At 36.8% G+C, this 89156-nt stretch carries 92 protein-coding genes, 1 pseudogene and 1 riboswitch (1 of these 94 cut by a window edge); of the genes and pseudogenes, 64 read left to right on the top strand and 29 right to left on the bottom strand.

From position 1 onward, the window contains the following. The first annotated feature begins 161 nt into the window (after positions 1–161). The 6 genes from tsaE (at position 162) to EYB29_RS09160 (ending at position 4869) form a co-directional block, all read left to right on the top strand. Positions 162–623 (top strand): tRNA (adenosine(37)-N6)-threonylcarbamoyltransferase complex ATPase subunit type 1 TsaE, encoded by a 462-nt coding sequence (gene tsaE / locus EYB29_RS09185; protein WP_035857062.1) that lies wholly within the window; start codon positions 162–164, stop codon positions 621–623. After that, on the top strand, positions 604–1236 hold the full coding sequence (tsaB, locus tag EYB29_RS09180; RefSeq protein ID WP_026867291.1) for a tRNA (adenosine(37)-N6)-threonylcarbamoyltransferase complex dimerization subunit type 1 TsaB: 633 nt from the start codon (positions 604–606) through the stop codon (positions 1234–1236). Before tsaE ends, tsaB begins: the two co-directional genes overlap by 20 nt. A 5-nt stretch (positions 1237–1241) precedes the next feature. Continuing rightward, a complete protein-coding gene (rimI, locus tag EYB29_RS09175; protein WP_051220556.1) occupies positions 1242–1667 on the top strand; it encodes a ribosomal protein S18-alanine N-acetyltransferase in 426 nt (141 codons plus the stop codon). Then, entirely contained in the window at positions 1660–2688 is a 1029-nt protein-coding gene (tsaD, locus tag EYB29_RS09170) for a tRNA (adenosine(37)-N6)-threonylcarbamoyltransferase complex transferase subunit TsaD (RefSeq protein WP_026867293.1), read from the top strand. Before rimI ends, tsaD begins: the two co-directional genes overlap by 8 nt. Positions 2689–2937: 249 nt before the next feature. Beyond that, complete coding sequence (abc-f, locus tag EYB29_RS09165) at positions 2938–4389, top strand: ribosomal protection-like ABC-F family protein (protein ID WP_026867294.1); 1452 nt, start codon at positions 2938–2940, stop codon at positions 4387–4389. Between the two features lie 45 nt (positions 4390–4434). Then, positions 4435–4869 (top strand): VOC family protein, encoded by a 435-nt coding sequence (locus EYB29_RS09160; protein WP_026867295.1) that lies wholly within the window; start codon positions 4435–4437, stop codon positions 4867–4869. Between the two features lie 459 nt (positions 4870–5328). On the opposite strand, the gene EYB29_RS09155 is transcribed toward EYB29_RS09160, so the two are convergent. Continuing rightward, complete coding sequence (locus tag EYB29_RS09155; RefSeq protein ID WP_166627099.1) at positions 5329–7242, bottom strand: ABC-F family ATP-binding cassette domain-containing protein; 1914 nt, start codon at positions 7240–7242, stop codon at positions 5329–5331. A 124-nt stretch (positions 7243–7366) separates the two neighbouring features. Between EYB29_RS09155 and EYB29_RS09150 the strand changes: the two genes are divergently transcribed. The 6 genes from EYB29_RS09150 to EYB29_RS09125 all read left to right on the top strand — a co-directional run bounded on the left by EYB29_RS09150 (position 7367) and on the right by EYB29_RS09125 (position 12877). Continuing rightward, positions 7367–7999, top strand: coding sequence for a redox-sensing transcriptional repressor Rex (locus EYB29_RS09150; RefSeq protein WP_166627098.1), 633 nt, complete (start codon positions 7367–7369; stop codon positions 7997–7999). A 42-nt stretch (positions 8000–8041) separates the two neighbouring features. Continuing rightward, on the top strand, positions 8042–8269 hold the full coding sequence (locus EYB29_RS09145; protein ID WP_166627103.1) for a twin-arginine translocase TatA/TatE family subunit: 228 nt from the start codon (positions 8042–8044) through the stop codon (positions 8267–8269). Positions 8270–8304: 35 nt separating this feature from the next. Continuing rightward, positions 8305–9069: a twin-arginine translocase subunit TatC gene (tatC, locus tag EYB29_RS09140; protein ID WP_256370670.1), complete on the top strand. Its 765-nt coding sequence runs from the start codon at positions 8305–8307 to the stop codon at positions 9067–9069. A 22-nt stretch (positions 9070–9091) separates the two neighbouring features. Next, positions 9092–10555, top strand: a complete 1464-nt coding sequence (locus EYB29_RS09135; protein WP_026867283.1) for a glycoside hydrolase family 32 protein — start codon at positions 9092–9094, stop codon at positions 10553–10555. Between the two features lie 135 nt (positions 10556–10690). Then, the gene (locus EYB29_RS09130; protein WP_166627097.1) at positions 10691–11527 is read left to right on the top strand and encodes a MurR/RpiR family transcriptional regulator; all 837 of its coding nucleotides are present in this window, start codon (positions 10691–10693) and stop codon (positions 11525–11527) included. A 150-nt stretch (positions 11528–11677) separates the two neighbouring features. Beyond that, complete coding sequence (locus EYB29_RS09125) at positions 11678–12877, top strand: LPXTG cell wall anchor domain-containing protein (RefSeq protein ID WP_166627096.1); 1200 nt, start codon at positions 11678–11680, stop codon at positions 12875–12877. A gap of 177 nt (positions 12878–13054) precedes the next feature. Here EYB29_RS09125 and EYB29_RS09120 read toward each other — a convergent pair whose 3' ends face one another. From EYB29_RS09120 to EYB29_RS09100, 5 genes are all read right to left on the bottom strand, one after another. Next, complete coding sequence (locus EYB29_RS09120) at positions 13055–13807, bottom strand: iron ABC transporter ATP-binding protein (protein ID WP_166627095.1); 753 nt, start codon at positions 13805–13807, stop codon at positions 13055–13057. Beyond that, positions 13804–14850, bottom strand: coding sequence for an iron chelate uptake ABC transporter family permease subunit (locus EYB29_RS09115; protein ID WP_166627094.1), 1047 nt, complete (start codon positions 14848–14850; stop codon positions 13804–13806). The genes EYB29_RS09120 and EYB29_RS09115 overlap by 4 nt, the downstream gene beginning before the upstream one ends. Then, positions 14851–15852, bottom strand: a complete 1002-nt coding sequence (locus tag EYB29_RS09110) for an ABC transporter permease (RefSeq protein WP_166627101.1) — start codon at positions 15850–15852, stop codon at positions 14851–14853. It abuts the gene before it with no gap. 33 nt (positions 15853–15885) lie between these two features. Continuing rightward, positions 15886–16929: a siderophore ABC transporter substrate-binding protein gene (locus EYB29_RS09105; protein WP_026866710.1), complete on the bottom strand. Its 1044-nt coding sequence runs from the start codon at positions 16927–16929 to the stop codon at positions 15886–15888. Between the two features lie 244 nt (positions 16930–17173). Then, positions 17174–17851, bottom strand: a complete 678-nt coding sequence (locus tag EYB29_RS09100; RefSeq protein WP_166627093.1) for a response regulator transcription factor — start codon at positions 17849–17851, stop codon at positions 17174–17176. 322 nt (positions 17852–18173) lie between these two features. Between EYB29_RS09100 and EYB29_RS09095 the strand changes: the two genes are divergently transcribed. The 6 genes from EYB29_RS09095 to EYB29_RS09065 all read left to right on the top strand — a co-directional run bounded on the left by EYB29_RS09095 (position 18174) and on the right by EYB29_RS09065 (position 25840). Beyond that, the gene (locus EYB29_RS09095; RefSeq protein WP_166627092.1) at positions 18174–19709 is read left to right on the top strand and encodes an MFS transporter; all 1536 of its coding nucleotides are present in this window, start codon (positions 18174–18176) and stop codon (positions 19707–19709) included. A gap of 862 nt (positions 19710–20571) precedes the next feature. Beyond that, the gene (iadA, locus tag EYB29_RS09085; protein ID WP_026866715.1) at positions 20572–21720 is read left to right on the top strand and encodes a beta-aspartyl-peptidase; all 1149 of its coding nucleotides are present in this window, start codon (positions 20572–20574) and stop codon (positions 21718–21720) included. A 15-nt stretch (positions 21721–21735) separates the two neighbouring features. Beyond that, entirely contained in the window at positions 21736–23160 is a 1425-nt protein-coding gene (gene nhaC / locus EYB29_RS09080; RefSeq protein WP_026866716.1) for a Na+/H+ antiporter NhaC, read from the top strand. A 56-nt stretch (positions 23161–23216) separates the two neighbouring features. Next, positions 23217–23684: a GNAT family N-acetyltransferase gene (locus tag EYB29_RS09075; protein ID WP_026866717.1), complete on the top strand. Its 468-nt coding sequence runs from the start codon at positions 23217–23219 to the stop codon at positions 23682–23684. 45 nt (positions 23685–23729) lie between these two features. Next, a complete protein-coding gene (locus tag EYB29_RS09070; protein WP_051220496.1) occupies positions 23730–24698 on the top strand; it encodes an asparaginase in 969 nt (322 codons plus the stop codon). 86 nt (positions 24699–24784) lie between these two features. Continuing rightward, the gene (locus tag EYB29_RS09065; RefSeq protein ID WP_026866719.1) at positions 24785–25840 is read left to right on the top strand and encodes a tartrate dehydrogenase; all 1056 of its coding nucleotides are present in this window, start codon (positions 24785–24787) and stop codon (positions 25838–25840) included. A gap of 236 nt (positions 25841–26076) precedes the next feature. Here EYB29_RS09065 and EYB29_RS09060 read toward each other — a convergent pair whose 3' ends face one another. From EYB29_RS09060 to EYB29_RS09050, 3 genes are read right to left on the bottom strand one after another with little or no spacing between them, the layout of a single operon-like run. Next, on the bottom strand, positions 26077–26799 hold the full coding sequence (locus EYB29_RS09060) for an ABC transporter permease (RefSeq protein WP_026866720.1): 723 nt from the start codon (positions 26797–26799) through the stop codon (positions 26077–26079). 2 nt (positions 26800–26801) lie between these two features. After that, positions 26802–27506, bottom strand: coding sequence for an ABC transporter permease (locus EYB29_RS09055; RefSeq protein WP_166627091.1), 705 nt, complete (start codon positions 27504–27506; stop codon positions 26802–26804). After that, positions 27496–28416: an ABC transporter ATP-binding protein gene (locus EYB29_RS09050; protein ID WP_166627090.1), complete on the bottom strand. Its 921-nt coding sequence runs from the start codon at positions 28414–28416 to the stop codon at positions 27496–27498. Before EYB29_RS09050 ends, EYB29_RS09055 begins: the two co-directional genes overlap by 11 nt. 146 nt (positions 28417–28562) lie before the next feature. Here EYB29_RS09050 and EYB29_RS09045 point away from each other — a divergent pair, with 146 nt between their 5' ends. Both EYB29_RS09045 and EYB29_RS09040 read left to right on the top strand, forming a co-directional pair. Continuing rightward, positions 28563–29240 carry a response regulator transcription factor gene (locus EYB29_RS09045; RefSeq protein WP_166627089.1) on the top strand — a complete coding sequence of 226 codons (678 nt, stop codon included), beginning with the start codon at positions 28563–28565 and terminating at the stop codon, positions 29238–29240. After that, complete coding sequence (locus EYB29_RS09040; protein ID WP_166627088.1) at positions 29237–30214, top strand: sensor histidine kinase; 978 nt, start codon at positions 29237–29239, stop codon at positions 30212–30214. The genes EYB29_RS09045 and EYB29_RS09040 overlap by 4 nt, the downstream gene beginning before the upstream one ends. Before the next feature lie 45 nt (positions 30215–30259). On the opposite strand, the gene EYB29_RS09035 is transcribed toward EYB29_RS09040, so the two are convergent. Beyond that, positions 30260–31960, bottom strand: a complete 1701-nt coding sequence (locus EYB29_RS09035; protein WP_166627087.1) for a M3 family oligoendopeptidase — start codon at positions 31958–31960, stop codon at positions 30260–30262. 163 nt (positions 31961–32123) lie between these two features. Between EYB29_RS09035 and EYB29_RS09030 the strand changes: the two genes are divergently transcribed. Together EYB29_RS09030 and EYB29_RS11660 are read left to right on the top strand one after the other, a co-directional pair. Beyond that, entirely contained in the window at positions 32124–32723 is a 600-nt protein-coding gene (locus EYB29_RS09030; protein WP_026866725.1) for a LemA family protein, read from the top strand. Continuing rightward, a complete protein-coding gene (locus EYB29_RS11660; RefSeq protein WP_026866726.1) occupies positions 32723–33562 on the top strand; it encodes a TPM domain-containing protein in 840 nt (279 codons plus the stop codon). Before EYB29_RS09030 ends, EYB29_RS11660 begins: the two co-directional genes overlap by 1 nt. Positions 33563–33615: 53 nt before the next feature. On the opposite strand, the gene EYB29_RS09020 is transcribed toward EYB29_RS11660, so the two are convergent. Further along, positions 33616–34383 carry a CPBP family intramembrane glutamic endopeptidase gene (locus EYB29_RS09020; RefSeq protein ID WP_026866727.1) on the bottom strand — a complete coding sequence of 256 codons (768 nt, stop codon included), beginning with the start codon at positions 34381–34383 and terminating at the stop codon, positions 33616–33618. 187 nt (positions 34384–34570) lie between these two features. On the opposite strand from EYB29_RS09020, the gene groES reads away from it, so the two are divergent. Both groES and groL read left to right on the top strand, forming a co-directional pair. Further along, positions 34571–34855 (top strand): co-chaperone GroES, encoded by a 285-nt coding sequence (gene groES, locus EYB29_RS09015; protein WP_026866728.1) that lies wholly within the window; start codon positions 34571–34573, stop codon positions 34853–34855. Between the two features lie 39 nt (positions 34856–34894). Further along, positions 34895–36520, top strand: coding sequence for a chaperonin GroEL (gene groL / locus EYB29_RS09010; protein ID WP_166627086.1), 1626 nt, complete (start codon positions 34895–34897; stop codon positions 36518–36520). 254 nt (positions 36521–36774) lie between these two features. On the opposite strand, the gene EYB29_RS09005 is transcribed toward groL, so the two are convergent. The 3 genes from EYB29_RS09005 to EYB29_RS08995 all read right to left on the bottom strand — a co-directional run bounded on the left by EYB29_RS09005 (position 36775) and on the right by EYB29_RS08995 (position 38712). Further along, positions 36775–37224, bottom strand: a complete 450-nt coding sequence (locus tag EYB29_RS09005; RefSeq protein ID WP_026866730.1) for a QueT transporter family protein — start codon at positions 37222–37224, stop codon at positions 36775–36777. A gap of 8 nt (positions 37225–37232) precedes the next feature. Further along, a riboswitch (PreQ1 riboswitch) is annotated at positions 37233–37276 on the bottom strand. Further along, complete coding sequence (locus EYB29_RS09000) at positions 37275–38048, bottom strand: NRDE family protein (RefSeq protein WP_166627085.1); 774 nt, start codon at positions 38046–38048, stop codon at positions 37275–37277. Its footprint overlaps the riboswitch before it by 2 nt. After that, positions 38035–38712, bottom strand: coding sequence for an RluA family pseudouridine synthase (locus EYB29_RS08995; RefSeq protein WP_026866732.1), 678 nt, complete (start codon positions 38710–38712; stop codon positions 38035–38037). Before EYB29_RS08995 ends, EYB29_RS09000 begins: the two co-directional genes overlap by 14 nt. A gap of 85 nt (positions 38713–38797) precedes the next feature. Between EYB29_RS08995 and EYB29_RS08990 the strand changes: the two genes are divergently transcribed. Further along, a complete protein-coding gene (locus EYB29_RS08990) occupies positions 38798–40234 on the top strand; it encodes a phospholipase D family protein (RefSeq protein WP_166627084.1) in 1437 nt (478 codons plus the stop codon). Positions 40235–40426: 192 nt separating this feature from the next. Here EYB29_RS08990 and EYB29_RS08985 read toward each other — a convergent pair whose 3' ends face one another. Continuing rightward, positions 40427–40975, bottom strand: coding sequence for a cysteine hydrolase family protein (locus EYB29_RS08985; RefSeq protein WP_026866735.1), 549 nt, complete (start codon positions 40973–40975; stop codon positions 40427–40429). 54 nt (positions 40976–41029) lie between these two features. Further along, positions 41030–41920: a fructose bisphosphate aldolase gene (locus EYB29_RS08980; RefSeq protein ID WP_166627083.1), complete on the bottom strand. Its 891-nt coding sequence runs from the start codon at positions 41918–41920 to the stop codon at positions 41030–41032. Between the two features lie 149 nt (positions 41921–42069). Between EYB29_RS08980 and EYB29_RS08975 the strand changes: the two genes are divergently transcribed. Next, complete coding sequence (locus tag EYB29_RS08975) at positions 42070–43005, top strand: aldo/keto reductase (RefSeq protein ID WP_166627082.1); 936 nt, start codon at positions 42070–42072, stop codon at positions 43003–43005. 332 nt (positions 43006–43337) lie between these two features. Here the strand turns inward: EYB29_RS08975 and EYB29_RS08970 are convergent, their stop codons facing one another. From EYB29_RS08970 to EYB29_RS08960, 3 genes are read right to left on the bottom strand one after another with little or no spacing between them, the layout of a single operon-like run. After that, entirely contained in the window at positions 43338–44468 is a 1131-nt protein-coding gene (locus EYB29_RS08970) for an ABC transporter permease (protein WP_026866738.1), read from the bottom strand. Next, the gene (locus tag EYB29_RS08965) at positions 44455–45507 is read right to left on the bottom strand and encodes an ABC transporter permease (protein WP_026866739.1); all 1053 of its coding nucleotides are present in this window, start codon (positions 45505–45507) and stop codon (positions 44455–44457) included. Before EYB29_RS08965 ends, EYB29_RS08970 begins: the two co-directional genes overlap by 14 nt. Further along, a complete protein-coding gene (locus tag EYB29_RS08960; protein ID WP_156889148.1) occupies positions 45507–46436 on the bottom strand; it encodes an ABC transporter ATP-binding protein in 930 nt (309 codons plus the stop codon). Before EYB29_RS08960 ends, EYB29_RS08965 begins: the two co-directional genes overlap by 1 nt. Positions 46437–46551: 115 nt before the next feature. Here EYB29_RS08960 and EYB29_RS08955 point away from each other — a divergent pair, with 115 nt between their 5' ends. Genes EYB29_RS08955 through rbsK form a run of 5 tightly spaced genes read left to right on the top strand, consistent with a single transcriptional unit; the run spans position 46552 to position 51020 of the window. Then, positions 46552–47592, top strand: a complete 1041-nt coding sequence (locus tag EYB29_RS08955; protein WP_166627081.1) for a sensor histidine kinase — start codon at positions 46552–46554, stop codon at positions 47590–47592. Beyond that, positions 47593–48192 carry a response regulator transcription factor gene (locus EYB29_RS08950; protein WP_026866742.1) on the top strand — a complete coding sequence of 200 codons (600 nt, stop codon included), beginning with the start codon at positions 47593–47595 and terminating at the stop codon, positions 48190–48192. A gap of 42 nt (positions 48193–48234) precedes the next feature. After that, positions 48235–49167 carry a nucleoside hydrolase gene (locus tag EYB29_RS08945; RefSeq protein ID WP_371807503.1) on the top strand — a complete coding sequence of 311 codons (933 nt, stop codon included), beginning with the start codon at positions 48235–48237 and terminating at the stop codon, positions 49165–49167. 2 nt (positions 49168–49169) lie between these two features. Beyond that, complete coding sequence (locus EYB29_RS08940; RefSeq protein ID WP_166627080.1) at positions 49170–50105, top strand: nucleoside hydrolase; 936 nt, start codon at positions 49170–49172, stop codon at positions 50103–50105. A 21-nt stretch (positions 50106–50126) separates the two neighbouring features. After that, positions 50127–51020: a ribokinase gene (gene rbsK / locus EYB29_RS08935; protein WP_026866745.1), complete on the top strand. Its 894-nt coding sequence runs from the start codon at positions 50127–50129 to the stop codon at positions 51018–51020. Positions 51021–51120: 100 nt separating this feature from the next. Here the strand turns inward: rbsK and EYB29_RS08930 are convergent, their stop codons facing one another. Both EYB29_RS08930 and EYB29_RS08925 read right to left on the bottom strand, forming a co-directional pair. Continuing rightward, positions 51121–51645: a hypothetical protein gene (locus tag EYB29_RS08930; protein WP_166627079.1), complete on the bottom strand. Its 525-nt coding sequence runs from the start codon at positions 51643–51645 to the stop codon at positions 51121–51123. A gap of 105 nt (positions 51646–51750) precedes the next feature. Then, on the bottom strand, positions 51751–52215 hold the full coding sequence (locus tag EYB29_RS08925) for an S-ribosylhomocysteine lyase (protein WP_166627078.1): 465 nt from the start codon (positions 52213–52215) through the stop codon (positions 51751–51753). 112 nt (positions 52216–52327) lie between these two features. Between EYB29_RS08925 and EYB29_RS08920 the strand changes: the two genes are divergently transcribed. Beyond that, complete coding sequence (locus EYB29_RS08920; protein WP_166627077.1) at positions 52328–53326, top strand: ABC transporter ATP-binding protein; 999 nt, start codon at positions 52328–52330, stop codon at positions 53324–53326. A gap of 53 nt (positions 53327–53379) precedes the next feature. Here EYB29_RS08920 and EYB29_RS08915 read toward each other — a convergent pair whose 3' ends face one another. Beyond that, complete coding sequence (locus EYB29_RS08915) at positions 53380–54672, bottom strand: nucleobase:cation symporter-2 family protein (protein WP_166627076.1); 1293 nt, start codon at positions 54670–54672, stop codon at positions 53380–53382. Next, on the bottom strand, positions 54672–55253 hold the full coding sequence (locus EYB29_RS08910; protein ID WP_026866749.1) for a xanthine phosphoribosyltransferase: 582 nt from the start codon (positions 55251–55253) through the stop codon (positions 54672–54674). The genes EYB29_RS08915 and EYB29_RS08910 overlap by 1 nt, the downstream gene beginning before the upstream one ends. 201 nt (positions 55254–55454) lie before the next feature. On the opposite strand from EYB29_RS08910, the gene EYB29_RS08905 reads away from it, so the two are divergent. The 21 genes from EYB29_RS08905 to EYB29_RS08805 all read left to right on the top strand — a co-directional run bounded on the left by EYB29_RS08905 (position 55455) and on the right by EYB29_RS08805 (position 73604). Next, positions 55455–56150 carry a GntR family transcriptional regulator gene (locus EYB29_RS08905; protein WP_026866750.1) on the top strand — a complete coding sequence of 232 codons (696 nt, stop codon included), beginning with the start codon at positions 55455–55457 and terminating at the stop codon, positions 56148–56150. 152 nt (positions 56151–56302) lie between these two features. Continuing rightward, complete coding sequence (locus EYB29_RS08900) at positions 56303–56722, top strand: phosphonate C-P lyase system protein PhnG (RefSeq protein WP_026866751.1); 420 nt, start codon at positions 56303–56305, stop codon at positions 56720–56722. 10 nt (positions 56723–56732) lie between these two features. Continuing rightward, the gene (phnH, locus tag EYB29_RS08895) at positions 56733–57293 is read left to right on the top strand and encodes a phosphonate C-P lyase system protein PhnH (RefSeq protein ID WP_026866752.1); all 561 of its coding nucleotides are present in this window, start codon (positions 56733–56735) and stop codon (positions 57291–57293) included. Further along, positions 57294–58370: a carbon-phosphorus lyase complex subunit PhnI gene (locus EYB29_RS08890; RefSeq protein WP_026866753.1), complete on the top strand. Its 1077-nt coding sequence runs from the start codon at positions 57294–57296 to the stop codon at positions 58368–58370. Further along, positions 58367–59212 carry an alpha-D-ribose 1-methylphosphonate 5-phosphate C-P-lyase PhnJ gene (locus EYB29_RS08885; RefSeq protein ID WP_026866754.1) on the top strand — a complete coding sequence of 282 codons (846 nt, stop codon included), beginning with the start codon at positions 58367–58369 and terminating at the stop codon, positions 59210–59212. Before EYB29_RS08890 ends, EYB29_RS08885 begins: the two co-directional genes overlap by 4 nt. Further along, entirely contained in the window at positions 59205–60047 is an 843-nt protein-coding gene (locus tag EYB29_RS08880; protein WP_026866755.1) for an ATP-binding cassette domain-containing protein, read from the top strand. Before EYB29_RS08885 ends, EYB29_RS08880 begins: the two co-directional genes overlap by 8 nt. A 12-nt stretch (positions 60048–60059) precedes the next feature. Beyond that, positions 60060–61235, top strand: a complete 1176-nt coding sequence (gene phnM, locus EYB29_RS08875) for a phosphonate metabolism protein PhnM (protein WP_035856232.1) — start codon at positions 60060–60062, stop codon at positions 61233–61235. Between the two features lie 10 nt (positions 61236–61245). Further along, positions 61246–61944 carry a phosphonate C-P lyase system protein PhnL gene (locus tag EYB29_RS08870; RefSeq protein WP_026866757.1) on the top strand — a complete coding sequence of 233 codons (699 nt, stop codon included), beginning with the start codon at positions 61246–61248 and terminating at the stop codon, positions 61942–61944. After that, a complete protein-coding gene (locus EYB29_RS08865; RefSeq protein ID WP_035856234.1) occupies positions 61944–62759 on the top strand; it encodes a PHP domain-containing protein in 816 nt (271 codons plus the stop codon). Before EYB29_RS08870 ends, EYB29_RS08865 begins: the two co-directional genes overlap by 1 nt. Before the next feature lie 97 nt (positions 62760–62856). After that, positions 62857–63924, top strand: a complete 1068-nt coding sequence (locus EYB29_RS08860; RefSeq protein ID WP_035856236.1) for a PhnD/SsuA/transferrin family substrate-binding protein — start codon at positions 62857–62859, stop codon at positions 63922–63924. 219 nt (positions 63925–64143) lie between these two features. Further along, positions 64144–64911, top strand: a complete 768-nt coding sequence (gene phnC, locus EYB29_RS08855; RefSeq protein WP_026866759.1) for a phosphonate ABC transporter ATP-binding protein — start codon at positions 64144–64146, stop codon at positions 64909–64911. A 10-nt stretch (positions 64912–64921) separates the two neighbouring features. Next, positions 64922–65734 (top strand): PhnE/PtxC family ABC transporter permease, encoded by an 813-nt coding sequence (locus EYB29_RS08850; protein WP_084145743.1) that lies wholly within the window; start codon positions 64922–64924, stop codon positions 65732–65734. Next, the gene (locus tag EYB29_RS08845; RefSeq protein ID WP_166627075.1) at positions 65734–66555 is read left to right on the top strand and encodes a PhnE/PtxC family ABC transporter permease; all 822 of its coding nucleotides are present in this window, start codon (positions 65734–65736) and stop codon (positions 66553–66555) included. Before EYB29_RS08850 ends, EYB29_RS08845 begins: the two co-directional genes overlap by 1 nt. Positions 66556–66694: 139 nt before the next feature. Continuing rightward, the gene (locus EYB29_RS08840; protein WP_026866762.1) at positions 66695–66943 is read left to right on the top strand and encodes a type II toxin-antitoxin system Phd/YefM family antitoxin; all 249 of its coding nucleotides are present in this window, start codon (positions 66695–66697) and stop codon (positions 66941–66943) included. Then, complete coding sequence (locus EYB29_RS08835; RefSeq protein WP_026866763.1) at positions 66943–67212, top strand: Txe/YoeB family addiction module toxin; 270 nt, start codon at positions 66943–66945, stop codon at positions 67210–67212. The genes EYB29_RS08840 and EYB29_RS08835 overlap by 1 nt, the downstream gene beginning before the upstream one ends. A gap of 433 nt (positions 67213–67645) precedes the next feature. Next, positions 67646–68464 carry an alpha/beta hydrolase gene (locus tag EYB29_RS08830; RefSeq protein WP_166627074.1) on the top strand — a complete coding sequence of 273 codons (819 nt, stop codon included), beginning with the start codon at positions 67646–67648 and terminating at the stop codon, positions 68462–68464. Between the two features lie 20 nt (positions 68465–68484). Next, complete coding sequence (locus EYB29_RS08825) at positions 68485–69072, top strand: nitroreductase family protein (protein ID WP_166627073.1); 588 nt, start codon at positions 68485–68487, stop codon at positions 69070–69072. Then, positions 69073–69237, top strand: a complete 165-nt coding sequence (locus tag EYB29_RS08820; RefSeq protein ID WP_156889150.1) for a hypothetical protein — start codon at positions 69073–69075, stop codon at positions 69235–69237. A gap of 85 nt (positions 69238–69322) precedes the next feature. Beyond that, complete coding sequence (locus EYB29_RS11610) at positions 69323–70618, top strand: polysaccharide deacetylase family protein (protein ID WP_166627072.1); 1296 nt, start codon at positions 69323–69325, stop codon at positions 70616–70618. Continuing rightward, positions 70615–71931 (top strand): putative glycoside hydrolase, encoded by a 1317-nt coding sequence (locus EYB29_RS08810; RefSeq protein ID WP_051220499.1) that lies wholly within the window; start codon positions 70615–70617, stop codon positions 71929–71931. Before EYB29_RS11610 ends, EYB29_RS08810 begins: the two co-directional genes overlap by 4 nt. Positions 71932–72197: 266 nt before the next feature. Further along, positions 72198–73604 (top strand): purine-cytosine permease family protein, encoded by a 1407-nt coding sequence (locus EYB29_RS08805; RefSeq protein WP_026866767.1) that lies wholly within the window; start codon positions 72198–72200, stop codon positions 73602–73604. 104 nt (positions 73605–73708) lie between these two features. On the opposite strand, the pseudogene EYB29_RS11605 reads toward EYB29_RS08805, so the two are convergent. The 3 genes and pseudogenes from EYB29_RS11605 to EYB29_RS08790 all read right to left on the bottom strand — a co-directional run bounded on the left by EYB29_RS11605 (position 73709) and on the right by EYB29_RS08790 (position 77762). Further along, a pseudogene (locus EYB29_RS11605) lies at positions 73709–74900 on the bottom strand (dicarboxylate/amino acid:cation symporter). After that, the gene (locus tag EYB29_RS08795; RefSeq protein ID WP_166627071.1) at positions 74878–75744 is read right to left on the bottom strand and encodes a prephenate dehydratase; all 867 of its coding nucleotides are present in this window, start codon (positions 75742–75744) and stop codon (positions 74878–74880) included. The pseudogene EYB29_RS11605 and the gene EYB29_RS08795 overlap by 23 nt, the downstream one beginning before the upstream one ends. Before the next feature lie 302 nt (positions 75745–76046). Further along, the gene (locus EYB29_RS08790) at positions 76047–77762 is read right to left on the bottom strand and encodes an ABC transporter ATP-binding protein (protein WP_026866769.1); all 1716 of its coding nucleotides are present in this window, start codon (positions 77760–77762) and stop codon (positions 76047–76049) included. A gap of 180 nt (positions 77763–77942) precedes the next feature. On the opposite strand from EYB29_RS08790, the gene EYB29_RS08785 reads away from it, so the two are divergent. Genes EYB29_RS08785 through pepT form a run of 3 tightly spaced genes read left to right on the top strand, consistent with a single transcriptional unit; the run spans position 77943 to position 80758 of the window. Continuing rightward, a complete protein-coding gene (locus EYB29_RS08785) occupies positions 77943–79001 on the top strand; it encodes a D-alanine--D-alanine ligase family protein (RefSeq protein ID WP_026866770.1) in 1059 nt (352 codons plus the stop codon). An 11-nt stretch (positions 79002–79012) separates the two neighbouring features. After that, on the top strand, positions 79013–79519 hold the full coding sequence (locus tag EYB29_RS08780; protein ID WP_026866771.1) for a GNAT family N-acetyltransferase: 507 nt from the start codon (positions 79013–79015) through the stop codon (positions 79517–79519). Positions 79520–79537: 18 nt separating this feature from the next. Continuing rightward, positions 79538–80758: a peptidase T gene (gene pepT / locus EYB29_RS08775; RefSeq protein WP_166627070.1), complete on the top strand. Its 1221-nt coding sequence runs from the start codon at positions 79538–79540 to the stop codon at positions 80756–80758. Positions 80759–80809: 51 nt separating this feature from the next. On the opposite strand, the gene EYB29_RS08770 is transcribed toward pepT, so the two are convergent. Together EYB29_RS08770 and EYB29_RS08765 are read right to left on the bottom strand one after the other, a co-directional pair. Next, complete coding sequence (locus EYB29_RS08770; RefSeq protein ID WP_026866773.1) at positions 80810–82288, bottom strand: MDR family MFS transporter; 1479 nt, start codon at positions 82286–82288, stop codon at positions 80810–80812. A gap of 70 nt (positions 82289–82358) precedes the next feature. Further along, complete coding sequence (locus EYB29_RS08765) at positions 82359–82535, bottom strand: hypothetical protein (protein ID WP_166627069.1); 177 nt, start codon at positions 82533–82535, stop codon at positions 82359–82361. A gap of 116 nt (positions 82536–82651) precedes the next feature. Here EYB29_RS08765 and EYB29_RS08760 point away from each other — a divergent pair, with 116 nt between their 5' ends. Next, a complete protein-coding gene (locus tag EYB29_RS08760; RefSeq protein ID WP_026866774.1) occupies positions 82652–83443 on the top strand; it encodes a class I SAM-dependent methyltransferase in 792 nt (263 codons plus the stop codon). Positions 83444–83762: 319 nt separating this feature from the next. Beyond that, positions 83763–83912 (top strand): hypothetical protein, encoded by a 150-nt coding sequence (locus EYB29_RS08755; protein WP_156889151.1) that lies wholly within the window; start codon positions 83763–83765, stop codon positions 83910–83912. Positions 83913–83966: 54 nt separating this feature from the next. Here the strand turns inward: EYB29_RS08755 and EYB29_RS08750 are convergent, their stop codons facing one another. Further along, entirely contained in the window at positions 83967–84344 is a 378-nt protein-coding gene (locus EYB29_RS08750) for a VOC family protein (RefSeq protein WP_026866775.1), read from the bottom strand. 125 nt (positions 84345–84469) lie between these two features. Between EYB29_RS08750 and EYB29_RS08745 the strand changes: the two genes are divergently transcribed. The 6 genes from EYB29_RS08745 to EYB29_RS08720 form a co-directional block, all read left to right on the top strand. Further along, on the top strand, positions 84470–85207 hold the full coding sequence (locus tag EYB29_RS08745; protein WP_026866776.1) for a methionine ABC transporter ATP-binding protein: 738 nt from the start codon (positions 84470–84472) through the stop codon (positions 85205–85207). Next, entirely contained in the window at positions 85200–85886 is a 687-nt protein-coding gene (locus tag EYB29_RS08740) for a methionine ABC transporter permease (protein WP_026866777.1), read from the top strand. The genes EYB29_RS08745 and EYB29_RS08740 overlap by 8 nt, the downstream gene beginning before the upstream one ends. Before the next feature lie 13 nt (positions 85887–85899). Then, positions 85900–86733, top strand: a complete 834-nt coding sequence (locus EYB29_RS08735; protein WP_026866778.1) for a MetQ/NlpA family ABC transporter substrate-binding protein — start codon at positions 85900–85902, stop codon at positions 86731–86733. 1 nt (position 86734) lies between these two features. After that, positions 86735–87562: a MetQ/NlpA family ABC transporter substrate-binding protein gene (locus tag EYB29_RS08730; protein WP_026866779.1), complete on the top strand. Its 828-nt coding sequence runs from the start codon at positions 86735–86737 to the stop codon at positions 87560–87562. Between the two features lie 154 nt (positions 87563–87716). Then, positions 87717–88868 carry a hypothetical protein gene (locus EYB29_RS08725; RefSeq protein ID WP_026866780.1) on the top strand — a complete coding sequence of 384 codons (1152 nt, stop codon included), beginning with the start codon at positions 87717–87719 and terminating at the stop codon, positions 88866–88868. A gap of 16 nt (positions 88869–88884) precedes the next feature. Then, positions 88885–89156, top strand: the beginning of a protein-coding gene (locus EYB29_RS08720; RefSeq protein ID WP_026866781.1) for a metal-dependent hydrolase family protein. 955 nt of this gene lie beyond the right edge of the window; only the first 272 of its 1227 coding nucleotides appear in the window; its start codon is at positions 88885–88887; its stop codon lies off the right edge, out of view.

Raw genomic sequence — 89156 nt, 5'->3', positions numbered from 1 at the left:
AGCTCTCCAGCGCCGATGGTAGTTGGACTGACGTCCCGTGAGAGTAGGACGCTGCCAGGCAAATACATATAAATATATGGATGCGATGAGCCGCATTGAGACCTTCCGAGGTCTCTTTTTTTGTATTATAATGAATAATAAATCCTTTAAGGAGATCTTTGATGTATACTTTTGAACTTAATGCTTTATCTGATACTGAACGTTTCGCAAAAGCATTTTCTGAGGAGATAGATCCTGGAACTGTTATATTGTTAAGTGGTGATTTAGGAAGTGGAAAAACAACCTTTACCCAATTTTTAGGAAAATCCCTAGGTGTTAAGCGACATATGACATCGCCCACATTTAACATTATTAAATCATATAATGGGAAGTATAAAATTCATCACATGGATTGTTATCGTTTAGAAGATAGTGATGAGGATTTAGGTTTTGATGAATACTTTAATGACAATGATATTGCCATAGTTGAGTGGCCACAATTTATTGAAGAATATCTACCGAATGAGTATATATCACTAGAGCTATCATATGGAAATGATAATAGAAGAAACTTAGTCATGAATGCGACGGGTGATAATAATATTAGAATAGCAGGTGAAGTTCATGATCAGTTTATTGATTGATACATCAAATCAGGCCTTATCTGTAGCACTTAACCGTGATGGTAAACTCGTTGCGGAAATCAATACGAATTTTAAAAAAACACATTCTGAAACTCTATTAGAAAATATCAATAAACTCTTAAATATTGGAGATATTAAGAAGCAAGATATAGACCGTGTGATTGTTGCAAGGGGACCAGGTTCTTATACAGGTATAAGAATTGCAGCTACTGTTGCTAAGATGCTAGCAAAAGGCTTAAATATCCCACTGTACTCTGTATCTTCGCTCTTTGTACTTGCAGCATCAGAAAGAATTGAGGGTCCTGTAACAGCCCTTATAGACGCTAGACGTGAAAGTGTCTTTACTGCAACATATGACTTTAAAAACAGTGAAGTTAAGATTGTTAACGAACCAAAGTATAAAACATTCATAGATGATAAGGCATCAACTTATTTTTTAAATGGTGATGAGAAGCGATCAATTCATATAAGCGAATTTGTCGACGTTGGACCTAGAATTGCATGTGTAGAACAATATAATAATATGTTAAGGGAAGAAGATGTTGATGCGTTTACCCCTGATTATTTACGTATCTCGGAGGCGGAAAGAAATTGGCAGGACAACCAGCAATAAGAAAAATGCAGCTTGAAGATTTAAATACTGTAATTAAGATAGAAGAAGAAGCATTTAAAGATACGACTTGGACAATTGAGGCATATACGAGGGAACTAGTTATGAATCAATTTGCACACTATTTTATCCTAGAAATAGATGATGAAATTGTGGGTTATACTGGTATCTGGTTGGTCATTGATCAGTGTCAAATTACGACAGTTGCTATCAAAAAATCGATGCGTGGTAAGGGCTATAGCCATCTTTTAATGGAACATATCAAGGAATTTGTTAGAGGTCAGGCAGATACGATTTCCTTGGAAGTTAGAGTAGACAATACACCCGCTTTAACGCTGTATGAAAAAAGTGGTTTTAACTATGGTGGCGTACGTAAAAATTATTATGGAGAAGGGCTTGATGCACACGTGATGTGGGTGAATATTGATGAGTAAAGATGTGAAGATACTAGCAATTGAAACAAGCTGTGATGAAACTGCTGCGAGTGTCATTTTGAATGGTAATGAAATACTATCTAATGTTGTCGTCAGTCAAATAGAGAGTCATAAGAGATTTGGAGGCGTTGTGCCTGAAGTTGCTTCAAGACATCACGTTGAGTCCATTACTAAGGTAATAGAGCTTGCAATGGATGAAGCAGAACTAGAACCAAGTGACCTAGATGCTGTGGCTGTAACAGAAGGTCCGGGTTTAATTGGTGCCTTATTAATCGGTATTAATGCTGCGAAAACTTATGCCTTCGTTCATGACCTCCCATTAATCCCAGTTCATCACATTGCTGGTCATATTTACGCAAGTCAGCTCGAACAACCACTACAGTTTCCACTCGTCTCATTGGTAATTTCAGGTGGCCATACAGAGCTTGTTTATATGAAAGATCATTTTTCTTTTGAAATCATCGGGGAAACTAGAGACGATGCAGTGGGGGAAGCTTTCGATAAGGTCGCCAGAGTGATTGATTTACCGTATCCAGGCGGACCACATATCGATAAACTTGCTCAAACTGGGGAAGACACCTTTGATTTCCCCAGAGGTTTAATGAAGGAAGATACTTACGATTTTAGTTTTTCAGGTTTGAAGTCGGCTGTCATAAACAAACTTCATAATTATCGACAAAAAGGTTTAGAAGTCAATAAAAATGATGTAGCGGCAAGCTTTCAAAAAAGTGTCGTGGATGTTTTAACAGATAAGACCTTCAAAAGCTTAAAAGCGTATAAGGTAAAAAATCTAGTCATTGCAGGTGGGGTAGCTGGAAATAGTGAGATTCGTCAGCGTTTTTCTGAACTGAGTGAGGAGAATGGTATAGCTTTACACATTCCTGCCCTAAAATTTTGTACGGACAATGCTGCAATGATTGGTGCTGCAGCTTATCATTTATATACAAAAGACCACAGAGCAGACCTTACCCTAAACGGTAGAAGTTTTATAGATATAGAGGCTTATGAATTTACGACCTAGAAATTTAGTGTAAATTTTGTTATAATGAGTATAAATAATTTTAAGGAGTGACAGAAATGGGAATCCCACGTATTTGGACAACAATTTTGAATCAATAATTAAATAATTCAAAAGTCTTGTCCAAACTATATTACATGGGAGTAGTATGCCTATTTTTAACACTTTTTATAGTACGGTAAAGACAGCTTAAAGCTGTCTTTTTTTATGACCTAAATATAGTTTGCAAGCTCATAAGGAGTGCAAATTATAATGAATACTTTAACAATAAGATTAAAAGATATATCAGTTAGTTTTGGCAATAAGGATATCTTTGATATCGATGATTTATCAGCCTATATTAATGATCGAATTGCAATTGTTGGTAAAAACGGTACAGGAAAATCAACTTTGCTAAAACTACTTGCAGGTGAATTAGAAGAATATACTGGGGAAGTTCAAAGAGAAAACGACTTTAACTATTTTAAACAAATTGAAGACACTAATTATCAAAGTGATAATGATATGGACTTTGAGATGCTAAGCCGCTTAAATGTTCCAGAGAATGAGGGTATGAGCGGAGGAGAACAAACTAAATTTAGAATTGTTAAAGCCCTTTCGACATATCAATTAGGACTATTACTAGATGAACCGACAACACATCTGGATAGTGAAAGCATAGACTATCTTTTAGATGAATTGAGATACTATTACGGTACTTTAATATTTGTAAGCCATGATCGATATTTTATAAATCAGTTGGCAACAAAAGTTTGGGAAATCTCAGATGGTACGATAAGAGAATTCAATGGGAATTATGATGATTATTTAGAGACAAAAGAAAAAGAAGCACTAGAGCAAGCTCACGAACATGAAAAAACGGTTAAGGAAAAAGCAAGGCTCGAAGCTGCGATCGACAAAAAAGCTCAGAAGGCAGAGAAATTGGCTGGAAAAGCTAAAGGAAATGATATTAAACCGGATCGACTATCAAGTTCCAAACAAAAAGATACTGTACAAAAACAAGCTTTTAAGGCAGTTAAAGCCATGGAGAGCAGGTTGAGTCAGTTAAAAGAAACATCATCGCCGATGGAGAGTAAAGACATTCAATTCCCTCTTTCAAAAGACTTAGAAATGCATAACAAATTTCCGATTATGGGAAGAGATGTATCTATTTCTAGGGGAGATCGATTACTTCTAGATCAGGTTAATTTTCAATTTCCACTAGGAGCAACCATAGCAATAACTGGAAGCAATGGTTCTGGGAAATCGAGTTTCCTAAATGAGTTAATACATGACGAGGAAGGGTTTGAGCTATCTCCTAAAATAAAATTTGGATTTTACAAACAGATGGATTATAAATTACAGGGCAATACCTCTGTCTTAGACTTCCTACTAGCCAAATCTACACTCACTGCAGATAAAATTAGAGCGATATTAATTAATTTAGGTTTTACTATCGATGAAACAATAAAACCAGTGAACAAGCTAAGTGGAGGAGAAGCTACAAAAGTGTCCTTAGCACTCATGTTTGTCGAACCTTCCAATGTGATTATTATGGATGAACCAACGAACTTTATCGATATTAAAACGATTGAGGCATTGGAGAAATTCATTAAGGGCTATAAAGGTACAATTATTTTGACCTCACATGATAAATATTTTGTTAACAGAATCGCTGATTATGTTTATAAAATTGAAAATCAAAACTTAGTAGAAGTTCGCTAAAACGGGTATGTAGTAATGTAAAATTATTTAAGGAGTGAGTCGAAGATTAAAAATGTCCAGTACTTTAACTTTGCGGATGCGTTAGGTGCTTTAAAATTTTATGAAGAAAATTTCGGGGCAACAGAAGTTGAAACAGCTTTAGCGTCTGATCCAATGTTTAAAGAAAACTTAGATCAAGTGGGAATGACTGAAGAAGAGGCTGAAACATTTGTGATGAATGCATCATTTAAGATTTTAGACCAGCCCTTTATGGTAAGTTCAACTTGGGAGCAAAAGGAAATCGACAACTCAGGTGCCATCAACGTTTTTACCTTCGATTCAAGTAACAAAGCGGAAGTACAGACAATTACAGACTTTTACAACAAAGCAGTCGAAGCAGGTTTTGAAGTAACAATGGAACTCGGTCCGACTGAATGGTCGTCACATTTTGGTGGGGTCAAAGATCCATATGGTCTTGAGTGGATGTTTAACGGAGAATAGAAATGTATATAAGCATGTTCTTTTAAAGAGCATGCTTTTTTCTTTTTCATTTACGACTTTACGAACATATATTCAGTTCATAATACGTTTGGTCGGCCTATAGACTGTTCAATAGAGAACATATGTTTTGTCCACAAAGTGTGCATAAGTTGTGGGTAAAACTGTCGTATTTGTGTATTAATCTGTGCATAACTATGTTGAAAACATAATTTTTTGTGGATAAAATCAATGAATTGTTGATAATATAGCATTATAATTGTGGAAAACTCATCTTCCATTTTGTGTATATTGAAATCGAACATACGGTTAAATCCTCTTAACAATATGTATGAATGTGGGGAGAGTAGGAGCGAGTTGGAACTCGAAAAGAAATCGAAGGGCAGCAATCCAGATAGCTGGAACTCGAAAAAAACGACTACCACTCTTCATAAAATAGGTGGTAGTCGTTCATTCAAAAATCTAAAGCTCAGCTAATTTTTCTTCTGCTTCTTCCCATTCTTCCATACTCTTCTCAATACGAGCATTGATTTCAAGGAGCCGTTCATTTAATTCTTGGGCTTTTTCATAGTCATTAAAAACTTCGGGAGCGACAAGTTTGTCTTCAATTGCAGTGAGCTCGCTTTCTAATTCTTGTATTTCCTTTTCAAGTTCTTGACTCTTTCGCTTAATTTTCTTAAGATCATTTCTTCTTTGTTTTTGAGCTTGGTAGTCAACACCTGTATCTGCTTTTGGTGCGTCGACCACACCTTGATTAGTAAATTCCAATTCTTTTTTCTTATGTGTGAAATAACTATAGTCGCCGTCTACCAACAGTACTTTATCCACTTCTATTTCTAATACTTTACTGGCAATCTTATCGATAAAGTAACGGTCATGTGAAACGAATATAATCGTACCTTCAAAATTCGCTAAGGCACTTTCCAACACTTCTTTACTGTCAATATCTAGGTGGTTCGTTGGTTCATCTAGAATCAGTAAATTGTTTTCTTCAAGCATCAGTTTAGCGAGCTGTATTCTCGCTTTTTCTCCACCACTTAGGTCATTGACTTGTTTTTTTACCTCATCTTGGGTAAAGAGGAAGCGGCCGAGTATCTTTCTAACATCGCTTTCCTTCATATGCGGATATGCACTCCACAGTTCTTCTAAGACGGTGTTTACAGATGTAAATTCAGCCTGTTTTTGATCATAGTATCCAATTGAAACATTTGTCCCATATTGAATTTCACCTTTTAATTTAGGGATTAATTTTGCAATCGTCTTAGCCAGTGTAGATTTACCAATACCATTGGGGCCAAGAATACCCAGTCTTTCGCCTTTATCAACATTAAAACTGAGTTGATCTCTTAAGACGTGGTCCTTGTAGCCAATCGCAACATCTTTTAGACGGAGTACATCATTACCGCTTTCCTTTTTAATCGTAAACTGGAAGTCCGCACTCGAACGGTCGATGTATGGTCTATCCATCTTGTCCATCATCTCAAGTTTCTTTCTTCTATCTTTTGCCATACCTGAAGTAGAGGCGCGGGCAATATTTTTATCGATAAAGGTTTCTAAACGCTTAATTTCACCCTGTTCTCTTTCGTACTGTTTCATTTGTAACCTGTAGTTCTTCTCTTTTTCTTTAACATAGTTAGTGTAATTTGTATGGTAAAGCGTGCCACGCTGTAATTCGACTTCAAAAATCTTATCCACTGTTTTGTCTAAGAAGTAGCGGTCGTGAGAAATAATGACGATAGCCCCAGAATAAGTTTTAATATATTGTTCTAGCCATTCGACTGTAGACATGTCTAAGTGGTTAGTTGGTTCGTCTAACAGTAGGAGGTCAGGTTGATTCAGAAGCATCTTACCTAGAGCTAAACGTGTTTTTTGACCACCTGAAAACTCAGCGACTTTCCTGTTTAAATCAGCCTCTGTAAAATTTAAACCTATTAAAACAGCTTTAATTTGAGCATCAATTGTATAGCCGTCCAGTCGCTCGAATTCTAGCTGAATACTTTCATAGCGCTTCAATTGCTCATCATAGTCAGCTTCTGAATTATCATGTTCACTCAACCATGTTGCAATATGCTCCATATCTTTTTGCATTTTTAATATGTGAGCAAATGGCTTTTGCATTTCATTATAAACACTTTCATCTGACTCCAAAGTCATCTGTTGTGATAAATAACCCATGTTTACATGTTTTGGCATACTCAATGTGCCTGTATCATAGGTTAATTCGCCGGCCATAACTTTCATCAAGGTACTTTTACCTGCACCATTTTTACCAACGATACCCAAAGTTTCACCAGATTTTATTTCTAAATCTATATGTTCAAAAATAGTATTTGTACCATATGCCTTAGAGACATTTCCTAATTGTAAAAGAATCATATTAAATACCTCGTTTCCTATTTAATTTTACATGAAAAATGGACAAAATTCGACTAGATATAGCGGTGTCAGCAGATATAGATTATGTTATAATGTGGAGAATAGACATACAGAGGTGAAAGGAATGGCGAACAAGAAGAAAATTCCTAATGCAACTATGAAAAGACTACCTCTCTATTACCGTTATTTTAAGCAAGAAGAACATAATGGTAATGACAGAGTATCATCGAGAGAAATTAGTGAAGCCCTAGATATTGATTCGGCAACCATCCGCCGTGATTTTTCCTACTTTGGAGAATTGGGTAGAAAAGGATACGGCTATAATATCGGAAGTCTTTTAAAATTCTTCATGGAACATATTCAAGGCAACGATGTAAAAAATGTAATTTTAGCTGGGGCAGGGAATCTTGGTAGTGCACTGTTGAACTACAAATTTGCCAACATTCATGATAAAATGAACGTAGTTGGTGCTTTTGACAGTAATGAATCACTTGTAGGTAAAACTATAAATGATATTGAGATTTTTCATGTCAATGATATGGAGCAAATAATCAACCAAGAAAATGTTGAAGTCGCAATTATGACTGTACCTATGGAAGCGGGACAAGAAACAGCGGAACGACTTGAAGCGGCTGGTATAAAAGGAATTTTAAACTTTACACCGATTCGATTGAACGTTAGTCCTGACGTCACAGTACATAGTATTGATCTTGGTGTTGAACTCCAGGCATTATTTTTCCAAATGAAGATTAAATAGGAGGGGTATAATATGATAGATGTTCTTTTACCAAATACATTAATGGCTGTAACTCCAGTTAGCTTGATTGTTATCGCAGTGGTTGCATTAATTATTTTTGGACCGAAAAAGTTACCACAATTTGGACGTGCAGTAGGGTCTACTTTAAAAGAGTTTAAAGATGCAACTAAAGGGCTTGCTGAAGATGACGAAGAAGATGACAAAGTCAAAAAAGACGATAGCGCAGTAAGCAAAAAAGAAGAACCAAAGAAAATTGAATCAGAAGCTTAAACTAGGGGTGGCGAAAGCCGCCTCTTTTTAAAGAGGTGAAAGCTAAATTGGTAGATGAAGAAAGAGATTTTACAGAGCATTTTGATGAATTGAGAAAACGTATATTGATTGCAATGTACTTCTTTGTTGCCGCTCTATTTATAGGTTTTTTCTTATCTAAACCTTTAATAAATCAAATGCAAAATGCACCCTGGACAGAAAATATTCAAATGCATGCATTTCAGGTTACGGATCCATTAAAAATATACTTAGTTGTTATCATTATTATTGCATTCATAATTATCTTACCAGTAATCTTGTACCAACTCTGGGCATTTATTGCACCGGGATTGTATGAGAAAGAACGAAAAGTGACCTTGCTATACATTCCAATAGCCATGGTGTTGATGTTAATCGGTATGGCTTTTTCATACTTTATAGTTGTACCATATATTATTCAATTTACATTTGAACTATCCCTTGAAATGGGTATAGAAACGACTATAGGAATTAATGAATATTTTGGTTTTCTATTTAGAACCGTACTACCATTTGGCGTTATTTTCCAACTGCCAGTCGTAGTACTATTCTTAACCCAACTTGGTATCATTACACCAATGTTCTTAAAACAAAATAGGAAGTATGCATACTTCATTATGTTTGTACTGGTTGCTTTAATTGCACCGCCAGACTTTATGACGCATTTATTATTAACAGTACCGATGATTATCCTCTACGAAATTAGCATATATGTATCTAAAGTCGGTTACCGAAGATATTTAAAAGCAGAACAACAACTCTTAGAAGATGAATTAAAATAAAACGGGAGGCGAGTGAACAGATATGCCAAAAAAGCTAGAAGAATTGACACGTACAGAAACGGATCAGCTGATTAAAACGGCGAGTGAATCGAAGTGGCAGTCCGTATATCATGTTCAGCCACCGTTTGGTTTTTTAGGTGCCCCGACTGGTTTTAATTATATAAACGGTATCTACCATTTATTTTATGAGTGGTCACCTGATAGTCGTCTTGTAGAAACACCAGACTACAAATACATATATCATGTGACTTCTAAGGACTTAGTTCATTTTCACAATGAAGGTGTCAAAGTTAGACCAGGTAGTTTATATGATGAACATAGTATTCACGGTGGTAGTTTATCGAAAATATTTAATGAAGTATCGTACTTTTACACTGGGGAACGCGTGAAAAATGATACGACACTTGTCACTCAGCTTGGTGGCTATATGAATACGGATGGCAAGATTCAGAAGTATCCAGCGCCCTTATTAAGAAATTCTCCAGCAATGACAAAAGAATTCTTTAGAAATCCTTATGTAACGGTCATCGACCGGGAAGTCGTTATGTTTATAGGCACCATGAATGATGAAGAATTCGGGCGAGTAGCAGTATACAGAGGACCTTCAGTTGAGGACTTAAAGTTCGATGGTATATTAGATACTGGCTACAAGGCCTTCGGTTATTTGTGGGAAAGTCCGGAATTCTTTGATCTAGACATGGATTCAGTCTTTATCTTTAATGCTAGAGGCTTAGATAAATTTGGACATCATTTTTGGAATATCTATCAGTCAGGCTATATGATTGGAGATTTTCAAAGAGAAGGCAATTATTTTATACATGATGAGTTCTATGAATTCGATAGAGGTTTCGATTTTTACCGGCCTGTAACAACGCTTGATGAGGATGGAAATAGAGTGTTAATAGCTTGGATGGGTGCAGAAGAGAGTAGCTATCCGTCTAGAGAAGATGAAACAACAGGTGCGTTGACGATTCCAAGAATATTAGAAGTTGAGAATGATCGATTGATACAAATACCACACCCAGCACTTGAAAAGTTACGGGGTGAAGCTATTACTGCTGAAGGCTACTTCAGAGAATATCCAGCAAAATTGACGGATTTCTACGGGGAGGTCTATGAGTTAATCGTCGATATTTTAGAAAATAACGCTTCGATATTACATATCTATTTACGAAAAAATTCACGTCATGAAACAAAATTAACCTACGATAGTACAGAAGGCGTTCTGACCCTAGATCGTACATTTTCTGGAGAAACGATTGAGAATGTTGATGGAACCACGAGAAGTGTTGAACTAGAAGAACCTTTAGATAGTTTAAGAATCTTTATGGATCACTCTTCAATCGAAGTATTCGTGAACGATGGAAAATACACGATGACATCTAGAATATTTCCAAGTCATGATGCTAAAGGTGTGGAATTTGTTACAGAGTACGGAGACTGTCATGTCCAGCTCATGCAGTATTCATTGACTAGCCGAACATAATGAAATAGAAAGAAAAATAAGATAATTACAGATAATAGCATATATTTATGTAACATTTATTTCGTTAGAGTGCTATAATTACACCATAATATTGAAAAATTAAAAGAAAAAGTCTGCTAAATGAGGTGTATACAAATGTTTTCTGTACTTAGCCAAATTAACAAACGCTTAGAATATATGACGCCAGTAGAACAAAGAATTGCGGATTTTATGCTGACCAACCCTAACAAGGTTATCAATATGCCTGTAAAAGAAATTGCGAAAAGTTCGGACACAAGTGATGCCGCCATAGTTAGGTTTGCTAAAAGAATTGGTCTTCGGGGTATCAAAGAATTAAAAGTTGAACTTGCTAAAGAATTGCATACCTTAGATAAGGAAAAAATTTCACGAGTGATTGAACTAGAAGAGGATAATCATGCTGAAATTTTTGATAAGGTATTTAAAAATACCATTCAAGCCCTATACAATACAGAAAAAATTGTCAGTCGTAAAAAGATGATTGAAACTGCTGAACATATTTCAAAAGCGACAAATACATTCATTTTTGGTGTAGGTGATTCAGCAAACGTTGGCCACGATATCGAACAAAAATTACATAGAGTGAATATCAATGCCTTTTTTACTGCAGACAAATACCTTTGTATGACACGCCTAACAAATGCTAAAAAAGATGATGTTCTTTTTGTGATTACTTTATCGGGTAAGACACAGGAAGTAATTGAAATTGTGAAATTAGCTAAAAAGCTAGGTGTCTTTACAATTATACTAACGCAAAATCATTCATCAGTTGCTAAGAGAAATTCAGATCTAGCAATCGAAATTACTGAAGAAGAAACGAATATTCAATACATGAATATGACGAGTAGAATTGCTCAATTGGTGATATGTGATGTGCTATTCTTCTATGTCTGTAAAGCGCTAGGAACCTCGGCATATCAGACTATAATCAACACATATGATGTCACACATTAAGAAAATTACATTATAATACGCAGATGTTAAGGTTCTGTAACATATTCTATATTTTATAGTATTTCTTCATTCATTCCCTTATAATTTTATATGACATATTTAAGTTGAAAAAGTTATAAAGCTTAGTCAGAGTATATGGAGGGATGAGAAATGAGAACTCGTAAAATTAAAAAAATGAAATTGGCCTCTGCATTAGTGCTGACGACAATACTAATCCCTAACATTGCTTTTGCTGATGAGGAAATAGAAGAAAATTCGAATGCTATTGAAAGTGGTTTGGATGAATCAGTAGAACAAGAAACTGAGGAACCAGTTGAAGAGACAGAGGAACAAGAGGAAGTCGAAACACCACAGATTCAAACATTCAATAATGAAGAAGTAGAAAGTAATGCTAGTGAGACTGATAATGAAGGATCAGAAGATGTAGAAACAAATGGTCAGCCAGAACAAACAGAAGAAGAAATGACTGATGATTCAGGTTCAGGCGAAACGGAAAATGACACAACTAATGATTCTGGCGTAGAAGAAACAGAAAATGATGCACCAATACTAGAACCAGCTGATCCTAACGATGATGGTGAAGGAAATGATACCACACCACCAGTTGATGATAGTGAAGACGGTACAGAAGTACCAACTGAGACCCCATCTGAAGAAGATACTAACATTGATGAAGGATCGAATGGAAATTTTGAAGAAGATTCAAATCAAGAACAACAAGGTTCAGAAGAGAATCAAGGTGAGGCGGACGTTAGCTCACCCAGTAACCAGACAGATGAAGGTACAGAAACTGATTTACCAGAGTACACAGAAAACAATGATTTAGGTGAAGGTCAGGAACCAAATCAGAACAATAATCAAGAGAGTAATTCATCAACTTACCCAGAAGAAGAAAAGGCTGGTAATGCTTCTGAAGAAGCGGTAGATACTGATAACAGTGATAATGAAACAGAAGTGGAAACACCAAATGAAGCGGCTGAAGTAGAAGAAAGTTCATCAGAACAGTCAGCAGTATCAAAACCGAAAAAACTGTATCGTTATGATTATGGTGATATCTTACGAGGGATAACATTAGAAAGTGAAACGATTGAGAAAGATATTTCAACGTTAGATCAACGTGTATCCAGAGTGATGTCATCAAAAATCATTGAAGAAAAAGATTTAACTGAAGCAGACAAATTAGAAATTGAAGAGAAGATTAAAGCCGAAGAAGTTACAGCTGAAAGTGAAAGAGAAGAGCTACCTAACACAGGAGAATCAAACAACTCTAACTTTGTTATCGTAGGAATCCTATCACTTTTAGGCGCAGGTTTAGTGCTCTCATCAAACTTATTTAAAATAAATAGTTAAATATTGTTGAAACATGCCTTCTGTATATTAGAAGGCATGTTTTTTATTTGGTTAAGTAGAAAATAACTTAAGTGATGTAGGTGTGCTTCGAAATAAAAACGAAGCACACCAATTACAAAAACCCCCATTACAGAGCGAAATGCTCAGTAATGGGGAGAAGCAATTAATCATAACTAATCAATATATTGCGACTTTACCATAAGGTCCGTCGATTGTTTGGATTTCTGTTTCGAAGATATCTGTTAAGATCTCGGGATCCATGATTTCATCTACTGTACCGTAAGCGGCAATTTTGCCATCTTTCATTGCACAGATTCTATCTGAATACTTCGCGGCAAAGTTAATGTCATGCATTACGGTAACGATTGTTCTACCGAATTCATTTGCTGCTAGTCTTAAATGATCCATCATCTGGACTGAGCGTGCAACATCTAGGTTATTTAATGGCTCATCTAAAAGAACGTATTCAGTTTCTTGGCAGAGGACCATAGCAACATAGGCGCGTTGTCTTTGTCCCCCTGACAGTTCGTCTAAATATCTGTTCTCGAGCTCTGTTAATTTTAGAAAGTCGATGTATTTAGATATAATTTCTTCGTCCTTTTTGTTGAGATTACCTTTTGAGTAAGGGAATCGACCAAACCCAACGAGTTGTCTAACTGTCAGGCGTGTAACGAAGTGGTTCTCCTGCCTTAGAATCGTAATAATCTTAGCAAGATCCTTAGATTTTGTGCTTGAGACATCTAAATCAGCGACTGTAATGTTACCTTCATCGATATCTAGAAGCCGGCCGATCATCAACAAGGTCGTAGATTTTCCTGCACCGTTAGGGCCAATCAAAGATGTTAGACCAGCTCTAGGAATTTCTATATTTAAAGGACCAATTTCTACTGAATCAGTATATCGTTTTTTAATATCATTAATTTTTATCATAATTTCCTCTTCCTTAATATCACTATCAAGAATATTATTCCACCAACAAGTTCAATGATAACAGATACAACGCCTTGGGCACTAACAACATGCGTCATTACAAAGTAGGCAGTTGTTAACACTGCAAAACCAATGGCTAAAGACATTGGGAATAAAAATCTGTGATCATATGTTGGTGCAGCTTGGTAAGTTAGAGTTGCAACTAAGAATCCGAAAAACGTCAATGGTCCAATTAAAGCCGTTGAAATAGACATTAGAATTGCGACTAAAATTAAAGTATAGATAATGCTCGCTCTATGACTTGTGCCTAATGTCGAGGCAACATCTCTTCCTAGGCTAAGTACGTTAAGTTTTCTTGAGAACAAGAAAAGTAGAACTGCAACGATAATCACTAGGGGAATAACAATCGGGAAGTATTCTGGATCTGCATTGTTAACAGAACCAAATAATCTAGCTTGTAAGATATCAAACTCAGAAGGTGCAAGCACTCTTCTCATGAATGTTGAGACAGAGCCTAAACCACTTCCAATAATAATTCCCACTAAAAGCATTAGCTGTAGATTGCCGTATTTTCCAGATAGTAACCAGCCATATAATATTAAACTCATTATGACCATTAAGGTAACTTGTATACCAAATGCTTCAGGGCCACTGAAGTTAACTAAGGCTGTCGCACCAAAGAAGTAAATTGTACTCGTTTGAATGGCACCATATAATGATTCAAAACCGAGTAGGGACGGCGTGATAATCTTGTTATTCGTCACAGACTGAAAAGCGACTGTAGACAAGCTATGACATATCACAGCAATTGCCATCGCAATGACTGCAGCAATTCTTCTCTTTGTAACAGGAATAAAAGAAGGAGAATCGACAGGAACTGGGTTATTGTAAAGTAGTAAACCTAATGAAGACAGTAGACCAACGGATAATAATACAATGAGCAATACCCAATAACGTGTTCTTTCTTTTTTGTTACGAAATGCTTTTGCTGATCTTCTTTTATTGTGAAGCGCTGTGGAGAATTGATTGTTCGTTGTTTCCATTTATCGAATCCTCCTTGGTCTTCTTTGTCTAAGTAGTAGGGAAATAAACACAATTGCACCCACAGTACCTAGAATAACTGAAACAGAAATTTCAAATGGCATGATGATTGTACGTGAGATAATGTCACAAATGGTAATGGTACACATACCGATTACACATACCCAAGGTAAGTTACTCCGTAGATCATCACCTCTAAATAAGGAGACAATATTAGGCACAATGAGACCTAGAAACGGTAAGTAACCAATTACAGCAGCAACAATCCCGACTGCGAGTGAGATTAAACCAGTTGCAATTAAGACGAGTAGGTTGTAATTCACACCTAAGCTCGTTGCTATATCTTCACCAAGACCAGCTAAGGTAAGTCGATTAGCTAGTAAGAATATAAGTATACAAATAATGACAATGATCCATAAGTATTCATATCTGCCTGCTTGAACGGAAGCAAATGAGCCAATAAACCAAGACTCAATATTTTGAGTCATTTGGAAAAGTAAACCTACGAACGTAGCAACAGCAGAAATGACAGCTCCAAGCATCAATCCAATGATTGGAACGATAAGTGAAGATTTTAACTCAACACGACGTAAAAACATAAAGAAAATCATAGTCCCAATAAATGAGAATACGATTGCTCCAGCCATTCTTAACATTAGAGAAGGCGATGGTACAAGCAGGTAAACACAAAGTAAACCCAGACCTGCCCATTCCATTGTTCCTGTTGTCGTAGGTTCAACGAATCGGTTCTGAGTAATTAATTGCATCACCAGTCCTGACATTGCCATAGCAGCACCAGTTAATATCAAGGCAACTGTTCTTGGTATACGTGTAGTGAAAAACATCTCCATTCCATCTTCTTGTCCACGGATGTCGTATACACCAGTAAATAAGGAAATAGTACCGAGAATGAATACAGCTATAACTGCCAAGATGAAAGGCTTAGTCCATATTTTATTATGATTATAAAGAAGGGATTGGGAGTCTCTCCCAATCCCACCCATGTCTTTATGTGACACTATAAATTGCTCCTTTGATTACTCAGCTAGTGCTTCAGCAAGGTTGTTAAACAATTCTATATAAGTTTGGATTGATTCGTTTGTGTAAGTATCCTCAGGTGCATAGACGATGTTATCTTCTGAAACAGCAGTCGTGTTTTGTAGTGCAGGAGAATCTGCGATTACATCCTGTGCTGGAATTGATTCTTCACCACTACTAGATACAGCAGCATCACGGTCTAGAACAAATAGCCAATCAGGATTCGTCTCAGCGATTGCTTCAACAGACACTTCGTCACCTTGGTGGTCAGTCGATGACTCCTCAACTTCTAATGCTGGTTGCCAATCAAAGATTTCATACATTGGACCCCAAACACGTCCGTTACCTGGTGCAGAGAAGTTGATGCTACCACCAGAAACGATGACTGACATTACAGTGCTTTCACCGTCGTATGCTTCTTGTGCAGCAGTGATTGAATCTTCAAATTCAGTGATTAGTGCTTCAGCTTCGTCGCTCTTATCAAAGATTTGCCCAAGTTGAGTTGTGATATTTTTGAAACCATTTTCGAAATTTTCACCTGGTGTTTCTGCTTCTTCAGAAACGTCTATGTTAAGGTCAATTACAGCAGCTTCAGGAACGATTTCTTTAATATCTTCGTAGTAGCCTGCGAATCTTTGACCAACGATAACAAGATCAGGGTTAACAGCTGCGATTGCTTCAAGATTTGGTTCACGATGGTTACCAATGTTCTCGATAGACTCATCAGAGGAGTAAGAGATATCAGCTGGAATTAAGTCTTGAGGTGCAGCGGCAAGTTCAACGCCCCAGTCTTCAAGTGTTTCGAAAGTTCTGTTGTCCAGTGCAACAACAGTTTCTGGGTTAACAGGTACTTCAACAGTACCGTGGGCATCTTCAATTTCTACAGTAGAAGAAGATGCGTCTTCAGAAGCTTCCTCTTCAGTTGTATTTTCATCGGTAGCCGCGTCTTCTTCAGTCGCACTTTCCTCTGAATCAGTGTTCGAACAAGCAGCTAGTACTAGAACAAACACAGCCATAAATAAGATGAACTTAAATTTATTCATTGGAAAACTCTCCTTATGATATATTTTGTCCAATGAAATTAACCAATACACTATGTATGCTTCTTTAATATTCACTGTGTAGTATAACAGTGGATTATAAATATTACAAATGGTATTGAGAATCAATTTCAATTAGACTTATATAAGTCATTATAGAGTAGACTTCTGTGAAAATCTTGTGAATAAAGCATATATTTAAAACTTTTTAATTAAATTTGTCGTCTGTCAAATTTTAGACAATATTTTATTCCATCATAGAGTAACCTCTACCATATATAGTACTTATGTAATTACCATTTTCTTCATCATTGATCTTTTTACGTAAATAACCAATATATAAGTCCACGACATTAGTATGCACTTCATTGTTATAGCCCCATAGCTCGTTCAACAGCAGTTCACGACTCAATACTTTGTTTTTATTATTCACTAAGAAAATGAGTAAATCATATTCTCTTTTGGTGAGTTTGATAGTGTGACCATCTTTCGTGACTGTCTTTTTGTCATCATCTATAGATAAATTTTTAAAAGTATACTGGGATTTTGAATATGAGTTTGCAGTTTCTCGAATGCGAAAAATAACATTAATTCTTGCAATCAGTTCTTCGATGTCAAAAGGTTTTCTGATATAATCATCAGCCCCAGCATGTAGGCCTGCTATACAACTTTCTGTAGAGATGTTATCTGTGATAATTATGATAGGTGTGGACTGACGTTCACGAATTTTTTTACAAATATCAGGTCCAGGAAGATTGAGATCATCCCAGTCCAGTATGATAATATCCCATTTTTTTGTAAAAACGATATCTAAACCGTCATCCTCATTATGTAAAGTGACATCGAAATGATTTTCTTTACTAAAACCAGCCTTAATTTTCTTAGACTTTGAACGTTTATTTTTAATTACGAGTAATTTTTTCATGCGTCCACCACCTTCTATTAAAATTACTTGTAATAATGAGATGTATTGAAATATATTGTGATAATCATTCTCATTTATCTACTTAATATATATATTAACGATTGGAAAAATATAGTGCAAGGAAGAAAGATAAATTTTTGCAGGAATTATTTTTAAGTGATTAAACTCAATGTTCTGATACATATTTTTAAGTAAATTACTTTATAATGGGGAATGTAATTACAAAAAAATAGAGATGAGAAAATTGTCACAGACAATTATGAAGAAAGAAGCACCTAACAATATTATAGTGGGGATTATCCTTTATATATTAACTTACTGATTGTTTGCACAAGCATTCCTTAATATTGGGCCATCTGTACAAGCAACATATTCAGATACTAGTAGTACAATTATTAATCTTTCGGTAAGTTTAACATCATTCATTACTGGGGTTTTTATGGTTGCTGCAGGGAATATTGCCTATAAGATTGGTTATACTAAAATTACCTATATCGGTGTTATTTTAAGCATCATTGGATCTGTGATTATTCTCCTACCATTCCATAGTTCATTTTTAATAGTAGGGCGTATCGTACAAGGATTCTCAGCGGCAATGATTATGCCAGCAACGATTTCTATATTTAATAATATTTTTGAAGATATACAAAGTGTAATAAAAACAGATTATGCTAGATATGTGGATAAGAGAAATATTAATCATCCTGAAAAATACCATATATATAATAGTATGTCTGATCGAGAGTTCATTGAGACAATTCAGGATTATATTTTAGACTTTAATGATGGACATATGTGGTTTATTGGAAAAAATTATTCATTACCTAATATAGGCTTCAAAGTACGACGATTTGAAAATAGTTTGTATGTGATTGAAGCTAAACAAGAAAATAGATTGCAAATTGGGGACGAAATAACAAAAATAGATAATGTTGAAATATCAAAAGTAGGAGAGATACACTCCAAACAATTAGAAGAAAGTATCTTTGAAAGACAACAATGGAATTTACTTCTTCGTAAGTTTTCAGAAGTGGAAGTAGTTAGAGATAATAAAACTTTTAAGTTGCTGTTGTCAAGCTATGAAAATGAAGATTTCGTAAGTACTCATTCAGCTAAGCAATTGGATGACAAAACAATGTTATTGAAAGTAACAGATTTTGCTGAAGAAAAACCCATTGTTGATTTGGTGAGAAACAATAAAGACTTAATTGAAAAGAGTGAAAATCTAATTATAGATGTGCGTATAAACAATGGAGGAAATGATGAGTTTTACTTTCCGTTATTAGACTATATATTTGAAGAGAATATAGCTTTTAAAGATTTATTTACAGAAGATGAAGCTATGTATACAAATTATACAAAGAGAAATTGTGATTTGTGGTTGAGTGTATTAGAAGAGTACTTGGAGCAAGAGCTTGAAGAGGATACTATAAAGTCACTACAAAGTGATATTGAGGACATTAAAGAACATTATGGTAAAGGTTTTGTAGAAGTACCTGAAGAAACAGAGTATTTAATTTGTGGTCAAGCTAAACCTAATAACATATATATTTTGACAGATTACTATTGTGGTAGTTCCGGTGAGACTTTCGTATCTAATGCTAAAAAGTCCATGAAAGTCATTACAGTTGGACGTCCTACAATGGGAATTATGTATTACTTTAATCTAGTTACAGTAGATTATGGTGATTTTGAATTTGACTATAGCATTTCAAAAATGCATGAAAATAGCTTTACTTACGGGATGGGAATACAGCCAGATTATTATATACCTTGGTCACCTGAGCATTTAAAGGAAGATAAGGATCTATTGTATGTTCAACGTTTAATTAAAGAAAAAGATATGAGAAAGGACTAGTTTTAAATGTTATGGCTTAATTTATTAATGATTGTCCTTGTAATAGTCGGTCTACTTATATTTGCATATGGAATTTTCAAGGCGAGTGATGTTCAAGTATTCTTTGGAGAACTGATTGTATTTACGCCAATTTTCTGGCTTACATTTGATTTTAATTTGTTACCATTAGCTCCTGTATTTTCTTTGTCTGTAATGTATTTTTTACAGTCTATTAATTCAAAAAAGCAAGTTGAGAACAACAGTTAAGGGGTTGGTCTTCAATGGAGATTTATGTTAAACGTAGAACTTTGTATTTAGGATGGCTAGGCTCATTAGAACTTAAGTTTAATGGCGAAAGAATAAGGTCAATACAGGGGAAAACCACACATAATTATTCTATTCCTGAGAGTAACGACATCTTATCATATCTTTCACTATTTGATCGATCTCGTAAAATAAATATAAAAGACGGAGATACTATAGTGATTAAAGAAACAATTCTGAGTAAAATGATTAATATCCTTTTTTTGACTACTATATTAGGATTTTTAGTGTTTAACTTTTATAGCTTCGCAACAGGCGTTTATCTAGATCATCCATTTATAAGATATACTCTGATTACGCTAAGTATTTCACTAACTGTTATTTTTGTAATATCACTTTTCTTCCAAAATTATAAGTTTATTATAGAGAATGAGAAATAAACTTTTTTATCAATTTGCTTGATTTTACTATAACTGTTTGAGGTATTTCCTATTTTGATAGGGAATGCCTTTTATTTTTTATTAGCACAAGAAATATACTATTTAAAGTTGATTTACCAGACTAAGATATATAGTATAAAAACATATTCTTAATTTTCGAAAATTTAAAGGGGGATATTATGCTAACACTTTTGAAAAATGCTGAGGTCTATGCACCGGAATATTTGGGGCAACAATCAATTCTACTCATTAACAACAGGATAGGGAAAATCGGTGATGTGGATGAAGCGGCTGTGAAATCACTAGGGGTAGAATACAAAATTATCGATGTGAAAGGCAATATTGTCACACCAGGGTTCATTGATCCTCATGTCCATTTACTTGGTGGTGGTGGGGAAGGTGGATTTGCTACGCGTACGCCTGAACTACAGCTCAGTGATTTGATTCAATCTGGTATAACATCTGTTGCAGGTTTAATTGGAACGGACGGAACAACACGTCACCTAACTTCCTTACTTGCTAAGGCACGTGGACTTGAAATTGAAGGGGTATCGACTTATATCTACACAGGAAATTACGATGTGCCAACACCAACCATTACATCAAATGTTAAAGATGACGCAATTTTAATCGATAAAGTCATCGGTACAGCTGAAATTGCCATTGCTGATTCTAGATCAGGTCAACCTAATGTTCATGAACTCGCAAAAATCGTCGGACAAACACGTGTGGGTGGCATGTTGAGTGGTAAGGCAGGTATCACGCACTTCCATACCGGTCCGGGGAAAGCTTATCTTTCGATTTTACACCAGTTGTTAGATGAGTATGAATTACCGGCAGGAAATCTACATGTGACACATATTACAAGAAGTAAGGGATTATTTGATGATGCAATTCGACTAGCTAATCGAGGATCTTATGTCGATATTACAGCTGATGATGAGACATATCAATGGGTCTCTTACTACAAAGATCATGGTGGGGATTTATCGAAACTGACTATTTCTTCTGATGGAAATGGCAGTTTACCTAAGTTCGATGAGGAAGGGAACTTACTCGGCTTAGGTGTTGCAAGTACTAGAACTTTATTTGATCAAGTTGTTGCTACTTTAAAAGATGGAAAACTTAGCCTTGAGGAAACATTGAGATTAGTTACGACAAACACTGCTGAAGCATTGAAATTAGACAAGAAAGGGAAAATTGTAGAAGGAAAAGATGCAGATTTACTCGTATTAGATGGGGAATCCTATCAACTTCAACACGTATTCGCCAAGGGACAACATATGTTTCTGAATGGAGAAGTTTTAGTTAAAGGAACGTTTGAATAAAAGGGGGGACAAGATATGAAGAGAAAACCAAATTTATTTGAAGCATTTTCTCCTATTGTAGTCATGTTACTACTGTTAGCGATTGGTTTTGGCGTATTTGATTTAAATCCAGAACCGCTATTAATACTATCTTCTGTCTATGCTGGCTTTATAGCTTTAAAAATTGGCTTATCTTGGTCAGATATGATGGATGGCATTCAAGAAAAAGTAAGTCAAGCAATGCCTGCGATTTTAATATTAATTTCTATTGGTATTTTAATTGGTACATGGATGATTTCAGGTACCATTCCAATGCTAATCTATTATGGGCTTGAACTGATCAATCCCACATTTATTGTACTCATCGCCTTCGTAGTATCCGCGATTATTTCAGTTGTGACAGGGACATCATGGGGATCTGTAGGAACAGTTGGTGTTGCATTGATGGGCATTGCAACGGGTCTTGATGCTAATCTTCCTGCTACAGCAGGTGCCATTGTCGCTGGGGCTTACTTTGGAGATAAATTATCACCACTTTCAGATACTACAAACCTTGCACCCATTGCAGCAGGTAGTGAACTATATGAACATATTAAACACATGTTATGGACAACCATACCTGCCTCCATCGTTGCAATGATTGTTTACTTAATTGCAGGTTTCAATACATCAGCTAGTGGAGCTGAATCTGAAACAATGACAGGTATGCTGACAACGCTTAATGAAATGTTTAATTGGAATATACTCTTATTAATTCCACCTATTATCATTCTATACGGTGCTTTAAGAAAGTATCCAACCTTACCAGTGATTATCTTTTCTTCAATAGTGGCCGCTTTACTAGGAATCTTTATACAAGGTTTTACCATACAAGATGTGTTTGCTTCAACAGTTACAGGTTTCGACGTCAGTATGGTAAATAAAGATGGTTTCGATAGCACATCCGTCATGCCGGAAGTACTAGATTTAATACATCAAGGTGGTATGCAGTCAATGACAAGTGTCATCCTTATTGCTTTCTCTGCATTTGCCTTTGCAGGAATTATGACGAAATCAGGTGCCTTGGATGTTATCATTGAACAATTGCTTAAGTTTGTTAAACGCACAGGTGATTTAGTTTTGTCTACAGTGCTATCTTGTTTAACCATGGCACTTGTTACAGGTAACTCTTATCTTTCAATTATCGTACCTGGTGAAATGTTTAAAGACACTTATAAAATGAAAAATCTAGCAGCTAAAAACTTATCAAGAACTCTAGAAGACTCAGGTACTGTAGTGGTTCCATTGATTCCTTGGTCATCTGCAGGTGTGTTTATGGCTGGAACACTTGGTGTACCGACGCTTTCATATGCCCCATGGGCAGTTGTATGTTATGTAGGCTTTATATTCGCAATTATTTTAGGGTATACTGGTATTGGTATCGCTAAAGATTTAAAAGCAGAAAATAATATAAAAGAATAATATGTTCTAAGACATCTTCAAAACTGAAGATGTCTTATTCATAGGAGTGAATAATTATGAACCTTAAGACCTATCAAAAAGACCTTGATTACTTATTGGAAGACTATTATTTACCAGAAGAACAAAAACAGTACTCAGCTATGCCAAGAATAGCTGTAGAGATTTCAGAGACCAACAGTAAAAGGTATTCAATGATGGGTATTGATGAAAATCGTTTAGTGACTTTCTTTATTTTAGAAGAAGGTGAAGCGGTAAAAACATTTTCTAAAAATGACAGAGATATTCTCTTACGGTCGTTTTCAACTAACTACAAAGATCAAGGGAAAGGTTATGCTAGAAAAGCTTTAGAATTAACACCGGATTATATACGAGAGAATCTACCTCATATAAATGGTATTGTCTTAGGTGTAAATAAGGTGAATATCCCAGCCCAAAAACTATATGAGAAATGTGGATTTATCGATGAAGGGAATAGAGTGATGGGACCGAAAGGCGAGATGAAAGTGATGAAATATTATCTGTAGATTATTGTTATAATGTAGGAGAAATACAGGGTAAAGGGGATGCAAATGGTACATATTAAATTACTCACTACAGGTGGGACAATCGCAAGTAAAAGAGATCCACAGACAGGCTTACAGAAAACTGGTGTAATTAGTGGTAAAGTATTGATGTCGCAGTTAGAGATTGACGACAATATTGAAATCAGTGTTGAAGAGATTTTTAGTAAATCGAGTGGTGCCCTTACATTTGAAGATTTAATCCACTTAAAAGATAAAGTGACAGAACACATATTAGATAATGAAGTTGATGGAATTGTTTTGACACATGGTACAGATACTTTGGAAGAAACATCGTTTTTTTTAAGTCAGGTGATTGATACGACAAAAGCAGTCGTTGTTACAGGCTCACAAAGGGGACCAGAACTTATTGGTAGTGATGCCTATGCAAATCTACAAGATGCTATTACTTTGGCCGCTGCACCAGATGCTAAACAAATCGGTGTAAGTGTATTCTTTAATCAAAAAGTTTTTATGCCGAGATTCGTTAAGAAGATTAATTCAATGAATGTTGACGGCTTCGGTGGTGGCGGTACAGGATACCTTGGGACCGTCGACGGTAATGATGTAAAAATATATCAATATCCAAAAAAGCACGATACATATAAAGTGAAAGAGAAACTAGCGAATGTGGATATAATTAAATGTGCTCTAGATACTGATGAGAAATTTATAGATTGTGCAATTGAGCATAAGGTAGACGGTCTAGTGATAGAAACCATGGGACGCGGTCATGCAAACGATAGAGTCGCTGCCGGCGTTAGACGAGCAATTGAACAAGGTATTACTGTTGTTATTACCACAGCCTCAGAAGATGGCGATGTGAAAGTGGCCTATGATTTCTCTGGAGGCATATCACAATTTAAAAAAGACGGTGCAATTAATGGTGGCTCTTACGATAGTAAAAAAGCGAGAATTAAATTAGCAGTTATGTTGGGTGCTGGAGAGACAGTTACTAAGGAAGATTTTTGGTATTAAAATAATTAATATCTTTAATGATATAATAAGTTAAATACAACTGAATATTCAGTTTTCAATTGTAATACAAACATCGGGGTGAAGGAATGAAGTCATTAAAGATTGCAACAATTCCAGGTGATGGGGTTGGTAAGGAAATTATGCCGGAAGCGGTTCGTGTTCTTGAAAAAATTGCAGATGTACACGGTGGTTTGAATTTTGATTTTACAGAGTTTCCATATAGCTGTGATTATTATTTAGAACACGGCAAGATGATGCCAGATGATGGTTTGGACCGTCTCAGTCAATTTGACAGTGTATTTTTAGGCGCTGTTGGTGATGTGTCTAAAGTACCCGATCATATTTCATTGTGGGGTTTACTTTTAAATATTCGTAAAGAATTTCAGCAAGAGATAAATATCAGACCGGCTAAGTTGTTGAAAGGTATTGAACCCAAACTAGCGAATCCAAATCCTTTTGATATAGTTGTCGTCCGTGAAAACAGTGAAGGGGAATACAGTTCAATTGGTGGACGTATTTTCCACGATGATAATGAGATTGCCATACAAAACAATGTGTTCTCAAAACGTGCGACTAAACAAGCAATGAATGTCGCTTATGAATTAGCAGGTAAGAGAAAAGGTTTAGTCACAAGTGCAACGAAGTCCAATGGAATTTTTCATGCCATGCCATTTTGGGATGAGATTTTTGACCAAGTTTCCAGTCAGTATCCAACTATAAAATCAGACTCAAAACATATTGATGCCTTAGCCGCATATTTCATTACTCATCCCCATGAATTAGATGTCGTGGTGGCAAGTAACTTATTTGGAGATATATTATCGGATGTTGGCGCAGCAATTATGGGAAGTATAGGAATCGCACCTTCAGCTAACCTAAATTTAAACGCCAAATTCCCATCCATGTTCGAACCAGTACATGGATCTGCACCAGACATTGCTGGAAAAGGTATAGCTAATCCAATTGGACAAATTTGGACTGCAAAAATGCTATTGGAATTTAACGGTGAAGAAGAAATTGCAGATCATTTATTGAAAGTCATTGAAGATGTCACTGCTGATGGTTATCAAACAGGAGACCTCGGTGGAAAATACAAGATGACAGAAGTGACAGATGAGATTATTAAGAGATTAGGTAAATAAAATGAAATCAGGTGTGGGATTTGAGTTCCCACACCAGATTTTTTGTTTGATTTGTCTATAAGTAGTTGTGAATTGAGTGACTTATAGATTTTTGAAGCCATTTTGTCTACAAGTGGCTGCAATTTAGAGGACTTATAGACTTTTGAAGCCATTTTGTCTATAAGCACCAACTTTTTAGAACACTTATACAATCCCAACACAACAATTCACCACAACATCAACCTCGTATAGATAATCTAGTTTACTTGCTTACGTGAAAATGTCAGCGTACCGATAATCACCAGTATCATTCCAATGATCAACCCTAATACTAAATACATATGAGGATTCACAGTATCAATGAGGCTTTTATCGCTTATGGTCATACTTAGTAATGGGTAAGCCCAGGGGTATAATGGTGCAATTGATGGAATGGGTGCGATTAAAAGATTAGGAATGGTTAATACTGCGTTAATGAGTATCGGTGCTGTGTAGTTTTTCCAATGTGCTGAAATTAATAACATCAATGCAATTAATGGTGCACTGGCAAGCCATCCGTATCCAAGGCTGGTCAGTATTTCTGAATAGGGTAGTGGTTCACTGATTTCATGAATTACTTTAATAAGGAATAGACTAAAGAAAATGAATCCTTGAGTGACGGCGGTTAAGCTAAATGAGAGAGTAAACTTCACCAAATAAATAACAGATTTTCTAATTGGCATAGTTAAATACAGTTTCCAATTTTTCTGGTCATGCTCATAACGGCATGTAAAAGCTGTGATGATTCCCGTGAGTAAAGGTAGAAGATAGATACCATATAGTCCAATCATTCTTGAAAAAATATCCATCCAACTATAGTCACCTAAGTTAGCATAGTAATTTCCAATTAAGAAACAAAATAATGGGCCGATAAAAATCAGATACCAGACTTTTGATTTCAATAATTTATAAGCTTCACTTTTAAATACTCTAATTAACATGATTACACATCCTTCTTATTGAAGTGGATACTCGTTATGACGTAAGAAATTAAACCTAAAATTAATCCGAGACTGATATTTACTAGTGGATTAGGAACCTGCATAGTTGGCCAAGTCAGTGGTAACCAGTTGGGTAGTCGGTCGCTAAACATAACCAGTACTGCGAAAAATACACCAACGGAAAGCACAATGCCTTGGTTCTTAAAATTCAGTGCCAACCACAACTGTAAAATAGTGATTGGTAAGGCAGCTAAAAGTGGTGCAAATGCTAAGGTCAAAGCATAAAGTAAAGGGAAGTTACCTTCAAAGTTTAAAAGCTGACTCATGACAAACATGCCCACAAAAACCAGTACGGATGAAGTGAACAAGAGTGTCATCGTTACCATTAATTTGGCAAGGTATAAACGCCATTTACTAATGGGTAGGGATAGTAATTGTTTTAACGTGTTTTCAGCATGTTCTGTATTTGCTATTACTGAAGTAATTATCGATATGGCAAGCATCAAGACTGCAGGCATTAGACTCATGATGTAGGTGAACATAGCTGCATACAAATCGCCATCGTAATTGTCATAGATATAGTCATAGCGAATTAGGAAATTTGCTAATGGTACTGCCAATATCCCTAAAGACCCTAACAAGACAAGCATCCATACAGACTGTCGTTTCAACTTTGTGAACTCTAGAAAGACAAGCTTACTTAACATAGCGATCACCTTCTGACTCCTCAATAATTTTTAAGAAAATATCTTCTAAAGATGCGATAACAGGTTTTGCACCATATACTTTTACATCATGTTTGACCAGTGTGCTGATGATGTCACTAACTGCATCTTCATCCGTCGTTTTCACACGTAAATGTTCTTGATTTAAGTCAATTTCATAATTATTTTTGATCAGTGTCTCGGCTGTCTTTCTATTACTAACTTTAAACTCCGTTGTGGAATCTGCTAAAGTACGTAAGGCATGAATACGATCTTGATAGATTAATCTTCCTTTAGAAATAATGCCAACATAGTCTGCAACTTGGTCAATTTCACTGAGCAAGTGACTGGAAATTATTATCGTCTTGTTTTCTTTTTTAGCTAAATTTTGAATCAAGCTTCTAATTTCTTGAATACCAGAAGGATCTAAGCCGTTTGTCGGTTCATCCAGTATTAAAAGTTCAGGGTCACCTAACAAGGCAATGCCAATTCCTAAACGATGTTTCATTCCTAGTGAAAAATTTTTAACTCGCTTCTTGTTTGTGTGACTTAGACCTACTGTTTCTAAAACTTCTGTACTTCTCGCTTTATTCACTCCCAAAATCCTTCTAAAGACTTCTAGATTTTCGTAAGCTGTCAAATGGCCATAATAAGATGGATTTTCAACAAGTGATCCAACTTCTCTAAGAATATTTATTCTATTTGATTTTAGGTTCTTATCGAAAATAGAAATTTGACCAGAACTTGCTTTAGTTAAGCTCAGTAACATTTTAATGACTGTTGTTTTACCTGCGCCATTCGGACCTAAAAAGCCATATACTTGACCTTTAGGCACATTGAGATTAACGCTTTTAATCACCTGGTGTTTTCCAAAATACTTACTTAAGTCAGTTGTCTTTACGATTGTTTCCATTTCAATCACCTCATTTATTTGATACATTCATCTTAAAATTCCGAGGTTAATTGAAGTTTTGTTCAAGTTTAAGTTTAGTTTAAGAATTGATTCGAGCTATCTATATAAAGTGAATTCACTTTATAATGAACTAAAGAGGTGAGTCGATGATTTCAGTTTTATATGTTGAGGATAATGTAGAAATTGGTGAGTGGGTGGAACGAGAGTTAGTAGAGTCTGGCATGACAGTGACTTGGTTAAAGTCAGGAGATGAGGCAGTGAGTCTTGCTGAAAACCATGAGTTAGTGATATTAGATGTCATGCTACCGGGTATTGATGGCTTCACAGTTGGTCAACGTATAAAAAATAAATATGCCGATAAACCACTCATAATGTTAACAGCACTAGGTGCAGTAGAAGATAAAGTACAAGGGCTCGGTTTTGCTGATGATTATTTAACAAAGCCTTTTAGCATGGAAGAATTGATTGCAAGAATCAACATGTTGATGAGACGACAGGGGCAGGGTCAGAGGCAAAATGAAATGATTGAAATTGAGCATTTAAAAGTTTATCTAAATGAACATCAAGTTTTTGATGATAGAAATGACGAGGAAATTAGGCTGACAGCTAAGGAACTAAAAATCTTCTTCTTTCTATTAGAAAATAAAAACCAAATCCTCACCAAAGAACAAATCTATGAGGCTGTGTGGAATGAATCCTATATAGCTGGAGATAAGTCCATCAATGTCCATATTAGGCACCTAAGAGAAAAGATAGAAGATGATTCGAGTCAGCCAAAAATTATCGAAACGATACGCGGAATTGGATATCGGGTGAGATTATGAAAAAAACTAAAAGAAGACTCTTATATCAGTTTATTGTCCTAACTTTAATTGGAATAGTGATTTTACCATTCTCACTATATATATCAGTTGTGATTATACCTACAATATTTCCGAATTTCACAGAACTTAAGAGCCGTTATGTGATTACATTTTTATTGTTCTTTGGCATTTGTTTAATCTACTTAATCATATCTTTTTATTTCTTTATGAGAATAAGACGACGGATTGTTCACCTTCAAAAGTCAATGCAGTTAGAGAATGATCGTACAGAATTGGAACCTATAGAAATTAGCCAAGATGACGAAATTGGTGAATTAGAAGAAAGTTTCAATGAGATGGTACAGAAGTTAAATGAGAGTTACCAAAAAGAGCTAGATGAAGAGAAACTGAGAAGGACATTAATAGCGAATCTGTCACATGACTTAAAGACACCATTGACGGCTATGAGAGCACAGATGTCTTCGTTTGATCAAAATGAATATGCCAAAGAAGTTAGGACGATGAACAATAATATAGATGATATAAGTCATTTAATTGATAGTCTATTAGCTTTTTCATTACTCAGTGCCAACAAACACCCTTATGAAGAAGAAAACATTAACTTAAGTAGACATCTAAGGTCCTATATCGCCAACTGGTATCTAGTATTTGAAGAAGAAGGTTTTACGGTAGACGTAGATATCCAAAATGAAAATATTAAAATATCTACTGATATTAATATGATAAACCGTCTTTTAAATAACATCGTACAAAATGTTCTAAGGCATGCACATGACGGAAAATATATAAAATTTGAACTGAACAATCAGGCGATTATTATCTCCGATAAAGGCCGAGGATTGAGTGAAGATAGTAAAGGAAGTGGTGCAGGTATTGGCTTAAAAATTATGGACTTACTTGCTGAAAAACTAGGCTTCAACCTGAATTTTAAGGAAGACAGTGGCTTAGTTGTAACCATAAACTTCGACGAATAATTGATACAAAAAGACCATCCAAGAGGATGGTCTTTGTCATTCATCTTATAATTTCTTATCGTCAATTGAGTTAAGGTAGCTATGCACTTCATCAATAACTGACTCTAGTGAACCTTCTTCAAATGGTGATTTCAAGTTAGCGAGTTCTACAAGTGAATTGAACGGTAAGGAACCGCCGACTTTACATAGTGCAAGGTAGTCTTTCCAAGCATCTTCAAAGTCTTCTTTGGCACGTTTCCAGAACTGTAGGGCACATACTTGAGCAAGTGTGTAGTCAATATAGTAGAACGGGGCACCAAAGATGTGGCCTTGCTTATGCCAAAAGGCACCGGATTCTAGTGGTTCAATACCATCATAATCTGTTGATGGTAAATATTTAGCCTCAATTTTCTTCCATTCTTGACGTCTTTCTTCTGGTGTTAATTCTGGATTTTCATAGACGACATGCTGGAATTCATCCACTGCTACACCGTATGGTAAGAACGAAATAGAGTCTGCCATATGAGAGAACTTAAACTTATCCGTATCTTCTTTAAAGAACAGTTCCATCCATGGATAAGTGAAGAACTCCATAGACATAGAATGAATCTCTGCAGATTCTAATGTCGGGAATGAATATTCAGGTACTGTAATATTACGTGACATATATGTCTGGAATGCGTGTCCTGCTTCATGAGTTAGAACTTCAACATCACCTTGTGTACCATTAAAGTTAGAGAAGATAAAAGGCGCCTTATAGTCAGCGATCATCGTACAATAACCGCCGCCTTCTTTACCTTTCTTAGCTTCTACATCAAAGAGGTCGCGGTCTGTCATAAAGGTATAGAACTCATCTGTTTTAGGTGAGAGTGCTTTATACATCTCAGCACCATTGTTCATAATATCTTTAGTTTTCCCTTTAGGTGTTGCATTTCCTGTTAAGAATTCAAAGTTACTATCATAGCTCTTCAATGAATCAAGACCGATGCGTTGACGCTGACGTTCTTTAAGCTCTGTAACAATTGGAACGACATATTCTTCAACTTGCTTTCTAAATTTCTCAACCATTGTACGGTCATAGTCGATACGATTCATACGAATATATCCAAGTTCGACAAAGTCTTTATAACCTAAAGTCGTCGCGATTTCATGACGTGTTTTTACAAGTTGGTCATAAATATCATCAATCTCTTCTAAGTGCTCACCCATAAAGCCATTCACTGCTAAGGCAGCATCTTTTCTGACCTGGCGGTCAGGATTTTGAGTGTAGGGTGCAAATTCAGAAAAATTGAGCTTCTTACCATCGAAGTCGATTTCAGCTGATGCGAGTAACTTATCATATTGTGTGGATAATTTATTTTCTTTTTGAAGTAGTGACTTAACTGATGGATCAAAAGATTTTAAAGCATTGTCAGATAGTGCGAACAATTGTGCTCCAAATCTTTCTTCAAGTTCACTTCTAAATTTACTTTCAGTAATCGCTTTACGATATCGATTTTGAATCTCAGTAAATGACGGCTCATTTTCATCAAAGAAGGTACGTTCCTCATCGTAGAACTTATCCCTAGTATCGATAGAAGAACGGATAGATGCAAGTGTAGCCATCGTATCTAAATGATCAAATTCGACGTTTAACTTATCGATTACAGCAACTTGATCATCTACAGTTTCACTCGCGTCGAACTCCCCTAATAGTTCGTCTACTGTCGCTTCAAATTTTTCTAAATCAGGTCGTTCATATTTAAAATCTTTGAACTTTGTTACCATCCTTATATTCCCCCTTAAGTGTCTTGATGCCATTTTAGCACAAGCTTTAAAAAATCTACTATAAATAAGCGATCAAATCTTGCAATAAATAGGGTGAATATGGGTATTATAAAATAACGGTTTTTATCGTTAATTAAAAAGTATATTGAAAAGAGGCGCACATATGAAAAAGTATCTGATACCGATTGGTGTATTTGCAGCAGTTATTATTATTGTTTTAATTATGATTGTACCAAGGTACAACAGCTTAGTTAATTTAGATGAAGAGGTTAATGGAAAACAATCTCAGATCGAAACACAGCTCCAAAGACGTGGGGATTTAATTCCAAACCTAGTGAGCACAGTTCAAGGTTATGCTTCACATGAAGAAGAAGTATTTACTGATATTGCAGATGCTCGTTCTAGAATTGCAAGTTCTGAAGGTAATGTCGAAGAAATGGCTGAGGCAAATAATGAGATGACGAGTGCTTTGTCTCGTTTATTAGCAATTTCTGAGAACTATCCAGAACTACAGGCAAGTGAGCAATTTACAGGTCTAAGAGATGAGTTAGCAGGTGCGGAAAACAGAATTGCTGTCGCACGCCAAGATTACAACACAGCAGTTCAAGAGTACAATAGAAATACAAGAACCTTCCCAGGGAATATTATTGCTGGTATTTTTAACTTCGATGAAAAACCTTACTTCGAAGCGGATGATTCTGCACAGGATGCACCAGAGGTTGATTTTAATACGAACCAAGATGACGAAGACGGTGGCGAGTAATGCAAAAGCTTATTGCTTTTATTGGTGTCGTTTTGAGCTTTTTACTTATTACGACGCCAGCAGAAGCAAGAGTCGATTTACCGGCGCTTAATGAAAATCATTATTTTGTGCAGGATAATGCTGATGTACTCAGTCAATCTGCCATATCTGAAATCAATGACATGGGTACGCATTTAGAAGAAGGTACCGGTGCTGAGCTATTATTACTTACCATGGATTCAACAGGTCAAGAACACCGTCAAGACTTCGCATTACGTGCACTCAGAGAATATGGTGTAGGTAAAAGTGAAGAAGATAATGGGATTGTTATCTTCCTTAATCTTGATAATGACAATGAGTTTAATAATAGAGGTGTGGAAATTCAAGTTGGTTATGGCGTAGAGGGGTATCTAAACGACGCCAAGCTCGGACGAATTATAGATAACGTCGCATATGATGATCTTGTTGCGGGTGATTATGAGACAGCAATGACTAACCTATACACTGCGATTTACGAGGAGTCCTTAGAAGCATACGGCTATGAAGATGGGGAGTTTACAAGAGAACAACCAGCGTCTGATGAAGGTGAAGAAGAGCCTGACAGCTTCTTTGCTATTCTAATTAGACTCGCAATCTTTATGGTGATTTTATATGTAATCTACTCTATATTTAACGGCGGTTCCGGTGGTTCAGGAACTGGCGGCTCAGGTGGCCGTAGACGTCGTGGTCGTAACGGCCCGGTCATTTTCTTCCCACCCGGAGGTGGTTCATCAGGAGGCTCCGGCGGCTTTGGCGGCGGAGGTTTCGGTGGCTTCGGTGGAGGGTCCGGAGGCGGCGGTGGCGCTGGCCGAGGATTCTAAAAGATAAGCATGTAAAAACGCTCTGTAGCTAATACTACAGAGCGTTTTTAATTTTACATAAAGAATGTCGTTAGAATTGTATTGAGTTGGTCTTGGAGTTCAGCCGCCTGTTCTAAATAATCCCTAAAGACAGTTTGAATCAAGACAACGATACCGTTCATCAAGATATGCACGATGATTGGAACGAGTAATCGGCCACTCATGACATATAAGAAACTAAATACATATGACATAGAAAGATAGACAAGAATATGAGTGAAGTCAGCGTGAGCAACAGCAAATATTAAACCACTCACGAGACCTGCAATTAAGAAGGCAATGACTTTTTGAGTCCTTGAATTTGCTTTAAATAGTTCAAAAATCTCAGCAAATATTGCTCTTCTAAATACATACTCTTCTATAATCGGTCCAAATAATACGACGACGAGCACCATAAATGGTGAAGAGAAAATCATATCGACGATTTCCATCGTATTTTCACTTTCGACAGGGTTTCCGAGTATAGAAATATTGATTAAACTTGCGACAATTTGTGAAAGGTAGGCGAGTACAACCCCACCGATAATCCATACTGTTGTAAGTAATGGATCAGACTGTTTGCCAAGTTCAATACGATTTTTGTTCTTGTGAAGGTTACCGATAACGATAACAATGATTGCACCGAGTGCAAAGGTAATAATCTGATATGGAATCATTTTTTCGACCAGTTCATTTGGTCCAAGTGTCGGATCTAAAGCAGCAAAAACCAAACCGATAGGTAAGAGTGCAAATTGTACTGCCAAGAATGTTAAAATTATAAGTAGGCTATATAAGCGTCTCAAGATTAAACCTCCAATTTCGAATAGTTTTATCTTACATTAAAATGAAGTAAGTCAAAAGTATTTCAGTCTTTTTGCTTGCAATATTGACCAATTTTGATTAATATAAATTATGTTAGCACTCTGATATAAAGAGTGCCAGCTCATTGTTCTTTTATAATTAAGCAAGAATAATAAGGAGGCCATTTCCATGCTAAAACCAATTGGAAATCGTGTAATAGTAGATTTAACTCAAAAAGAAGAAAAAACAACTAGCGGTATTATTTTAACTGACTCGGCAAAAGAAAAACCTCAAGAAGGTGTTGTCGTTGCTGTTGGTACAGGCCGTGTATTAGAGAATGGAACGACTGTAGATATGCAAGTTAAAGAAGGCGACAGAGTCGTTTATCAGAAATTTGCTGGTTCAGAAGTTGAATATGGTGACAATACTTACCTAATTTTATCAGATTCAGAAATCTTAGCAGTTGTAGAATAATTAATAATTAACATATTATGAAATTTTGGAGGTATAATCATGGCTAAAGAACTTAAGTTTTCAGAAGGTGCACGTCAGTCAATGCTTGCTGGTGTGGACAAATTAGCGAATGCTGTAAAAGTGACGATGGGTCCTAAAGGACGTAACGTCGTTTTAGATAAACCATATGCTGCACCATTAATCACTAATGATGGTGTGACGATTGCAAAAGAAATTGAACTTGAAGACCGATATGAAAACATGGGTGCAAAACTTGTAGCAGAAGTTGCAAACCAGACAAATGAAATTGCTGGTGACGGTACAACAACTGCGACAGTACTTGCGCATGCGATGATTCAAGAAGGTCTTAAGAACGTAACAAGTGGTGCAAACCCAGTTGGTATACGTACAGGTATTGGTAGAGCGGTAGACCGTGCAGTAGAAGCACTTCAAGAAATTTCTAAACCTGTACAAGACAAAGAATCTATTTCTCAAGTTGGTTCAATCTCAGCAGATGATCCTGAAATTGGAGAGTATATCTCTGAAGCTATGGAGAAAGTCGGCAATGACGGTGTCATCACGATTGAAGAATCACGTGGCTTCAAAACTGAATTGGAAGTCGTTGAAGGTATGCAATTTGATCGTGGTTATTTATCTCCTTATATGGTGACGGATTCAGAGAAAATGTTAGCTGAACTGGATAACCCTTATATTTTAATCACTGATAAGAAGATTTCTAATATCCAAGACTTAGTGCCATTACTGGAACAAATCGTTCAATCTTCACGTCCAATTCTAATTATTGCTGACGACGTTGATGGCGATGCAATGACAAACTTAGTTTTAAACAAAATCCGCGGTACATTTAATGTGATCGCAGTTAAAGCACCTGGATTTGGTGACCGTCGTAAAGCGATGCTAGAAGACATTGCAGTATTAACAGGTGGTCAAGTGATCACTGATGAGTTAGGACTTGAACTTAAAGACGCAACTTTAGACTTACTAGGTAGTGCAAGTAAAGTTCACGTTACTAAAGATGATACGACAATCGTTGAAGGTTCAGGAGACAAAAATGTAATCGATGGACGCGTCGGTCAAATCAAAGCACAAATTGAAGAAACAACTTCAAGCTTCGATAAAGAAAAACTTCAGGAACGCCTTGCTAAATTAGCAGGTGGTGTTGCAGTGATCAAAGTTGGTGCGGCAACAGAAACTGAAATGAAAGAACGTAAACTACGTATCGAAGATGCCCTGAACTCAACACGTGCAGCTGTTGAAGAAGGTATCGTTGCAGGTGGTGGGACAGCACTAGCAGGTGTTCACAGTAAAGTCGCTGAATTAGAGGCAGAAGGTGACGAACAAACAGGTATCAATATTGTCCTTAAAGCATTAGAAGCGCCATTAAGACAAATTGTTGAAAATGCTGGACTAGAAGGTTCAGTGATTGTACAACAACTTAAAAACCAAGAACCTGGTGTTGGCTATAATGCTAAAACAAACGAATGGGTTAACATGGTAGAAACAGGTATCGTGGATCCTACTAAAGTAACGCGTTCTGCCTTACAAAATGCAGGGTCAGTCGCAGCAATGTTCTTAACAACAGAAGCTGTTGTTGCTGATATTCCAGAAGAAAACAGTAGCGGCGACATGAGTGGCATGGGCGGCGGCATGCCAGGTATGATGTAATAGATATAAATTTTGATTGAGGTATGTTCCTTTATAAGGGGCATACCTTTTTTATTTTTGATTTGGTGGTGGAAAGTCCATAAGTCATCAGGAAGGGCGTGTCGAATAGAAAAAAGAGGATGAAAATTCCATTGGACATGCCTAAAAGGCTGTCGAATAGACAAAAGAGGGTGAAAATTCTATTGGGCATGCCGAAAATACTAGCCAATAGACAAAAAACCCCTTGATCACATGTGATCAAGGGCTTCTCATTATTATTCTGGCAAGATTCTATCGCCAAACTTCTTAAATATGAAGGTTCCAATTAGCGTCATAATCAGTGTAGAAGCACCGACAGTCATGACACTGAACCAATATGGAATGCCAAGCACTAGGTAAAGTGCTAGAGCGACAATTAGTCCGGAAAGTATAGAATATTGTACGGCGTTGAGCCATACATTTTTAACGAAATATGAAATCGTGTACGCGATGATTCCGATTACTAAACCGACAGCAACATCTATAAGACCTAAGCTCGAAAAGGCATTAGCAATTGCTAAACCTAATAAAATACCTGGGATGTATTTGCGGTTAAAAAATGGAATGACACAGAGAATCTCACTGACTCTCAGTTGAATAGCACCAGTACCGATAGGGTTGATGACTGTGAGTGCAACATAAATTGCTGCTAAGACGGCATTTATTGCCATATCTCTTACGTTCATAATGGTAAATCTCCTTAGTTTTTTTGACAGGGAGTTTGCGAACCTGTGTATTATTTTTTGACTATAATCGTTTCTTTTCTTTCACCAGTTTGCTGACCTTTATAGAAAGTCCGCTCGATAAAAGTTATATTATCATCGTGATCAACAAGAATGACTGAAGAACATCTTGTACCATATTCAAAATCTGGAATATTGATGAATAATGGTGAGAGTTGTTTCTCTAATTCAAAGTCTACACCTGTTTGTTGGACTTGATCATCTGATGCTTCTCTAGTATTGCCGAGAAATGTAAACAATGCTTCGACATCAATATCATCATCGGTGAGTACTTTGTCCAGTTCGACTTTACCGATTAAAACTTTTGGCCATGGGCTATTAAGGAATTCATTGGACAGCCCATGGGTACCAGGTGTCACTTCACTGATATCGTACTGATAGTTGTTCATATAGTAGAGACGGTCAGTGTCTCCAACGAGTAGGTTATAGCCAGCATAATCTTCTTTTTTAGACTTTAATTGATTTAAATATTCTTCACCATTTTGGTTTGATAACAGATAATTAACAATCAATTCACCACGAGACTTGTCAGCAATCTTGGTCATTTCTTCGACATTACGAATATTAGTCAATGCTCCTATTTTACCTGATTTTGTGACCGCAAGCCAGGTCCCATTTGCTTTTAAATCCCGACCACCAAAAATATTTGGATGATCATCCCACCAAGCAATTTGTGAAGTTGGTCGTTCATAGGTCTCATCACGATTGGCTGCCATAATCATCTTATATTTAGGGTGTGCGCCAATATTAAAATTAATTAAACACATTAAACTCACTCCATGGATAGGTTCTAGGCGGCTGACAGCTAACCTCAATATATTCATCTTTTGTTGGGTGCTTCACTTTTAAGTAAGTTGAATATAAGGCTATCTGTCTTCCAGCTTCAGCATTTTTATTGTATTTTTGATCGCCAATTAATGGGTGGCCTGCATGGGACAATTGGACCCTAATTTGATGTGATCGACCTGTGTGTAGTTTGACTTTAACTAAAGATAAACCATCTACTGCCTCTTTGACTTCATAGTCCAATTTTGCCTCTTTGGTATTTTTGTGGTTTTTGTGTACAACTTTCGAAATATTTTTTGCCTGGTTTTTGAAGAGGTAATTCGTTAAGGTCCCTTTTTTCTGATTCAAAGTACCTTCAACTACCGCATGGTATTCACGTTCTAACTTATGCAAACGTACTTCATTTGATAGTCTGGATGCAGCTTTAGATGTTCTTGCAAACACAATCGCACCACCAACGGGACGGTCTAGACGGTGTACTAGACCTAAAAAAACATCTCCAGGCTTATTGTATTTTTCTTTTATATATGCTTTTAATAGAGTTAAGAGATCTTCATCTTCTGAAGAGTCCGCTTGAACAGGTATATTAACAGGCTTGTCGACAATCAACAGATGATTATCTTCATATAATACATTGATATTCACGAGTTTAAGCTCCTTAAAATTGGTAGTTTATATTATATCATGTTGGGGCGCCATTAATGAGTAAATGACTAAGATGAGGTGAATTATGAAAAAGCGTTACGTCTTGTACATCGTTTTGTTATTTATCGTGCTCATCCCCTTAGTAGTGATGACAGCTCGCCATTTTATGCCGGTTCCAAATGGTGTTTCCTATGAATCAGAAGTCTATCAAACTGATGATGTGAATTTTTTGTATGACATTACTTTGATGAATGCTGAAGGTGAGTCACAGTCCAAGCAACAAATTATTGATGAGATTTACCAGATGATTGATGAGGCAGAAGACTTCTTAGTTATAGATATGTTTTTATTCAATGATGATTATAATCATGAAACTTTAGATTTTCCTACATTGTCACAAGACTTAGCAAACAAACTAATTGAAAAAAAGAATAAAAATCCAGACTTAGAAATTGTTTTTATAACAGATCCGATCAATACATTTTATGGAACCTATACACCAGATCACCTGGCTGCTCTTGAAGAAGCGGGTATCAACCTTATCTATACTGATTTATCTAAGCTCAGAGACTCTAACTCGATTTATTCAGGGGTTTATCGTTCGTATTTACAGCATTTTGGGACCTCAAAAGAAGCTTGGCTGACCAATGTGCTTAGGCCCGATGGCCCTGAAGTTAATATTCGTTCATATATACAGATGTTGAACTTTAAAGCCAATCATAGAAAAGTTGTCATTAATGAGAAAGATGTATTGGTAACTTCCTTAAACCCACACGATGCGAGTGCACATCATTCAAATATTGCTTTAAAGACTAGTGGACCAATTATCGAAGAATTTCTAGATTCAGAAAGAGCTGTCGTGAACTTTAGCGGTGGAGATACACGAATCTTTAGTGATTTTAAAGATGGGCTTGAAGCTGAAGATGAGACTGGCGAATACAAAGTGAAATTCATGACAGAAGGTAAGATTAAAGAAAATATTTTGACTATGATAGATGAGGCTGATTCTGAAGATCATCTGAAGCTTGGGCTGTTTTATTTGTCAGACCGTGATGTTATTGAGGCGTTGAAATCAGCAGTCGACCGTGACGTGAATGTAAAGTTGATTTTGGATATAAATAAAGATGCCTTCGGTAATGAGAAGAACGGGGTGCCAAATAAACCCGTCGCAGATGAATTGATGTCCTATGAAAATCCACCAGAAATCCGTTGGTATAAATCGAGTGGAGAGCAATATCATTCGAAATTTATCATGTTAGAAGCAGAGGATGAAGTCATATTTAATGGTGGGTCAGCTAATTTTACGAGACGAAATTTAGACGATTATAACCTCGAGACGAATATGATGGTGACTGCACCAAAAGGTAGTGACTTTTCTTCCCATGTGACGACGTACTACGACACACTTTGGAATAATGACGGGGCAGAATACACTTTAGATTATGAAGAAGAGGCTGAAGATTCACTTGGTAAGACTATTTTATATAGAATACAAGAATTTTTCGGTCTATCGACATTTTGATTTATATTTAATGAGTACTTATCACCGAAAAGAGTAAAAATGGTGATAAGTGCCAAAAATAAAGGTGACTTATCACCGAAAAGAGTAAAAATGGTGATAAGTGTCAAAAATAAAGGTGACTTATTACCGAAAAGAGTAGAAATGGTGATAAGTGCTGTCAAAAACAGTAACATATCACCAGACCGAGCTGTTTTAAATTATTTTTGCACCTAAGGAATTCTTAAAGTGATCCAACGCAGCTTTATGTCCATCTTCATTAAAACTTTGAACAGCAGCTTCATGAATGACAATATCAAAGCCTTTGTTATAGGCATCAATAGCTGTGTGTAGAATACAAATATCTGTACACACACCAACAAGATGCAGTTCAGTAATTCCCCGAGCTTTCAAACGCAGCTCTACATCTGTACCAACAAAAGCGGAGTAGCGGGTTTTATCGGTATAGTAGACGTTATCCTTATCTTTGTTTTCCTGATACAGTACTTCTAGCTCCCCGTATAAGTCACGACCACTTGTACCAATGATATTGTGGGGTGGGAAAAGCTTGGTTTCTGGATGATAGGTATCATCTGCTTCATGCGCATCAATTGCAAAGATTATATAGTCACCATTGTCGATAAAATCCTTAGTAATTTTTACAAGCGCATCGTGTACATCTTGTGCGGGTTTACCGGCTGTGAGCTTCCCGTCATCTGCAACAAAGTCATAGGTGTAATCAATATTTAATAATCCTTTCATCAATGGATTCTCCTTTATAAAAAAGACAATGGTAGCTACCATTGTCTTTTTTTAATATTATTTTTTATTTACTGATGCATCGTAGATTGAATCGATTGCTTCAGCAAGTTTCGCATCAAATTCTTCATCTGATTGGTCCGCACGTAAATCACTAGAAAGTGCACGTGAGAAGCTGGCAATCACACCGTGGTTTTCTTTTAGTAATTCGTTTGCTTCGTCACGACTATATCCACCAGATAAGGCAACAACACGAATCACATTAGGGTGATCAACTAATGCTTTGTACTGATCCGCAACTGTTGGGATTGTCAATTTCAACATCACTAACTCATCTTCAGCAAGTGTGTCTAATTGTTGTAAGATTTCTCTGTTTAAGATTTCTTCGATCTCTTTTTTGTCTTCAGCATGAATGTTAACTTCAGGCTCAATGATTGGCACTAAGCCAGCAGCAATAATTTGTTTACCCACTTCAAACTGCTGGTCAACAATTGACTTAATGCCTGCTTCATTTGCTGAAAGGATGTTAGAGCGCATTTTTGTACCGAAGATGTTACGGTCATTTGCACGCGCTAGTAAATCTTCAAGGTCCGGCATAGGTTTCATTAACTGTACGCCATTCTTTTCGTCAGCTAAGCCCTTGTCGACTTTTAAGAAAGGTACAACACCTTTGTTTGCTAAATAATTTCCTGTGTATTCACCTTCAACTTCACGGTCTATTGTCTGTTCGAAAAGGATCGCACCTAGAACTTTATCAGAAGTAAATGAAGGTGAAGTGACAATACGTGTACGCATTTCATGTACAAGGTCGAACATTTCATTTTCATTAGAGTACTGGCTTTCATCGACACCATAAGCTTTTAATGCTTTAGGTGTACTTCCGCCACTTTGGTCTAAGGCAGCTATAAAGCCGTTTCCTTGTTTTACTTTATCAAGCTGTTCTTGATTCATTAAATATCACTCCTTTAAAAGTTTTACACTCCTTTATAGTATGCTAAAAAAAGCGCTTAACTGCAAGTTCAAATCTTTAACCTTTAAGCAAATTTCAGTTAGGATGAAAGTAGCATTAATGATTCACACAAAACTTAGGAGGTACACTCATGGCAGAATTCGTTTCATTAGGTAAATCAGAAGTTGCTGTACACCCAATTGCACTTGGGACAAACTTTGTAGGTGGACATAACCTATACAAAGATGTTGATGAAGAAGCGGGGAAAAATACAGTTAGAGAAGCAATTGATGCAGGCGTAACTATGTTAGACACCGCTTTTATATATGGCCCTAAGCGTTCTGAGGAACTAATTGGTGAAGTATTAAAAGAATATAATCGTGAAGATATTGTTGTTGCGACTAAAGCAGCACAGAACTATGATGACAACGGAGAAATGTTTGTTGATAATTCACCAGAATTTTTTCGTCAAGCCGTAGATGAAGCGCTAGAAAGATTAGACACTGATTATATAGATTTATTTTATATTCACAATCCTGACGATAAAACACCGAAAAATGAGGCAGTCTCAGCCTTACAAGAATTAAAAGAACAAGGAAGAATTAAGGCGATTGGTGTCTCAAATTTTTCTTTAGAACAACTTAAAGAAGCGAACCAAGATGGTTATGTAGACGTCATTCAAAATGAATATAATCTCTTTAATAGAGAAGCAGAGGATGGAATTTTACAATATACTGCAGATAACAACATTACCTTCATTCCTTTCTTCCCCTTAGCTGCAGGCTTGTTAGCAGGGAAGTATGATGAAAATACAAAATTTGATGACTTAAGAGCCAACCTTCCGTTCTACCAGGAAGATACGTTTAAGGAGAACTTGGCTAAAGTTGATCAATTAAAATCCTTAGCAGAAAAATACGGTGAAGATGTTGCACAGATTGTACTTGCATTTTACTTCACTAGACCATCATTAGATGTGATTATTCCTGGTGCTAAAAAAGGTGAACAAATTAAAGCAAACATGAGAGCGGCAGAAATTGACTTAGATCCAGAAGATGTTGAATTTATAGATGAATTGTTTAGTAAATAGCTTGGTTGCTAGTCTATTATAAAAAGCGCACTTCGTTTCCTGGGGCGTCACGTGAGCCTGAATACTCACGATGACGATACTTCCCAAGGAGTCGGTGCGCTTTTTTCTATAAGTATCATCAAAACTAGGGTCTTATAGAAAAAAGGGGTTTAAAGTTCTATAAGTATCATCAAAACTAGCATCTTATAGAAAAAAGTGACCAAAAATTCTACATGTGCCGTAGAAGCCACCGACTTATAGAAAAATCATGGAGAAATTTCCACAACTCACCCGAATACAGTGGACTTATAGAAAAAAGGGCTAGGAATTTTATCCTAACCCTGATAACTTCATCATAACTGTGTACTTTTCCGTTGATTGTTGAAAATAATTCCAATAATCAAGAAAGCTACAGTGTATAGGAGCAACACTGCGATTGACGGTATGGTCTCTGACCAAGTGATGTCTGAGGCACCGTAAATCTGTGTATAGTGGTAAAGCGGTAGGAACTCTGCGACTCGTCTTGCAGTATCTCCGAACAATTCTATTGGTACGAATATACCTGACATAAAGGCTAATCCTAGGGTGATTAGATTCGCGAGCCCATTGACCATGAAGCGGTTTGTTGTCAGTGCATTAATGGCAAATTGCATGGCGAGTGTAAATAGCGTAATCAATAGTAGAGCGACGAGTATCTTACCTAGTGGTATACCATCTAAACGGTCATAATATAAACCGACGAGTCCAAAGAACATGATGAGTGTTGCAAATATACCGACAAGAGACTGACTGGATAAAATTTGAATGGCGCTAGAGGTAGATGATACTGGTGCTGCAATAATACGCTTTTGTAACTCTGGTTTATTGTACTCAGACATCAAGTTACCGATCGTTAACATCAACAGTAACATAAGCCAGTAAGCAGCAAAGTTAGAATAAGCAGCAGCATTGTTATAGTTTTCTTCACTGCTTGCTAAGCCATCATCATTTAAAGACACTTCAACTCTTTCATTTAATGCTGTATCGAGTTGTTCTGTATCGAGTTGACCTAATTCGTTATATTGCGCATTCATGAACATGAGTACTTTTGATATCTCGGTCTCTAATTGAGTACTTGCTGTCGCTCGTTCATCACTAATGATTTCAACTGCAGCATCACCTTGTTGAACGAGGTCCTCAAAGTTAGGATCAATAATAATCGCCCCGTGAATTTCTGAAAGGAACACCGCTTCTTCTAATGTTGAACGTGCTTTGTCATTGACAACTTCTACTTGATTGCCATGTTCTAAATAATCGATTAAAGCCTCTGAACTTTCAGATTCTGAATAATCAACGACAGTGATTCTAAGTGACTGTGATTCGAACTCTCCTTGATCAGAAAATTGACTGAACATCGCTGCAATTAAGAAGAACACGATAGCAAGTGGCAAGATCAGCCACTTATACTTCCAAAAGTGTAGGAGAATTACTCTAAATATTGTCATATTGTTTCCTCCTTAAAGCGACAAGTGTAATCAAGGCTGAGACAAGAGTGATACCAACAAGGTACAAAATAGTCATCCAATAGCCATCAAAATTCCCCATCAAATTGACTCGGTAAATCGAATCAGTAATGTGTGCAAGTGGATTAAGCTGGTTAATCAAAGGTGCTTGTTGATTGATCATGCCTCTTAAGCCAGGACCCATAAGACCCGCTAGAAATGCTAGGCCAACAATGAGTACGACAGGGAAGATAGATTTCACATTTATATTTACTTTCGGTGTTAAACCGATAATGTAACCTAATCCTAGACCGGCAAAGTTCGCGGCAAGCACGATTCCAAGTGTTGCAGGTAGATTATTAAACAAATTATCTTGATAGAATATCATCAAGAAGCCGATGACAATTCCTGATGAAAACAGTCCTAACACGAGAGAGGCTAGTGAACTTGCTAAAATATAGAGCGACTTAGAAAATGGGCTGGCAGAAAATCTGGCACCCATAGTAGACAGGTTCGGTCTCATCGATGAAATAAGCTCCATACTCGTGAACATGGTATAGAGTGAAATCATTGCTATCGTCGAGTAGAACATTACCACTTGAGGCTCAGTATCCATATCCGTTGTTTGAATAAAGTCAGTTTCATAATTAAAGTTTTCTGGTGAAACTCCGAGTGTACCAGTTTGGTGAACTTGATTTAAAACAGATTCTAAGACGGTTTGTTCAAAACCACTACCTTCTACAAGAAGGCTTCCATCTGAACTAATATATCCAGTGATTGCTTCGTCAGATAAGTCGGTTCGTGCATTTGACTCGGTCATCTCTTGAACATTTATAAATTCAATTTCTTCTAAGACAGCAGTATATTCATATTGACTGTCGACGCCGACATCAATGTCAGATAGCTCATTACTACCAAGGTTAGCTGTGGTTGCCATGAATATTGTTACCAAGACGAGAGGATAAGCAATCGTCCAAAAAAGGAAGCCGAAATCCTTAAAGTTAATTAACAGTAAATACTTGGTTAAACGTAAGAGATTCATTAGTCCCTCAACTCCTTACCTGTTAGCTCCAGGAAGATATTACTTAGAGATGGTTGTTCACTTCGTATTTCTGTATAAGTCAGAGAATTTTCTTCGATAAAGTGAATCAAATTCGTTAGATTGTTATTGTTTTTATCGAATTGGATGTTATAGGTATTGTTGGATTTAATGACTTGATTGACGTTTTTAATATTCTCCAACAATTCCTTTAGATTGTCTGGTTCTGAGATGAACTTAACGGTGATACTTTCTGTAGTGGATATAGAATTCTGTAAGTCTTCTAAAGAACCAGCAGCAATATTTCGCCCATTATCCATGATGACAAACGAATCACATAGGTCTTCTGCCTCTTCTAAATAGTGGGTTGTATATATCACTGTTGTGCCCTGATCCTTCATCTTTTTTACGCCATCTAAAATGAAATTACGACTCTGGGCATCGACGGCGACAGTCGGTTCATCTAAAAATAAGATATCCGGCTTATGTGCGATACCACATGCGATATTAAGGCGACGCTTCAAACCACCTGATAGGTGACCTGGGGTAAACTTTCTATATTTTTCAAGTCCTACAAAGTTAATGGCTTCATCGACTAGTTCTTTTCGTTTCGCTGGATTTTTTACATACAGCCCACAGAAGAAATCGACGTTTTCTACGACATTTAGTTTTTCAAAAATAGCGAGTTCTTGTGGCACGATCCCAATTCTCGCTTTTGTTTTATTATTATTTGGATTTACAGGCTGTCCAAATAATTCAATCGTACCTTGATCGAATTTTAGGAGGGATAACATGCAATTAATTGCAGTTGTTTTACCACAACCGTTCGGACCGAGTAAGCCTACAATTTCATTTTTTCCTGCATGAAATGAAAAATGGTCTAATGCAATAACATCCTTATAGCGTTTAACGACCTTGTCGACAGAAATCATAATATTTCCTCCCTGTGTAATATTGATTAATTTAAGTTTATAATAGGAATGAATCTTCTGTTAGTGTCTTTGGTCATGATATCAAGTGACAAATGTCATATTGTGAGGTGAAACGGTGGGAAACTTAAATGAAAAGATGATGACTTTTTTGATCTTACTGATTTATTATCTGTATGCTGAAAGTGAAGCATCAGTGATTATCGTACTTGTGTCATTTATACTATTTTTTGTATCAGATGTATTTAAGACAACATACATAGCCTATTTCTCTGTTATCATCATGTTTATGCTGTTAATTTTGGACACACATTTCGTTTACTTTATTCCAGGGGCGATTTATGTGCTCTTACAACTTGTCGGCCCTTACAGTATCGTTGGATTCATCCCACTCTTCTTACTTTCGGAATGGGTTCTTTTAATATTTAGTGTATTACTGATGTACCTATCTTTTTTATCATTAAAATTAGAAAGAAGAACAAAAGAGAACAGAAATATGAGAGACCAGCTCACCGAGGATAATATTAGACTAAGGGCTCAGCGTAATGAACTCATGAAAAACCATGAAAAAGACATATACTTAGCGGGATTAAATGAAAGAAATCGGATTGCAAGAGACATGCATGATGCGCTCGGACACTCTTTATCATCGAGTATTCTATTAATTGAATCTCTACAATTCGTCAATGATGAAGCGGAATTAAAGCAATCATTAAAGATGCTACAAGACCGCTTAAAGACGGGAATGAACGACATACGCCATAGTATTCATCATCTGTATGATACTTCGATTGATATCGAGGCAAGAATTGAACAGTATTTAAGTGACATGGAAAATTTCGAAACACATTTCGTTTTTGATGTTAATCGAGAATTTAAGCAAGAAGAAAAAATCGATATTTTGGCCATTGTACGGGAGTCTCTTACCAATATCACTAAACATTCAAATGGTGACGAAATTAGTGTGATTATCAAGGAACATCCGAAGTATTTAACTATGACAATCAAAGATAATGGGACATCGGAGGCTGTGCCGAATAAGGGTATGGGTATTCAAACAATGAAAGAAGTAGTAATGAAATATGGAGGAGTACTAAACACATTCAACGACCAAGGTTTTACCGTCCATGCGATTTTTTATAAGGAGGGGGCTAACTAGATGAAGATAATAATCGTTGATGATGATCCATTAGTCGTATCTGCCTTATCGACAATCGTCAATAATTCTAACTATGAAGTAATAGGGACAGGTTCAGATGGTCAGGAAGCTATTGAATTGTATCGAACTTATCAACCTGATTTGTTAATGACAGATATTAGAATGAGAAATAAGTCCGGTTTAGAAGCGAGTCAAGAAATCTTAGAAGAATTCAGTGATGCCAAGATACTTTTGATAACAACATTTAAGGATGATGAATATATTCATCAATCACTTGGTATGGGCTGTAAGGGTTATTTACTAAAGGATAACTTAACAGGTATTATTCCAGCCATAGATGCTGTCTTATCCGGTAATATGGTATTTGATAGTAATATCGTTAAAAATATGTCGGCAACGTCGACATCCAAGTCTCTCGGTGAATTATCCACGCGTGAACAGGATATTATTGAACTGGTAGCAGAAGGTTTAAATAATAAAGAAATATCAGAACGCTTATATCTAAGTGAGGGTACAGTAAGAAATTATATCTCACAGATGTTAACAAAACTTGATTTAAGAGACCGAACACAGCTTGCTGTGTATTATTATAAAAATTAATCGGCTCATACTATATAAAAAAGAAAAAATGGAGAGATTATAATGAGGAATGTAATTTTAGATTGTGACCCAGGACATGATGATGCAGTATCTATAATTATTGCAGCATCTAAGAAAAGTGATTTAAATATTTTAGGTATTACGACTGTTGCAGGTAATGTAGAAGTTGAAAAGAATACACAAAATGCACTGAAAGTCTCTGAACTTTTGAAATTAGAAGTACCAGTCGTTCAAGGTGCAGAGCGCCCACTAGTGAAACAGTCAGAAATTGCGCCGGAAATTCATGGGGACACAGGTATGGATGGCCCTGAATTACCAGAACCAACGATGACGGTGAAAGAAGGCCACGCTGTTGACTTTATCATTGACCAAGTTAAACGCTCAAAAGAGAAAGTGACGCTTGTGCCAACAGGTCCATTAACGAATATTGCAATGGCTCTAATAAAAGCACCAGAGATCAAAGAAAACATCGATGAAATTGTTTTGATGGGTGGTGGAACCTTCGGTAACTGGACACCAGCTGCAGAGTTTAATATTTATGTCGATGCAGAAGCGGCTAAGGTGGTTTTTGAAAGTGGCATTCCGATTGCTATGTTTGGCCTAGATGTCACACATCAGGTAATTGCTACTCCAGATATTGTTGAACGTGTCGGTAAGATCGATAACGAAATCGCACAATTCGTCAAAGAATTACTCATCTTCTTTGGCCAAGCCTATAAAGATCACTTCGGTTTTAATGGTGGGCCTATTCACGATGCATGTACAACAATGTATTTAATGAAACCTGAACTTTTTGAAATGCAGCATCTCAATGTCAGCATTGAAACTAAAGGTGAATTTTCTTATGGTATGACTGCTGTCGATAAATTAAATGTCACTGGATTACAAGCGAATACACATTTTGCTTTGTCAGTAGATCAAGATGAATTTTGGAATGTCTTTGAGGCAGTATTAGAATCTTATGGTGAGGTGTAATTATGACAAAAACAAACTTATGGATAGACTGTGATCCGGGAATCGATGATGCAATCGCAATCGCAGCCTGTGCTGCAAGTCAAGATGTTCTAAACGTTCATGGAATTTCGACTGTTGCAGGCAATCAAACAATTGAGAGAGTCACAAATAATGCACTGCTTTTAACGGATTTCTTAAATTTAGATGTTCCTGTAGTCAGTGGACAAGTCGGTCCCTTAACGCGTGAAAAAGTAGATGCTGGACATGTTCATGGAACAACAGGCTTAGGTGATACAGTATTACCAAAAACATCTAAAACTGTAGAGCCAGGAAATCCAATAGTCTTCATGAGAGACACAATCATGAACTTACCAGAGGGTGAAAAAATGACCCTTGTACCAGTTGGTCCTTTAACCAACATTGCTTTACTGTTAAAAGTCTTCCCAGAGGTAAATAACAAAATAGAAAAAATTGTAATCATGGGTGGAGGTACTTACGGCAATAGAACGCCGACAGCTGAATTTAATATATGGGGAGACCCTGAAGCTGCCAAAATGGTCTTCGATTCTAATCTTCCTATAGTAATGTGTGGTTTAGATGTGACGCATAAAAGTGGTTTAAACCGTGAACAAGTGAAGGAATTATACGATAGTGATAAGAAAATTCAACACGCCTTTGGTGATATGTTGAATTTCTACTTTGACTCACCGGCTTACATTAATAGTGATCTCGTTCATATCCATGATGTTGTTGCAATCATCTATATAACAAACCCTGAGATCTTTACAGGACAACAAGTCAGTGTTGATGTTGACTGTACGGATGGCATTAACCGTGGTATGACCGTATGCGACCTCAGACATACAGCGCCAGAAGAAGGTCGCAATGTCACCTTATTAACAGACCTTGAGCTTGATAAATTTCAGAAAATCTTATTAGATAAATTAGAGAATCTTTAAAACCTTGGAGGTAAATGAATCATGACTGGGCCAAAAGTTACAATAATCGGCAGTTTAAATATGGATTTAGTCGTTACCTCAGAACGACACCCAGAAATCGGAGAAACACTTACTGGTCAGAAATTTTCAACCCTATGTGGTGGTAAAGGTGCCAACCAAGCCGTCGCTGCAGCCCGTCTTGGCTGTGATGTGACCTTTATCGGCAGAGTAGGAAATGATGTTTTCGGCCAAGAAATGATTGCCAATTTAAAAAATGAAGGCATTAACGTAGAGAATATTGAAATGATAGGTGATAAGGAAAGTGGCATCGCCATGATTACAGTAAATCCCATGGATAACACGATTATTATTGTGCCAGGGGCCAATGCATCTATGACAAAAGAAGTGATTGATAAGCACAAAGAAGCGATTCTAAACAGTGATATGGTCGTTACTCAGTTGGAGATTCCAATGGAAACAGTTGACTATGTTGCTGAAGTTTGTGGTGAAAATAAAATTGACCTAGTGGTGAATCCAGCACCCGCACAAGCGTTGACAGACAAAATTTTAGAACACAGCACATACATTACACCAAATCAAATTGAACTGACTCAACTTGCTGAGGCACATCCAGGATTACTTCATAACTATGCTCACAAATTTGTGGTTACAAGTGGAAGTAAAGGATGTTATTACACAGTAGATGCATATAAGGTTACCGTGCCCACGATGAAAGCAAAAGTAGTCGATACCACAGGCGCTGGTGACTGCTTCAACGGTGCCTTCGTGTCTTATATTGCACAAGGGAAATCACTTGAGGAAAGTTGTAACTTTGCCAATGTTGCAGCATCAATCAGTGTTGAATCATTTGGAGCCCAAGCAGCCATGCCAACGCTAGATAAGGTACTCGAGAAGATGGAAAGTGCGAAGAAGTAAGACGTCCCTCATGAACTCAGAAAATAAATGATTTCGCATAATAAAAACAAGCCCCCTTTTTCTCCAAATTAAATTGAAGAAAGGGGGCTTTAATATGTTTCTATACTATAGATGTAAACAAGGCAGTTGGAATTAAAATAATCCAAGGTGCCATAGCGAGCGTAGAAATAATGCTCGATTTGATAATTTGCTTATCGTCTTGGATATATTTAGCATAGACTTTCTTTGTAAGCTGGTATTGCCCTAGGATAAGAACTAAAAATAGAATTAAAACTACAGCAGCACTGAAGATGCTGTCGAATGGATTAGCAATCAATCCTTCAAATAAGCCGACAATCCAGTCAGGTGTATTATTACTTATCTCTTTAACTTCATCAAAAGATGACGGATTTGATCTAAACAGTGGGTCGATATAGAGTGTCGCATATAGTAAACCAGTCGCTATAAGGTGAGCACCTATGTCGGTTAACCAAATTTTCCATGATGCTTTGACTGTAATTTCTTTACGATTATATTCTTTACCGAGTGGTAGGTAGATTAAAAACCAATCAATCAATAATTTGAATGGAATGAAGATAAATGCCACAGGCGTAATCATCCACATTAACCATATAGGTGTAATCATAGTAAGACCTCTTTCTAATATCCTTATTCAACTTATCTTAACCGTCACTTTAACTGATGTAAATAAAAAAAGCCACTCTAGGTAAAGAGCGGCCTAAAAGTGTGTCTATTCAGCGAAAACTGTACCCCATTCATTTCTGTCAGCTAACATTTTTTGAGCGATTTCCTTAGCACCTTCTAAGCTATGACTCGCTGCCCAACCGCACTGTACTTCATTACAAGCGGGTACTTCTTTAGCTTCTAAAACATCATTTAATGTTTTCTCCATCACATTTTCAATGCCATTCTTATCATCATCATTTAAGACTGATAAATAAAAACCAGTCTGGCAGCCCATCGGGCTTAAATCAACCACACGGTCGTGATGATTACGAATATTTTCAGCCATTAAATGCTCGATGGAATGTAGGGGAGGCATATCCATGTGTTCCTTATTTGGCTGGCAAAAGCGGATATCGTACTTGTAGATTACATCACCGTGTTCACCTTCACTTGTACCTGCAAGTCTAATATAAGGTGCAGCAACTTTTGTATGATCTAAATTGAAACTCTCAACGTTCATTTTTTTCATAATGAGTCAGCTCCTTTAAAATTACATAATATAATTTTATTATAGCATGAAGACAAGTCGCAACAATCCATGACCTTCTGTATAATTAAAGTAATGATAAGGAGCGGTTGGTATGAGTGTAAATATAGAGTTTAAAAATATATCAAAACGCTATGGGACAAAAGAAAACCATGTGTTAAAGAATATAAACTTAACCATCAATAGTGGAGAATTCTTCGTTTTAGTTGGGCCTTCTGGCTCAGGTAAAACAACACTCCTTCGTATGCTTGCTGGCCTTGAAGAAATTACAGCAGGCAGCATTCTAATAGATGGAAAAGAAATCAATGATATTGCTGTGCAAGACCGAAATATATCCATGGTATTCCAAAACTATGCCCTGTATCCGCATATGACAGTTGAAGAAAATATTTTGTTTGGCTTAAAGACAAGAAAGATTAGTAAAGATGAACAAAAGGATAGATTAAAACGCACGGTTAACATATTAGGTATAGATGGTCTATTAAGAAGAAAACCCAAACAGCTTTCGGGCGGACAGAAACAAAGAGTCGCCTTAGCTCGAGCGGCGGTCAGTCGTATGCCCTTGTGCTTGATGGATGAACCGTTGTCAAACTTAGACATGCAGCTCAGAACACATATGCGTCGAGAGATTAAATTACTACAACAAGAACTGAACCTAACGATGATCTATGTGACGCATGATCAGACAGAAGCCATGACAATGGGTGATAGAATATGTGTCCTACACGATGGTCAGATTCAACAAGTTGATACACCGATTAATTTGTATAATCAACCCGCTAACCGGTTCACTGCGGAGTTTATCGGCATACCTAAGATGAATATTATTAAAGCTGAAGATTTAGGGATGACGACTGGTTACGAAGTTGGCATTCGACCTGAGAATGTAAGACAAGGTGGTACTTATACGGTTAGAGTCGACAGTGTTGAGCAGCTCGGGGTGGACACCTTATTAACCTTTAAATTTAAGGATCGAATTCTTTATGCTAAATGGCCAGGTCAGCATGATATCAATAGGGGGCAAGAAATCACTATCGGTTTTGATAGTGGAAACTTTCATCATTTTGATGAAAATGGTATTGCTCTATATTAAGTCAAAAAGGAGAGGTTCCGACTGTAATCGGAACCTCTCCATTTACTATATATCTAGAAATCTCTTGCATTAACGATCGACCTGAAGTTAAATACTGCGTTTAGGAGAATAGCGGTTGAGCTCCCCATGACAATACCACTAGAAGTAATGACAGACAGGTTTTCAGGTAGGGCAGAGAATAAATCAGGAACAACTGTAACACCGAGCCCCATACCGACTGAAACTGCAACGATTAGCATATTAGATTGTTGGTTAAGGTCAATACGTGACAACATCTTAATGCCTGCACTGATAACCATACCGAACATTGCGATCATAGCACCACCGAGAACTGGACCCGGAATGGTCAGTGTAAGTGCCGCAATTTTTGGAACGAGACCTAAAATGATGAGCATCAAACCCGCAATGTAGATGATTTTGTTTCTACGAACACCGGATATTTGTATCAAGCCGACATTTTGAGAGAAGGTTGTATAAGGAAAAGCATTCACTAAACCACCTAAGACAATCGCAATACCTTCTGCACGGTAACCACGTTTTAAGTCTTCCCCTTTAATTTCTTTCTTTGTAATTTCTCCAAGGGCAAAATAAACACCAGTCGATTCCACTAAGCTGACCATCGCAACTAAGGTCATCGTTAATATCGGTAGTATATGAAATTCTGGTGTACCAAAGTAAAAGACATGAGGTAAATGTAACCAAGATGCATCAAGTATAGGTTTAAAATCAACAAGACCAAAGAAAGAACTTAGTACAGTACCCGCAATAATCCCACTTAAGATTGCGATAGAACCAAAGAATCCTTTAGCAAATTTTAAGATGATTAAAATAATAATTAAAGTTGAGAAACCTAAAAATAAGTTGATTGGAGCGCCGAAGTCTTCGGCGCCTTGACCACCTGCTAGGTCATTAAAAGCAACAGGCATCAATGTAATTCCTATAACTGTAACAACAGTCCCCGTAACAACAGGTGGAAAGAAGCGAATGAGTTTACTAAAAATCGGTGCAATAACGACAACAAGTAAACCTGAAACTAATATTGCCCCATAAACAGATTGTACACTATATGTATTGGCAATGTTGATAATTGGTCCTACAGCGGTAAAGGTACAACCAAGTACAACAGGTAATCCGATACCTGAGAACTTATTCTTCCAAACTTGCAGAATCGTTGCGACCCCGCACATCATAATGTCTATGGCAATTAAATACGTCAATTGTACTGGCGTTAAGCCAATCGCATTACCAACAATAAGGGGCACAATGACTGCACCTGCATACATGGCAAGTACGTGCTGAAGTCCAAGTGAAAAATCTTTTGCATGAGATTCAATATTAGATGCCATTAGTTTTTATCCTCTTTAAAAGTGATTGTGCCATCTGTTAATGATTCAATTCTTGCTAATGATTCTACTCTATAATTTTTTTCTTTTAAAATTGTTGCACCACTTTGGAATGATTTTTCAATAACGATTCCAATACCGACAACTTTTGCATTTGCCTGGTCGACTAAACTAATCAGAGCATTGGCAGCCTCACCATTTGCTAAGAAGTCATCAATGATTAATACCTTATCATCAGCTGTAATGAACTGATCTGACACACTAATCATGTTTGTTTCCTGCTTAGTATAAGAGAATACTTGAGCACTTAAGAGATTATCAGATAGGGTTAATGACTTTCTCTTTCTAGCAAATACAACAGGTACATCAAAATTTAAAGCCGTCATAACAGAAGGCGCAATACCTGAAGATTCAAGTGTTAAAACCTTAGTAATACCTTCATCTTTAAATATACGATAAAATTCCTTACCGATTTCGACCATAAGTTTTGGATCGATTTGATGATTTAGAAATCTATCTACCTTGAGTACATTATCCGATAAGGCAGTACCTTGCTCTAAAATCTGTTGTTTAAGTAAATCCATTAGTGAAGTCTCCTTTATTTCTATGAATGTATATATATTAACAGAAATAACGAACTTTACAATAGTTAAATTTAAAATAGTTCCTATATTTATGTTTATTTTAAAATAAAAATTATAAACATTCGTGAATTGTTATTGTTAGATTGATAGATTTGAACAATGTATAATTAATCTAGATGAAAAAAGGAGCGGTCTTAAAGCGTGGATATTTCTAAAGAAACTTTAATACGTACTTCAGTCCAAGAAATGATTTTAAATGGACAGCTCGCACCCGGAGATAAGCTACCAAGTGAAAATCAGCTTGCTGATCAGTTTAAGTCTAAGAGAATTGATGCAAGGAATGCGCTAGTTCAACTTGAGAAGATGGGTAGTGTCCATAGTCGACAGGGCGTAGGAAGGTTTGTGAATCGACCCTTACCTGTCATTGATTTTACAGTGACCGGTGCAAGTAGTTTTTCAAAGAAGATGGAAGCTCAAAACATTCCATATGAAAGTAAAGTTATACATGCAGATTATACGGATGAGATGACCTTCGAAGGAAAAAAAGCGTTTAAGGTTTCACGTTTAAGAATTGTTGATAATGTGCCATGTGCCATCCATATTTCTTACATTAGAACGGATATATTTCCTAATATATATGAAGAGAAAAACCAGTTGCAATCTGTGTATACCTTTTTCGAAAGTAAGGGGCATACGAATCTGACAAGTCGCGACCGCACAGTATCTGCTCAGTTTGCGACACTTGAAGTGATGGAAATGCTAAAATGCAGTGAACTTGTACCACTTATTGTATTTGAAACTTCAACCTATGATACTTCAACAAACCAATGCTTAGAAAAAGTGAAAATATTATATAGAAGTGATTTATTCAAGCATAAGTTATCTGATGAAGGTTAAGCCTAAAGCCGATATAAACTCTATTGATGAGTTTATATCGGCTTTTTTATCTTATATCTACAATCCTAAACATAAGCTTTACATTACTTTACTAAGTCTAAACTTTTGTAACTTGGCAACAAGTTATTGTTAATGACATAGGAGGGTGTGACATGAAAAGAAAAGAATGGTCAGCACTTATAGCAAGATACGGAAGAGATGAAGCAATTGAATTTTTTGAAACTCATAAAAACGACTTAGACTTTGAAGTGATCAGTGGTCCCGAGCTTGGACTCACAATGGTGAAGATGAGAGAGCACGCTCAAAATTCTTTGTTCTACATAGGTGAAGTATTGATCACTGAAACAAAGATAAGAAGTGGACAAACAGTCGGTGTTGGTTTGATCAAAGGTGAAGATGAAACATTTTCTCTTGCCTTAAGTTTCATCGATTTAGTAAATAAATGCAGTGAATTTACAGAAGAATTTAACATGATGATCGAAAAACTAAGCGCTATTGAAGACGAGAATGTAAAAGAACGTACAGAACGTATTTTACAAACTAAAGTCAGCTTCGACATGATGAACGATTAGGAGGATATCAGTGAAGACTATAGTACATACGACCCAAGCTGTTTACCGTCAACTTGTGAATATTACAAGTCGACCAGGACATATTGAACTTATTGAAGAAGAAGTAAAGAATTACTCAGATTTTTCCAATGCCACTTTACTGACTACGATGACGCTTTTTGATAATGAAATTTCCTTTATAACACCAGATGAGGCAATGGATAAGGAAATTAAGGTGCTAACTGGTGCGAAGTCAATTGATTCATTAAAAGAGACTGATTTTATTGTCTTGCAAGCAGCAGATTTAAAGGAAGAATATTTCACAGAAACTGCTCACGGTGTATTAATTTCACCTGAAAAGTCGGTAACTTTAATCATTGAAGTAGACAGCGTTACTTCAGGAGAATCATATATCTTTAGTGGTCCAGGTATTAAAGACGAGACAAAAGTTAACATCGCTATAGAGCATGAATGGATATCATTAAGAAACGAAGCGTGTAAAGAGTTTCCTTTAGGATTGGATATCATTCTTACCGATAAGGAAAATCGGGCAATGATGATTCCTAGAACGACGAAAGTGGAGGTGGCATAGATGGGTTACGTTGCTGTAAAGGGTGGCGCACATGCGATTAACAATTCTGTACTTTTATATAAGAACAGACGCCTAGAAGAAGGCATTGATATAGAAGTTGAAAAAATTAAAACAAACATGCGTCAGCTCATCAACCAAGTCATGAGTGAAGCAAGTTTCTATGATAGAGATACAGCTGCACTTGCCATCAAGCAAGCTGAAGGCAATATGGAGGAAGCTGTCTTCCTAATGAGAGCGCATCGTTCAACACTACCAAGGTTATACTATTCAACCATTACAGATACGAGAGATATGTTTGTTGAACGTAGAATTTCGGCAAGCTTTAAAGACATTCCAGGGGGTCAGATACTCGGTGCATCACCAGACTTTACGCATCGACTACTTGACGATTCTTTAAAGGAATTATCAGAAGGTCCACTTGAAGACATCAGCTATAAAGAAGTGGGATACAACTATAAATTATATAAATTACCTAAGGTCATCGATTATTTAGAAAAAGAAGGTTTATTTGTAAGAGATGAAGAAAACAATGATGAACCAGATGACATCACTAAAAAATCTATCGAGTTTCCAAGTACAAGAAGTCAAAGACTACAGGCACTCACACGTGGTCAGACAGGTGCTGTGACTTCTCTAGGTTATGCTGAAATTCGTGGCTATGGTTTTACATCTCACCCTAACATCGGAGAATGTCGAGTCGGTCAGCAGCCAGTATTTGTCGATATTGATGATGAGTACGGTGAGTACTTTATCGGAGACTTTGAAATGACAGAGATTGATGGCTTTATGCCAGACGTTGCTGATGATCAAACAACTGCTGACGAAGACATGCTAATTAAAATTGGATACGGCCTAGTATTTGGACAAAATGAAACAAAGGCAATTGCTATGAGTGTGCTTGATTATAGCCTAGAACACCCAATAGACGGTGTACCAACGTCAGATGATGAATTCATTATGTTCCATATCGATTCTGTTGAATCTACCGGTTTCATTTCTCACTTGAAGCTACCACACTATGTGACGTTCCAATCGAAACTAGACCGCATGCGTCAAGGTAGGGAGGACCAAAAATGAGTCAAAATTTCGCATTCTTAGATGAACATTCAAAAAAAGAAATTAGAAGAAAGACTTTAAAAGCAATTGCCATTCCAGGTTACCAAGTGCCATTTGCCTCTCGTGAATTACCGATTGCCAGAGGATGGGGAACGGGCGGCCTTCAGCTCACATTATCACTTATTGGACAGGAAGATGTCCTTAAAGTGATTGACCAAGGTTCAGATGAATCTGTCAATGCAGTCAATATTAGAAATCTTGTGCAGAATACAACAAGTGTCAAAGAAACGATTCATACAGCAGAAGCTACTTTAATTCAGTCACGTCACCGTATTCCTGAAGTACCTTTAAAGCCTTTTCAAATTTTAGTGCTACAAGTGCCGATGCCAGAACCATTAAGACCGGTTGAGCCAAGTGAAAGAAAGACAAAATTACTTCACGGCGATAAGGAATACAGCGGTGCTTACATTAAATTATTTGAGCAGATTATGAGACACGGCCACATTACAGATGATGCAGACTATCCAGTGATGGTCAACGGCAGATATGTCATGGCACCAAGTCCGATTCCACGTTTCGATAATCCGAAGATGCATCAAAACGATGGTTTGATTCTACTCGGTGCAGGTCGTGAGAAGAAAATTCACGCCGTTCCACCGTATACAGATGTTGAATCATTAGCTTTTGAAGACTATCCATTTGAAGTCGAAGACTTCTCTGACAAAATTTGTCGCGAGTCAGGTTTAACTGGTGTATTCATGGATGAATTAGTCGATGAAGAGACTGGTGAAACTTACTATGTGACGAATGATACGTCTTATATGCTTGAGAAATTGAACGAGGAGGATAGCGTCAATGCATAAAACTGATGATGTTGTTTTATCCATAAAAGATTTATCAAAACAGTTTGGCAACGGCTGCGACTACTGTAAAGATGACAGCGCTGAACTACAAAAGAATATGTGCCCACATTGTAATACTGTACATGCAGTTAAAAATGTTTCTTTTGACTTGTACGAAGGAGAAATCCTCGGTGTTGTTGGTGAAAGTGGAAGCGGTAAAAGTACCTTGATGAAAATGTTGTATTTTGACCAGGAAGCTTCAACTGGGACTTATGTCTTACCAGAAGATCCAAATGCTGAAGACAATGTATTTTTAGTAAGTAGTCAAAGAAAAAGACAGATTAGAAATGAACAGCTCGGTATGGTCTACCAGAATCCTATGCTCGGTCTAAAGATGGATTTCTCATCTGTGACGAACATTGCAGAAAAATTAATTGCCAGTGGTAACCGTAACGTCGGTCAAATGACAGACCGCGCGGATCACTTTTTAAACAAGGTAAATATTCCGCTCCGTCGTAAATACGAAGCACCTAAAAATTTCTCAGGTGGGATGCAGCAGCGTGTTCAAATCGCCAAAGCCTTATCTAACTATCCACCGATTCTTTTACTAGATGAAGTGACAACAGGTCTAGACTTATCTGTCCAAGCAGATGTACTCGAGTTAATTAAGGAAATTCAAAGAGATATGGGTGTGAGCATGATTGTCGTTTCCCATGATCTTGCAATCATTCGCATGTTATGTGACCGCACCATGGTCATGCTCGATGGCCAAGTGATTGAACACGGTATTACCGATCAAATTCTAGAGGATCCACAACACGAATATACACAACAGCTCGTCTACTCAATCTTATAAGAGGTGAAACAGTTGATCATTACAAACGGTAGTGTCATTACTGAAAGCGAAGTTTTAGAAAATCATGCAGTCATTATTGAACAGGATAAAATCCAAAACATCATCCCAATGTCAGAATTAGAGCTGACTTCAGATGAAGAGGTCATCGATGCTGAAGGGGGCTATGTGAGCCCGGGCTTTATCGATATTCATTCAGATTATATTGAAGGCATTATCGCACCAAGACCGACGACAGTCATGGACTTTAACATTGGTATCAAAGAATCAGAACGTATTTTAAGTTCACACGGGATTACGACGATGTTTCATTCATTATCAATCTATAAGGAAGATCTCTTTGGTCATAAGCCAGTGCGTCAGCCGGAAAATGTGAATAAACTCATTCATGCTATTCATAGAACGCACAATGAAGAGCGTTTGATTAGGCATCGCATGCATGCTCGCTTTGAACTTGATGCAGTCGAAATGAAAGACACGATCATGGACCACCTTGAAAATGAGCGTGTTCACTTGTTGAGTTTCATGGATCATACGCCAGGGCAAGGTCAGTACAGAGACATTGAGACTTACCGTCATACAATGAAGGGTTATCAAAACATAACGGATGAAGAAATCGATCGCCAAATAGATGAAAAGCGTCAGATGGACCGCCTCTCTATAGAGGATATGAAGGAGCTTGCAGCACTTGCAAAGTCAAAAAATGTTGCGGTTGCGTCTCATGATGACGATACGATTGAAAAGATTGATTTTAATGAATGTCTAGATACGACAATCAGTGAATTCCCTATAAAGATGGAAGTGGCTAAGTATGCAAATAACAAGGGACTGTACACGCTTGCTGGTGCACCAAATATCATGCTAGGTGGATCGCATTCAGGAAATTTAAATGCTAAAGATGCCATCTTAGAAAACTGCATTTCAATCTTATGTAGTGATTATTATCCTGCAGCCATGTTGCATTCAGTATTTAAGCTTCACAACGAAGCGGATTATCCACTTGTTGATGCCTTTAAATTAATTACTATTAATCCAGCAAAAGCAGTCCAGATGGATGAAGAAATTGGTTCATTAGAAACAGGGAAAAAAGCAGACATTAACATCATTAGATTACACGATGACTATCCGACGATTACAGAATGTATCGTCAATGGTAAAATCGTCAGCCAATACCATTACAGAATAGATTAGGAGGGACAATATGATCTGCATTAAAGATTTCAGTAAATCTTTCACCATTCATCATTTAGATCAAACGAGAACAGCGATCGAGGGTGTGTCATTCGATGTAAAAAAAGGTGAATTTCTAGGTATCGTCGGAGAGAGTGGTAGCGGGAAATCAACGATTCTAAAAAGCATCTACGGGACCTATAAACCCTCTTCCGGGACGGTCACTTACGACTCAAAAGCCTTTGGTGAAGTCGACTTACACGGTATTACTGACCGCGCCTTAATCAGTCTTCGCACAAATGAAATAGGTTACGTGTCTCAGTTTTTAAAAGTTATGCCTAGAACAACAACGCTAGAACTTGTTATTAACTCAATGCTAGAGATGGGGGTCGATAAGGAAGCGGCTGAAACAGAGGCAAAAGAAGCCCTTAGACACTTTGATATTCCTGAAGCTTTGTGGCACAACTATCCAAATACGTTTTCTGGTGGAGAAAAACTAAGATTGAACATTGCTTGTGCCATCGTAAAAAAACCAAGACTATTATTACTCGATGAGCCGACGGCATCACTGGATGAAAAATCGAAGTTAAAGGTGAGAGAGACTATTTCTAAGTTAATCGATGGTGGAACGACCTTAATTGGTATCTTCCATGACCTTGAATTTATGGACGGTTTATGTACAAAGGTGTATGACATGAATACAAAAACAATAGAGGAGCGTGCTGTATAGTGTCTAAAATAGATCTGCATGTGCATAGTAACTTTTCCGATGGTAAAGACAATGTAAATAAAGTGTTAGATCTTGCTAAAGCAGAGGACGTGTCAATGTTAAGCTTCGTCGATCATGACACAAATATGACATATTATGAAGCGCTACCATTTGCAAAAAGCATAGGTATCGACTTAATTCCTGGTATAGAAATCTCTGCCTATGACTTTAAGAGAGACAGAAAAGTGCATATTTTAGGCTATAACTACAATTTAGATGCTCCAAATATTAAAAAATTAACAGTTCCTTTACTTAACAGACGTCATCAACATTCACTCTGGCAGATTGAACAGATTAAAAATTACGGTATTGATGTGGATATGGACAAGGTTATGGCAACAGTTGGACCTGTTGGTGTCATCTATAAACAGCATATTATGCATGCAATTTGTGATGAACATTATACCAATGCACGCTACACAACGAAGTACCGTACCTTGTTTAAGAACAAGGGACCAGCTAGTGGAGACATTGAATATGTCGATGCTATTGAAGCCTTAAAAGCGATTAGAGCGGACGATGGTTATGCAGTCATTGCGCACCCAGGACAATTAAATAGTTATGATTTGATTGAAGAGAACGCAGAACTAATCGATGGTGTTGAAAAATATCATCCTGACCATGATCAGATGGATTATGAAAAAGTTGATGCTCTGGTTGAACAATATGACTTCTTTATTACAGGTGGATCTGACTACCATGGTGACTTTGGAGCCACTGTAGACATTGGCTTAGACGATGAATTATTAAGTAAAACAGAGGCATTATTTAGATAATATAAACATCTGTTAAATAGCTGTAAATCACATTTACTTACCAAGCGAAATATCATTTAATAAATTATGTAATTAAATTCACTAAAGGAGTTTGAAAATGAAGAAGTTTCTCAATCTATTTCTCGGTTTAACTTTGGTATTAATTTTAGCAGCATGTGGTAGTGGCAACGAAGAAGAATCAACAGAAGAGGATACAGCAGATGCTAGTGAAAACAGTGATGAGCCAATCAACTTAGTTTGGTATCCAAATGAATCAGGTAACGAACTTGCTGATGCTCGTGACGAGATTGGAAGCATTATTGAGGAAGCAACAGGCAGAACTGTTGAACATGAACTTACAACTGACTATGCAATTGCAATTGAAAGTATTGTAAACGACAATGCTGACCTTGCATTTACTGGTGCAGAAGGATACATACAAGCAAAAGAACGTAACGACAATATTACTCCATTAGTTGTACCATCTGGTCCATCTGGTACTGAAGAAGATGCTTTATACTACAGCTGGTTTGCAACTAAGGTCGACAACATGGAACAGTTCGAAACTGGTGAAGGAGAATACTCAATCGATGAGTTCCCAGGTAAAAACTTCTCATTCGTATCAACTTCATCTACATCAGGATTTAGAGTACCTACTTCTACAATTCTAAATCATTTCTCAGAAACTGATGAGTATGCAGACTTAACTGAGGAAGACCTTGCAGAAAGCGGTCGTTTCTTTGACCAAGTAATGTTCGGTAATACTCACCAAGGTTCAGCAGTTAACTTGATTAACGACAGAGCTGAAATTGCAGCGTTCTGTGACACTTGTGTTGAAAACTATGTAGAACTTGCTGAAGGTGAAGAAAATACACCTGGTGCAATCTATGAAGTATCTGAAGGTGCTGCAGATCCATTCTCTAACTTAGTTGGAGAGCAGTTCGGAATCATTTCAGCTACACCAGTACTTAATGCACCATTTATTGCTAATGAAAGTACATTAGGTTCTGAAACAGTTGAAGAATTACGTGAAGTATTCGCATCTGATGAAGTTGCAAACAATGAAAACATTTTCGTTCCTGAAGATTCAGAAGAAGGCGGTCTATTCACAAAATCAGCTGACGAGCGTTTCGTAGTTGTTGAAGATGAGTGGTTCGACCCAATCAGAGAATTAAGCGCAGAATAATCTAATCGAAAAGATAATATTTATTTAAAGAGGGGATTCCCCCTCTTTTTACATAGGAGGACGTCATCCATGGCGGTGGATAATAAATTAAAAGAAGAACAAAAGACAAAAACAGATTTCAATAAGAAGGCAACTGACGATGTGCTCATTTCATTTGACGAGGATCCAGAAGTAACAGGAGAGACAGTAGAGGTAGCAAGTAAAGAAGAAGTCAAACAAATGCCTGTCATCATGTCTATCGAAAACTTAAATAAGGAATATTCTAAAGGTAAAACAGTTCTAAAGGATGTAAACTTTGATATCAAAAAAGGTGAATTGTTATCGATTATAGGGCCATCAGGAGCTGGTAAGTCTACACTTCTTAGATCTATCAACCGCATGATTGAACCGACTTCAGGAAAGATTGATTTTGATAATAAAAATATTACTAAAATCAAAGGTAAAGAACTGCGTAAGATGAGAACGAACATCGGTATGATATTCCAACACTATAATCTAGTGGATCGCCTGTCAGTTTTTGAAAATGTCTTACACGGTACATTGGGTTATAAAAACTCCATTCAAGGTATTTTTTCAATGTATACAGAGTCGGAAAAAGAAGAAGCACTAGATATTATTACGGAGCTTGGTATTCAAGATCATATATATAAGCGCTGTGACGAATTATCAGGTGGACAAAAGCAAAGAGTGGGAATTGCTCGTGCGCTTGTTCAAAAGCCGAAAATTATTCTTTGTGATGAGCCGATTGCTTCACTAGATCCGAGCTCTTCTAGAATCATTATGGAACACTTAAGAAAAATCTGTAATGAAAAAGGTATCACAGTAATCGTTAACCTTCACCAAGTGGATGTAGCTAAGAATTACTCTGACAGAATTATTGGCTTAAATAGTGGTGAAGTGGTCTTTAACGGTCATCCAAACGAAATAAATAAGGAAGTCATTCAGAAGATTTATGGAACAGATTTCGATGACTTAATTATGGAGTAGGTGATAATTGATGAGACAAACACAAACGATTAACGCTAAGGATATCAATATCATTCAAAAGAAAAATCTAATGCTTCTACTGACTGTTGTGATTATTGTCGGTTTGATAATGCTCGCAAGCTACATTACTGAATACAACCATGTTGACGGAATTTTATCGATTCCGGCTGCGATCTCTTGGATGGCGAGTAACTTGATGTTCTCACAATCAACTTTAGCGAACTTAGGTAGTGTACTCCGATTACTTTGGGAGACAGTGTTGATATCAATTGTTGCGACTACGACAGCATCAGTATTTGCTATAGTATTTGCCTTGATGGGCTCAAGCTTAACTTACCTAAACAAACCACTGATGTACTTAGCAAAAATTATTGCATCAATTTCACGTAATATTCCCGTTGTTGCCTGGGCCCTAATCTTAGTTATTAGTTTTGGTACAAACTCAATGACAGGTTTTCTCGCTCTATTCTTTGGATCATTCGGTTTCTTAGTGAGAGCATTTATTGAAACGATTGATGAAGGTAGCCGCGATTCAGTAGAAGCTTTAAATGCGACTGGCGCAACTTATTGGCACACAATATTCAAGGCAGTGTTACCAGGGAGCATGCCACAGATGTTCAGTTGGATTCTCTTTATGATTGAAACGAACATTCGCAGTGCAACACTAGTTGGTCTCTTGACGGGTACAGGTATTGGTTACTTATTTGACCTATACTATAAACAACTAAACTACGAGATGGTGACATTGATCACACTGGCAATCGTCCTTGCTGTATTAATCATTGAAGCAATATCAAATATCATTAGAAGGGAGATTTTATAATGCAGTCAACAGTAGAATATGATTCTAACGGCTCTATAAAAGTCTCCAAGCCAAACCGTGGACAGACTATTTTAAAATGGCTCATAATCGGGTCTGCTATATTCACAGTAGTTGGATTCTTCTTAATGGACTACACAGGGCTTGATTTAACACAGGCAATACCAATGACCATAGATAACTTAGGTCAAATGTTCCTGTCCCCGAGTTTAAACAATACAACTTGGTCAAATGCACTATGGCAAGTCGTTGTTACCTTATCACTTGGCTTTTTAGCAACGATACTCGGTGCAATCATTTCACTGTTCCTAGCCTTTGGAACAGCAGTTAACCTGTCAAAACCTTGGTTGAGCAATACTATAAAAGCTTTCATTACAGTTATTCGTGCTGTACCGACAGTATTATGGGTGCTTATCTTTGCGATTGCAGCAGGGCTTGGATCAGTTGCAGCGGTAATCGGAATGATCTTCCACTCAGTTGCTTATCTAGTAAAAGCATATAGTGAAGCATTCGAAGAAGTCGATGAAGGTAAAATCGAGGCGCTTAGAGCATCTGGTGCAAGCTATGGACACATCCTATTTCAGGTAATTGTTCCACAGACAAAAAGTTACTTGATTTCATGGACCTTCCTACGATTTGAAATTAACTTCGGTGTTGCAGTTGCCATGGGTGCTGCAGCAGGTGCTGGTGGAATAGGATACGAGCTCTTCATGTCAAGTTCATTCTACTATGATATGCAAGAAGTCGGTGCCATTACATTAATTATCCTAGTCGTAGCGATTATCTTAGAATTAATAGCGAATCGATTAAAAGTATCAGCGTAAAAATATACTCCTCTTAAGTTGGATTAAACTGACTTAACGGGAGTTTTCTAATATATGTTATTGGCGATTTTTTTAAGAAATAGAATAATTGTAGTATTGTACAACTTATTGTACAATTTAATTGTGAGGAGTGAATGCTATGACAGTTAAATCTTATTCTTACGTACGCGAAAATTTTAAAGACATGATAAACAAAGTGAACGATGATAGTGATGCGATTATCATTACAACTAAAGACCGTAATGCGGTCATGATGTCAGAGGAAAGTTATAACGAAATCATGGAAACTCTTTATTTACAACAAAGTCCTTCTAATGCAAAACGTTTATCGGAATCTATTGAAAACCTAGAGCGTGGGAATGTTAGAAATAAGGATATCTCGATTTAATGACGAAACTCAATATTACATTTTCACCTCAAGCTTTTGAGGATTATGAATATTTTCAAGTCAAAGATCGACGGTTGGTTAAAAGAATTAACCAATTATTAAAAAGCATTTCTAGAGACGGTTTTTTAGAAGGAATAGGGAAGCCTGAGAAATTAGTTGGTAATTATTCTGGTTATTACAGTCGACGAATTAATCATGAACATAGATTAGTGTACACAGTAAATGAATATGCGATATTAGTTGCGTCTTGTAGATATCATTATAAATAATGATAATAAAGACAATATTAAGGATTAACCCTCGATATTGTCTCTTTTTTGTGTAAATTATAGAAAAATCAATACATGTATGAGGGTAGGAATAACAAAACTACCAATGAATATCATATAGAAAAGATCTGGACGTTCATTTTTTGTTGCGAATTTGTATGCGAGTGATCTAAATACTACAGATACAATAAACACAAATATAATAAATGCGAAAAAACCTGTTGTATAGTAGATGAAATTGAAGTAGACCAAAGCGACAAACATGATGAGGTAAAGCGATAGACCGCTTATAAATGACAGTATGTATTTTGTTAGAGTAGACATATATTACCTTTCAAATTGTATTTATTTCTATGATAGCTAAACGTGTTTCTTTATGCAATTTAAGCGAAATAAGGTTATAATTTCATGTAAGATAGATTGGAGTGATTATATGTCATTTGTAAAATACATTGAATCTAAGGATGGTACGCTCCTATATACCAAAATTCAAACTCAGGAGCAACCGGAAAATGCTAAAGCGACAATCGTCATTGTACATGGTTTAGCTGAACATTTGGGACGTTACGATGATTTTGCTGGAACTCTAATTCGAAATGGTTTTAACGTCATTCGTTACGATCAAAGGGGACATGGTCATTCTTCAGGTGAGGAAACTTTTTACTCTGAAGTCGACGAAATTACGGATGATCTAGGGGCTATTGTTTTATACGCTAGAAAACAATTCGAGAATCAGAAGCTATTCATTATCGGCCACAGCATGGGTGGCTACACCGCAGCTTTATACGGTACGAAATATCCACAAAAGATTGACGGTTATGTCACTTCTGGTGCCCTAACACGCTTTAACAATGATATTTTTGAAGAAATACCAGTCGGACTTGATACGAACGATTATGTAAAAAATGAGCTCGGTGACGGTATTTGTTCAACTGAGATTGTCCGTAAACACTATGTAGAGGATGCCTTGAACAAGAAGCGAATTTCTGTTGGTTTAATTCGTACAATCCAAAAAGGTGTTGAATATCTTAAGCTAGAGGCTAGTGATTTCAAGGACCCTATTTTAATCTTACACGGTGAAAATGACGGGCTTGTGTCTGTTAAAGATTCAGAGCAACTGCATGATGAAATCTCAAGTTCTGATAAAGAACTGATTATTTACCCTGAACTAGAGCATGAGATATTTAATGAGTTCACTAAGAAAAATGAAATATTTGATACGATCATGTCATGGATAGACGCGCGGTTATAACTAGAAAAGGAGTTTTAATAATGGACGTAAGTGAAGCAATTCAATCCAGGCGAAGCATAAAAATATTTAAGGATATAGAACCAATATCTAAAATTGATGTTGAACAGCTGCTTCAAGCAGCAATAATGGCGCCTAATCATCATCGTACTGAGCCATGGAAGTTTTTTGTGCTCCAAGGTGATGGCCGCCTACCATTATCACGGGTTATGGGTGAATGGGCAAAGACGCTTGTCGATGACCCAAACAGTGAGAGTGGACAAAAACGCATCAATAAGATGATGAACAAACCCTTGATTGCACCAACTATTATTCTCGTGGCTCTAAGCCATGATGAAACAGGGAAAGGTATTTATTCAGAAGATCATTCTGCCGTTGCTGCAGCTATACAAAACATCTTGTTAGAAGCACATGGAATGGGGTATGGGGCCACATGGAAGAGTGGGCCAGCCTATGAGTGTGAGCCAGTAAAATCATATTTCAACCTCGGCGACCATGAAGAGATATTAGGTGCAATATTTATAGGTGAAGCGGATTTGAAAAAAGAACCTGTTGCAAAACGTCAACCATTCACTGAAAAAACAGTGTGGATAACAGAGGACAATCAGTAGATGAAAAAATTAGCAATTGTATTATTTTTAATCGCAACCTTGCTGATGTTTAGCGTTGGCACGGTCATACCAATTGAATATAACTTCATTGTGTATCTTTTTGTATTGATCTTTTTTGTCGGCGGCGTCTATTGTAGTGTCAGTATAAATTCTGATTCAGAATGATGAAGAAATATGTATTGAAATGCATAGAATAGGGTAATCTCTTATTATAAGGGATTACTTTTTTTATTTTATATGAGGTGATTTAATGCAAAAATACATATTTAGCGTTTTACTATCACTAATATTGATATTAACAGCTTGTTCAAGCCCAGAAGATAAATATGAAGCAAGTAAACAGTCTTTTAATGAGGATGTTTCTGTTCAACTTGTTGAGATTTTGAACCAGCTGAGTCAATATGAAAGTGAAACTACTGAATTAACAGCTGAGGCTTTAACCGACGAATCCTTAGAAGCTTTTAAAAATGAAGAATCTAATCTATTTGAAAAGTTAAATCAGAGGCAAGAAGCGGTCGATAATCTTACTGAAATTGCTGATGAATTAACAGGTATAAATGAGGACCTGGAAAGCATAAATGTTGAAGAAGATTCAGAGATTGATGAGACGGAATTAAATCAAACAAAAGATGCAGTTTCAGCCCTAACAAATGAGGTTCAAGGGTTTCAAGAAGCTTACAACAATTTATTAGATGAAGAAAGATCGTATTATGATGCGCTTATTCAAGATGATGCAGACTATACGACGATGACTGAAGGGATGTCATCCATTAACAGTACGTATGAGGATGTAAAATCACAATATGAGTCTGTTAATACACAAATCTCCGCAGTGAATGGCAATAATGAAAGTAACTATAGCACAGAACAGGCTGAAGATTCAGAGGAAGAAGTAGAACCACTTTACCAAGTAAACCCAGATACATCAGAGATTACCCCAATTGAAGAGGCGACAGATGCCAATGTAGCATTGATTACGATTGATGACGCACCAGATCATCATGCTGTAGAAATGGCACATACATTAAAAGAGCTAGATGCACCGGCTATATTCTTTGTAAACGGAATGTATTTAGAATCTGAAGAAGGTAAGGCAGCTCTAAAAGAGATTTATGATTTAGGATTTGCCATTGGGAATCATACTTATAACCACCCGAATTTAGGTGAAATGTCTCCAGAGAATACTGAGTTAGAGATTGTGGACACAAATGACTTAGTTGAAGCGGTAATTGGTGAGCGTCCAAAATTCTTCAGAGCACCATTTGGAGTAAACAATGACACTTCAATAGAGGTTGCTAAGGATGAAGGGATGACGGTAATGAACTGGACCTATGGTTATGACTGGGAACCTGAATATCAAGAACCTTCTGCATTAGCGGAGATTATGACAAACACAGAAGTGCTTAATGATGGTGCCAATTTACTTATGCATGACAGACAGTGGACTAAAGAAGCACTGCCTGACATCGTTACGGGTCTAAGAGATAAAGGCTATACTTTAGTTGATCCGAAAACAATTCAAGTTGAAGGTGGGGTGGATCAATGAGTACTCGGAATTTCTTAATTTTAGTTGGTAGTATACTCGTCGTCTTATTTATACTTTTAGGAATAGCGATTAATGCTGAAAATGCTTCTGAAGAAGATGTTGCAACGAATGAGGAAAATACAGAAGATCAAAATACAGAAGAAAGCAATGATCAAGAGGAAGAAGCAGATTCAGAAGGTGAAGAAACTGAGCAAACAGACAGTGAATCACCAACTATGAATATAAATGAGGGGCCCTTATACTCACTAAAAGAGGGAAGTACTTCTGCTTTCGGTTTTGAATCGGGCGTTGATATTCCATACCCAGAAGATGGGGTTAAAGGCGTCTATGTTACTGCATATTCTGCAGGTGGAGATCGTATGCAATCACTTATTGATCTTATTAACAATACAGAACTTAATTCTATGGTACTTGATGTAAAAGAAGATATTGGAGATATCATGATGGAATTAGACACTGAGGGTGAAGAAAGCAAACGCTTTATGCAGAACTATGTAGATGGTGAAAACTTAATGCAACAAATGGAAGAGAATGATATATATCCTATTGGTCGAATTGTTGTATTTAAGGATTCACGTCTCGCTCAAGATAGACCAGACTTATCATTTGTAAATTCCGAGGGCTCAGTTTGGCAAAACGGAAGTGGAGAAAGCTTTGTAAATCCATTCTTAAAAGAAGTATGGGATTATAATGTTGATATTGCCATTGAAGCTGCTAAGCTAGGCTTTAAAGAGATACAATTTGACTATGTGAGATTCCCAGAAGCATTTGAAACGATGTCATCAGAACTGCAGTATAGTTTTGGTGATTATGCGGACTCAGAAGAGGATGAAGTCCAGCAACGTGTCAGTGCTGTAACAGACTTTGTTGCCTATGCAAAAGAACGCTTAGAACCCTATGGAGTTGAAGTATCAGTAGATGTGTTTGGTTATGCAGCGACACAAAGAGAAGCACCTGGTATCGGTCAAAACTTCTCGCAAATATCTAATAATGTTGATGTAATTTCATCGATGATTTACCCTTCTCACTGGGGTGCAGGTGCATTTGGCTATGATACTCCTGATACCGAACCTTATGGCGTCATTGATGATTATATGAAGGTTGAAAACGAGGTCTTAGGTGCCTTAGATGATCCACCAAAATCAAGACCTTGGATTCAAGACTTTACAGCATCTTATTTAGGACTTGGAAATTATCTTGAATATGGACCAGCAGAAGTCGAAGCACAAATTCAAGCTCTAAACGACAATGGAGTGGAGGAATACTTAATTTGGAATTCCTCAAACGATTATTCAACAGATACGAATTATTAAGAAAGTGATAAGACGTGAGAGCCTTTTATATAAGGGTCTTACGTTTTTTTAATGTCAAAAACGCCTTTATTTATTAACTTTTCACAAATAAATGAAATATTATTTCTATAAAGTTTAAGGATTATTTCATAGTAAATATGAATGAAATTTCACAGAGAAGTTACTTATTTCACATCCGGAGTTGATTTATTGGCATTTTTAAGGTACATTATATAAGTTTCTGAAAAGTGATAAACTAAAATTTCAGATGAATGGAGATGGTAAGTATGGGGTCTGTGAATACAACAGATCAGAATGTACAAACAGAAGAAAGCGATCACTCCTTATCAAAGGTACCTTTCAATGAAAGAAAAATGGGCTGGTTGAGTATTACCAATATTACATTTGGTATCGCAACAGCAATCTTCTATTTTCAAATAGGTAGTGTTATGGCACTACAGTTCGGCGCAATCAACGCGATGATTTCTGCCTTATATGCAATTATTGTTGCAGGTGTTATGGGTTCAGTTATCGCATACCTATCCGCACGTTCTGGTATGAACGTCAACTTAATGTCACGTGGTGGAGGATTTGGATACATAGGTGCTTCACTGACATCTTTAATTTACGCTTCTAACTTTATTATGTACTGTGCCTTAGAAGGCATGATTCTTGTTTACGCAGTACATGAATTCTTTCCTGTAATCCCTGTTTGGATTCTCATTGTATTTTTTGGATTACTCGTTATACCTCTAAACTGGTTTGGTATCAAACAACTGGATAAACTCCAAAAATGGTCTTTACCTATATTCTTTATATTTTTAATTACAGCCATTGTTGTGTCATTCTTTACACCATCACAATATGACGGTGCATTCTGGACATATATGCCTGAAGGCGTTCAAATTGGTGGAACAGCACTCTTATTATGTATTGGTATGCAGCATGGTATTATTGGCTTAACAGCCTTAATTGCCTCAGACTACGCAAGATTCTTAAAACCTGGGCACATTAAAGGTGGATCAATTGCAATTGGTTTTATCCCGCAAATATTCTGTTACGGTGTGATGGGTGGACTCGGTATCTGGTTTGGTGTCCGTTTAAGCGAACCAAATCCAGGCGTTTATATCGTTCACTTACTCGGTATCGGTGGTGCATTATTTACAATTCTGACTCAGGTGCGTATTAATGTGACGAACATTTATAGTAGTTCGTTATCACTATCTAACTTCTTTGAAAATGTTGTTAAATTTACTCCAGGTAGAAGATTCTGGGTAGTTGTAGCGGGTCTGACTGCTATGTTTCTTATGCTCGCAGGTATTGTAGACCACTTAGATACAGCTTTAACATTCCAAGGTGTATTCTTAATGTCTTGGGCAGCGATCCTTGTAACGGACTTTGTTGCTGTCAAATGGCTGATGAAGATCGGGCCGAATTACTATGAAGAACGTCAGGAATACTTGTTTAAATGGAACCCTGTTGGTGTAGGTGCGCTCTTGATTTCTAGTTTATTAGGTACAATCGCAGCACTTGGCTATATGGGTGGATTTTTACAAAGTACAGCAGCATTTTTCGCAGCTGCGCTCGCAGCAGTTCTAACGATTATTATTGCCTATGTGACTAAAGGTAAGTACTACCTAAAAAGCGAAGTTCATGATATCGATGAAAGAGATATCATCGTAAAATCTAAGTAAATCTTTAAAAAATCGACGTAAAGACCTTGGGGTTAAGGTTTTACGTCGATTTTTTTCATCATTTATCGCGAAGTCGATTTAGATTCGAGTTCACGCTTTTTTCATTACCTACGTTTTTCAGACTCCCCAATAAGAACAGCTGCAGCAGAGTCTCCTGTAATATTCATAGTAGTATAAGCCATATCTAATATTCTATAGATTGCAGCGATTGGACCCATTAATTCTATAGGCAGACCAAGTAGAGATAGGAAGGATGCGCCTAGTACGATACCGCCACCTGGGATACCTGGAGCAGCCATATTAATTAAAGTCGCGATGAAAATTAGGTAAATAATTTGACCGACGCCTAAAGAGATATCGTAAAAGTCAGAAACGAATACAGCGAGTAAACTAAAGGATATGGCACCGCCCGCCATATTAATCGTCGTACCGAGTGGTACAACAAAGTTTGTAATCGAATCACTCACCTTAAAATCATTTGAGGTCACTCGAATTGTCGTTGGCAGGGTCACTGCTGAACTTGTTGTTGCTAATGAAACTAACCATACTTTGTAAATACCTTTAAGAAAGGCAATTGGAGTGAGTCCTGTATATAACCAAACTGGAATTAACATAACAATAATAAATGCAATGATACATGCAACGTAAGCAGTCACAATATATAATCCTAGAGCTGAGAAAATTCCGGGACCGTATTCTGCAACAGCATAGGCCATCAGAGAAATAACCCCAATGGGTGTCAGTTCCATAATATAGTTTAAGACTTTAAATATTACTTTTGATGAAGTTTTTAACAGGTTCTGCTTCTTTACCAACAGCGACAATGGCAACTGAAAAAATAACTGTAAATAGAATTGTTGCTAGAATGTCACCTTCACTTAGTGCCATAAATAAATTTTCAGGAATGATATTCATGAAGAAATCCTCAGCACTAGGTGAAGTCACCTCACCGTCATAACCCGTCGCTTCGATATCGATTCTTAGACCTGGTCGAACAAGGTATGAAATCACAAGACCGATACCGGCTGTGAAGACAAACATACAGACAAAGACTATGATGCTTTTAAAACCAATTCTTCCTAAGTCTTTGCCACTTCCGATATTAATAATCCCTGTTGAAACAGCAACAAAAATAATCGGGATAATCATGGCTTTAATAATATTTAAGTAAATATCACCAATAAATTTAATATCTAATGAAAACTGTGGTAAAAATAAGCCGAGTAAGATTCCGATAACGAAGCCAATGGCGATTCTTGTAAATAGGTGCTTACTACTCGTTAGTATCTTCTTCATTTTGAATCACTCCTTTATATTCTGGAATCTCACCTTTATTATAGGATCCCAATATATTTACATATGATGTTTTAAGTTTTAAAGCTTCTAATGCTCTATCGAAATTTTCTCGATTCAAACCATTTTCTATATCGATAAAAAACCCATAGGAGAATGGTCTGTTTTGAATGGGTCGACTCATCAAATAGACCAGATTGATATCATGTGCTGTGAAAATTTCAAGAATATGACTCAGAGAACCTGTACTGTGGTCAGTTTCTACATAAAGCGATGTTTTACCATGTAATACTTTTTTAGGTAGGGCTTTAGTAAAGATTAAAAACCGGGTTGTATTTAATGGGTTATCACTAATATTTTCACGGATGACATTCATATTATAGAGTTCTGCAGCATGACGACCTGCGATGCTGGCAATAGTTTCCTTCTCTGATTCTTTTACCATATGTACAGCACCTGCTGTATCACTAAATTCCTTAACCTTTATTTTAGGATATTGACTTAAGTAGGTATAACATTGTTCTAAAGCCTCTGGATGAGAATATACTTCTGTTACTTCATCGAGAGTAATTGGATTTTTAGATATTAAAGCATGGTCAATTTTAATATAAATTTCCTCGACAGCTTTTACATCTAAATATTTCATTAAATCAATGGTGCGGGTAATGGGACCACTTGTTGAATTTTCAACAGGCAAGGCGATGTAGTCGACTTCGTCGTTTAATAAAGCTTCAACGAGTACTTTAAATGTCATATATCCGACTGCCTCATACTCCGCATCAACGGCAAATTTCTTACAAGCTAAAGTACTATAACTTCCGGGCACACCTTGATAACCAATCTTCATGAGAAACACTCCTTAATAATAATAAAAAACCGGCTGAATTCATCTAGAATCCAACCGGTTGAAATTGTAACTTCATATATGACCAACCGATTAGATTTACTAATGGCTGGTTTTTAACACGACATTAAATCAGCCATTACAGATTAGGTATGCCTATATCCGTAATGGGGTGGATACAGGCCTATCTAAAACGGCTGAAAAAGTACGTATTTGATTGACTGATATTTACTTGATTTAACATAAAACCACTCATCTCAATTTATATGTTCATTATTCTAACAATTTAAAAAATTATTGTCAATTTAAATTGTACTAAATTGTGCCTGGTGCAGCGATTTATATATTCCACCTTCTAAATTTAATAACTCTTCATGAGTACCAGTCTCAGAAATACCATCTTTGGTCACGACCATGATCCGGTCAGCATTTTTAATTGTTGCCAGTCTATGGGCAATGACTAAGGTCGTTCGGCCGACGGCTAGACGGTTCAATGCTTCTTGTATGTATAACTCAGTTGCAGTATCTAAGGCACTTGTGGCTTCATCTAAGACGAGAATAGGTGGGTTCTTTAAGAACATGCGTGCAATGGCAATTCTTTGTTTTTGTCCACCCGACAGTTTCACACCACGTTCACCGACAACCGTATTCAAACCTTGAGGGTAGGAATCAATGAGTTCTTTTAATTGTGCCTTTGCTAGAGCATCATAGATTTCATCGTCAGTCGCGTTTTCCTTACCGTAAGCCACGTTTTCTCTTAGAGTACCTGCGAATAAGGACACATCTTGTTGCACTGTGCCGATATTTTCCCTTAAAGAAGACAGGGTTAGATCTCTAATATCGTGACCATCGATAGTAATCTTTCCTGCAGACACATCGTAGAAGCGGGGTAAGAGTGAACTTAAAGTTGTTTTACCCGCACCAGATGGTCCGACAAAAGCGATGGTTTCACCTACTTTTATATCAAAAGTAATATCTGTTAAGACATTTTTCTCTTCGTATTTAAAACTGACATTTTCATATGAAATATTTCCTTTAACATCTGTCAGTGTTATAGCATCTTCCCTCTCAGTAACATCACTTTTCTCATTCATAGTATCTAAGAAATGCTTAAAACCTGCGATACCGTTCGGGTAAAGCTCGATAACTGCATTAATTTTTTCAAGCGGTTTAAAGAGGACATTGGATATTAAGATAAATGCTGCGAAATCACCGTAAGATAATTCCCCAATTGTTACATAATAAGCACCAGCAATTAAGATAAACACATTAACGAGACGCATTAACATATAGGTGCTTGAGTTATTAAAAGACATAATTTTATAGGCCTTAAGTTTAGTCTCCCTAAAACGGTCATTAATCTTTTTGAATTCTTTTAACGCTTCATCTTCTTTAGCAAAGGCTTGAACAAGTCGAATACCACCGATTTTATCACCAATCATATGGTTGAAATCTGAGACACGTCCAAATAGTTCTCTAAATGCGACTGTCATTTTCTTGTTAAAGTAAATAGCTATAACAAGTATGAGTGGCACAATGATAAATGAAATTATAGCAAGCTCTGGATGAATGTAATACATAATACCAAAAGCACCGAGTAGCGTCATTACGGCAATAAATAAGTCCTCGGGCCCATGGTGAGCCATTTCACCAATATTCATGAGGTCATTAGTGAGGCGGGTTAGTAATTTTCCAGTCTTAGTATTGTCAAAAAAGCGAAACGATAAGCGTTGTATATGTGCGTATAGGTCATTACGAATATCTCTTTCGATATTTGTCCCGAGCATATGACCCCAATATGTAACAATAAATTGCATAAATGTATTAAATAAATACACCACTACAAGTCCAGCTGCAGCGAGTAGGATCCATTGCCAGTTACCGGTCGGTAGGAGTTCGTCAATAAAGGTGCTAACGATAAGTGGAAATAATAGCTCCAAAAGGCCGACAATAACCGCGGAGAGAAAATCTACAGTGAACAAGACTTTGTAAGGTGCATAGTATGAAAAGAATTTCTTCATCCTGTTCCCATCCTTATAAAATAGTTAGAGCAACTTGATTATACCACTAAAAAATTTCTGTAATAGAGTAAATATACAAGGTACTGGCTTATGATTAACTTATGGAGATTCTTAGTGTAAAATTAAGTATCGTAGTATAAAAAATTTATTTAAAAGTCTTAAGAGATTTGAGGAATTAGCATGTCAAAAATTAATTTAGGAATTATTTACGGTGGTAAGTCGACAGAACACGAGGTATCAATGCGCTCAGCTAAGAGTGTGTTAGATGCGCTAGATAAAAATAAATATAACATCAGTTTAATCTATATAAGTAAAGATGGACAATGGCGCCTGTTAAATGATAATCAGGAAATTAAAATGGTAAGTGACAAAGAGGCAGAAGAAGTATTTGTCTCACCTGCAACCGGTTTAAGAACAGCGAGTGAATTAATCGAATTTGATTCAGTTTTACCGATTTTACACGGTACTGCTGGTGAAGACGGAAGCATCCAAGGGCTCTTAGAGTTAGCAGGTGTGCCTTATGCAGGATGTGGTATTAGAAGTTCTGCGGTATGCATGGACAAGGATATGACAAAGCGTCTTTTAAATCTTGCAAATATTCAGACTGCTAAAGGAATAACGGTAAACTATTTCGATAAGGACCAAGTAAGTTTCGAGTCTACATATGAAATTCTTGGATTACCGATGTTTATCAAACCTGTGAATCAGGGGTCTTCAGTTGGTGTATCTAAGGTCACGAGTAAAGAAGAATTTACAACTGCCTTGGATTTAGCATTCTTGTTCGATACTAAAGTGATGATCGAAAAAGGCATTGATGGTAGAGAAATCGAAGTATCAGTCCTTGGTGCAGAAGACTTATTCGTCTCAGTACCTGGTGAAATCGTGTCACAGACTGAATTTTATTCTTATGAATCAAAGTACTTAGATGATGACGGTGCAGTGTTGAACATTCCGAGTGAACTCACTGAAGGCCAGACTAAACAAATTCAGACAATCGCTAAAGAGACTTTTAGAGCGCTTGACTGTGAAGGTATGGCAAGAGTGGATGTCTTTTTAACCAACGATGGTGAAATCATTGTCAACGAAGTAAATACCTTACCAGGATTCACGAGTATTTCTATGTATCCTAAATTGTTGGAAGTCTCAGGTATTCCATATAGCAACTTACTTGATGAATTAGTCCGCTTATCGATTGATAGAAGCCAAAGAAATAAAGCCTTAAAAACAGATTTTTCATAGGAGGACGCACCGTGGAAATACGTTTAGCCAAAGTAGAGGATGCCATGGCCATTGCGAAAGTTCAAGTTGAAAGTTGGCATACTACCTATAAAGGTATTGTGCCGGATTCATACCTTAACAGTCTAGATGTGAAAAAAAGAGAAAAGGTTTGGCAATCGGCAGCAGATACTCAGCCGATGTTTGTAGCTGAGTTAGACGGTGAAGTTGTCGGTTTTGTAATCGCTGGAGAGAACCGTGATAAGGATACCTATCCCGATTATGACGGAGAACTTTACGCGATTTACTCCTATCAACATGTCCAAGGTCAAGGTATTGGACGTGAACTTTTTGAAACTGCTGCTCGGAATCTATCTGAACGTGGATTTAAAAAGATGACGGTTGCAGTATTGACTGAAAACCCGACTGTAGGTTTTTATAAACATATGGGTGGAGAAATACTCGGTGAAGAAATCATTACTATAGACGGAGTAGACATTAACGAATCGATCTATGGCTATAGTGATATAAGTAAATTATAAAATTTTGGGGGTTTTATAGTGAAAAATGCATTAATAGAAAGATTAACTAGATATGTAAAAATTGATACTCAATCTGATGCCAACAGTGAGACAGTACCATCGACAAGTAAACAGTGGGACTTATTAAAAGTCTTAGCAAAAGAGCTAAAAGAACTTGGACTTACTGATGTTGACTTAGATGGCAAAGGTTATTTGTTTGCGACCTTACCGAAAAATACAGAGGGCTTAAGAACGCTTGGATTTTTAGCACATGTAGATACTGCGACGGATTTTACAGGAACAAATGTAAAACCACAAGTTATCGACTATGACGGTGGAAATATTGTCTTAAATAAAGATTTAAATGTCGCCTTAACACCAGAACAGTTTCCAAATTTAAACGGCTATAAGGGTCATACATTGATGACAACAGATGGCACGACCTTACTTGGTGCAGATAACAAAGCGGGTGTAACGGAAATTATGACTGCCATTGAGTATCTAATTGAGCACCCTGAAATTAAACACGGTGATGTGAGGATTGGCTTCACACCTGACGAAGAAATTGGGCGTGGACCCCATGACTTTGATGTAGATAAATTTAAGGCTGATTTTGCCTATACGGTGGACGGTGGTCCTTTAGGTGAGCTGCAGTATGAAAGCTTCAATGCAGCAGGCGCAAAAGTTAAGGTTACGGGTAACAGCGTCCATCCGGGTACGGCTAAGGACACAATGGTGAATGCCGCACGTATTATGTCAGAAATCGTTGCATCATTTGATGTGCATGACACACCTGAACATACATCAGGTTATGAAGGTTTTTACCATGTGACAAACTTAGTAGGTGATGTTGAAAATGCTGAATTCAATATGATTATTAGAGACTTTGATCAAGGCGCCTTTAAAGAACGTAAATCACATGTTCAAAAAGTAGTCGATTCATTTATCGATAAATACCCAGAAGCAGATATTCAATTAGAATTAAATGATCAGTATTACAACATGAAAGAAATTATTGAAAAAGATATGACACCAGTTGAACTTGCTAAACAAGCTATGGCAGACTTAGGTATTGAAGCGGTTATAGAACCTGTTAGAGGCGGTACAGACGGTTCTCAATTATCATATAAAGGACTGCCAACACCGAACCTCTTCACCGGTGGAGAGAACTTCCATGGTAAATTCGAATTTGCATCCATAGACGATATGGAAAAGGCGACACAGACTATTATTAAGATTATAGAATTAAATGCAAAATAAGGAAGAACATAAGAAAAAGGATTACTGTGAATTCACAGTAATCCTTTTACATTACTTATTCAATTTTTTAACTTCATCATCGATTGGTCTTGCCTTATTAAAGGATTGGCCAATGACATCGCCTGGGACGATACGTTTTAAGAAGAAAGCTGAAACTAAACCAATGAATAAGAAGCCTGTGCCGACTAAGAAGGCTAAGTTAATACCATCTAAGGTTGCTTGATTAATCATTGTCTCAGTTGGATTGTCCATTCCTCTTAACTGTAAGTTGGTATAGGTTTGCATAACTGTAATGAGTAGGGCTATACCAATCGAACCACTCACCTGGTTCAACATACTATTTAATGATGACCCATGTGGTGTTAAGTGAGGCGGTAGTGAATTCATGCCATTCGTCATAACTGGAGTGTTTACGAGTGTCATCCCGAGTGCACGAACCATGTAAATTGTTAATAGATAAGAGAATGGTGTATCAATTTCTAGTCGACTTAAGAAGAAGGTTGTGACTACCGCAATGGTTAAGCCAATAACCGCCATATTTTTTGGACCATACATATCAAATAGCTTACCTGAAACAGGGCTCATGAAGCCCATAATTAAAGCACCAGGAAGCATCAATAATCCTGTATCTAAAGGACTTAAGCCTTGTATATCTTGCATGAAAATTGGAATGAGAATCATACCCGCAAAAAGTGCCATGTTTGCTGCTCCGATAATGATCGATGCAATCGTGTACATCGGGTATTTATAGACTCTAAAGTCTAACATTGGGTGTTCGAGTTTCATCTGACGAAGTACGTAGGTTGTTACACCAGCAAGCCCGATGAACAATGGAATGAGGACTCTTGTATCTGCAAGTCCATATTCACCAGCAGAACTTAGTCCGTAAAGCACGCCGCCAAAACCAATTGTAGATAGAATAATAGAAGGTATATCAATATGTGCTTCTTTATGCTGTTTAATCTTCGGTAACTTCCAGAATCCAACCCCTAACACAATCACTAAAATTGGAATCATCATAAAGAACAACATATGCCAGCTGTAACGTTCTACGACTATACCTGATACGGTTGGCCCAATTGCTGGGGCAAAGAACATAACGAGACTGAAAAGCCCCATAGCTGTCCCGCGTTGGTTAGGCGGGAAGCTTACGATCATAATGTTCATCAAGAGTGGCATCAGCATCGCTGAACCTGACGCTTGAATCATACGACCAATAATTAAGACGATAAAAGCAGGTGCGAAGCCAGAAACAATCGTTCCGATTAAGAATAAGCCCATAGCAGCTAAGAATAAGGATTTCGCACTAAATTTTTGCATTAAGTAAGCTGTTGTAGGAATAATGATTCCAGAAACGAGCATGTAAGCGGTAGATACCCATTGGACTGCAGAAGTGGATACGCCGAAATCATTTTTGATAGCGGGTAGGGCGACGTTAAGAAATGTGTTCGATAAAAACGAAATAAATGCACCGGATAACAAGATAATAATAAGTCTATAATCCGGTTTAGATTGTACGGTTTCTGACATGTTGTCTCCCCTTTATATAAAAAATCAATTTATATATTATACCCTACTTTAAATAAAATTTCATTAAAAACTACCCAATTCTATTATCAATTTGAATATAGATAAAGAATCCAATCGTTATACCAAGTAAAACACTTATTGGTAAAGCATAATTGTCTGGTATCGAAGGTAAGAATGTTTCAATAATCCAATTTATGCCGAAGACAGCTATTGCCATTAAGACTAATGAAGACAGTAAACGTGTCATAGATTTCCTCCTATAAAACTGTTATTCTTAAATTCTAACAAACCTCAAGGTGGACAAGGGAGTAAAATAGCTTGATAATATAAATAAAGTAGTTTATTGGGAGGAGAATCCTTATAATGAAGACGAATTTTCATAATTACGCTGAGGAATACTTGCAGCATCGAAATGATATTCCGAACATGTTTTATGAAGAGTTAGAACGTCGTGGCATTGAATTATCCGGTGCAATTGTCGCTGATATTGGTGCAGGTCCTGGTTTTGTAAGTAAGGTTTTAAGTGATTACGGTTCAATCGTGGATGCAGTAGAACCTTCGGACGCCTTTATTGAACTAGGTAAGGAATACGTTGGTAATAATGACCGTATTAATTTTACTCAAGGGACAGCAGAAGAAACAAATTTGAAGTCAGATACTTATGATTTGGTATTTGTCATGAGAGCCTGGCATTGGTTTGATAGTGATAAGGCAACAGCAGAAATCAGCCGCATACTGAAACCAGGTGGCCTATTAATTGTCGGTGACATTGGCTTTACAGTTTCAAATAAAATGATGAAAGACTCAATGAAGATTGTAAAAAAACATTCTAAAAATGAGGAACTACACCCTGCGGGTTCAAAAGAAGATTCTCTACAGATGATTAATGGGTTTCCAGTAGAGTGGTTTAGCGACTGGAAGCACGGTAAGTTTTCAATTGAAGAATTTTTCAAAAAAGAGTATAAGGTGAAATTCACAGATCAAGAATGGATTGCACGTTTAGGTACATCATCTTGGCTAGTGAGATTTAAGAAAAAACAAAAGGATAAAGTACTTGAAGAGATTGCCGGTCTATTAGATCATTTAGATGAATCAAAAAAACATAAAGCACCCCATGTTTTAAACGTAGCTATATTAAAAAATATGAGGAAATAGGAAGCGAAAATTTCGCTTCCTCTTATTTTTGTATTTTTTTATGTAAGCGGTGTAATAATTATTTAATGTATGAAAGCGAAAACAATTAGTATAAAAATACATTTTATTGTATGTTTTATTGTATGTGTGTAATATGGTGAAATTTCACTTTAAATTAATACTTACATTCCTGAATTAACTAATAATTGTCAATATATTTACTTTGAATATAACATCACATAATCTTTGAAATCCCTTGGTATATATAGTATTATAAAGATACATAAAGAGGTACAGAAAAATACTCTAATGAAATTTTTATAAATAGGGAGGGAAAGAAATGATAATCTCAGATAAGATTACTGCAGAAGTTCGTATGAAAGAATTTAAAGAGATGGCGTATAATAATGCAATTTTAAAAGACAACAAATCAGATAAAGAAGTTAAGCGTCCTTTCTTAAACAAATTAATCAGTGCTTTATCACTATAATTCAGTTAATTAAATAAATTTTAGCCATTCCTGTAGAGAGAGGAATGGCTTTTTTTAGCTTAAATTTAATTGCCAGTACAAGCCGAACTGATCTTGTACTATTGCATAGCGTTTACTCAAATTATAATCATCAAGTGGTACGTGTATGGCACCATTCTTTTTTAACTTTCTATATAAAAGTTCGATCTCCTCCAAACTTTCACACTCTAAATATAAAGAAACTTCAGGATTAAACCTTGTACCTGTTGGAATCTCTGCATCTCTAACTACAATATTTAAATCTCCAATACTTATGACAGCCTGTTGCACTTTAGATGAATTTTCATAGTTTAAAAACTGTAAAATCTCTAAATCTCTAAATATTTCCTTATAATATTCTATGGCTGAAAATGCTGTTCCATTAAATGATATAAGCGGCATGGCAGCTTTCATTAAAATACCCCTTTACAACTGATGTAGTATTGTTTACAATCCTAATTAAACAGATTAGAACAGATAGATTCTGTTCCACTTATATTATAACAGTTCGTATCGCTAGTTTATCAAGGAGTGTAAAGATGATTGAATTACACAATATTACTAAGTCATTTCATGGCCAAAATGGTATGTTCAAGGCCTTGGAGGATGTTTCTATTTCCATAAATGAGCAAGAAAAGTTTGGCATTATTGGCGCGAGTGGTTCAGGTAAATCGACGCTACTTAGAATGATTAATGCGCTAGAGACACCTGACGATGGGACTGTAACAGTTCAGGGGGAAAATCCATCAAAATTAAAGGGCGAGCAGCTTCGTATGTATAAAAAAGACATCAGTATGGTCTTTCAGCAATTTAATCTATTAAACAATAAGACAGTACTAGAAAACATCACATTACCACTCAAGTTACATACATATAAAGATGCTCTAGATGTCGAAGAGGTATTGAAGTTTACAGGCTTACTAGACAAGAAAGATAACTACCCTGGACAGTTATCAGGGGGACAAAAACAAAGAGTTGGTATAGCGAGAGCATTAATTACCAAACCAAAACTTTTACTATGCGATGAACCGACTAGTGCCTTAGATGATAAGACCACAGATGAAATTGTGGAGGTTTTAAAACAAGCGCACAAGGTCTATGGCATGACAATAGTTATAGTTACACATGAATTAAATGTCATTAAACAGCTTTGTGATCGTACAGTTGTCCTAGAAGATGGAAAAGTACTAAACACACTGGACATTGAATCATCAAAACATACTGTTTCAAAACTGTCATACTACGACAGAATTTTGGAGGTGCTCAGCCATGGTTGATGCATTCATCTTGTATTTTGAGCGTGTTGTTGAGTATTTCCCTAATATGATTACTAGTTTAAATGAAACAGGGATTATGATGGCTTTTGCAATGATCGCTGCAATTTTGCTCGGCTTACCTTTGGGTACTTTGTTGTTTCTAACAGATGAGAAACAACCCTTAGAAAATAAGGTGATTTATTGGGTCACCAATGCACTGGTGAATATCATTCGTTCATTTCCGTTTCTCTTATTGGTCATCGCCATGCAACCACTCATAAGAGAAGTCTATGGTAGGGCGACTGGAGATCCTGTTGCAGCGTCATTTCCGTTAATGGTGGTGGCAATTGCCTTATACGCAAGGTTTGTTCAGCAGTCCTTATTAGACGTCCCTAAAGGTGTGCTTGAAACTGCAGAAGCTATGGGTGCGTCGATACCTCAACTAGTCTACAGATTTCTGTTTGTAGAAGCGAGAAGTTCACTCGTTGTAGGATTTACCACAGCATTTGTGAGTTTTATCTCTTATTCGACAATCATGGGTGTTGTCGGTGGTGGAGGTATTGGAGACTTTGCAATACGTTATGGATATCAGCGTTATGAAACAGATATTATGTATACAGCCATTGTTATAATTATTATATTTGTACAAATTGCGCAGTGGTTAGGTCTTAAACTTGCTAAAAAATTAGATAAAAGATAAAGGGGTTTTGTAAATGAAGAAGTTAAAGTGGTTTACAGTTTTCGCATCAACCTTGCTGGTCTTGAGTGCATGTAGTGATGAAGAAACAGCGAAAGAAACATCAGAAGCGGAAGATACACATATTGTTGTTGCATCACAGACACCACCGATGACAGATGTTGTAGAGATTGTTGCTGATGTCATTGAAGAACCGTATACAGTTGAGTTGATGGAAGTATCAGATAACATACAGTATAACGAAGCAGTGTTTAATGATGAAGCGGATGCGAGTTTTGCACAGCACAAACCTTTTATGGAACAGTTTAACAATGAAAACGATGCAGACTTAGTTGCGATGGAGGAAATATACAACGCGATTGTTGGATTTTACTCACCTGTATACAGTTCCATTGATGAAGTGAAAGCAGGCGATGAAGTAGCGATTCCGAGTGATCCAACAAATGAAGCGAGAGCTTTGATGATCTTAGACAGTGAGGGATTAATCACCTTAGAAGATGGGGTGGATTTTGAAGCGACAGTTGATGATATTACAGAAAACCCGAAGAATTTAAAATTTACTCATGTTGATTTGTTAAACTTATCCGCGTCATATGAAGACGGTATTCCACTCGTATTTAACTATCCGACATACATAGAGCCACTGGGTCTTACACCTGAGGATGCAGTGTTATTAGAAGATGACAGTGACAATACATTTGCAATCCAAGTCGTTGCACGTGAAGGTCAAGCGGATTCAGAAAAGATTAAAGCCTTAAATGAAGCATTCACTTCACAAGAAGTCTATGATTTCTTAGATGATTTAAAAGATAAGGCTCACCTAGAACCGGCATTTGAAGGAGACGAGTAAAGTGAAGAAACTCTCTATAATGTTCTTATCATCTATGTTCTTAATAGCAGGCTGTGGCAATGATGAGGACACGGCGGACACCGAAGACACGCATATTGTAGTTGCTTCCCAAACACCTCCTATGACAGATATTGTTGAAGTTGCAGCCGAAGCTGTAGAAGAACCTTACACAATTGAGTTAATGGAAGTTGCGGATAATATTCAGTTTAATGAGGCAGTGTTTAATGATGAAGCGGATGCGAGTTTTGCTCAACATGAACTATATATGGAACAGTTCAATAGAGAGAATGGGGCAGACTTAGTCGCTACTGAAGAAATTTACAATGCAATTGTTGGCTTCTATTCACCTGTCTATGAGTCAGTTGAAGAAGTTCAGGAAGGTGACGAGGTTGCGATCCCAAGTGACCCAACCAATGCCACACGAGCACTATTAATGTTGGCAGATCAAGACCTAATCAAACTTGATGAAGAAGCAGGATTAGAGGCAACAGTTGAAGATGTAGTTGAGAACCCTTATGAACTGGAATTTACACAAGTTGAAGTACTCAACCTCAAAGAATCCTATGAAGACGGCGTACCACTTGTATTTTCTTATCCCGCCTATATTGAGCCGCTTGGCCTAACGCCTGATGATGCGGTTTTCTTAGAAGAAGATAGTGATAACACATATGCAAGTCAAGTCGTTGTCAGAGAAGGGCAGTTAGATTCTGATAAAATTCAAGCTTTAAACAAGGCGTTTACGTCGCCAGAAGTCTATGAATTTTTAAAAGAACTAGAAGATAAAGCACATCTAGATCCGGCCTTTGAACCGGGACAACCTGCAGAATAATTTAATAGCAGCACCTTGGCTCAACCTCCCTTGCCAAGGTGCTTTTTTTCATTTTAAGAGTATTTTTCCAATGAAAACGTAATCATATTGCATATTATTTGAATTGTCGTATAATTCGAACAATAAGCTACTACTCAAGCTTGGAGGATATTTTATGATTGAACAGCCTATAGTTGCCACTGTTATGTTGTTTGCACTACTTGCAGTCGGTGAATTAATTTCAATTTACACTAGAGCAAGAATACCGATGTTAATGACAGCCATGGTCGGTTATTTAGTATTAACATGGATAGGTGTTTTTCCTGAAAATATTTTAGAACTTTCAACATTACCAGCACTAGGTGCCATTTTAATTGGGCCATTAATTATACATATGGGAACTTTAATGCCAATCAGTACTTTAAAAAAGCAATGGCGAGCGGTTGTAATCTCCATAAGTGGTGTACTGGGTGCGCTCATACTCGTTTTGACTATCGTACCTTTAGTATTTGACTTTGAAACAGCGGCGAGTGGTATTGGGCCGATTTCAGGTGGGGTGGTTGCACTCCTAATTACAACAGAAAAACTTAATGAAATTGGCATGACGGCTATCATTGTTATTCCTGTCTTAATTGCAGCCATACAAACTCCAATTGGTATGCCATTAATTTCGTTCTTTTTAAAACGTTATGCTGGAAATTTTGTTAAAAATACAACAGCAACAAAAGCTGAAATAGATAGTCTTGAAGAAGAAGATCAGCCTGTAAGATTTAATATCTTTAAGAACAATATCATTCTTTTATTCACAATATTCCTCTTAGCTGCGATTGCAACAATATTAAGTGAATACACAGGTATTCATTACACCTTGTTCAGTTTAATCTTTGGTATATTGATGTTGAATGCAAAGTTATTTCCACAAGCTGTCCTACAAAAATCAAATTCATTTAGTTTCATGATGGTTGCTCTGATTTTTGTGGTAATTGGTACAATGGGTGGAATCACACCACAAGATGTCGTAAATAATATACCACCCGTATTATTAATCTTAGTAACCGGTGTCGGTGGACTTGCGCTTGGTGGATTTATTGCATCTAAGGCTGTTGGTTGGCACCCATTTAAGGGTATGCCTGTTGCTTTAACAGCTCTTGTTGGATTTCCTGGAGACTATATCATTTGTGAAGAAGTGTCTAGAAGTACTACAGATAACACAGTGGATCAACAACGCGTGTTTTCGGAAATTGTAACCCCAATGTTAATCGGTGGGTTTGTCACGGTCACCATCGCATCTGTTGTTATTGCAACATTTGTAATGGGAATGCTATAAAAAGGAGATTTTATTAATGTCAAAAACTATCGTAAAAAATATTAATCTAATTGATGGATCGGGTTCAGATGTACAAAAAAACGTAAACGTTGTGATAGAAGATGGGAAATTCACACACATTACAAAAGAATACACAGAAACTGATGCGACGCTTATCGACGGTCAAGGAAAGTATATGTTGCCTGGAATGATCGATGCTCATGTGCATTTATCTACTGAATTTAAACCATTAGCAGAACGTGTCGCTACACCATTTTCTTATAGTTTCTATGAAGCGATACAATATGC

The organism is Jeotgalicoccus sp. S0W5, assembly GCF_011634875.1.
GTDB classification, from domain to species: Bacteria; Bacillota; Bacilli; order Staphylococcales; family Salinicoccaceae; genus Jeotgalicoccus; species Jeotgalicoccus marinus.
Note: the sequence above shows the minus strand (reverse complement) of the source record. Positions and strands in the feature narration are given on the sequence as shown.

What these genes read in the sequence shown, in the direction of transcription:
- EYB29_RS08810 (WP_051220499.1), top strand. Translation starts at nt 70,615, where the DNA reads ATGAGTACTCGGAATTTCTTAATTTTAGTTGGTAGTATACTCGTCGTC.
- EYB29_RS08970 (WP_026866738.1), bottom strand. Translation starts at nt 44,468, where the DNA reads ATGACAATATTTAGAGTAATTCTCCTACACTTTTGGAAGTATAAGTGG.
- EYB29_RS08825 (WP_166627073.1), top strand. Translation starts at nt 68,485, where the DNA reads ATGGACGTAAGTGAAGCAATTCAATCCAGGCGAAGCATAAAAATATTT.
- EYB29_RS08765 (WP_166627069.1), bottom strand. Translation starts at nt 82,535, where the DNA reads ATGACACGTTTACTGTCTTCATTAGTCTTAATGGCAATAGCTGTCTTC.
- EYB29_RS09035 (WP_166627087.1), bottom strand. Translation starts at nt 31,960, where the DNA reads ATGGTAACAAAGTTCAAAGATTTTAAATATGAACGACCTGATTTAGAA.
- EYB29_RS09135 (WP_026867283.1), top strand. Translation starts at nt 9,092, where the DNA reads ATGCCAAAAAAGCTAGAAGAATTGACACGTACAGAAACGGATCAGCTG.
- EYB29_RS08770 (WP_026866773.1), bottom strand. Translation starts at nt 82,288, where the DNA reads ATGTCAGAAACCGTACAATCTAAACCGGATTATAGACTTATTATTATC.
- EYB29_RS09070 (WP_051220496.1), top strand. Translation starts at nt 23,730, where the DNA reads ATGGTACATATTAAATTACTCACTACAGGTGGGACAATCGCAAGTAAA.
- EYB29_RS08940 (WP_166627080.1), top strand. Translation starts at nt 49,170, where the DNA reads ATGACAAAAACAAACTTATGGATAGACTGTGATCCGGGAATCGATGAT.
- EYB29_RS09115 (WP_166627094.1), bottom strand. Translation starts at nt 14,850, where the DNA reads ATGGAAACAACGAACAATCAATTCTCCACAGCGCTTCACAATAAAAGA.
- EYB29_RS08735 (WP_026866778.1), top strand. Translation starts at nt 85,900, where the DNA reads ATGAAGAAGTTAAAGTGGTTTACAGTTTTCGCATCAACCTTGCTGGTC.
- EYB29_RS08960 (WP_156889148.1), bottom strand. Translation starts at nt 46,436, where the DNA reads ATGATTTCTGTCGACAAGGTCGTTAAACGCTATAAGGATGTTATTGCA.
- rbsK (WP_026866745.1), top strand. Translation starts at nt 50,127, where the DNA reads ATGACTGGGCCAAAAGTTACAATAATCGGCAGTTTAAATATGGATTTA.
- EYB29_RS09045 (WP_166627089.1), top strand. Translation starts at nt 28,563, where the DNA reads ATGATTTCAGTTTTATATGTTGAGGATAATGTAGAAATTGGTGAGTGG.
- EYB29_RS08915 (WP_166627076.1), bottom strand. Translation starts at nt 54,672, where the DNA reads ATGGCATCTAATATTGAATCTCATGCAAAAGATTTTTCACTTGGACTT.
- EYB29_RS08850 (WP_084145743.1), top strand. Translation starts at nt 64,922, where the DNA reads ATGAGACAAACACAAACGATTAACGCTAAGGATATCAATATCATTCAA.
- EYB29_RS09065 (WP_026866719.1), top strand. Translation starts at nt 24,785, where the DNA reads ATGAAGTCATTAAAGATTGCAACAATTCCAGGTGATGGGGTTGGTAAG.
- EYB29_RS08755 (WP_156889151.1), top strand. Translation starts at nt 83,763, where the DNA reads ATGATAATCTCAGATAAGATTACTGCAGAAGTTCGTATGAAAGAATTT.
- EYB29_RS08820 (WP_156889150.1), top strand. Translation starts at nt 69,073, where the DNA reads ATGAAAAAATTAGCAATTGTATTATTTTTAATCGCAACCTTGCTGATG.
- EYB29_RS09055 (WP_166627091.1), bottom strand. Translation starts at nt 27,506, where the DNA reads ATGTTAAGTAAGCTTGTCTTTCTAGAGTTCACAAAGTTGAAACGACAG.
- EYB29_RS08830 (WP_166627074.1), top strand. Translation starts at nt 67,646, where the DNA reads ATGTCATTTGTAAAATACATTGAATCTAAGGATGGTACGCTCCTATAT.
- EYB29_RS08945 (WP_371807503.1), top strand. Translation starts at nt 48,235, where the DNA reads ATGAGGAATGTAATTTTAGATTGTGACCCAGGACATGATGATGCAGTA.
- EYB29_RS09125 (WP_166627096.1), top strand. Translation starts at nt 11,678, where the DNA reads ATGAGAACTCGTAAAATTAAAAAAATGAAATTGGCCTCTGCATTAGTG.
- EYB29_RS08950 (WP_026866742.1), top strand. Translation starts at nt 47,593, where the DNA reads ATGAAGATAATAATCGTTGATGATGATCCATTAGTCGTATCTGCCTTA.
- EYB29_RS09005 (WP_026866730.1), bottom strand. Translation starts at nt 37,224, where the DNA reads ATGAACGTAAGAGATATGGCAATAAATGCCGTCTTAGCAGCAATTTAT.
- EYB29_RS08930 (WP_166627079.1), bottom strand. Translation starts at nt 51,645, where the DNA reads ATGATTACACCTATATGGTTAATGTGGATGATTACGCCTGTGGCATTT.
- EYB29_RS08790 (WP_026866769.1), bottom strand. Translation starts at nt 77,762, where the DNA reads ATGAAGAAATTCTTTTCATACTATGCACCTTACAAAGTCTTGTTCACT.
- tsaE (WP_035857062.1), top strand. Translation starts at nt 162, where the DNA reads ATGTATACTTTTGAACTTAATGCTTTATCTGATACTGAACGTTTCGCA.
- tsaD (WP_026867293.1), top strand. Translation starts at nt 1,660, where the DNA reads ATGAGTAAAGATGTGAAGATACTAGCAATTGAAACAAGCTGTGATGAA.
- EYB29_RS09150 (WP_166627098.1), top strand. Translation starts at nt 7,367, where the DNA reads ATGGCGAACAAGAAGAAAATTCCTAATGCAACTATGAAAAGACTACCT.
- groES (WP_026866728.1), top strand. Translation starts at nt 34,571, where the DNA reads ATGCTAAAACCAATTGGAAATCGTGTAATAGTAGATTTAACTCAAAAA.
- EYB29_RS08835 (WP_026866763.1), top strand. Translation starts at nt 66,943, where the DNA reads ATGACGAAACTCAATATTACATTTTCACCTCAAGCTTTTGAGGATTAT.
- EYB29_RS08980 (WP_166627083.1), bottom strand. Translation starts at nt 41,920, where the DNA reads ATGAATCAAGAACAGCTTGATAAAGTAAAACAAGGAAACGGCTTTATA.
- EYB29_RS09000 (WP_166627085.1), bottom strand. Translation starts at nt 38,048, where the DNA reads ATGTGTTTAATTAATTTTAATATTGGCGCACACCCTAAATATAAGATG.
- iadA (WP_026866715.1), top strand. Translation starts at nt 20,572, where the DNA reads ATGCTAACACTTTTGAAAAATGCTGAGGTCTATGCACCGGAATATTTG.
- EYB29_RS09100 (WP_166627093.1), bottom strand. Translation starts at nt 17,851, where the DNA reads ATGAAAAAATTACTCGTAATTAAAAATAAACGTTCAAAGTCTAAGAAA.
- EYB29_RS08920 (WP_166627077.1), top strand. Translation starts at nt 52,328, where the DNA reads ATGAGTGTAAATATAGAGTTTAAAAATATATCAAAACGCTATGGGACA.
- EYB29_RS08840 (WP_026866762.1), top strand. Translation starts at nt 66,695, where the DNA reads ATGACAGTTAAATCTTATTCTTACGTACGCGAAAATTTTAAAGACATG.
- EYB29_RS09130 (WP_166627097.1), top strand. Translation starts at nt 10,691, where the DNA reads ATGTTTTCTGTACTTAGCCAAATTAACAAACGCTTAGAATATATGACG.
- rimI (WP_051220556.1), top strand. Translation starts at nt 1,242, where the DNA reads ATGCAGCTTGAAGATTTAAATACTGTAATTAAGATAGAAGAAGAAGCA.
- EYB29_RS08860 (WP_035856236.1), top strand. Translation starts at nt 62,857, where the DNA reads ATGAAGAAGTTTCTCAATCTATTTCTCGGTTTAACTTTGGTATTAATT.
- EYB29_RS08740 (WP_026866777.1), top strand. Translation starts at nt 85,200, where the DNA reads ATGGTTGATGCATTCATCTTGTATTTTGAGCGTGTTGTTGAGTATTTC.
- EYB29_RS09155 (WP_166627099.1), bottom strand. Translation starts at nt 7,242, where the DNA reads ATGATTCTTTTACAATTAGGAAATGTCTCTAAGGCATATGGTACAAAT.
- EYB29_RS08725 (WP_026866780.1), top strand. Translation starts at nt 87,717, where the DNA reads ATGATTGAACAGCCTATAGTTGCCACTGTTATGTTGTTTGCACTACTT.
- EYB29_RS08870 (WP_026866757.1), top strand. Translation starts at nt 61,246, where the DNA reads ATGATCTGCATTAAAGATTTCAGTAAATCTTTCACCATTCATCATTTA.
- EYB29_RS08785 (WP_026866770.1), top strand. Translation starts at nt 77,943, where the DNA reads ATGTCAAAAATTAATTTAGGAATTATTTACGGTGGTAAGTCGACAGAA.
- nhaC (WP_026866716.1), top strand. Translation starts at nt 21,736, where the DNA reads ATGAAGAGAAAACCAAATTTATTTGAAGCATTTTCTCCTATTGTAGTC.
- EYB29_RS08900 (WP_026866751.1), top strand. Translation starts at nt 56,303, where the DNA reads ATGAAAAGAAAAGAATGGTCAGCACTTATAGCAAGATACGGAAGAGAT.
- EYB29_RS08990 (WP_166627084.1), top strand. Translation starts at nt 38,798, where the DNA reads ATGAAAAAGCGTTACGTCTTGTACATCGTTTTGTTATTTATCGTGCTC.
- EYB29_RS08910 (WP_026866749.1), bottom strand. Translation starts at nt 55,253, where the DNA reads ATGGATTTACTTAAACAACAGATTTTAGAGCAAGGTACTGCCTTATCG.
- EYB29_RS08880 (WP_026866755.1), top strand. Translation starts at nt 59,205, where the DNA reads ATGCATAAAACTGATGATGTTGTTTTATCCATAAAAGATTTATCAAAA.
- EYB29_RS08745 (WP_026866776.1), top strand. Translation starts at nt 84,470, where the DNA reads ATGATTGAATTACACAATATTACTAAGTCATTTCATGGCCAAAATGGT.
- EYB29_RS08805 (WP_026866767.1), top strand. Translation starts at nt 72,198, where the DNA reads ATGGGGTCTGTGAATACAACAGATCAGAATGTACAAACAGAAGAAAGC.
- EYB29_RS08965 (WP_026866739.1), bottom strand. Translation starts at nt 45,507, where the DNA reads ATGAATCTCTTACGTTTAACCAAGTATTTACTGTTAATTAACTTTAAG.
- EYB29_RS09050 (WP_166627090.1), bottom strand. Translation starts at nt 28,416, where the DNA reads ATGGAAACAATCGTAAAGACAACTGACTTAAGTAAGTATTTTGGAAAA.
- EYB29_RS11610 (WP_166627072.1), top strand. Translation starts at nt 69,323, where the DNA reads ATGCAAAAATACATATTTAGCGTTTTACTATCACTAATATTGATATTA.
- EYB29_RS08975 (WP_166627082.1), top strand. Translation starts at nt 42,070, where the DNA reads ATGGCAGAATTCGTTTCATTAGGTAAATCAGAAGTTGCTGTACACCCA.
- EYB29_RS08885 (WP_026866754.1), top strand. Translation starts at nt 58,367, where the DNA reads ATGAGTCAAAATTTCGCATTCTTAGATGAACATTCAAAAAAAGAAATT.
- abc-f (WP_026867294.1), top strand. Translation starts at nt 2,938, where the DNA reads ATGAATACTTTAACAATAAGATTAAAAGATATATCAGTTAGTTTTGGC.
- EYB29_RS09060 (WP_026866720.1), bottom strand. Translation starts at nt 26,799, where the DNA reads ATGTTAATTAGAGTATTTAAAAGTGAAGCTTATAAATTATTGAAATCA.
- EYB29_RS08845 (WP_166627075.1), top strand. Translation starts at nt 65,734, where the DNA reads ATGCAGTCAACAGTAGAATATGATTCTAACGGCTCTATAAAAGTCTCC.
- phnC (WP_026866759.1), top strand. Translation starts at nt 64,144, where the DNA reads ATGCCTGTCATCATGTCTATCGAAAACTTAAATAAGGAATATTCTAAA.
- EYB29_RS08890 (WP_026866753.1), top strand. Translation starts at nt 57,294, where the DNA reads ATGGGTTACGTTGCTGTAAAGGGTGGCGCACATGCGATTAACAATTCT.
- EYB29_RS09110 (WP_166627101.1), bottom strand. Translation starts at nt 15,852, where the DNA reads ATGGGTGGGATTGGGAGAGACTCCCAATCCCTTCTTTATAATCATAAT.
- EYB29_RS08750 (WP_026866775.1), bottom strand. Translation starts at nt 84,344, where the DNA reads ATGAAAGCTGCCATGCCGCTTATATCATTTAATGGAACAGCATTTTCA.
- EYB29_RS11660 (WP_026866726.1), top strand. Translation starts at nt 32,723, where the DNA reads ATGCAAAAGCTTATTGCTTTTATTGGTGTCGTTTTGAGCTTTTTACTT.
- EYB29_RS09120 (WP_166627095.1), bottom strand. Translation starts at nt 13,807, where the DNA reads ATGATAAAAATTAATGATATTAAAAAACGATATACTGATTCAGTAGAA.
- EYB29_RS08760 (WP_026866774.1), top strand. Translation starts at nt 82,652, where the DNA reads ATGAAGACGAATTTTCATAATTACGCTGAGGAATACTTGCAGCATCGA.
- EYB29_RS09105 (WP_026866710.1), bottom strand. Translation starts at nt 16,929, where the DNA reads ATGAATAAATTTAAGTTCATCTTATTTATGGCTGTGTTTGTTCTAGTA.
- EYB29_RS08795 (WP_166627071.1), bottom strand. Translation starts at nt 75,744, where the DNA reads ATGAAGATTGGTTATCAAGGTGTGCCCGGAAGTTATAGTACTTTAGCT.
- EYB29_RS09030 (WP_026866725.1), top strand. Translation starts at nt 32,124, where the DNA reads ATGAAAAAGTATCTGATACCGATTGGTGTATTTGCAGCAGTTATTATT.
- EYB29_RS09075 (WP_026866717.1), top strand. Translation starts at nt 23,217, where the DNA reads ATGAACCTTAAGACCTATCAAAAAGACCTTGATTACTTATTGGAAGAC.
- EYB29_RS08925 (WP_166627078.1), bottom strand. Translation starts at nt 52,215, where the DNA reads ATGAAAAAAATGAACGTTGAGAGTTTCAATTTAGATCATACAAAAGTT.
- groL (WP_166627086.1), top strand. Translation starts at nt 34,895, where the DNA reads ATGGCTAAAGAACTTAAGTTTTCAGAAGGTGCACGTCAGTCAATGCTT.
- EYB29_RS09040 (WP_166627088.1), top strand. Translation starts at nt 29,237, where the DNA reads ATGAAAAAAACTAAAAGAAGACTCTTATATCAGTTTATTGTCCTAACT.
- EYB29_RS09145 (WP_166627103.1), top strand. Translation starts at nt 8,042, where the DNA reads ATGGCTGTAACTCCAGTTAGCTTGATTGTTATCGCAGTGGTTGCATTA.
- tsaB (WP_026867291.1), top strand. Translation starts at nt 604, where the DNA reads ATGATCAGTTTATTGATTGATACATCAAATCAGGCCTTATCTGTAGCA.